This is a genomic window from Clostridium sp. Marseille-P299, from assembly GCF_900078195.1.
Taxonomy (GTDB): domain Bacteria; phylum Bacillota; class Clostridia; order Lachnospirales; family Lachnospiraceae; genus Lachnoclostridium.
Map to the genome: position 1 here is coordinate 173,014 of NZ_FJVE01000004.1, position 115,343 is coordinate 288,356.

The 115,343-nt window shown below is 33.7% G+C and carries 89 protein-coding genes (2 of these 89 only partly in view); 16 read left to right on the forward strand and 73 right to left on the reverse strand.

Translation table 11 applies throughout. The features are described from left to right. The 8 genes from BN4220_RS00765 to BN4220_RS00800 form a co-directional block, all read right to left on the reverse strand. Positions 1-1,640, reverse strand: partial view of an ATP-dependent helicase gene (locus BN4220_RS00765; RefSeq protein ID WP_347477041.1) — the 5' portion only. Its footprint begins 382 nt before the window's first position; the window shows 1,640 of its 2,022 coding nt (coding positions 1-1,640); it begins with the start codon at positions 1,638-1,640; its stop codon lies beyond the left edge, outside the window. Between the two features lie 382 nt (positions 1,641-2,022). Then, entirely contained in the window at positions 2,023-3,501 is a 1,479-nt protein-coding gene (gene gltX, locus BN4220_RS00770; protein WP_066712128.1) for a glutamate--tRNA ligase, read from the reverse strand. 92 nt (positions 3,502-3,593) lie between these two features. Continuing rightward, the gene (locus tag BN4220_RS00775; RefSeq protein ID WP_066712138.1) at positions 3,594-5,810 is read right to left on the reverse strand and encodes a beta-glucosidase; all 2,217 of its coding nucleotides are present in this window, start codon (positions 5,808-5,810) and stop codon (positions 3,594-3,596) included. Positions 5,811-5,953: 143 nt separating this feature from the next. Continuing rightward, entirely contained in the window at positions 5,954-8,332 is a 2,379-nt protein-coding gene (gene yicI / locus BN4220_RS00780; protein ID WP_066712141.1) for an alpha-xylosidase, read from the reverse strand. A gap of 47 nt (positions 8,333-8,379) precedes the next feature. Then, positions 8,380-10,188, reverse strand: coding sequence for a sensor histidine kinase (locus BN4220_RS00785; RefSeq protein WP_066712144.1), 1,809 nt, complete (start codon positions 10,186-10,188; stop codon positions 8,380-8,382). A 269-nt stretch (positions 10,189-10,457) separates the two neighbouring features. Continuing rightward, the gene (locus tag BN4220_RS00790) at positions 10,458-12,284 is read right to left on the reverse strand and encodes an extracellular solute-binding protein (protein WP_066712147.1); all 1,827 of its coding nucleotides are present in this window, start codon (positions 12,282-12,284) and stop codon (positions 10,458-10,460) included. Between the two features lie 60 nt (positions 12,285-12,344). Next, positions 12,345-13,277, reverse strand: coding sequence for a carbohydrate ABC transporter permease (locus BN4220_RS00795; protein WP_066712149.1), 933 nt, complete (start codon positions 13,275-13,277; stop codon positions 12,345-12,347). Positions 13,278-13,293: 16 nt separating this feature from the next. After that, positions 13,294-14,256, reverse strand: a complete 963-nt coding sequence (locus tag BN4220_RS00800; protein ID WP_066712151.1) for an ABC transporter permease — start codon at positions 14,254-14,256, stop codon at positions 13,294-13,296. 235 nt (positions 14,257-14,491) lie between these two features. Between BN4220_RS00800 and BN4220_RS00805 the strand changes: the two genes are divergently transcribed. After that, positions 14,492-15,199 carry a YesL family protein gene (locus BN4220_RS00805; protein ID WP_066712153.1) on the forward strand — a complete coding sequence of 236 codons (708 nt, stop codon included), beginning with the start codon at positions 14,492-14,494 and terminating at the stop codon, positions 15,197-15,199. Positions 15,200-15,235: 36 nt separating this feature from the next. Here the strand turns inward: BN4220_RS00805 and BN4220_RS00810 are convergent, their stop codons facing one another. Next, positions 15,236-16,759, reverse strand: a complete 1,524-nt coding sequence (locus tag BN4220_RS00810; protein WP_066712155.1) for a response regulator transcription factor — start codon at positions 16,757-16,759, stop codon at positions 15,236-15,238. A 421-nt stretch (positions 16,760-17,180) separates the two neighbouring features. Here BN4220_RS00810 and mgrA point away from each other — a divergent pair, with 421 nt between their 5' ends. Next, on the forward strand, positions 17,181-18,173 hold the full coding sequence (gene mgrA / locus BN4220_RS00815; protein ID WP_066712158.1) for an L-glyceraldehyde 3-phosphate reductase: 993 nt from the start codon (positions 17,181-17,183) through the stop codon (positions 18,171-18,173). A gap of 249 nt (positions 18,174-18,422) precedes the next feature. Here the strand turns inward: mgrA and BN4220_RS00820 are convergent, their stop codons facing one another. From BN4220_RS00820 to spoIIID, 8 genes are all read right to left on the reverse strand, one after another. Beyond that, the gene (locus BN4220_RS00820; RefSeq protein ID WP_066712174.1) at positions 18,423-18,914 is read right to left on the reverse strand and encodes a zinc-ribbon domain-containing protein; all 492 of its coding nucleotides are present in this window, start codon (positions 18,912-18,914) and stop codon (positions 18,423-18,425) included. Between the two features lie 255 nt (positions 18,915-19,169). Continuing rightward, positions 19,170-20,003 carry an RnfABCDGE type electron transport complex subunit B gene (locus tag BN4220_RS00825; RefSeq protein WP_347477044.1) on the reverse strand — a complete coding sequence of 278 codons (834 nt, stop codon included), beginning with the start codon at positions 20,001-20,003 and terminating at the stop codon, positions 19,170-19,172. A gap of 23 nt (positions 20,004-20,026) precedes the next feature. Beyond that, entirely contained in the window at positions 20,027-20,602 is a 576-nt protein-coding gene (rsxA, locus tag BN4220_RS00830) for an electron transport complex subunit RsxA (protein ID WP_066712177.1), read from the reverse strand. Positions 20,603-20,616: 14 nt separating this feature from the next. Then, positions 20,617-21,420 carry an electron transport complex subunit RsxE gene (locus BN4220_RS00835; RefSeq protein WP_066712181.1) on the reverse strand — a complete coding sequence of 268 codons (804 nt, stop codon included), beginning with the start codon at positions 21,418-21,420 and terminating at the stop codon, positions 20,617-20,619. Beyond that, positions 21,413-22,057 carry an RnfABCDGE type electron transport complex subunit G gene (locus BN4220_RS00840; RefSeq protein ID WP_066712184.1) on the reverse strand — a complete coding sequence of 215 codons (645 nt, stop codon included), beginning with the start codon at positions 22,055-22,057 and terminating at the stop codon, positions 21,413-21,415. Before BN4220_RS00840 ends, BN4220_RS00835 begins: the two co-directional genes overlap by 8 nt. Further along, positions 22,047-23,054: an RnfABCDGE type electron transport complex subunit D gene (locus tag BN4220_RS00845; protein ID WP_066712187.1), complete on the reverse strand. Its 1,008-nt coding sequence runs from the start codon at positions 23,052-23,054 to the stop codon at positions 22,047-22,049. Before BN4220_RS00845 ends, BN4220_RS00840 begins: the two co-directional genes overlap by 11 nt. Positions 23,055-23,076: 22 nt before the next feature. Beyond that, positions 23,077-24,396, reverse strand: coding sequence for an electron transport complex subunit RsxC (gene rsxC / locus BN4220_RS00850; protein ID WP_066712190.1), 1,320 nt, complete (start codon positions 24,394-24,396; stop codon positions 23,077-23,079). A gap of 499 nt (positions 24,397-24,895) precedes the next feature. Continuing rightward, positions 24,896-25,186, reverse strand: a complete 291-nt coding sequence (gene spoIIID / locus BN4220_RS00855) for a sporulation transcriptional regulator SpoIIID (RefSeq protein ID WP_066712211.1) — start codon at positions 25,184-25,186, stop codon at positions 24,896-24,898. Between the two features lie 236 nt (positions 25,187-25,422). On the opposite strand from spoIIID, the gene BN4220_RS00865 reads away from it, so the two are divergent. Beyond that, the gene (locus BN4220_RS00865) at positions 25,423-26,133 is read left to right on the forward strand and encodes a superoxide dismutase (protein WP_066712217.1); all 711 of its coding nucleotides are present in this window, start codon (positions 25,423-25,425) and stop codon (positions 26,131-26,133) included. Positions 26,134-26,329: 196 nt separating this feature from the next. Here the strand turns inward: BN4220_RS00865 and tig are convergent, their stop codons facing one another. The 5 genes from tig to BN4220_RS00890 form a co-directional block, all read right to left on the reverse strand. Then, a complete protein-coding gene (gene tig, locus BN4220_RS00870) occupies positions 26,330-27,442 on the reverse strand; it encodes a trigger factor (protein WP_066712220.1) in 1,113 nt (370 codons plus the stop codon). A 271-nt stretch (positions 27,443-27,713) separates the two neighbouring features. Further along, a complete protein-coding gene (locus BN4220_RS00875) occupies positions 27,714-28,841 on the reverse strand; it encodes a glycoside hydrolase family 88/105 protein (RefSeq protein WP_066712223.1) in 1,128 nt (375 codons plus the stop codon). 321 nt (positions 28,842-29,162) lie between these two features. Beyond that, positions 29,163-31,418 carry a methyl-accepting chemotaxis protein gene (locus tag BN4220_RS00880; protein WP_066712226.1) on the reverse strand — a complete coding sequence of 752 codons (2,256 nt, stop codon included), beginning with the start codon at positions 31,416-31,418 and terminating at the stop codon, positions 29,163-29,165. Positions 31,419-31,816: 398 nt separating this feature from the next. Further along, positions 31,817-32,305: a deoxycytidylate deaminase gene (locus BN4220_RS00885; protein WP_066712237.1), complete on the reverse strand. Its 489-nt coding sequence runs from the start codon at positions 32,303-32,305 to the stop codon at positions 31,817-31,819. A 67-nt stretch (positions 32,306-32,372) separates the two neighbouring features. After that, the gene (locus tag BN4220_RS00890) at positions 32,373-34,247 is read right to left on the reverse strand and encodes a peptidoglycan-binding protein (protein WP_066712240.1); all 1,875 of its coding nucleotides are present in this window, start codon (positions 34,245-34,247) and stop codon (positions 32,373-32,375) included. A 347-nt stretch (positions 34,248-34,594) separates the two neighbouring features. Between BN4220_RS00890 and rlmD the strand changes: the two genes are divergently transcribed. The 4 genes from rlmD to BN4220_RS00910 all read left to right on the forward strand — a co-directional run bounded on the left by rlmD (position 34,595) and on the right by BN4220_RS00910 (position 40,855). After that, complete coding sequence (gene rlmD / locus BN4220_RS00895; protein WP_082811932.1) at positions 34,595-35,968, forward strand: 23S rRNA (uracil(1939)-C(5))-methyltransferase RlmD; 1,374 nt, start codon at positions 34,595-34,597, stop codon at positions 35,966-35,968. A gap of 24 nt (positions 35,969-35,992) precedes the next feature. Beyond that, positions 35,993-36,871 (forward strand): GGDEF domain-containing protein, encoded by an 879-nt coding sequence (locus BN4220_RS00900; RefSeq protein WP_066712242.1) that lies wholly within the window; start codon positions 35,993-35,995, stop codon positions 36,869-36,871. A 241-nt stretch (positions 36,872-37,112) separates the two neighbouring features. Then, a complete protein-coding gene (locus BN4220_RS00905) occupies positions 37,113-37,469 on the forward strand; it encodes a YmaF family protein (protein ID WP_066712245.1) in 357 nt (118 codons plus the stop codon). 362 nt (positions 37,470-37,831) lie between these two features. Next, positions 37,832-40,855, forward strand: a complete 3,024-nt coding sequence (locus BN4220_RS00910; RefSeq protein WP_066712247.1) for a sugar-binding domain-containing protein — start codon at positions 37,832-37,834, stop codon at positions 40,853-40,855. A 181-nt stretch (positions 40,856-41,036) separates the two neighbouring features. Here the strand turns inward: BN4220_RS00910 and BN4220_RS00915 are convergent, their stop codons facing one another. From BN4220_RS00915 to BN4220_RS00970, 12 genes are all read right to left on the reverse strand, one after another. Next, the gene (locus BN4220_RS00915) at positions 41,037-42,269 is read right to left on the reverse strand and encodes a glycerate kinase type-2 family protein (protein ID WP_066712250.1); all 1,233 of its coding nucleotides are present in this window, start codon (positions 42,267-42,269) and stop codon (positions 41,037-41,039) included. Between the two features lie 124 nt (positions 42,270-42,393). Then, the gene (locus BN4220_RS00920; RefSeq protein ID WP_066712252.1) at positions 42,394-43,761 is read right to left on the reverse strand and encodes a GntP family permease; all 1,368 of its coding nucleotides are present in this window, start codon (positions 43,759-43,761) and stop codon (positions 42,394-42,396) included. 143 nt (positions 43,762-43,904) lie between these two features. Further along, positions 43,905-45,056 (reverse strand): CdaR family transcriptional regulator, encoded by a 1,152-nt coding sequence (locus BN4220_RS00925; RefSeq protein ID WP_066712255.1) that lies wholly within the window; start codon positions 45,054-45,056, stop codon positions 43,905-43,907. A 235-nt stretch (positions 45,057-45,291) separates the two neighbouring features. Beyond that, the gene (locus BN4220_RS00930) at positions 45,292-47,064 is read right to left on the reverse strand and encodes an ABC transporter ATP-binding protein (RefSeq protein WP_066712258.1); all 1,773 of its coding nucleotides are present in this window, start codon (positions 47,062-47,064) and stop codon (positions 45,292-45,294) included. Next, a complete protein-coding gene (locus tag BN4220_RS00935) occupies positions 47,061-48,794 on the reverse strand; it encodes an ABC transporter ATP-binding protein (RefSeq protein ID WP_066712264.1) in 1,734 nt (577 codons plus the stop codon). Before BN4220_RS00935 ends, BN4220_RS00930 begins: the two co-directional genes overlap by 4 nt. Positions 48,795-49,115: 321 nt before the next feature. Then, a complete protein-coding gene (gene nspC / locus BN4220_RS00940) occupies positions 49,116-50,255 on the reverse strand; it encodes a carboxynorspermidine decarboxylase (protein WP_066712267.1) in 1,140 nt (379 codons plus the stop codon). Between the two features lie 88 nt (positions 50,256-50,343). After that, positions 50,344-51,564: a saccharopine dehydrogenase family protein gene (locus BN4220_RS00945; protein ID WP_066712270.1), complete on the reverse strand. Its 1,221-nt coding sequence runs from the start codon at positions 51,562-51,564 to the stop codon at positions 50,344-50,346. Between the two features lie 250 nt (positions 51,565-51,814). Continuing rightward, positions 51,815-52,660 carry an agmatinase gene (gene speB / locus BN4220_RS00950; RefSeq protein ID WP_066712272.1) on the reverse strand — a complete coding sequence of 282 codons (846 nt, stop codon included), beginning with the start codon at positions 52,658-52,660 and terminating at the stop codon, positions 51,815-51,817. Next, the gene (gene speE / locus BN4220_RS00955) at positions 52,653-53,504 is read right to left on the reverse strand and encodes a polyamine aminopropyltransferase (protein WP_066712274.1); all 852 of its coding nucleotides are present in this window, start codon (positions 53,502-53,504) and stop codon (positions 52,653-52,655) included. The genes speB and speE overlap by 8 nt, the downstream gene beginning before the upstream one ends. A gap of 94 nt (positions 53,505-53,598) precedes the next feature. Continuing rightward, positions 53,599-55,050: an aminotransferase class I/II-fold pyridoxal phosphate-dependent enzyme gene (locus BN4220_RS00960; protein ID WP_066712279.1), complete on the reverse strand. Its 1,452-nt coding sequence runs from the start codon at positions 55,048-55,050 to the stop codon at positions 53,599-53,601. Positions 55,051-55,508: 458 nt separating this feature from the next. Next, entirely contained in the window at positions 55,509-55,862 is a 354-nt protein-coding gene (locus BN4220_RS00965) for a branched-chain amino acid transporter permease (protein ID WP_242867719.1), read from the reverse strand. After that, positions 55,840-56,577 (reverse strand): AzlC family ABC transporter permease, encoded by a 738-nt coding sequence (locus tag BN4220_RS00970; protein ID WP_066712284.1) that lies wholly within the window; start codon positions 56,575-56,577, stop codon positions 55,840-55,842. Before BN4220_RS00970 ends, BN4220_RS00965 begins: the two co-directional genes overlap by 23 nt. Positions 56,578-56,818: 241 nt before the next feature. Between BN4220_RS00970 and BN4220_RS19965 the strand changes: the two genes are divergently transcribed. After that, entirely contained in the window at positions 56,819-56,965 is a 147-nt protein-coding gene (locus BN4220_RS19965) for a hypothetical protein (protein WP_156476393.1), read from the forward strand. A 45-nt stretch (positions 56,966-57,010) separates the two neighbouring features. On the opposite strand, the gene BN4220_RS00980 is transcribed toward BN4220_RS19965, so the two are convergent. Both BN4220_RS00980 and BN4220_RS00985 read right to left on the reverse strand, forming a co-directional pair. Then, positions 57,011-58,378, reverse strand: a complete 1,368-nt coding sequence (locus tag BN4220_RS00980; RefSeq protein WP_066712290.1) for an MATE family efflux transporter — start codon at positions 58,376-58,378, stop codon at positions 57,011-57,013. Between the two features lie 106 nt (positions 58,379-58,484). Continuing rightward, positions 58,485-59,186 (reverse strand): Bax inhibitor-1/YccA family protein, encoded by a 702-nt coding sequence (locus BN4220_RS00985; protein ID WP_066712294.1) that lies wholly within the window; start codon positions 59,184-59,186, stop codon positions 58,485-58,487. Between the two features lie 154 nt (positions 59,187-59,340). On the opposite strand from BN4220_RS00985, the gene BN4220_RS00990 reads away from it, so the two are divergent. Together BN4220_RS00990 and BN4220_RS19675 are read left to right on the forward strand one after the other, a co-directional pair. Then, positions 59,341-59,835: a hypothetical protein gene (locus tag BN4220_RS00990; RefSeq protein WP_066712296.1), complete on the forward strand. Its 495-nt coding sequence runs from the start codon at positions 59,341-59,343 to the stop codon at positions 59,833-59,835. Between the two features lie 506 nt (positions 59,836-60,341). Beyond that, positions 60,342-61,793, forward strand: a complete 1,452-nt coding sequence (locus BN4220_RS19675) for a sialate O-acetylesterase (RefSeq protein ID WP_082811936.1) — start codon at positions 60,342-60,344, stop codon at positions 61,791-61,793. A 135-nt stretch (positions 61,794-61,928) separates the two neighbouring features. On the opposite strand, the gene BN4220_RS01000 is transcribed toward BN4220_RS19675, so the two are convergent. The 18 genes from BN4220_RS01000 to BN4220_RS01085 all read right to left on the reverse strand — a co-directional run bounded on the left by BN4220_RS01000 (position 61,929) and on the right by BN4220_RS01085 (position 86,458). Beyond that, the gene (locus BN4220_RS01000; protein WP_066712298.1) at positions 61,929-62,705 is read right to left on the reverse strand and encodes a response regulator transcription factor; all 777 of its coding nucleotides are present in this window, start codon (positions 62,703-62,705) and stop codon (positions 61,929-61,931) included. A gap of 158 nt (positions 62,706-62,863) precedes the next feature. Next, positions 62,864-64,180, reverse strand: a complete 1,317-nt coding sequence (locus BN4220_RS01005) for an ABC transporter substrate-binding protein (protein ID WP_066712300.1) — start codon at positions 64,178-64,180, stop codon at positions 62,864-62,866. A 201-nt stretch (positions 64,181-64,381) separates the two neighbouring features. Beyond that, on the reverse strand, positions 64,382-66,220 hold the full coding sequence (locus tag BN4220_RS01010) for a sensor histidine kinase (RefSeq protein ID WP_066712302.1): 1,839 nt from the start codon (positions 66,218-66,220) through the stop codon (positions 64,382-64,384). A 47-nt stretch (positions 66,221-66,267) separates the two neighbouring features. Continuing rightward, entirely contained in the window at positions 66,268-66,624 is a 357-nt protein-coding gene (locus BN4220_RS01015; protein WP_066712304.1) for an SHOCT domain-containing protein, read from the reverse strand. A gap of 374 nt (positions 66,625-66,998) precedes the next feature. After that, a complete protein-coding gene (locus BN4220_RS01020) occupies positions 66,999-68,414 on the reverse strand; it encodes a phosphoglucomutase/phosphomannomutase family protein (protein ID WP_066712306.1) in 1,416 nt (471 codons plus the stop codon). Positions 68,415-68,524: 110 nt separating this feature from the next. Continuing rightward, positions 68,525-70,915 carry a GH36-type glycosyl hydrolase domain-containing protein gene (locus BN4220_RS01025; protein ID WP_066712309.1) on the reverse strand — a complete coding sequence of 797 codons (2,391 nt, stop codon included), beginning with the start codon at positions 70,913-70,915 and terminating at the stop codon, positions 68,525-68,527. Positions 70,916-71,258: 343 nt separating this feature from the next. Then, the gene (locus BN4220_RS01030) at positions 71,259-73,871 is read right to left on the reverse strand and encodes a cation-translocating P-type ATPase (protein WP_066712313.1); all 2,613 of its coding nucleotides are present in this window, start codon (positions 73,869-73,871) and stop codon (positions 71,259-71,261) included. A 293-nt stretch (positions 73,872-74,164) separates the two neighbouring features. Continuing rightward, entirely contained in the window at positions 74,165-75,556 is a 1,392-nt protein-coding gene (locus BN4220_RS01035) for a sensor histidine kinase (RefSeq protein ID WP_066712315.1), read from the reverse strand. Between the two features lie 4 nt (positions 75,557-75,560). Then, positions 75,561-76,262 carry a response regulator transcription factor gene (locus BN4220_RS01040; protein WP_066712318.1) on the reverse strand — a complete coding sequence of 234 codons (702 nt, stop codon included), beginning with the start codon at positions 76,260-76,262 and terminating at the stop codon, positions 75,561-75,563. A gap of 156 nt (positions 76,263-76,418) precedes the next feature. Further along, complete coding sequence (locus tag BN4220_RS01045; RefSeq protein WP_082811938.1) at positions 76,419-76,976, reverse strand: DUF2318 domain-containing protein; 558 nt, start codon at positions 76,974-76,976, stop codon at positions 76,419-76,421. A 59-nt stretch (positions 76,977-77,035) separates the two neighbouring features. Next, the gene (locus BN4220_RS01050) at positions 77,036-78,994 is read right to left on the reverse strand and encodes an urease accessory protein UreH domain-containing protein (protein WP_242867720.1); all 1,959 of its coding nucleotides are present in this window, start codon (positions 78,992-78,994) and stop codon (positions 77,036-77,038) included. A gap of 206 nt (positions 78,995-79,200) precedes the next feature. Next, a complete protein-coding gene (locus tag BN4220_RS01055; RefSeq protein WP_066712324.1) occupies positions 79,201-80,205 on the reverse strand; it encodes a LacI family DNA-binding transcriptional regulator in 1,005 nt (334 codons plus the stop codon). A 14-nt stretch (positions 80,206-80,219) separates the two neighbouring features. Then, a complete protein-coding gene (locus BN4220_RS01060; RefSeq protein ID WP_066712327.1) occupies positions 80,220-80,951 on the reverse strand; it encodes a glycerophosphodiester phosphodiesterase in 732 nt (243 codons plus the stop codon). 29 nt (positions 80,952-80,980) lie between these two features. Further along, positions 80,981-82,504, reverse strand: a complete 1,524-nt coding sequence (locus tag BN4220_RS01065; RefSeq protein WP_066712329.1) for a bifunctional metallophosphatase/5'-nucleotidase — start codon at positions 82,502-82,504, stop codon at positions 80,981-80,983. Between the two features lie 271 nt (positions 82,505-82,775). After that, positions 82,776-83,585, reverse strand: coding sequence for a phosphonate ABC transporter, permease protein PhnE (phnE, locus tag BN4220_RS01070; RefSeq protein WP_066712332.1), 810 nt, complete (start codon positions 83,583-83,585; stop codon positions 82,776-82,778). 14 nt (positions 83,586-83,599) lie between these two features. After that, a complete protein-coding gene (phnE, locus tag BN4220_RS01075) occupies positions 83,600-84,421 on the reverse strand; it encodes a phosphonate ABC transporter, permease protein PhnE (RefSeq protein WP_066712335.1) in 822 nt (273 codons plus the stop codon). Continuing rightward, on the reverse strand, positions 84,418-85,182 hold the full coding sequence (phnC, locus tag BN4220_RS01080) for a phosphonate ABC transporter ATP-binding protein (protein ID WP_066712342.1): 765 nt from the start codon (positions 85,180-85,182) through the stop codon (positions 84,418-84,420). Before phnC ends, phnE (BN4220_RS01075) begins: the two co-directional genes overlap by 4 nt. Before the next feature lie 226 nt (positions 85,183-85,408). Further along, positions 85,409-86,458, reverse strand: coding sequence for a phosphate/phosphite/phosphonate ABC transporter substrate-binding protein (locus BN4220_RS01085; RefSeq protein ID WP_066712345.1), 1,050 nt, complete (start codon positions 86,456-86,458; stop codon positions 85,409-85,411). Between the two features lie 478 nt (positions 86,459-86,936). On the opposite strand from BN4220_RS01085, the gene BN4220_RS01090 reads away from it, so the two are divergent. Continuing rightward, the gene (locus BN4220_RS01090; protein ID WP_066712349.1) at positions 86,937-87,941 is read left to right on the forward strand and encodes a serine hydrolase domain-containing protein; all 1,005 of its coding nucleotides are present in this window, start codon (positions 86,937-86,939) and stop codon (positions 87,939-87,941) included. 133 nt (positions 87,942-88,074) lie between these two features. On the opposite strand, the gene BN4220_RS01095 is transcribed toward BN4220_RS01090, so the two are convergent. The 4 genes from BN4220_RS01095 to BN4220_RS01110 form a co-directional block, all read right to left on the reverse strand. Further along, entirely contained in the window at positions 88,075-88,530 is a 456-nt protein-coding gene (locus BN4220_RS01095; protein WP_066712358.1) for an 8-oxo-dGTP diphosphatase, read from the reverse strand. A gap of 28 nt (positions 88,531-88,558) precedes the next feature. Beyond that, entirely contained in the window at positions 88,559-89,845 is a 1,287-nt protein-coding gene (locus BN4220_RS01100; RefSeq protein WP_066712373.1) for an MFS transporter, read from the reverse strand. 252 nt (positions 89,846-90,097) lie between these two features. Then, positions 90,098-90,349, reverse strand: coding sequence for a hypothetical protein (locus tag BN4220_RS01105; RefSeq protein WP_066712376.1), 252 nt, complete (start codon positions 90,347-90,349; stop codon positions 90,098-90,100). A 20-nt stretch (positions 90,350-90,369) separates the two neighbouring features. Continuing rightward, positions 90,370-90,609 (reverse strand): alpha/beta fold hydrolase, encoded by a 240-nt coding sequence (locus BN4220_RS01110; protein WP_066712379.1) that lies wholly within the window; start codon positions 90,607-90,609, stop codon positions 90,370-90,372. A gap of 521 nt (positions 90,610-91,130) precedes the next feature. Between BN4220_RS01110 and BN4220_RS01115 the strand changes: the two genes are divergently transcribed. The 3 genes from BN4220_RS01115 (at position 91,131) to BN4220_RS01125 (ending at position 95,456) form a co-directional block, all read left to right on the forward strand. Next, positions 91,131-93,932 carry a cation-translocating P-type ATPase gene (locus BN4220_RS01115; RefSeq protein WP_066712803.1) on the forward strand — a complete coding sequence of 934 codons (2,802 nt, stop codon included), beginning with the start codon at positions 91,131-91,133 and terminating at the stop codon, positions 93,930-93,932. A 200-nt stretch (positions 93,933-94,132) separates the two neighbouring features. Then, the gene (locus BN4220_RS01120) at positions 94,133-94,783 is read left to right on the forward strand and encodes a potassium channel family protein (protein ID WP_066712382.1); all 651 of its coding nucleotides are present in this window, start codon (positions 94,133-94,135) and stop codon (positions 94,781-94,783) included. Positions 94,784-94,796: 13 nt separating this feature from the next. Then, a complete protein-coding gene (locus BN4220_RS01125; RefSeq protein WP_066712385.1) occupies positions 94,797-95,456 on the forward strand; it encodes a potassium channel family protein in 660 nt (219 codons plus the stop codon). Positions 95,457-95,667: 211 nt separating this feature from the next. Here the strand turns inward: BN4220_RS01125 and BN4220_RS01130 are convergent, their stop codons facing one another. Next, positions 95,668-96,435 carry an SDR family oxidoreductase gene (locus tag BN4220_RS01130; RefSeq protein WP_066712387.1) on the reverse strand — a complete coding sequence of 256 codons (768 nt, stop codon included), beginning with the start codon at positions 96,433-96,435 and terminating at the stop codon, positions 95,668-95,670. A 447-nt stretch (positions 96,436-96,882) separates the two neighbouring features. Here BN4220_RS01130 and BN4220_RS01135 point away from each other — a divergent pair, with 447 nt between their 5' ends. Continuing rightward, positions 96,883-97,671 carry a helix-turn-helix transcriptional regulator gene (locus BN4220_RS01135; protein WP_066712391.1) on the forward strand — a complete coding sequence of 263 codons (789 nt, stop codon included), beginning with the start codon at positions 96,883-96,885 and terminating at the stop codon, positions 97,669-97,671. Positions 97,672-97,853: 182 nt separating this feature from the next. Here the strand turns inward: BN4220_RS01135 and BN4220_RS01140 are convergent, their stop codons facing one another. The 10 genes from BN4220_RS01140 to BN4220_RS01185 form a co-directional block, all read right to left on the reverse strand. Continuing rightward, complete coding sequence (locus BN4220_RS01140; protein ID WP_066712397.1) at positions 97,854-98,576, reverse strand: alpha/beta hydrolase; 723 nt, start codon at positions 98,574-98,576, stop codon at positions 97,854-97,856. A 15-nt stretch (positions 98,577-98,591) separates the two neighbouring features. Next, a complete protein-coding gene (locus BN4220_RS01145; protein WP_066712404.1) occupies positions 98,592-99,677 on the reverse strand; it encodes an ABC transporter substrate-binding protein in 1,086 nt (361 codons plus the stop codon). Between the two features lie 131 nt (positions 99,678-99,808). Then, the gene (locus BN4220_RS01150) at positions 99,809-100,579 is read right to left on the reverse strand and encodes an ABC transporter ATP-binding protein (protein ID WP_066712406.1); all 771 of its coding nucleotides are present in this window, start codon (positions 100,577-100,579) and stop codon (positions 99,809-99,811) included. A gap of 12 nt (positions 100,580-100,591) precedes the next feature. Beyond that, on the reverse strand, positions 100,592-101,644 hold the full coding sequence (locus BN4220_RS01155) for a FecCD family ABC transporter permease (protein ID WP_066712409.1): 1,053 nt from the start codon (positions 101,642-101,644) through the stop codon (positions 100,592-100,594). A 354-nt stretch (positions 101,645-101,998) separates the two neighbouring features. After that, positions 101,999-102,409, reverse strand: a complete 411-nt coding sequence (locus BN4220_RS01160; protein ID WP_148401673.1) for a hypothetical protein — start codon at positions 102,407-102,409, stop codon at positions 101,999-102,001. Between the two features lie 40 nt (positions 102,410-102,449). Further along, the gene (locus tag BN4220_RS01165) at positions 102,450-103,352 is read right to left on the reverse strand and encodes a sensor histidine kinase (protein WP_066712418.1); all 903 of its coding nucleotides are present in this window, start codon (positions 103,350-103,352) and stop codon (positions 102,450-102,452) included. Positions 103,353-103,537: 185 nt separating this feature from the next. Continuing rightward, on the reverse strand, positions 103,538-104,335 hold the full coding sequence (locus BN4220_RS01170) for an ABC transporter permease (RefSeq protein ID WP_066712421.1): 798 nt from the start codon (positions 104,333-104,335) through the stop codon (positions 103,538-103,540). Further along, on the reverse strand, positions 104,328-105,248 hold the full coding sequence (locus BN4220_RS01175; protein WP_066712423.1) for an ABC transporter ATP-binding protein: 921 nt from the start codon (positions 105,246-105,248) through the stop codon (positions 104,328-104,330). Before BN4220_RS01175 ends, BN4220_RS01170 begins: the two co-directional genes overlap by 8 nt. Positions 105,249-105,396: 148 nt before the next feature. Continuing rightward, on the reverse strand, positions 105,397-106,077 hold the full coding sequence (locus BN4220_RS01180) for a response regulator transcription factor (protein WP_066712426.1): 681 nt from the start codon (positions 106,075-106,077) through the stop codon (positions 105,397-105,399). A gap of 252 nt (positions 106,078-106,329) precedes the next feature. Next, positions 106,330-107,067: an FAD-dependent oxidoreductase gene (locus tag BN4220_RS01185; protein ID WP_066712428.1), complete on the reverse strand. Its 738-nt coding sequence runs from the start codon at positions 107,065-107,067 to the stop codon at positions 106,330-106,332. Between the two features lie 235 nt (positions 107,068-107,302). Here BN4220_RS01185 and BN4220_RS01190 point away from each other — a divergent pair, with 235 nt between their 5' ends. Then, positions 107,303-107,836 carry a TetR/AcrR family transcriptional regulator gene (locus BN4220_RS01190; protein ID WP_066712431.1) on the forward strand — a complete coding sequence of 178 codons (534 nt, stop codon included), beginning with the start codon at positions 107,303-107,305 and terminating at the stop codon, positions 107,834-107,836. An 84-nt stretch (positions 107,837-107,920) separates the two neighbouring features. Here BN4220_RS01190 and ade read toward each other — a convergent pair whose 3' ends face one another. The 4 genes from ade to BN4220_RS01210 all read right to left on the reverse strand — a co-directional run. Beyond that, positions 107,921-109,717, reverse strand: coding sequence for an adenine deaminase (ade, locus tag BN4220_RS01195; RefSeq protein ID WP_066712437.1), 1,797 nt, complete (start codon positions 109,715-109,717; stop codon positions 107,921-107,923). Positions 109,718-109,876: 159 nt separating this feature from the next. Further along, positions 109,877-112,063 carry an ABC transporter ATP-binding protein gene (locus BN4220_RS01200; RefSeq protein ID WP_066712441.1) on the reverse strand — a complete coding sequence of 729 codons (2,187 nt, stop codon included), beginning with the start codon at positions 112,061-112,063 and terminating at the stop codon, positions 109,877-109,879. A gap of 18 nt (positions 112,064-112,081) precedes the next feature. Then, on the reverse strand, positions 112,082-115,000 hold the full coding sequence (locus tag BN4220_RS01205) for an ABC transporter transmembrane domain-containing protein (RefSeq protein WP_066712443.1): 2,919 nt from the start codon (positions 114,998-115,000) through the stop codon (positions 112,082-112,084). A gap of 102 nt (positions 115,001-115,102) precedes the next feature. Next, a protein-coding gene (locus BN4220_RS01210; protein ID WP_066712446.1) for a glycoside hydrolase family 28 protein crosses the window boundary here: on the reverse strand, positions 115,103-115,343 show its 3' end. 1,325 nt of this gene lie beyond the right edge of the window; 241 of the gene's 1,566 nt are visible here — the last part of the coding sequence; the start codon falls outside the window, past its right edge; it ends in the stop codon at positions 115,103-115,105.

Consider the following 115,343-nt stretch of genomic DNA (forward strand, 5'->3'; position numbering starts at 1 on the left):
ACCACATCATATTCTAGACCTTTGGAAGCATGAAAAGTAGAGAGAGAAACTCCATCATAAAACTTGTTTTTTCTTTGCTCTACCTGCCTTTTTAACTCTTCTTGATATTCGTCAATATGAGTAAACCATTCCTCATAGGTCTTAAAATCTCTTGAGTTTTCTTGAAGTTCGCTTAAGATATCATATAGTTCTTCCACTTTCATACGACGAAAATCTGCATATTCTCTTAGATATTCATCATATCCGATTGCTCTTCGAATATAAGTAATTGCCGCAAATGGATTTGTTTTTTTAAGTAAAGCCAAATCATACTCTAATTTCTCAATTCGCTCTACAACATAATTTTTATCAGAATAATATTCTTTTACTTTTTCTAAATTTACCACTTGATCTGCGAAACAATCTCTTGCAATATATCGTTTTGGACGATTTATAATTTGTAAAAATAACGATCGATCCATGCATCCCATGGCTATTTTAATATACGCCATTATGTTTTTAGTAATCCAATGTTCATAAATATTTGGAATGGCATCTCTCATACGAAAAGGTATGTTATATTCCATTAATTTTTCTACCAGAGCTCCTGGTTGTGTATTCGTACGATAAAGAATCGCTATTTGACTATAGGCAAATCCTTGTTTATGATAATGATTAATTAAATCAAGAACCGTTTTGTTCTCTTCTGGTAGGTCTGAAACAACTTTTATTTCGACCTCTTTTCCCTCTTCATGGATTGTCGTAATTTCTTTTTCGTAACGCTTAGAGTTATTTTTAACAACACGAAGGGCAGCTTCCACAATTTTTCCCTTAGAGCGATAGTTATAATTTAAGAGTACTTTTTTAGCATTCTTATAATCATTTGAAAAATTCAACATAATTTCTGGTTTTGCACCACGAAATCGATAAATGCTTTGATCATCATCACCAACAATAAACAAATTATCTTGTGGTTTTGCTAGCAAGCGTATAATATCATATTGAATTTTATTAATATCTTGAAACTCGTCAATTAATATATACTCATATTTTTGTTGCCAAAGCGCCAGAATATCTGCTCTTGCTACCAAAAGTTCATAGCACAGCAAAAGCATATCATCAAAGTCAATTAAGTTGGCCTTTCTCAACTTTTTTTCATACCCAGCATATAATTTTGCAAAATTATCCTCAGAACAGTTCATGGAATAATAATTGTTTATATCCATCTTCTCCGATTTTACAAGACTAATTTCAGAGCTAATTCCTTCAATAAATTCTTTTTCATCTTCGATTTCAATATCAAGTTCATCGATTAATTCTTTATAATAACGATACTTTTGCTCATCACTAATAATATTGGATGCATTATAGTTATAAGCATATCGCAATATCTTAAAAAACACCGCATGAAATGTACCAAAGTTCACACCTAGATTTTTTCCATTCATAAGTTTTGCAAAGCGTTCCTTCATTTCCTCCGCTGCCGCTTTTGTAAATGTAATAACTAGAATTCTTGCTGGATTAATCCCACAATCTTCAATCAGATATTGGGTACGTTTTGTGATTACCAAGGTTTTCCCCGAACCTGGACCTGCAAGTACGAGCATAGGACCTTGCTTATGGGTTATTGCTTCCTTTTGTGCTTCACTTAATGTCATCATGCTTATCTCTCTTTTCTACTTAACTTCCATTTCAATACTATTATTTTACCATAAACCCGTAAAGAGTAACAGCATCGCTCACAGATAAAATATAGCCATCCCTTTAGACATATTAAACAAGAGCCGTCACTATTTACTTATTATAATGCGTATGATCGTCTTTTATATAGTATCATACAAAAACATTATAATTTATGACTAAAAACTCAACACGAAACTCCAGAAATTAAAAAAGTTCTATATCATGATTGGTGTAGATGCAATGCATCCGCATCCTAATACCTGACATAGAGCCATTAAAAAGATTGTTACAAAATACATGCTATTTTTCATGAGCTGTATTTTGTAACAACCAAAATATTAATTATTCTATTCTTATTTTTTATGCATTCACATCATTGCTTAATTTATCAATTGCAATGCGGATACGACGAAGACTCTCTTCTTTTCCAAGAATATTCATAATTTCATAAGCGCCACCTGGTGTGGATTGCTTTCCAGAAACTGCAGTTCTAACTGGCCATAATCCTTGGCCATTTTTAATTTCTTTTTCAGCAATATAACCCATTAATACACTTTCAATGGATGAAATTGAATAATCCTCAAGTTCTTCAAATCTTGGTAATACATCCTGTAGTACTACTAAAGAGTTTTCAGAGTTTGTTTTCATCTTCTTATGTGTAAACATAGCTACATCATACTCTGGAAGTTCTTCTAAGAAATCGATCATATCTTTAATATCTAAGAATGTTTCGATTCTTGTTTTTACCAAGTCAGCGATGAATTTTAAATCATAGTCTTTATGAATTACTTCTTTAATATATGGTAGTGCATATTCATAGTATTTCTCACTGTCCATACGTTTAATATACTCACTATTCATCCAACGAAGTTTATTCATATCAAAAACAGATGGTGATTTATTAATGTTGTGATAATCAAATTCTTTGATTAATTCATCTAAGCTAAAGATTTCTTCATTGGAAGATGGGCTCCAACCAAGAAGTGCGATAAAGTTTACAATTGCTTCTGTAACAAAGCCTTGCTCTATTAAATCTTCAAAAGAAGAATGTCCACTTCTTTTTGATAGCTTTTGATGCTCTTCGTTTGTAATTAAAGGACAGTGAATGTACTCTGGCTCTTTCCATCCGAATGCATTATAAAGTCTAGTATATTTTGGTGTAGAAGATAAATATTCATTTCCTCTTACTACATGTGTAATTTCCATTAAATGATCATCAATTACATTTGCGAAATTATAGGTTGGATATCCATCGGACTTAATTAAAATCATATCATCAAGTTCTGAATTTTCTACCGTAATTTCTCCATAGATTTCATCTTTAAAAGTAGTTGTACCAGTAAGAGGCATATTTTGACGAATTACATATGGCATACCCTTCTTTAAGTTTTCCTCAACCTCTTCTTTACTTAAATGTAAGCAATGTTTGTCATACTTAGTGATCTCTTTACTCTCACTACCATCTTCAGAAACCGTACTTTTTAAGCTTTCTAAGCGTTCTTTTGTACAAAAGCAATAGTAAGCTTCTCCTTTTTCAACTAATTGCTTTGCATACTCAAGATAGATTCCTGTTGCTTGACGCTCACTCTGAACATAAGGACCAAAGCCTTTATCTTTATCTGGACCTTCATCATGAATTAGACCTGTTTTATTAAGTGTACGATATATGATATCAGTAGCACCTTCCACAAAACGTTCTTGATCAGTATCCTCTATTCTTAAGATAAAGTCACCACCCTCATGTTTTGCTATTAAAAACTCATAAAGAGCGGTTCTTAAATTACCTACATGCATTCTGCCTGTTGGGCTTGGTGCGTATCTTGTTCTAACCTTGCTCATCGCTTCATCCTACTTTCATTCATTTTTATGCCATTCAAACACTATGATTGGCGTATAATATGAAATTACTATAATCCATCTGAAAACTGATGTCAAGGTTTACTAAGAGTATAAGTATAACTATTCTCAATTGTTATTTCTCCTTGCAGAGAAACATCTCTTGATGAGCTTGCTATTTCAATTATAAATTTCCCTGGCTCCACCACGAAGCATGATTTCGTATCATCATAAAAGGAAAATGCCTCTTTATGAAGTTCAAAACATATCGTTTCTTCCTTTGATGGGGCTAAAAATACTTTTTTAAACTCTTTTAACTCATGGACTGGGCGAATTAAAGAACTTTCCATATCTTTAATATAAACTTGTATCGTTTCCCCTCCATATATATCACCCGTATTCTTCACAGACATAGAAAGAGAAACCCTAAGATCGTTCTCATTCGTCAACTCATCCACTGAAACTAAAAGATCCTTACATTCAAATGTTGTATAGGATAACCCATGTCCAAAACAAAATTCAGGCTCCACTTCCTTCGTATCAAAATAACGATATCCTACCAATAGACCTTCCTTATATGTTACGGATTCTTTTGTTCCATATTCCCCATATACATGTGCAGGAGAATCATTTAGACTTTTTGGTATTGTCATAGGAAGTTTGCCAGAAGGATTAACTTGCCCAAATAAAACTTCTGCTAATGCAGTTCCCCCTTCCATTCCGATATACGAAGTCCAAAGGATGGCCTTTGCCTTATTTACAAATGCTTGGTAACTTACTGGAGCACCTGTTATCATTACAATCACAGCATTTGCATTCACTTCTAACACTGCATTAATTAATTCTTCCTGAGCATATGGAAGTAATAAATCGCTTCGATCCCATCCTTCACAATCGTAATCATGATTTAAACCACCAACAATTATTACTTCATCCACTTTTTTTGCTAGTGCTACAGCTTCTTCTCGTAATAGCTTCTGCTGTCTCTTTATTTCTTCCATTCTCTCTTTCATTTTCTGATCTACAGATTCAGCAGTGTTTATAATTGCTTCATCATGGCTTAAAAGACTTGCTTCTTGCCAATTTAATTCCGAGTGGTCTTTCTTCTCTGGTACATAATAACCTTTTGCATATTCTACCTTAACATTACCACCAAGAAGTTTTTTGATGCCCATTAATGGTGAAATTTCATAAAGAGCCTTAATTTCAGAACTTCCTCCACCATTTGCATGCACTTTCTCTGCGTTATGTCCTATGACTGCAATTTTCTTAAGTCCTGTTGTCTTAATAGGTAAACGTTTCTCTTCATTTTTTAATAGAACAATAGCTTCCCTTGCAGTATTTAGTACCACCTCATGATGTTTTGGTGTATTATATGTACCACTCATACGCTCTTCCTTTTTACTTCCTATCATTTTAAGACGATACATAAGGCGTAAAATATTCTTTACTTTTTTATCGATATGCTCTTCACTAATTTCACCATTCTCAACTGCTTTAATAAGAGGATCCGCCATAAAATATTCATTAAAGTTATCAGTAACTGACATCTCTATATCAAGGGATGATTCTGCTGCGTTTTTCGTATTATGTACGGCTCCCCAATCAGAGATGACCGTTCCATCGTATCCCCATTCTTCTCTTAGTACCTTTGTTAATAGATATTTACTCTCCGAACAATGTTCTCCAAATAAACGATTGTAAGCTCCCATTAGGGTATAACTATTTCCTTTTGATATTGCCGCATAAAATCCAGGGAGATAAATTTCTCTAAGGGTACGTTCATCCATGTAGGTATCTACCCATAAACGCTCTATCTCTTGATTGTTGGCTGCAAAATGTTTGACGCATGCTGCTACATCATTTTCTTGTATTCCTTGAATAAATGGTACAACGATTTCCTCTATTAACTTTGGATCTTCACTCATATATTCAAAATTCCTACCACACAGCGGACTTCTTTGAATATTGATTCCTGGTGCTAAAATAACGTCTTTACCGCGGCCCCTAGCTTCACAACCAAGGACTTTTCCAGCTTCATATGCAAGTTCACGATTAAACGTTGCAGCAAGTGCTGTATTTGAAGGAAGGTATGTAACGAAATCATCGGAATTACCGATTGTCTTCCACGAGGCATCCTCAAATTCATTCCGTACCCCCATTGGTCCATCCGATGTAATAAGTGGCGGAATACCTAATCGTTCTATCCCTTCTGTTCGAAACAATCCACTCCCATGGATCATACTTACTTTCTCTTTTAAGGTCATTTCCTTTAATAATTCATCAACATACATTCCTTCATTTTGCATCATTTGTTCCTCCTTACTATGTCTTATTAATATGTGTACTTGTAGATTAATTAATGTTTTCTGTTTGGTGTATCGGGTTTTCTGTTTTCCTATAAAGTAGACAGGACTTTTGACTTCCGTATCCGTTTTATATCGATCTAAATTTATTACCCTAAGGTACAAACAATGGTTCCACCAGTGCTTGCCGTAATTACTGTTGAATTATCAACAATTTCAAAGCTAGTATTTGTTTCCGTACAAACATTTGTTACATTCTTTATATTATTAACATTTACTAGTTCAACTCTAAACTTATATTTACTAACAACATCAATGGTAATTTCATTTCCATTCATCATGACTTTAGCAGATACAGAAACAACAGGCATATCATCACTTTCTAATTGATCATAAACAACGGTATACAACTCTTTTCCCTCTGAAAGTCCATAAACCTTTAATAAAACATTATTTCCATAATCATATACCGCGGAATCATCTTTCGCTCCAATGGCAAGGATTGTTCCATCCTTCACTAACAGAGGAATACTTAAATATCCATGTGTTTCATTTACCCATTTTCCACCAGTTTTCATCTCATTTGTTAAGTAATTGGTCCATGTGCCTTCTGGAAGATAATACCTTGCATCGCCCTCCTCATTAAAAATTGGAGCAACTAATAAGCTATCACCTAACATATACTGTTTATCCAAAAATCCGCAGGTCACATCTTCGTTAAACTCTAGCACCATACTGCGCATCATCGGAACTCCAGTTTTTGAAGTTTCTACTGCATTACGATATAAATAAGGCATTAAGGAAGCTTTTAACTTTGAAAAGAATCGTACAACCTCCACAGATTCTTCATCATATGACCAAGGAACACGATAAGAATTACTTCCATGTAATCTTGAGTGCGTTGATAATAATCCAAACGCCGCCCAGCGTTTATAAACATCTGGAGTTGATGTACTCTCAAATCCACCAATATCATGACTCCAATAACCAAAGCCAGACATTGTTAAAGATAACCCACCACGCAAACTTTGCTCCATGGATTCATAATCAGAAAAGCAATCTCCGCCCCAATGTACTGGGAATTTCTGTCCTCCTGCAGTGGCTGATCTAGCAAAAAGAATTGCTTCCTTTTTTCCTCTTTTTCTTTCTAATAATTCATAAACAGTTTTATTATATAGATATGTATAGTAGTTATGCATTTTATTTGGATTTGAACCATCAAAATATACAACATCTGTTGGAATCCGTTCACCAAAATCTGTTTTAAAGCAATCCACTCCCATATCAAGCAAGGATTCTAACTTACTAGCATACCACTTACAAGCTTCTGGGTTCGTAAAATCTACAATTGCCATACCCGGTTGCCACATATCCCATTGCCATACATCTCCGTTTGGTCGCTTTAGAAAATATCCACCTTCTACACCTTCCTCAAACAAAATAGACTCTTGCCCAATATAGCTATTGATCCATACGCATATTTTAAGTCCCTTTTCCTTCAGTCTTTTTAACATTCCTTTTGGATCTGGAAACACCCTTGAATCCCATGTAAAATCAGACCAACAATAATCCTTCATCCAAAAGCAATCAAAATGAAATACCCCAAGTGGTATCTCTCGGTCAATCATCCCATCTACAAAACTAGTCACTGTTTCTTCATCATAATTTGTTGTAAAAGACGTTGATAACCAAAGTCCAAATGTCCAAGGAGCTGGAAGTCCTGGTTTGCCTGTCAAATCTGTATAGCGCATAAGAACATCTTTCATCGTAGGACCATTGATTATAAAATAATCTAAGCACTCACCCTCTACACTAAATCCTACCTTTGTCACAACCTCGGAAGCCACTTCAAAGGAAACTTTTTCTGGATGATTCACAAATACGCCGTAGCCTTTATTAGAAATATAAAAAGGTATATTCTTATATGATTGCTCAGAACATGTGCCTCCATCCTCGTTCCAAATATCCACTGTCTGACCATTCTTAATAAATGCTGTAAACCGCTCTCCTAATCCATAGATAAGTTCACCAACAGAAATGGAAAGTTGTTCGCGCATATAGGTATTTTCTTCTCCCCCACCATCATAAGCAAGGCCTTTCCAATCAGTTTTAACATACGCTAAATCATTATCTATGCTCTTCGTAAGCTTTTTATCTCCTTGGTAGTATGTCATAGCACCGTTACTTTTTGCAATTTCAAGCCTTAATTGTCCATTTCTTATAACAATAAATTCTTCTTGGTCCTCTACTTGCATAAAAGAATCATTGCTTAGATTCAATTCAAACTCAGGTTTTTTATTATTAACGCCTGCATAATGATATGTTTTAACACGTATTACTTCTGGCATAGGTGCTGTAATTTCAATTGTTAGATTTACACCTCCAAGTGTATCTCCTCTTGAAGTAACTTTCTTGGTTGGTGTGAGAAGAGTTACCTTTTCCTGCGTAACTTTAGAAAAATACACTTCTGCTGGAGAAAAACATGCAGTTCCTTCTTTTAATAACCAACGACCATTACTAAATTTCATATTTCCGCCCTTTCTGCTGCCAAAGCAGCACAAAATTTAATCATAGTTTATGCTCTGTTGTATAATGCTTCGTTTAAATCAACTGGTTCATTTGCGTGTTTTGGTAGATATATACTTACTCTGGTCCCCTTATATAGTTCTGACGATACTGAAATTCCATAGGATTCTCCATAAAATAATCGAATTCGTTGATATATGTTATGTAGTCCAATATTTCTTCCTGTGCTTAATTTTTCTTCTTTCATACGTGTAATTAATTTTTCCAGTTCTTCTTCCGTCATTCCTAATCCGTTATCCGATACACAAATCACCAAACGTTCCCTTTCATGGGAAATATTAATCTCTAAATCACCAATTCCAGTCTGCGTTTCTAATCCATGAGAGACTGCATTTTCAACAATTGGTTGTAGTAATAATGGCAATATATAATAATGTTTACAATCTATATTGTCTGCTACATTAATATGGTAACGGATTCGTTCTCCAAATCGTATGTGCTGGATTGCTAAATAGATTTTAATGTATTCTAATTCACTCTCTAAGCTTACCGTTCGTAAGCTATTATCAAGCACATGTCTCATGGACTTGCCTAGTAACTTAATGGCATATGCTACTTCTTTATCTTCCACATTTAATGCCTTCATGCGTATTGTTTCTAAGGTGTTATATAAAAAATGAGGATTGATTTGACTTGCTAACATTTCATACTTTATTCTTTGCTGGTGACTATTTAGTTGCTCCTCTTTTATTTTTGCGCTGTAGATTTCTTCATCCATTTTTGTAATACTTTTAATCATAACTTGAAGATCTTTAAATACATCCGTTAGCTCATCATTTCCTTGTAGCGTTTCTTTGATTTCATAATCCCCTAAAGAAACATGATGCATTACCTCACGTAAGGTCAAAATTCTTTTATTAAACCTATGAGTAAACGCTAGTACCATGATAAGAGGAAACAAAATACTTAGGGAAATAATAATGAGACAGATATTCGTAAAATTCTGAATATGTGGTATCGCTGTAGCATCACTTGTTAAAATATAAATACAATCCGAGGAATATACTGGCTTGAATGTGGACACTTCTAATAGCACATCTTTTCCATAGTAATTTGCTCTACCAGAAAACTGATAATATTTTTGTTCATAATCTATGCCATCATTTAAATATGTACCCTTAATACCACTTTCACTATAAAAAACAACATTCTGATTTACGACCAAATCATTGGTTAATATATTATTGTTAATTCTAGACTTTAAGTGATTATTGTTGATGGCTATTACAAGCACTGCATATTCTCCCGTTTTTATGATGGGAATTCTTTGCACTAAACGTAACTCACTCTCAATATTTCCTATATTGTTTTTATAGTTGATGGAGGTCCACGTTGGCTGAGGTGTACTTAGCGCTTTTTTATACCATTCTTCATTTCGAATTTCCTCCGTAATATCCATGAAACATCCGTACTCAGTAATCGTATTGCTATATAGCTCTATACGAGATATCTCCGTGTAATTCCTTTTATATATATCAAATTTTTTGTAATTTCTATATGCCTCATATGCATCTGCTTCTGTTTCATATTTTTTACCTATGACTTGTTGTAAATCTGAATCCCCAAGGAGTGTATTACCAACGGTATAAATAAGACTAGTGACATCTAATACAATGCTTTTTACTCGTAAATTATCCGACTCTAGATTTGAATAATCTTGTTTATACAGCAAATTTCTAGTATTTAAAACAAGATAACTACCAATAATAAAAACGGGTACAAATACTGCCAACCAATAAACTGCATACAGTTGATATTTAATTTTTCCTTTTGTTGTTTCCTTTGAAAAATCTTTCATACCCATTTCTCCTTTGATTCATTCAAAACATGCTTTATCCAATATTGATTATTTTGTGGAATTTAATTCCATACCCTATTATAGGCATGTATCTCAAGCCGTTGCAATGTAATTTTATCTACTAGTCATGTGTATTTAAAAATGATTTCATATGCTAACCCCCATATGCCATCCTGCGTTAAAAATGTCCCAAAAGTCAAAGTTTCCTTCAACTCTTGAGACATTTTCATTACTCTCTTCAAATTGCCATTAGAAAGAGTTTAAATTCCTTAATTTCCTGCTCTTGCTGCTGCACGTGCTGCATCTTTATCTTTTGCTGCCTGCATATCAAATGCAAGAACTTCATCGTAACCAAGGCCTTTTACCGTCTCTTGCATCTCAGTTAAGAGTTTATTAAATTCCTCTTCACTGCTTGCAAAACACATTCTCCATGAATAATCAACAATCTTTTCCTTAATTTGATTACGTAACGCTGTAATATTAGAACCTTCTTCTGGATTAATAAAAGTAGTTCCTGGCGCCACAATAAAGTTTCCTGTAGTTTTTGCTAATTCAACCATAGTATTTGCCTTATAGAATTCTTGCCAAGAAGTATCCACTGGATTGGAATTTTCAGTAATATAAGTCTCCCAATTCTTATAACCGTAAGGCTCATTGGTATTTGGGTTGATATCAGTTTCTAATACTGCCCTATAGTTTAGTACAGATGTTCCATCTCTCCAAGTACCACCATTCCATTCATCTGGCATTACTGTATTGATTGGATCTGCAAATACTTTTTTACCAAACTCAGTTAATCTACTCTTTCCATCAACAAATTCCCAAGTCAAACCTTCTGGTCCAGGAGCGCCACTGTCTGGTGAACAGTTTGCTAAAATACCTTCAGGAGAGTATAACCACTCAATAAAATCATACATTCTCTGTGGATCTTTTGCTTTACTTCCAACTCCAATGACAGCTTTATCACCGGATGGTGAAGCACCTGTAGATAAGATTTGCGTATCAGTGATTGGTACATATTTAAATCCTTTACCTGCCGCTACATTATCAGGTGTATTAAATGCGGATTGACCTTGCCATGACCATGGTGAGAAATAAACCGCGCCATCTACATATTTATTCCATAAAGTATCCCAGTTTTGAGTTGTTGACTCAGGGTCAAGAACTCCTTCTTTGTTTGCATTAAAGAAGAACTTTAGACCTCTAACATAGATGGAGTCATTATCAATTATGCTATCATAATCAGAACCATCTGCTTTATGTAATACAAATCCAATTTCATCATATCCATACATACGGGCTGGTTGTTGTGCAAGATTCATCATGTTACCGTCCCAGTCCCCAAATAACGAAAATCCATAAGCAGTTTTACCAGAATCCGTTGTTGGATGTGCTGTTTGTATTGTCTTCATTAAAGGTATTAAATCTTCTAATGTATTTAAGGTTGGAGCACCAGCTTCTAAATAATAATCCCAACGAAGAAACGCACCAAATGCAAAATCGATTGTTTCTGATGGCTCTGTTGCCGCTTGTGATGAAACTTGCTTTGGAATCGCATAAACTTTACCATCACTTACTAAGCCTTTCACTTTATCAATTGCTGGCTTGTATTGAGCAAATACTTCACTCGCATTTACCATATCTGTAATATCATATAGTAAACCTGCAGTAACCGTATCTTGTAATCTAGCATTCTCAGATCCAATTATTACTATATCTCCTAGATTTCCGGCTGCAGAGCGAGTAATAAATAAAGTATCTCCACCACCACTTACGTTTGGTGAAATAATATTAAGTTCCATATTAAATTTATCTTTTACTACCTTAGCAAACCATCCAGTTTGTATGCCTTCATAGTTTGCTTCAGTTGCAAATACATCAACTGTTAAGAATTCATCATATGTTTTTTCTTGAGTTACTTCACTAGCTTCATTATTAGCTTCTGTAGTTGGAGTAGCTGTAGCTTGTGTTTCTGCTTTGGTTGGAGACTCGTTAGATGCTGGTTTTCCCTCATTATTCTTACCACATCCAGCTAAAGAAAATACCATAACCAGTGTAAGTAATAATGCTACTATTTTTGCTGATTTTTTTTTCATAATACATCCTCCTTTTTAATATATAGCTCAGGAAGTAATATCCTCCTGGAAAGCCCCAATTTAACCTTTAATAGCTCCGATCATAATCCCTTTGACAAAATGCCTTTGGAATAATGGATAAATAAATAAAATAGGTAAAACAGTGATAACCGTAACTGTCATACGAACAGAAGTAGGCGTTTGTTGTGTCGCCAGATTAATCATAGCGCTATCCGATAAACTAGAATTTTTTAATGCAAGTGCTATTGAGTTCGCTTGGTTTATGTACGTATATACTCGATACTGCAGAGCATACAATGACTTTTCTGAGATATATAACATCGTATCTTGGAATGAGTTCCACTGCTGAACCGCTGCAAAAATAGATATCGTTGCTAAGATCGGCGTAGTTAATGGAAATACAATTCGACCAAAAATCTGTAACGGCCCTGCACCATCAATTTCCGCTGCTTCTTGTAAAGAAGAAGGCAGTGATTCTATAAAAGTCTTAACCAAGATTATATTAAAAGGCTGTACGATTAAAGGTATAATGTACACCAAAAAGTTATTTGTTAAACCTATGTTTAACATTATGATATACATCGGTATTAAGCCAGCATTAAAATACATCGTAATTATCATAAATCGATACCAAAACTTTCTTGCCCACATTTTCTGTTGCGTAAATAAAAATCCAAGAAATGCAGATGCAAGTGCTGTACAAGCGGTACCTAAAACTGTTCTTGCAACCGAAATCCAGGCAGAACGCAATAAACCATCTATTTTAAATACCTCAATATAATTTTTAAAGTGTATCCCCTTTGGTATTAAATTAATGAATCCTCGATTACTTAAATCATTATCACTGATTGTATTAATGATTAGGTAATAGAAAGGAAACATACATAGTATAGAAAAAATAATAAAAAAACTATAATTGCAAATGTTAAATATGATTTCTCCAGGTTTTAATTTCTTCTTTTTATTTGTTGTAACGATCTTATCTTTACTCATGGTCATTTCCTCCTATCTATACAATCGTCTCACCACGAACAGCCTTTGAAAGTTTATTTACTAGGTATAATAATGTTATACTTATAAGGCTCTTTAGAATACCGATTGCAACACCTAAGGAGTAGGTGTTACCACCCCCCATGCTTATTGCGTATACATAATAATCAAGTACTTGTATCTTATCTTTATTAAACGCATTCGCAAAAACGAAATACTGTTCCATACCATTCGTTAAAATGTTTGCTACGTTTAACATTAATAATACAAAATATGTAGGTAATAATTGAGGTAGCGTTATATGCCACATAAGGCGAAATCTACCTGCTCCATCTGCTTTTGCAGCTTCATAAAGTTCTTGGTCACAACTAGTAATTGCTGCTAGATACATAATTGAACTCCATCCAAGTCCCTTCCAAACACCCCATAAACACATTTTTAGCCACACATGATTTGGACTATCAAGAAATGCGATTGGTTTGCTAATAATCCCTATATTCTGTAGTACAGAATTTGCCATACCTGTGGTTGAAAATAAACTAAATGCCACGGAATATACGATAACCCAACTGATAAAGTTCGGTATTGTAGTCATTGTTTGAAATACGTTTCTTGTCCGCTTTGACTTTATCTCACTTAAGAAAATAGCAAATGCAACTGGTAATATGGATACTAATATTCCGAGTCCGCTCATTGCTAAAGTGTTCTTTAAAACCTTTATTATCTGTGTAACCCATCCTTTATTTTGAAATAAAAGAGTAAACCACTTAAATCCAACGAACTCACATTGTGATAGTTTTAAAGGCGGTTTATAATCATAAAATGCATATCTCCAACCATAAAGCGGCAAATAACTAAAGATAAAGATTAATATTAGAAATGGAACAGCTAGTAAAAAAAGACGATATTTCAATGGAATGCCTTTCTTCTTATGTGCTGCAGGTGCTATTTGAGAAGTTTTATTTCTTTGTTCTCCACTCATTCATACATTCCTCCTTCTTACTCTGTAACTAAACTTTATCATAGTTGCAAATGTAAAAATACCCCATAATTTTTACATCTATCACCCAATAATTAGTTATCAATTTTCCAATTACTTTAAGAAAATCCATTTCATTTATATGGTTACTGTAATCTATACTTTTATGTTGTTTCCTCTAGACATACTTGTAGAATCATGTATAATTAATTGATATACTATAATAAGGAGTAAGCGAATGAAGAACTTATTTAATGTAAATGGTCCGTTGATTCAATTCTTTTTAACACTAAGAGACTTTGTCATATTAAATATTCTATGGATTGTTTTTTGCATTCCTATCATAACAATTGGAGCTTCCACATCTGCTCTTTATTCTGTAACCTTTAAAATTGCTCAAGACAAAGATACTTATGTTGGAAAGCAATTTATTAGCGCTTTTAAAGAAAATTTAAGACAAGCTACAAAAATTGAATTAATTTTATTTATCCCAGCTTTGTGCTTAGGATTTGGGTTATTTTTCTGGGCTACTTTTGAAAGTACTGTAGGGACAGTGATTTCCACACTTTGTATCATCTTTTTACTAATGCTTATTGGAACTGCAATTTTTGCATTTCCTTTGGTTGGAAGATATGAAAACACTACATTACAGACCATTCGAAATTCTTTGTATTTTTGTATGAATAATAAGCCATACACACTTATCTTCATGATTTTAATTGCTGGCGGCGTTGCACTTAATGTTTTAACAGCCCCAACCGCAGTTATTATGTGCTTCTTTGGCTATTCATTCATAGCCTATATTATTTCATTCTTAATGTTAAAAATATTAAAAAAATATGATAATCCACAGACAGAAGAAAATACAGATACTACAACTTCGATAGAAGATTCCGAAGCAGACTCTAATAATGTTTCTAGTGAAAACAAGGAGGGAATGGACTAACCAGTTCATTCCCTCTCCTTGTTTTTATTACTATCCTTAAATTGATTTTTTAAATTCTTTAGGGCTAATTCCTACATAACGTTTAAACTTTGAATAAAAGTAATCTATGTTACTATACCCAACCCGTTCAGATACTTGATATACTTTTAAATCAGTTTCAGTAAGCATTTTTTTCGCATTTTCTATACGGATATGATCTAAAAAATTATTAAAATTTTCACCCATTTCCTTTTTAAACAGCTTCCCTAAGTATGCACTGTTATAATTAAAAATCTTCGCAATCCCTTCTAACTTCAAATCCTTATCATAGTTCTTCTCCACATAGGCATGAACTCGTTTTATTACATTCTCAGCCCCAGTTGCAGCGATAATTTGACTTAGCTCTTTGCAATAATTTGTTGCATTTTTAAGTAACTCTTTTAAATTACCAGACCCTTTTATGAGCACAGATAACTCTTCATATTCTGGGAACTCACCCCTTTTTTGCTCATACCTCTCTTCTAATACCGTTCCTAATTGAAATAAATTATGTGTAAATAACATTTTTACATCGGATTCTTTTAATAGTTTTAACTTACAATATTCTTCAATCTTCTCAATTGATTTTGCAAGATTATCAAGATCTCCTATTTCTATCTGAAAACAAATCGTTTCAAATAGAGTATCGATTACGATTCCTTTACAGTCTTTCAGTGCTTGAATCGTTACTGCCTCTTCATTATGAAAGATAAATTGATATTCCGATAACAACCTTGCACATTCATAGGAATAATGAATATCCTCCCAATGGGCTACATCATGTCCCATACAAATAAAATATTTTTCATTATAAATCGTATAAAGTTTTTCATTATTTAATAAAAGCTTATGTAATAAATCCTGATAGCTCATCCCTTTTCCGATTAATACCCATTTATCTTCAATCATGACACACTCGATATCAATGATCCCTTTTATCATAAGTTCTAGCTTTTCTTTGGAAGGATATTCAATAATAGTATCCTTATCCTTTCCTTGGTTACATAGCACCCCTACACAAAACTTCGTATAATTAAAGTCTAAGTGATACGTTTGCATCTGTTGATATAGGGCTCCGTTTTCCTTACGATATAATACTAATCGTCTTAACATCTCCTGTATTGCGGTCTGCTCATTCATCTCATTCTTATCATTTAGCTTTTTCTTCTCTTCTAATTCCTTTACAATATTACATAAATTTTCTGCTAATTCATCCTCATCTACTGGCTTTAATAAATAATCTCTTACACCAAGTGAAATTGCTGTCCTTGCAAATTCAAAATCAGAAAAGCCTGTAAGTATAATAAAGGCACCCTGAAATCCCTGCTCCCTCGCTTGACGTATCAGTTCTAATCCATTCATGCCAGGCATCTTTACATCAACAAGGACAAGATCTGGGTGATATTTTAAAACCTTTTCTAGTCCATCAATTCCGTCCGTTCCTTGAGCACATACTTCAAATTGGTAATCTCCCCAAGAAAGCAGACGCATTAACCCTTCTCTTACGATAGGTTCATCATCAATGATTATCATTTGATACATAATGCATATCCTTTCGCTAATACAATTTGGTATGACTATAGTGTGAATTTTGGTTGATTTTATTTATAGTTTTTCTGTAGCTTTTTTATGAAATTTGTATATCTTTTGTTCCCCTTTAAGTATAATAAAAATTATAAATTTTTTCAACTTTTTTACTATTTTTGTTTATTCTTTGCTTTTCAGTTAATCGAATTTTTATTTATCATTTTAACTATTGTAAATTTTTCAATTAATATAAATATATTCTGTGTTATCTATTACATTTCTGTCTATTACATTTTTGTCTATATCCATGATATCTTTATCTATGATATCTTTATCTATGATATTTTTATAATAATATACAAATAAACAAATGGAATAACCATTTATATATTTACCTTTTCTTATATAATAGAATTTAGAAAAGGAGGTATTTGGTATGTATTTAGCAAAAGAAACTCGTTATGAAACAATGAAATATCGCCGCTGCGGCAAGAGTGGCTTAAAACTTCCAGCATTTGCTTTAGGCTTTTGGCACAATTTTGGAAGTGTAAATAATTATGATAATATGGTTGAAATGGTAACGACAGCATTTGACCTAGGTATTACACATTTTGATTTAGCAAACAATTATGGTCCAAAACCTGGTTCAGCAGAAGAGAACTTTGGAAAAATTCTTCGTGACGAATTAAAAAGTTATAGAGATGAAATGATTATTTCTACAAAGGCTGGTTACTATATGTGGCCTGGCCCATATGGGGACAATGGAAGTAGAAAATACTTGATATCTAGTCTAGATCAGAGTTTAAAACGAATGGGTCTTGATTATGTAGATATATTTTATCATCACAGACCAGACAAAGAAACTCCCCTTGAAGAAACTATGGGAGCATTAGACTCAATCGTTCGTTCTGGAAAAGCCTTATATATAGGTATTTCAAATTATGGACCAGAGGATACACAAAGAGCTATTGATATATTAAACGACCTTGGTACACCATTATTAATTCACCAACCATCCTATTCTATGTTAAACCGTTGGGTGGAAGATGGTCTAACGGATGTATTAGATAAAAATGGGGTTGGTAGCATAGCTTTCAGTCCTCTTGCCCAAGGATTATTAACTAATAAATATGCCAATGGTATTCCATCGGATTCAAGAGCTGCAGATACAAAAAGCGTGTTCTTAAATGAATCTTCTGTTACAGAAGCAGTTGTTGAGAAGGTAAAAAAACTAAATGTTATCGCACAAAATCGTGGCCAATCAATGACACAACTAGCGCTTGCCTGGGTCCTACGAAAAGAACGTATTACTTGTGCACTCATTGGTGCAAGTAGACCTTCTCAAATTATAGAAAATGTAAACACAGTGAAGAATTTAGATTTTAGTGAAGAAGAATTAGAACAAATTGAACAAATCTTAAGAAGCTAATCTTTAAAAAACAAGTCTAAAAGAATAAGTATGAATAAACTAATTTTAAGACACCAATATTAAGGCGCTAATCTGATATAAACTAAGTTAGTATACCTGAATAAGCTAACCGAAAGGCGCCATTCTTACATAATAGAAAATAAAAGGACTTTCACAAAATAATATTTCATAATTATCCATACCAATCAATCTATATGACTGATATGATACTCCTATGAATAACATTATTTTTGAAAGTCCTTTTTAATATTAAATGGTGCCTAAGCCAGATAAAAGGCTTGAAGCTGATCCAAACAATGCAAATACAAAGAACAACGCTACTACAAGCATTACTAAAGTAGCTCTTGCCCAGTTTTTTTTCGTAGGTGGAGTTTTCACTCCAAATGCCCACATAAACAGTACTGCTAAGTATGCAATCTGCCCTATCATTGGTATAAATGGTAATATCATTACCATCATCCAGTTACCGAATGTCATTGGCTTTTCTACAACATTACCTTGCATTTCTGAGGCATTCGCATTTCCTCCCGGTTGAAATGGATTTGCTCCATACGCTCTATTCCCTTGCATATGATCTGTATTGTTTTGGCTATATTGATTATTCCCTTGATAATTATTCGTATTTTGATATTGAAACTCTGGATAAATATTTTCTGCACCATTACGAAAAGAAGCCCCGCAATACTCACAGAAGTTTGCTTCTTCATTTGCAATGGTTCTTCCACATACTTTACAAACCATGATCCACCATCCTCTTTTCTATCAATAAATCCTTACTAGTATAAAATATAGTAAAAAATTAATTTATATAGACATCTTCTTACAATGCATTAAAAAATTATATCATGTTTTCCTCAGAAATCCAATGAAATATTTATAAAGAAGTTTAATAAAGATTTAATTAGAAAAAGACTGCAACAAACTAGCACCGTTCTATCCCTTCATAAAACTATACTTTTGTTACAGTCTTTTCATTTTTATATTTTCATCATAAAATTAAGCAATGATTTTTCTTGGACATTTTTCTGCACATTTACCGCAGTTTGTACACTTATCATAATCAATTTTTGCAAGATTATCTGTTACGTGTACAGCATCAAATTCACATGCCTTAACACATAAAGAACAAGCGATACAACCAACGTTACATACTGCATTAACATCCTTACCCTTATCATTGGAATTACACATTACTAAATGTTCCGCTTTCGCTGGTACAATCTCAATGAGATTCTTCGGACATTCTGTTACGCATTTGCCGCAAGCGACACATTTTTCTTTATCAACAACAGCAACACCATTAATAACATGGATAGCATCGAAGGCACAAACACGAACACAGCTTCCTGCTCCACAACATCCATAAGTACATGCTTTATCACCACCGCCTGGTGTTATAGCCATTTGTTTACAATCAGTAATTCCATAGTAATTGTACTTAACTTCTGTTTTATCGCAGCTACCATTACACTTTACAAAAGCTACTTTACGATCAGCTTTTGTAGCTGTTTTACCCATAACTTTACCAATTTCATCATGGATACTTGCGCTAGCAACTGGACATCCATTCACAGGTGCTTCTCCAGCAGCAATTGCTTTTGCTAGACCATCACAGCCAGCATAACCACAACCACCACAATTATTACCAGGTAATAATTCACGAACTATAAGTTCTCTTTCATCTACCTCAACATGGAAAACCTTTGCTGCAACTCCTAGTAAAATACCTATGATAAGTCCAGTAATACTAACAACTGCTGCTGCCATTGCAATCCCTTTTACACTAATTGCAAGAGCCCCGGTTCCCATAAGGAGGTCAACATACATCATACTCATCAATTCTCCCCCTTATCCTATAATAATCCAGCAAAGCCAAAGAATGCAATTGACATAAGACCTGCTGTGATTAATACAATTGGTGAACCTTGAAAGGATTTTGTCACATCATTATATTCGATACGCTCACGAACACCTGCCATAATAACAATGGCAATCGTGAACCCTACTGCTGTACCAAAACCATTCACAACACTTGTTACAAATCCATAATCACTCTGTACATTAGTTAAAGCTACACCAAGAACTGCACAGTTCGTTGTAATAAGTGGTAAATAAACACCAAGAGCATTGTAAAGTCCTGGACTGAATTTCTTTAAGAACATTTCTATAAACTGTACTAATGCAGCGATTACAATGATAAACACTATCGTGTTCATATATTCTAATCCTGTCTTAACTAAAATAAAATTATAAATCAAACTACATAATGCAGAGGCAATTGTAATAACGAAGATTACAGCTCCTCCCATACCCGCTGCAGTTTCTGTCTTTTTTGATACGCCAAGGAATGGGCATAAGCCAAGGAACTGACTTAATACGACATTATTAACAAGCGCAGCTCCTATGAGCACGATAAGTAATTCTTTCATTTAAATCATTCCTCCTATTCTTGGTTTCCGTCTGTGGATGATGCTGAGTTATTCTTCGTACTTACTTGTGCAGCTGCTCTCTTTTTTGCTTCCGCTGCTAGTTTCGCTTTCTCTTCTTTTTCTTTTGTTAAAATCGCATGATTTTCGCTACATACGCTACCACTGCAACTGGAACAATTTCCACCACAAGCAAGTCGATCTTCCATTGGAGCATCTCCATTGGTAGCTGATTTTAACTTCAATTTATTTTGAAGAGCTGTTAACATTGCAAGAACAAAGAATGCTCCTGGTGCAAGTACAAAGATTGATAGTGGCTCATAGCTAGATGGAGTAACTTTCATACTAAAGATAGTTCCTGCACCAAGCAATTCACGGAATAAACCAATGGAAGTTAACCCAAGAGTAAATCCAAGTCCCATACCAAGACCATCAAAGATTGATGGTAATACAGGATTTTTAGAAGCATATGCTTCTGCTCTACCAAGAATAATACAGTTAACTACAATAAGTGGGATGTATATACCCAAGGAATCATTTAAAGATGGAATGTATGCCTCTAATAATAATTGTACGATTGTAACAAAGGATGCTACTACAACAATAAATGCAGGCATTCTAACTTTATCTGGTATTACTTTACGTAACATTGAAATTAGCATATTACTCATTACAAGTACAACTGCCGTTGTTAATCCCATACCAATTCCGTTGATTGCGGATGTGGTTACAGCTAAGGTTGGACACATACCAAGCATTAAAACAAAGGTAGGATTTTCTTTAATAATACCGTTATATAAACGTTCTAAGCACTTATTCATGTGAAACCCCTCCTACTTTATTTTCTAGTAAATCACTTGCAAATGCGATTCCTGCATTGACAGCATCTGTAACCGCTGTACTTGTAACGGTTGCTGAACTAATTGCATCAATGTCATTCTCTGCTTGCGCACCACTTTTTGTAAGGTTAAACGAATCTACTTTTTTATTAGCAAATTGACCCTTAAAAGAATCTTCTTTGGCTCTATCACCAAGTCCAGCGGTTTCATTCATGGATAGAATCTCAATTGCTGTTACCATTCCATCCGCAGTATATCCCATTGTAAATGTGATATCACCGCCATACCCTTTTTTGGATGTAATAGTCATAACATAGCCGATTGCATTATCATTTGCATCTTTTGCAATACCGGCTTCATCAATTGTTGCGCCGGTAATTCCTTGATCTGCTAAAAATTGCTCAGAAGTCTCAACACGGCTTTTAATATCTTCATTTTCAACATCTACCATGGAAGCTTCTTGGTAAACAGTTTGATATGCTTCTGATTTTGCCTTTGCTTTTTGTCTCGCAATTGGGTCTTTTGTAATTTCATTGACAAAGCCTAGTGCAAGTGCTGCCACTAACGTAATCATAAATAATGCAAATGCATCTTTTAATATCGAGGATTTATTTTGCATAACTCTTACCTCCTCTTCCAAAGGCTCTTGGCATTGTTACTTTTTCAATCAATGGTACTAGTAGGTTACAGAAAATGATTGCATAACTAACACCCTCTGCAGAAGAACCAAAGATACGGAAGATACCTGTTAATAAACCAAGGCACACACCAAATACAATCTGTCCCATTTTAGTAATTGGACTAGTGGAATAATCCGTTGCCATAAAAAATGCACCTAGTAAAAGTCCACCACCAAGAACTTGCGCTGCCACATAGGAAAGATCAAATCCATGTCCACCAAAGATTAAAACAAAAACAGCTAAAGTTCCAATATAAGTAAGAGGAATTCGTAATGAAATAACTCTACGGTATAATAAATAAATGGCACCAATTAAAATCATTATTGCACTGGTTTCACCGATAACTCCACCGGTAAATCCAAATAACATCTCAAATAAATTAACACTTTCTCCAGCTTTCATTGCAGCTAATGGTGTTGCACCTGTGATTCCATCAATGGATGCTGCACCATAATTGAAATGATATAATCCTTCCTTAGCAACACCTGCTACTGAAGCAGAATCCAGTGTATATGTTGTCATTCTTCCTGCAAAACAAATAAGTAAGAAACATCTAGCTGCAAGTGCAGGATTCATAAAGTTTTGACCTAATCCACCATATAACTCTTTTACAATAATGATTGCAAACACGCCACCAATAACAGGAATCCAAAGTGGTACTGTGGATGGTAAATTCATTCCAAGTAATAAACCAGTCACCAACGCAGAACATTCATATGGGTGATATGGCTTTTTCATTAATTTCTGATAAAAGTATTCTGATAGCACACAAGTTGTTATAGATACTAATAAAACAAGAAATGCTGAAAATCCGAATTGATATACCCCAAAAACGCTTGCCGGCATCAATGCGATTGCTACATCTCTCATAATCTGTGCTGTTGTTACTCCACTTCTAACGTGTGGCGAAGTAGAGACATTATACATCTCTTTCAAAGATTCCACCTCTTTCAAAATTCTACTTTTTAATTTCTGTATTTATGCTTCGCTTCATCTGCTTAAAGGCCTGTGTTAGACGAATTCCAGAAGGACATGCATAAGCACAGCAACCACATTCACAGCACTCTAAACCGTATAATTTCTTAAAACCATCTTGATCAGAACGTTTCGCAGCTTCCATCATCTTTTTCGGTACAATGTTTCCTGGGCAAACTGCTACACATCTTCCACAACGGATACATGGAGATTCTGGCATATCCTCAACATCATCTTCTTTAAATGCAAGCAAAGCAGAGGATGTTTTAGTAACTGGGATGTCCAAGGAGTAAAGGGCTGTCCCCATTAAAGGTCCACCTGAAATCAATTTCTTTGGTTTCTCTAAAAATCCACCAACCGCATCTAATAACTCGCTATAAAGCATTCCAGTGCGAACAACAAAATTTCCGGTATCTTTTACTGCATCTCCAGAAACCGTAAGAATTCTGCGAATTAGCGGTGTAGATTCTGCTACAGCAAGAGCGATTGAAATCACTGTATCCACATTATTCACGATGCAACCAACATCTGCTGGTAACATAGAATAATTAATCTTGCGTCCAGTAACAGCATAAATTAATGGTCGTTCTCCACCTTGTGGATATTTAGTCTTCACTGCTTTTACTGTAATTCTTGGTTCCTTTTCTGCCAATGTTTTTAGTTTTTGAATTGCTTCTGGCTTGTTATCTTCAATTGCAATAATTCCTTGAGCATTCTCAAACAAACGTAAGATGATATTTAATCCGGTAATTATTCGTTCTGGTTCCTCTAACATCATTCGATAATCACTTGTTAAGAATGGTTCACACTCAGCGCCATTGATGATAACATACTCGATCTTACTATCATCCTGTGGAGTTAATTTAATATGAGTTGGGAATCCAGCTCCACCCATACCAACAATTCCAGCTTCCTTAATAATATTTCTTATTTCTTTTTTAGAAAGCTTATTGTAATCTCTTTTCTCACCAAAGCCATCAATGGTTGAATACTCATTATCATTTTCAACAACAATTGAATTAATCTTCGCCCCTGATGCAGTCATTCTTGGTTCAATTACCTTTACTGTTCCAGATACTGAACTTACAACACATGCTGAAATTCCATCATCAGCTTCTGCAATCTTTTGTCCAACTAAAACCTTGTCCCCTTTTGCAACAAGAGCTTTCGCTGGTGATCCAATATGCTGTTCCAATGGATATACCAATTCATTCTTTGGTATCAAGGTTTTCGTAGGCTTGTCTTTGGATAATTCCTTACCATCATATGGATGGATTCCGCCTGAAAATGTTCCTCTCGCCATCTTTACTCCTTCTTTCCCTCATTATTAAGCACAACTTTTAACAGTTACAGCTTTTTTGCACACTCTTAGCATAAATTTAGCAGAATTTAATCCCAAATCATGCATATGATATTATTTTAACACATATTAATACAATTTGAAATTTAAAATTTGCGGTTTTGTCCCATTTTTTTCTTTAATAAAACAGCGCTTTTACAAATTACGTATTTTTATTGTAAGCTTTTACAATTAAAATTTACAAAATTACTCATATTTAGCTAATAAATTTAATGCGCATATAATATAACATAAATTTTTGCTTCTTTCAAATTGTAATCTCTTACAGGAAAAATTTTAGTAATAAACCATATTGATTATTTTTTATCAATATCATTTACTCGATGTTTTTCAAATCCAGCAAATAATATCTTAAAATAAAAAACATTTTTTTGTTAGTAACCAAAAAAAGAGCCTGCCACAATGGTCGTTTATGACAGTCTCTTTTTTAAGCCTAACATAGTTAATAAGTTTGAATCCCCTTATCTTTATGTAGGTATTTTTCTTTTGTTGCTAATCCCCCTCTAATATGTCTCTCTGACTTATTCAAATCCAAAACGACACGTGCCCGTTCTGCTAAAGAGGGATTGATTTGTAATAATCGTTCGGTTACGTCTTTATGTACCGTTGACTTTGATATACCGAACTGCTTTGCGGTTTGCCTTACAGTTGCATTATTATCTATAATATATGCAGCAATCTCCGCAGCACGTTCCTCGATTTGCTTATGCTTAAACAAATTGGAGCCTTTCATGCAGTTCCACCCTAGAATACTTGTTTTTATATTGTATGCTTGAATTCTTAAGATTAGCACACATTATACACAATCCCGTAAAAATACGAATTATTTTCATTTGATATTTTGCCTGTATTTCTATATCTAATAAAATACAGTTTAAAGCCATATGTAAGAGTAACTTCTCCTTTGATTTATCATACATTAAATTAAAAGTCCTATTGTAGTATTTTATTTTACGATTGGAGGTTACTATGAACATATCTGAGCAAACATATCCTTTCCCTTTTCTCCCTCTACCATATCCTTATAATAGTTTAGAACCTTACATCAGCCAGGAAACCCTTCATTACCATCACGACAAACATCTAAAAACGTATGTGGATAATTTAAACCACATTCTCTCAAAATACCCTCAATATCAATTTTTAACATTAGAAGAACTATTATCAAATCTTGAAATACTTCCTGGTTCAATCCAAATTGAAGTTAGGAATAATGCAGGTGGCGTATTTAATCATGATCTTTATTTCTCTTCTCTAAAACCAAATATAATGGCTTCAAAAGAAGAGAACCACAGAGAACGTTCTCAAAACGAAGTCATAATTGCATATCCTGGTGAGGTTATGTCTCTACCAGTTTTAATGAAAATTATTGAAACATATGGTTCTTTCTATACATTTAAAGATTTGATGAAAGGTGCTTCTACAAAGCAATTTGGTTCTGGATATGCTTGGCTAGTTTTAACACCATCCAATGAACTTGCAATCATTTCAACAAACAATCAAGATACACCGTTATCCTTTGAATTAATTCCTCTATTATTAATAGACGTTTGGGAACATGCGTATTACTTGGATCAAAAAAATAATAGAGGAGCTTATGTTGAAAATATCTTTCATGTAATAAACTGGGATGCCGTAAACCACAGGTATGTCAATGCATTGCAGTCCGTATCCCCTTAATTACACTACTTTATTTCCAATGTTCACTTTTTAAGCGGAACGTTTTTCATTATATAAAGCAAAGCGTTTATGCTTTTATTTCATGTAAATATTTAGGTGTTAAAATCTCTTTTTCATATAAATAAAAAAGACTGGTACAGGCGCATATGACTCATATGCTTTGTACCAGTCGAATATTTATTTGTTATAAGTGTTCCTAGCTTGCTGTTGTAGGTGTTGGTTCAGCTGTTGGCTCAGCTGTTGGTGTTGTTGTTGCAGCTTCATCATCTGTCGCTTCAACTTCAACTGCATTATCTTTAATAACAGCTAAGGCTTTATCTAATAAGATTGTCTTACTAACATTTTCTTTACCATATGCTTCTTCAAATTTCTCTGGAGAATCATAGTTGTAAGTTTTTGCGTAATCCGCTAAAAATGTAGTATATTCATCATCACTAACTGTTAAGCCTTCTTCTTTTGCAATCGCTTCTAAAATATATTTTTGCTTAACTTGTAATTCTGCTGCTTTTTTAATTTCAGTATCGAATGTTTCTTCATCCATACCAAAATAATATAATTTAAACAATGAATAATCAAGACCAGCGGATGTAGCCATTGACTCATAATAATTATTCATATCAGTTACTGTCTGATCAATTTCTTCTTGTGAAAGATTATTAAATGTAGATGCTTCAATAACTGCTGTTACTAAATCAATTTCTTTTTGTGTATCGGAAGCACTTTTTGCATCTTCAAGTAAGGACTCTTTTAATGATGTCTTATACTCATCCACTGTTTTATAACTTGTATTAGCTGCTACAAATTCATCTGTAAGTTCAGCTGCTTCTTCTTTACCAATCTTATTGATTGTAACAACAAATAACGCATCTTTACCAGCTAAATCTGTACTACTATAATTTTCTGGGAAAGTTACATTAACATCTACTGTCTCACCAACAGTATGTCCAATTAATTGTTCTTCAAAATCATCAATAAATGTGTTAGAACCAATTGTTAAAAGAGTGTCTTCTGCAGAACCACCTTCAAACTTTTCACCGTCAATAGAGCCTACATAGTCGATATTTACAACGTCTCCATCTTGAACATCTTTTCTATCTGTAATTTCGATAAAGTTAGGATTACTCTTTAATAAATAATCGATTTCTGTCTGCATATCTTCATCGGTAACTTCAACAGGAAGTACGCTAACCTCTACTCCCTTATATTTTCCTAGTGTCACATTTGTCGCAGCTTCAGAACCTTTTTTACCACATGCTGTGAAAGCTAAGGCAACACATAAACCAAGTGAAAGTATTTTTGCTTTCTTCATAATTAACTATCCCTCTCTTAAAAATTCTTATTTAAAACATTCGACCCATAACTCTATGATTAGAAAAAATGCTTATTTTAACAACGTTTCAATTCATAAGATTTATCGACGTATAAACTAGTCTAACATATAATATTGAAAAATAAAAGCTTTTCCTAAAAGTTCACAGTTTTTTCAAATTATGAATTTATGGCTAGTTATATCACATTTTTCAATGAATAGTCCTTAATAAAACTAGCCATAAGTAGGTCATTTTATTCTCTTGCTTCACTTATTTCTTTAAACGAAGTAATTCTGTATAAGCAAGTAAGAAAGGTCCAACACCTTTTGCATCATCTTGAACGATTGGCTCAGACATGTAATATTCATAAGTACCATCTCTCATATCTGGTCCACCAAGTCCTGCTACTAAACATATTCCACCAAGACTCATCTTGCCTTCTTCTGTATTTAGGTATTTGTCACAGATACCATCCATTGCTTTTTTACCAAATTCACGGTAGCTTTCTGGTAAAAAGTTTAGACGAACGCCCTTTAATAAAGCGTATGCCATAATTGCACTACCACTAGTTTCAAGGTAGTTTTTCTCACGTCCACCCATGTTTACAACTTGATACCACATACCACTTTCATCTTGGAATTTTAACATAGATTCCATTAATTCAAGGAAAATTTTCTTTAATTTTTCATATTCTTCCTCATAACCAACAGGATCACATTTATCTAGTGTATCTAATAAAGCCATAGAATACCAACCAATTGCTCTTAACCAAAAGTTCTTAGATAATCCTGTTTCTTTATCACACCAAAACATTTCTCTTGAAGAATCGTAAGCATGATAATATAATCCAGTTTCTTTATCTCTTAAAAGCTCGTAAACATTAAAAAATTGGTTGAAAATATCTTTATAATTCTTTTTATTGTTAAAACGAGTTTCATATTCCATATAAAATGGTTGTCCCATATAAAGCCCGTCAAGCCATATCTGATTAGGGTAAATCTTTTTGTGCCAGAAGTTTCCTTCTTTTGTTCTTGGTTGTGTTTGCACTTGTGAATAAACCAAATCAATTGCCTTACGATACTTTTCTTTTCCTGTTAAATCATAAAGCTCAAATAAAGTTTTACCTGCGTTCACATCGTCAATATTATATTTTTCAACAGAATAACCTGCAATTGTTCCATCTTCATTCACACGGTAATCAATAAATGCATCCGCAAATGCTAAGTATTTTTCTTCCTTAGTAATTGTATACATTTCAAGAATTGCTTTAATCATACATCCATCGATGTAATTCCATTCAGATTTTGCTCCAGATTTTAATTTCTCAATGTTCCACATTGGACGCTCTGGTGTACTTTTTTCTAACAATTCGTCGATATACTTCACAATCATGTCCATTCCCAATTCCTCCTAGTTGAATCCTCTAACCAAAATAGCTTTGTACGTTTCTTACAGTCTTAGCCGACATTGTTTTATTATACCATAATGTACTTAATATTGACAATATAATAGTACTTTTATAAAAATCACACGATTTTACGACTTTATATGATAAAAACTGAATCTTTTTATTCTGGAACTTAACTCTCGATTTTAAACAATAGAACCATTGATAATAAAAGCTCTTTCTTTATAAAATCACATAAAAAGGGACCATCTCGAATAACATCAATGGTCCCTTTTGTACATATATTTTATTGCCTTTAAAGCAATCTTAAATTAAATCTTAAAAATACTTAATGCTGCATCTAATTCTTTCGCTTTTTCATTTAAAATCGTTGTAGCATCATTTAATTTTTCAACTGCATTCACTTGACGTGTTGCTGCATTTTCAACTTCTTCTGAAGAAGCCGCAGTTTCTTCTGATACCGCAGAGATACTTTCAATCGCACTAAGGGTCTGTGATTCTGCTTCCCCGATGTCATGAATTCCACCTGCTATAATGCTTAGTCGATTTACCATATCTTCTACAGAATTATTAATCTTATTAAATACTTCAATCGTTTTTTCGAGTGCAACTGATTGTGATGCAACGACTTCCTCTGATTTCTTAGCCGTTCCCACTGTTTTTTCAGTCTTTGCTTGAATGCTTTTTATAATATTAGCAATCTCTGAGGAGGCATTTACAGACTGTTCTGCTAACTTTCTAATTTCGTCTGCAACAACTGCAAAACCTCTACCAGCATCTCCCGCTCTTGCAGCTTCAATGGAAGCATTTAAAGACAATAGATTTGTTTGTTCTGCAATCTCGTTAATAACATTAATGATCTTACTAATAGAACTTGACTCTACCTCTAATTGACTGATATCTGAAATAATTGTTTGTGTTATATTGGTAGTTTCAGCTGCCTTTTCATTTAAGACATCAATTGAAACAATTCCTTCATTTACAATCAATTTAGATGAATCTGCGATACCGCCAATGGCTTCTGTATTCTCTGATACTACAGATACTTTTTTAGAAAGTTCATCGGATGTCTTTAAACATTGCTCTGAATCTTCTGCCTGCTGCACAATACCTTTTCTAATTTCTTCAATGGAGGCTGATATATTTTTTGTTGCAACCATGAGCTCTTCGGAGATTGACATAACTTGTTGTGACGACTCATTCATAGACTCCTTCACATCCAAAGTCTTAACAATTAACCCCTTCATATTTTGAATCATATGATTTGCACTATCCGTAAGGGTTCCAAATTCATCACGTCTTTTACACTTAATATTTACTGATAAATCCCCTTCTGCAGCCTTTTTAAGATTCGTTGTAATTCGAAGAATTATTCTACCAATACTTGTAGAAAGGATTGTAGCAATTATAATACTACATAAAATTGCAATAACTACAATTAAAACGGTAGATACCATGATAGAATCAGCTTTTGATGTCAAAAATGTATATGGAACTAATCCACTAACAATCAAATCATGCTCTCCAATTGTGGTATAAAGGAACAAATATTTCTCACCGTCAATAGTAACGTCTTCATAACCACTTGTTTCTTCTGTATTTACAGCTTTATTATAAAAATCTGTATTTACAATGTATGTATTCCCATCTTCTCTATTATTAAATTCATATCCATCTGATGATATTACAGCAAATATACTATTGTCTCCAAGTTCTAGGTTTTTCAATTCGTTCATTACTTCATCGTAATTCACATCCGCAATTACATATCCTAGAAATTTAAAATTAGTTCCATAAAAACCAGAACTGATAGATAACGCATAAGGTCTATCTACTTGTCCTGTAACTAATACCTTATTTTCATCAAAGAATGAATGTCGTCCAGTCCAAACAAAACGTCCATTTAATCCTTTAATCATTGCTCCTTCTTCTGTTTTTTCATATTCTGAAACATATTCTTTTCCTGTGATATCTAAAGAAGAAGTAGTAATAATTGGTTTTCCATAGTTACAAATAAATGCTAAGTTTGTAATCAATTTATCGGAGTATGCTGTTGTTTCTACATACTTTTTTACTTCATTAAATGAAAGCATTTCCTGTACTTCATCATCTTTATAAGCTCCGGTATAATATTTTAATATTCCATCATGGCTTTTTAATTGAGATAGACGAAGTTCAATTGAATTCATTACTACATCAAAATAAGATCCTGTGGTCTTTACTGACGTAAACGCTGAATTTTTATAACTTTCTACAAGTGCATCGGAAGCTTTGTCATAAGCATGAACTCCTAAAATAATAATAAATGCAATTGGTACTAACAATGCCCCTATTAATTTTACACGAATACTCATAAGTTTATTGATAAAACTCATTTGCTTACGTTTCTTTGCTAGTGTCTCAAGCTCATTTTTTGACTGTGCTAACTCGTTTTTAACCACTTTCTTTTTCTCATTCTTAACTTTTTTTAGTTCTTTTGCCTTTTTCCTTAAGGCTCTTTTTGTTTCCTTATCTATCTTGCCTTCCGATTGTTTACTTCCTTGCAATTGATCCTCTTTGGAATTCATCCTTGTCCCCCCATAAAATCTTCTTTCACTTCTAAGTAAGTATTTACTTCCTTTACTATAAGATGCATGTATTACTTTTATTATAGCTTCATCTTACCCTTAAATGGAAGATTTTACAATACTATATATTAAAATATGACAATATACTACCTTGATTTTTACAAAAACCAATTTTTTTTAATGCTCTTTTCATATTTTCACGATTTTACAAACAATTTAGCAAAATATCTAGTGATCTAAGCTACTCAGACAATGACGGATGTCAAAATTCCTGTCGAATTATAAAAATAGCAATTCACACATGAGTTGACAGGACTTTTGACACCATAATCTATATAAAAAAAGACGTTGATTAAAAGTAATCTTTCACTTTTTTATCAACGTCTTCATATCGATTATTAATATCCTTTGATTCCTTCTAAGGACTCATCTTCTGTTATCCAATCTTCCACCGATATTACTCGATAATCATTGACAGTATCACGAATAATAACTTCCTTAATTCCTGCATTAATTATCATTCTCTTACACATGGAACAGCTATTTGCATTTTCAATATAATTAGAGTTCGACACTTCAAGTCCTACTAAATAGAGCGTTGAGCCAAGCATCTTCTCTCTTGGGGCACTTATTATTGCATTTGCTTCCGCATGAACGCTTCTGCACAATTCATAACGTTCCCCTCTTGGAATCTCTAATTTTGTTCTTACACAATATTGTAGATCCGTACAATTTTTACGCCCTCTTGGTGCACCCACATATCCAGTAGCAATAATCTCATCATTATTCACGATTACAGACCCATAGATTCTTCGTAAACAAGTACTACGCTTTGAAACCGTCTCAGCAATATCTAAGTAATAATTAATTTTATCTCTTCGTTCCATTCATTGTACTAAGCAGAGGGATTTTAACCTTTCTGTTTAGACAACCTCCCTTCTGTATCCTTCGTCCTTAAAAAACATAAGACATATAATGAGTCAAATTAATAATGGTTTCCCATGTTTTATAGTCTACAACACCTGTAACCCCAAGTCCATACTGCTTTTGCGCTTTTTTTATTGCACTCTCGGTTGTTTTATCATATACACCATTAATTGTTACCTTAAAACCGAGTTCTTTTAAACGCTGTTGCAGATTTTTAACGTCTTTACCTTCCATCAAACTTCCATTCTTTACCTTTAACTCGCGAAATGGGCTTTTACCTTGATATGTTAGGAAATCAAGTCCTAGGTATTGAAAGTGCATTGTATCTGCACAAATGCTAAAGTTTCCACCCCAGAACCATCCATTATTTTCGAATATTTGAATTACTTCATCTGGAATACAATACGGATTTGACTTATCTCTTAAATCATTACCTTTGCCTAAATAATAATCATTGTCATAATCTCCAGGGTTGATATCGATTGCCGCTCCAAATGTGTGAATCGACATTAGCGTTGAGTTGCTTAATCCAACTCCACCAACTTTTCGGTATTGATAACCAACTAATTTCTTAATAGGAAACTTAATATCTAGGGCATATATTTCCTTGAATATTTTACTAACACTATCTGCAAGTTTTTTATGTACAGTAAGCTTCATGGTTGAAGCCGTTCTACCCCCATTACTAGTCATCTTCCACACTGGCACCGTAATGGTTGTCATTTGCTTTTCTGCTTCTTTTGCAGAGGTAAAACCTTTTGGTAGATTATTGATTGTATACTCTTTGTAGTTCGTTCCCATAATGTATTGATATCTTGCATTATTGCTTTGTGTCGGAATACCAAGAGGTACTTTAGTAGGTGTTGGGGATGGAGTTGGAGATGGCGATGGGGTTGGGGTCGGCGTCACAACCGGGATAATTTCATCTTCATATGCCTCCCCTATTAATTCACGTAGTAACTTAGCAGACTCTTCACTAATATCCTTCCTTAAATCCACTTGGGCTAATATAGATAAATAATAATTATCCTTTCCATCTTTCACTATGACAATTTGATTTCCTTTTGCTAAATCATTGCTACTAGTAAACTGAGCAACCAGTGAATATGTAGCAGGTACTTTTACCTTCCCAAATTTAGAAATATTAGAATCAATGCAAGTTTTACGAAGGACTTCCCCATCTTTTGTGGAATATTCTATTTCAATCTTTTCTTTTCCCATCGTATTTACGAACCAATTATTTTGCAAAAGTTCATACATTAATAAATATAAATCATGAACTAAAGAATATTGATTTTCATTATATATCCCATCCGATGATACAAAGTTTGTCATCATTGGCGATAACTTTTCCATTTCTTTATTCATTAGTTTTACAAAGTCGGACTCATTCTTTGAAATATATTCAACGAGAGCAATTCTCGCATCATCACTTCTAGTTAGTAAGTAACAATTTAAAAGATTTTGTATTGAAACTTCATCACCTTCTTTAAATCCGAATGTAACCAAATTTTCGCTCTTGCTATTCGCAGCTTCCTTGCTAATTCTAACTGTATCAGTTAGATTAGAATTTTTAAGTACAACATACACAGTCATTAGCTCAGATAACTCTGCAGGATATAAAACCTCATTCACATTTGCCGCAGCTTGTACATAGCCCCCCGTTAGATTCACCAAAAAAAGCTTATTTTCTGAGTTTACCTTTTGGCTCTTATTGATATCCCGAAATCTAATCTTACTTCCAAGAGAAACTGGGTTACTCACAACCTCTACTTCTTTTAAGACTGCATCTATACTTGTATCTTTTTTCGTATTCGTTGCCATAGTAGGAACCGGTATACGAACACCAATTAAGACTAATAATAGAACTACACTTAATGTTTTATATCTCTTTTTTCTCATATTTTACTCACCGCATATCACATGCAAAAATATGTGATACTGCCATAAAATACTGGTTGGAAGAATTGCGTCATGGCAGCCCTTTCTAAATAATATTTTCTTTCAACCATATTCTTCTTTGTATAAAATAATTTAATTACTATAAATTGTTAAATCCTGATAATAAAAGAATAGCATAGTTTTTTTTTAGAAACAAGAGCCATAACTCCTATCTATTTTTAAAACATGCTATATATAAGTATGTACAAACACTATTTTTCATGCCTAAAATTAGATTACTCTTTTTCTTTTTTTGTTGCTGTGGTATTATTATTGAAAGAATTCTATATGTTAGGAGCTACCTTATAATGGGAAAACAATATCGAGTAAAATGTAAAGGCCTTGATGAAACATTCAAAGGCATTGTTAAATTTAATAATTCAACCTTTTCCGTTCCATATTTACTAGAGGATGAAGTTGCAAACATTTCATTGATCTATGGTAAAGATAGAGCAAATACAAGTGCTAAACTTGTTTCTATAGAAAGTCCATCAAAACATCGTAACACCCCAAAATGTCCAAACTTTTACAAATGTGGTGGATGCGATTTACAGCACATGACTTATACTTATCAATTAGAAGAAAAAAAGAAAATGGTAGAAAACTTATTAGGTAAGTTTTGCACTGTTTCAGATACCCTTGGTATGGACAATCCATATTACTATAGAAATAAAATTCACGCTACGCTTTCAAAGGATAGAAGAGGAAATATAGTATCTGGAATTTATGAAGAGAACTCACATAATGTTATCCCTACTGATAAATGTTATATCCAAGAAACCTCTGCTGATAAGATTTTAAAAACCATTCGCAATTTAATGAAGCAACAAAAAATTGCACCTTATAATGAGGACAAACAATATGGTACAATTCGCCATGTTTTAATTAAACATGGATTTTATACAAATCAATGCATGGTTGTTCTTGTCATTGGAAGTGATACCTTCCCTGGAAAGAATAATTTTGTTTCAGAGCTTGTAAAAGCTCATAAAGAAATTACTACAGTAGTCGTTAACTTTAATAATAAAAAAACAAGTATGGTCCTTGGAGAAAAAGAAGTAATTGCCTATGGTAAAGGATATATAGAAGACACCTTGTGTGGTTTAACCTTCCGTATTTCTCCAAAATCATTTTATCAGGTTAACCCAACTCAAACAGAAAAACTATATTCTACTGCTATTAATTTCGCTAATTTAACCGGTAAGGAAACGATTCTTGATGCGTACTGTGGAATAGGAACTATTTCTTTAATTGCAAGCAAACATGTAAAAGAAGTAATTGGAGTAGAGTTAAATAAGTCAGCCATCAAGGATGCAAAACAAAATGCAGCAATTAATAATATCCACAATGCAAGCTTTTACGAAGGCGATGCTGGTGAATTTATGCAAGCATTATCAAATGACTCTAATAAGAAAATAAAACACTCGCAAACGGTTGATAAAAAGAATATCGATGTTGTTTTTATTGATCCACCGAGAAGTGGTTGTGATCAAAAATTCTTAACATCTCTTGCATCTTTAAAACCAAAACAAGTAGTTTATATTTCATGTAATCCTGTAACACAAAAAAGAGATTTAGATTATTTAACAAAGAAAGGTTATAAGGTAAAAAATATACAACCTGTCGATATGTTTCCTTGGACAAAGCATGTAGAAACTGTAGCTAACTTAATTCTTGACTGATATAAACTAGAAAGGCAGGAGTGAATGAAGGAAAACATCTCGCTGAAGCAACTTGACAGAGAGTTAGAGTTTTTTCAAAAAATATATGATTCCGTTCGACTTGTTGATCCAGTACAAAAAAAAGTACTGGATTATCGAGGTTCTTCAATACACTGTACTAACGAAATATGCTACAACTATTGGGGCAATGGAAAGATTTGTGAAAACTGTATTTCTATCAGGGCCCACATGGAAAATAAAAGCTTTATGAAATTAGAAAAAAAGGATAAGAAGATTTTAATGGTAACCGCGATTCCCATTGAACATGGGAATCGCCCCCTTGTCCTTGAATTATTAAAAGATGCTACCGACAGCATGTTTGTAGGATCTGGTGATTATAATACCAACGAGACATTAGAGAGTTTAGTTCGTAAAATGAATGATATGGTGATTAAAGATTCTGTCACTAATTTATATAACCGGCGTTTTGCTGATGAACGTTTACCCGTAGATATCGTTAATGCTATTTCAAAAAAGCAACCGCTTTCTTTATGCTATGCTGATATTGATAATTTTAAAAATTTAAATGATTCCTATGGCCATAAAGTAGGCGATACAGCAATAAAAGAAGTTAGTAACGCAATTACAAAATGTATTCGTGCTAAGTTAGACTGGGCTGCACGGTATGGTGGAGATGAATTTTTACTATGCTTTAATAATACCGATGAGAAGCAGGCGGCCGCAATTATGGAGCGTATTAAAAATGCAATCGAAAAAATACCTAGCTCTCTTGAAATTGCGGACACGCAGATATCTATTTCATATGGTATAAAAACACTAAACGATACTTTCTATACCGCCGATGAACTCATTCATTTAGCGGATCAAGAAATGTACAAACAAAAGAAAAACAAATCTAAATAACAAATAAGTTATTCTTAAAATTCTAATTTCTTAAATAAAGCTTATACTTAAATTTCAATTTTAATTATGCCAGACAATATTTGAATCAAAATTTTGTCTGGTCTATTTTTTTTAGAAATTTATAAATTTATTTACATAAATACAATCACCTTTTTCTTCTTTATACATAATATAATCATGAGATATATTGTCGAATGTTGCCGATATATTTACATTAATGAACAGTAGAGGTAATTACATTATGACTTGTTGGGATCCATGCCATGACCATGACCACCACCACCCAAGAAAGCTAACACACGTACACGAAGTTTTAGGTAGTGTAGAAATTGCTGAGAAAAATACTGATCCGCATAATCATCGATTTGCTACAGTTTCAGATGAAGTTATACCAATGGGAAATACTCACGTTCATGAAATTAAGTTTAGAACTGACTTTTATGAAGACCATTTTCATGAATTTAAAGGAAGAACCGGTCCAGCCATTATGGTTGGCGATAGACATGTGCATTTCTTAGAATCTGTTACTGAAGAAGCCGACTGCCATGTTCATAAATTTAGAGTTGGCACATTGATTAATGACCCAATTGGTGACTAAGGTAACTAAGGTACTAAATATAAGTAATTAACTAGATGGCTGTCGCGAAATAGTACTCATAATGAGAATCTATAGTTTTTATCATTAGGTTCACATAAAAGTATGAATTTTAGCGACAGCCATTTATAGATGGATTACATCATATTTTTAGTCCTACTTTCTGCTTTGTTCTATATCCGAATCCAATTTAACGTCACGGTTTAGTCCGAAATCTCCAATCTCATATCCTAATTTATCGCAACAAAATAAATATAATCTTCTACATTTGATATAGATGTAAATTATTTCCTATGATATAATTTCACTTATAATGTAATCACTATAAACTTAGGCTGCGCAAAAGCACAGAAATGAGGATGAATATGGCACATGTTTATGACCTATCTGGTTCATGGGAATTTACACTAGATCCAGAAGGCGATGGTTTGGAAAAATTTTATTGTGATAATTTCTATACAGATACAATCGAATTACCTTCAACTACAGCAATTCAAAAAAAAGGAATAGAAAATTTCTCTAAAGAAATAGGACATCTTACGGAAGCTTACCCCTATGCAGGAAACGCCTGGTATCAGAAAAGAATTAAAATCGACCCATCGGAAGTTGGGAAACCTATGTATTTATATTTAGAACGTACTAGAATCACTACATTGTGGGTGAATGATACTTATGTCTCTACCTGTGATAGCTTATGCACTCCTCACGAGTATGACATTACTAAATATGTAACTAGTTCATCTATTAAAATTACAATCCTTGTAAATAATAAGGATTACAAAACCAAGGGTGGTCACTTAACCTCACCAGATACTCAAACCAACTGGAATGGTATCACTGGTAAACTTAATCTTTCTGTAAATGATGAAATTTACATTAAAAATATTGAGACATATCCATGCATTGAAGAACCTTCTGTCCGAATAAAAACTGCCGTTATAAATACTCATACTAGGGAGGTAAAAACAAACCTTTGTTATTATGGTGATTTAGTATCTCTTAGTAAAAAAGAACAAGATGCATTATCTCTAAAATTTCATGAAGTTGTTTTAGCCCCTGGCTTAAACCACATTGAGTATACATATAAAATTGAAAATAATATTGAGTTTTGGAGTGAATATAACCCCACTTTATACCATATCTATGTGGGTGTACAAGAGAAAAACCGTTCTTATGATAAATACACGATCTTTGGACTAAGGAAATTTAGTACAGAGGGGCTTCATTTTTATATCAACAATGATAAGACGTTTTTACGTGGTAAACATGACGGCCTTATTTTTCCTCTAACAGGTGCCGCCCCTACCACAACAGAAGAATGGCTTCGGGTGTTGCAAATTTCAAAGAGCTACGGTATCAACCATTATCGCTTCCATACTTGTTGCCCTCCTGGTGCAGCTTTTGAGGCTGCCGATTTACTAGGTATTTATATGGAACCTGAGTTACCTTTTTGGGGAACAATAACTACAAATGAGGACGAGGGACATAACGAAGAAGAGTTTCAATTCTTAATAAAAGAAGGTGAGAGAATGCTTCATGCATTTGGTGACCACCCATCCTTCGTTATGATGTCTTTAGGAAATGAATTATGGGGAAGTAAGGAAAAGCTTGCAGAAATCTTACGTCATTATAAATCGCTAGATAACCGCCATCTTTATACGCAAGGCTGTAACAATTTTCAATGGGTTCCAGTTATATTAGAAGAAGATGACTTTTTTGTTGGAGTTCGTTTTTCCCTAGATCGTAGAATTAGAGGCTCATATGCTGCCTGCGATATTCCGTTCGGATTTGTTCAAGCAGAACGACCAAATACATGCCATGATTACGATGAATTTATACTGCCAAATTCTAAAAGAAATATAGGATCTTTAGAAGATGAAAGTACTTCAAGAGATGAAAGCACTTCAAGAGATAAAAGTACTTCAATAGATGAAAGTACTTCAAGAGACAAAAGTACTTCAATAGATGAAAGTTCTAAAGAGGATAGAAATTTAAGCGAAGAAATCGACATCCAATATGGAACTGGAACAAAACGAGTTACAGCAGAACAAACCGCTGAACTTATACCAAACAAACCTGTAATATCTCATGAGATTGGACAATATACCTTTTATCCAAACTTCCATGAAATCGATAAATATGTTGGCGTACTAAAAGCGCGGAATCTTGAAGTGTTTAAAGAGCGCTTACGAGATGCTGGAATGTTATCTCTTTCTGATGATTTTTTCTATAGTACCGGAAAACTAGCAATACAATGCTATAAATTAGAATTAGAAGCTGCACATCGCTCAAACCATCTTGCTGGTTATCAGATACTTGATTTACAAGACTTTAGTGGCCAAGGTACTGCTTTGGTAGGAATATTAGATGCATTTATGGATTCCAAAGGTTTAATAACTCCAGAGGAATGGAAGTATTTTTGTTCGGATGCAGTAATTATGGCTAAATTTGAAGGTTTTATTTATACTGCCAATGAACATTTTAACTTTGAGTTAATCATAAGTGATTACCTTCCTTTAGATAGTACAAAGCATGAAATACTATGCACTTTATTGCAGGAAGAAAACACGGTAATTGCCACAACAAAACTTTATAAGGAAATCACAAAGGGTGTAAATTCACTTGGCCAAATTGATTTTTTACTTCCAGATTCAAAACAAGCTACCAAGCTAATTCTTAAGCTAGAAGCCAATCTTAATACAAGATTTCATACAACATCTAAGGTTGAGAACATTTATGAACTTTGGTTATATCCAAAATATGAAGAGATAGCGATAGATACGATGCAAAAACTGTTATCTAATATCAGCGAAACCACATTGGTACAAAAAAATGAGGAATCACTTTACATAACTCATTCTCTTTCCACTGCACTACAATTATTAGAGAAGAAACAACGCGTGCTTCTCATTCCAGAAGAAATCAAGAAATCCTTAGATGGCTTTTATTGTACTGATTTTTGGTGTTATCCAATGTTTCGATCCATATCAGAAAGTGTAAATAAAGACATCCCCGTAGGAACTATGGGATTATATATTGATACAAAACATCCTGCATTAAATGAATTTAAAACGGAATGCTATTCTACACCACAGTGGTATGAAATTATTACTGCAAGTAAGTTAGCAATTTTAGATACTCTTGGCCATGAGATACAGCCAATTGTTCAGATGATAGATAACTTTGAGCGAAACTATAAGCTTTCATTGCTATTTGAGGCAAATGTCCTTGAAGGAAGATTACTAATCTGCACAAGTAAGCTACATAATATAATACAACATCCAGAAGTTTTACAGTTTGCAAAAAGCATCATAAATTATGCACTATCGGATGATTTTAAACCAAAGGTTACATTATCTTACGAGGATTTAGCGAATATTTTTGAATAATGGAAATTCTGGTTTTTAAACAGTACCACCGGCTTAGCCGGTGGTTGATTTTCTTTGGGATACAATTAAGGGGTTAATGCAAAATGATTTTTATCTATATTTTACATTAACCCCTTATATAGTAAGATTTAAGTACCAAACAACAAATTTGATTTTAAAGAAATATATCCAAATTACTTTTCTATCTTTTTATTAACAATACTGTTAAATCATTTACATTAGTACCAGTGGCTCCAGTTATAATAAGTCCATCACAAATCTTCAATGCATGATAAGAATCATTATTCTCAAGAACATCATATATATCAATTCCCTTTTCCGATAATACTTTCTTTGTACTAGTGTCAACATAGCCACCTGCTGCATCTGTCGGTCCATCAGTTCCATCCGAACCAACAGAAAACACGGCAACATCTTTTAGACCCTCAAGATTAATTGCTGCAGAAAGAGCTAATTCTTGATTTCTTCCTCCCTTGCCATCGCCCTTTAAGCGAACTACAGTCTCTCCACCCATAATAAAAGCTAACGACTTTTCGGTATTATTATAGTATTGTGCAATTGAAGATAGCATACTACCTGCCTCTTTTGCTTCACAGCTAAGACTAGCGGTTAGTATGATTGGTTCATAACCAAGACGTCTACATGCATGCTCTGCCGCTACACAAAGCTGAGTAACACTTCCTGTAATTTTGGTAGTCACATTACTTAGTTCATGAGGTGGTTCTTTCTGCAATAAATCATCAATTTCCTTCGTTACTGTAATTCCATACTTTTTTATAATTGCACAGGCTTGCTCACTGGTTGAGCAATCTGGATAGGCTGGGCCAGAAGCTATCATATCAAGAGGATCACCGATGATATCCGATAAAACAATGGAAAATATCTGTGCTGGTTCACACAGCTTAGCAAACTTTCCCCCCTTAACCCCTGACAATCGTTTACGTATCGTATTCATTTCAATAATATTAGCTCCACTTGCTAATAATTGCTGGGTCAGTTCTTCAAGCATACTAGCAGGTATCAGAGGTTTCTCAAAAAGTGCAGAACCTCCTCCTGAAATTAATAACAATACTTTGTCGGAAGAATTTAAGTGCGATACAAGTTTTATTGCTTCATTGGTCGTAGCAAAGGAATTATCATCTGGAATTGGATGCCCAGCTTCAAAAATACGTATATTAGCTAAATCTCCATTTGAATGTCCGTATTTCGTAATTACTACGCCATCTTTAATTTTCTCACCAAGTATATCGCTAGCTGCTTTTGCCATCGACCAGGCCGCCTTCCCAATTGCAACCAAATAAAGGTTTCCACTGGAAAAGTCTTCACCCTTTAATGCTTTTTTCACTGCAGTATCTGGCATAGCAGCCATTATTGCTTCATTTATAATTACTTGTGCATCTGTTTTTAAGCTCAATAAGTATCTCCCCTTTATTCGTATGGAGAGTTGAAAGTTAATAATACTTACTTTAACCCCAACACTCCTTACGTACTGAAAATCATATTTATAATAATAAACCCATTTTTTATTATATAAAATATTATTTTATTATGAAATATATTATGTACACATTAATGAGCGACGCTATACCCACAATTAAAGTACCTAATGTCTGAGTTCTATATCCATCTTCAACCTTCATCTTACCAAAATTCGTAACAACCCAGAAATAGCTATCATTTGCATGAGAAACTGTCATGGCACCAGCCCCAATTGCAATAACTGTAAGTGCTGCAAGTGGAGAAGTAGCAAGACCAAGGGTTGTAAGCATTGGTGCTAAGATACCAGCCGTAGTTGTAAGTGCAACAGTCGATGAGCCCTGTGCAGTCTTTAAAATAGCTGAAAGTAAAAATGGGAATAGTAATCCAAGTGTCGCCAGGGCTGTTGAATTATCCTTAATATAGTCTACCATACTAGAGGAAGCTATAACATTTCCTAACACACCGCCTGCCGCAGTGATAAATAAAATAGGACCAGATACTTTTAATGTATCATTTGTAATCTCATAAAATTCACTCATTTTTTTCTGACTCGCTAATAGGAATACACCAAAAATTACGCCAACTGCAATTGCAATAATAGGAGTTCCTAGAAAAGTTAGAATGGATAGGGACATACCTGCCATTGAAAATGCAGAAGAAACTCCCATTAAAATAATTGGGATGATAATAGGTGCAAAGGACATAAATGCATTTGGTAGCTTTCCAAAGCTAGCAACAAGTTCTTCATAAGTCTGAACCATCTCTTCATTCATATTATTTGCCTCATCTTCTGCTTTCACCTTTTTACCTACTCTTATAGCAAAGAAGTAAGACGCAATTAAAGGAAGAATAGAACAGACGGTACCCATTCCCATTACTAATAACAAATTAGTTTCCTGTCCAAGACCTTCATACAATGTATTGGCAGCTGCAATCGGTCCTGGTGTTGGAGGGATAAAGCAATGGGAAATATATAATCCCATAGAAAGTGCTACTGTACATGCGACAGAAGACTTCATGGTACGCTTTACTAGAGCTTTTCGAATGGGATTTAAAATAACAAAACCACTATCACAAAAAACTGGAATTGAGACAATCCATCCCATAATGAGCATAGCAAGCTCTGGATTCTTTTTACCAACAACTCGTACCACACAGTCAGCCATTTTAAGCGCTGCACCCGTCTTTTCTAACAATGTGCCAACAAGTGCTCCAAGAATAATAACAATACCTATACTCTTAAAAGTGTTACTAAACCCACCGCCAATAACTCCAGGTAGATCAGTTAATGGAATACCTGCTACAATACCAAAAAGTAAAGAGATGCTCATAATAGAGATGAACGGGTGAATCTTCCATTTTGAAATAGCTACAATCATAATAATAACCGCAATAACAAAAGCAATAATAAGTGCTATCCCTGACATAAATAACTCCTCCTTTAATTTTAGGATATTTTACTAAAAATTAACAAATTTCCTAATATTTATTGTAAGTTATATACAATCAGTTGACAATGTTTTTGATACCAAATTATTGCATTTATTTATGTTATCTATAACAATCTTATTTAAAACCCACCAAATATATCACGATAAAAATGAATTGCTATATAAAATAGTGATGAATGCCTGATTGACCTCGGATCATATCCCGTACGTTCCCATAGACGACGCAACTTGTATTGCAATGTATTCTTATGTATAAACAAATGATCTGCAGATTTGTTTATCGCACCTTCCATGTCATAATATACTTCAAGTAAAACCATGGAGCTACGAATCTCTTCCTCCGTATATCCCTTAAAGATACGATGAATAAACTCTAACTTAATCCGTTCACTAATTTCATCGGTAAACACTTCCATGTTTAAATCATCATAAAATCTTATATCTCGTTTATGTGTACGCATACATGCTTTATTAGCTTTCTGTGCACAAATCAATGCTGTCTGCACATAAGTAAAGCTATCTACCTTACTATCAATTCCAATTGCAAGATTCATTAGATAATGGTCTTCTACTTGCTTTTTTAAGTCATATGCTAATCTCTCTACACTCTCATCTGCTATGGTTGTAACCGCGCATACTAGCGTTGAACCGGATTTATAATAAATGTTACGTGAGTCTGTATTGGTTATTAGTTTCTTAACATAGTTTTCTACTTCCTCTATCGTCTGCATTGTCTGCAAATCTTGATTGCTATCTACACGGTAAAAACTACATACTAAAATGCGTCTAGGTATTGTTATATCAAATCCAAGCAGTTTTCCTCGTTTAATAAAATCAGGAGTAATATTTTTTACTTCGCCACTTAACCATTCCGCAAGATAACGATTACATACATTTTCTTTCATTTGCTTTTGCTCAATAGAATACGCATTCTCAAGAAGCAATTCTGTCATACGTTTTATAATGAGTGTACTTTGAACAATCTTATCATACTCACCTGTAATTCCTAAAACCCCTACGATACACCCTTGTAGCTTTAATGGATAATTAATACCTTGTAATGCACCGTCAAATTCACCATCAAAATGTACCATAATCTCATCAATTTGATTCTCAATAATTTGAAAAGCACCTTCATGGAAGGTATTGATCCGTGCTGCATTGGAACTTGCAACTATAATTCCTTTCTCATTCATTATATTAATCTTCATTGGAATTACAGCATTTACTTCATTAACAATGTTCGTAGCTATTTGCGTAGATAAGAGCATATTTTCACCTCAAATTCTATATATCTTTTGATAGTTCCATTCGAGTCCATTATGTTCAGTAGATTATTTAATTACCATTATTATACAACTTTAACCACTTTACAGCAAACTTATATAGTAATCAGGATCAACGACATAGCTTTCTTTTATTTTCATTACAATACAAAAAAGCTGTAACAAAACGAAGTTTCATTTTGTTACAGCGTATAAATTTTAAATAAATACAATAATAATTTTAATCTACCGCAAATTGGCTTTGATAAAGATTTGAATAAAAGCCATTCTTCTCTAACAATTCATCATGGGTACCCTGCTCAATAATATGACCATCTTTCATTACAAGAATCGTATCCGCTTCCTTAATTGTTGAAAGTCTATGAGCAACAATAAAACTTGTTCTACCTTGCATCATTGCTGTAAAAGCTTTTTGAATTTGAATCTCAGTTCTTGTATCAATGGAAGATGTTGCTTCATCAAGAATGAGCATTGGTGGTAAACTAAGCATAACTCTTGCAATACAAAGTAATTGCTTTTGACCCTGTGAAATATTACCGCCCTCTTCATTAATCAACGTATCATAACCATTCGGTAATCGTTTTATAAAACTGTGGGCGTGAGCAGCTTTTGCTGCATTAATTACCTCTTCCTCTGTTGCATCTGGTTTTCCATATGCGATATTATCGCGAATTGTACCAGATTTTAACCAGGTTTCTTGTAGTACCATACCGTAGTTGCCACGTAAACTATCTCTAGTGATGTCCCTAATATCGTGGCCATTTACTGCGATTGATCCTTGATCAACATCATAAAAACGCATCAATAAATTTATAATCGTTGTCTTTCCACATCCTGTTGGTCCAACAATCGCAATTTTTTGTCCTGGTCTTACCGATAAGTTCAAATCCTCGATTAAAGATACTTCTTTCTTATAGGAAAAGCTTACATGACTTAACTGTACACTACCATCCACTTGATTTAACTGAATTGCATCTTCTTTATCAGGAATTTGTGCTGGTTCATCCATTAATTCAAAAACTCGTTTTGCCGACGCAAAAGCATTTTGAAGTTCCGTTACTACGCCTGAAATCTCATTAAATGGCTTAGTATACTGATTGGCGTAATTTAAAAAGCTTGATAATTGACCAACGGATAATCTTCCTTGGATTGCTGAAATTGCACCAAAGATACCAACTCCTGCATAAACCAAACCATTAATAAATCGAGTACTTGGATTTGTTAATGAAGAGAAAAAGATAGCTTTTACAGAGCATCTCTGTAATCTTGTATTGATTTCATCAAAGCGTTCCTTTGCTTCTTCTTCATAGCTAAAGGCTTGAACAATCTTTTGATTTCCAACCATCTCTTCAACAAGAGATGTCATTTCACCTCTAGTTTTAGACTGCAATTGAAACATAGAAAAGGTTCGTTTCGCTATAAAATTAGCTACAAATAAAGACAAAGGTGTTATTAATACAACAATGAAAGTAATCTTTACATTGATGGATAACATAAAACAAAACGTTCCTAGAATCGTAATAATCCCAGTAAATAACTGAGTAAATCCCATAAGCAATCCATCAGAAAGCTGATCTACATCCGTAACAACTCTACTAATAACATCACCATATTGACGTGAATCTACGTATTTTAAAGGAACAATTTGTAGATGACGAAATGTTTTTTCACGGATATCCTTTACCACATGAAATGTCATACGGTTGTTACATAAGTTCATTAACCATTGAGCGATTGCAGTAATTACAACTACAACGAATAATCGTACTAATGTCGCTTTGATACCAGTAAAATCTACATTACCTTTATCAATAATAAAATCAATGCTTTCCCCAATAATAATAGGCACATAAAGGGTTAATGCGACACTAATTATCGCAAATAAAAATGATAAAATTAAAAATAACGTATACGGTTTTAGCAGTAAAAAGATGCGTTTTACAACCTCTTTTTGTGAGTTGTCATTGTGTTTGTTTTTATATTGATTTCTCATCTGTTCACCTCTTCATTCGATAACTGGGAAAGACAGATTTCTTTATATATCTCACAAGTATTAAGTAACTCTTCATGTTTTGCAAAACCAACCATCTTACCTTCATCTAGTACTATAATACGATCCGCATTCTTAATTGTTGTTGCTCTTTGTGATACAATAAATACGGTCATTCCTTTCGTTTTCGTCGCAATGGCTTTTCTTAATTTAGCATCGGTTGCATAATCAAGTGCAGATGCACTATCATCTAGAATCAATATCTCTGGCTTTGAAACTAATGCTCTTGCAATGGTTAATCTCTGTCTTTGTCCTCCGGATAAGTTTTTACCACCCTGTGAAATTTCCTCATCCAAGCCACCAGCCTTTGAATCTACAAACTCCCTTGCCTGTGCAATATCAAGTGCTTCATAGATTTCTTCATCCGTAGCGTCTTTCTTACCCCACTTCATATTATCTCGTATGGTTCCTTTAAATAGTACCGCTTTTTGTGGAACTATTCCAATTTTTCCTCGAAGAGTAGAGAGTTTATAATCCTTTACATTGATACCGTCTACCAAAAGTGCACCCTTGGTTACATCATAAAATCTTGCAATTAAATTCACTAAAGTTGTCTTACCAGCACCAGTACCACCAATAATTCCTATTGTTTCTCCCGGTTTTATATCAAAGGATAAATCACTTAATGAAGTATCAGAATCGTTCTCATATGAAAAGGAAACATCTTTAAAAGAAACCTTAACCTCTGATTTTTTCATATTATCTATTTCTACGCTACCATCTACAATACTTGTGGTTCTATCAAATACTTCATTTACTCTTGCAATGGAAGCCGTTGCCTTCGTTAGAGATACAATTAATAATGACATCGTAATTAATGCTAGTAAAATCTGAGACATATAATTAACTAATGCTATGACCTCTCCTTGGGTTAAACTTCCAATATTTACTTCAATTCCACCAAACCAAATGATAGCAATAATTGCAACATTAACAACAATATACGTTAACGGATTCATAAGCGCTGAAATCCTACCAACGGTTGCTTGGGTATGAAGCAAATCCTCACTAACTTCGTCAAACTCTCGCGTCTCTACATTTTGCTTTGAAAATGCACGGATGACACGAACACCAACTAAGTTTTCTCTAGTCTTTTGAGATACTCGATCCAACTTATTTTGCACCTTCTTATACAAAGGGATACAATAAAATACAATTCCATAGATAATAATCGAAAGTATTGGAACAGAAATCAAGAAGATAAGTGCGATTTTAACATGAATAGTAAACGCCATGATAAGTGCACCGATTACGATAAATGGAGATCGTAAAAAGAGTCGCAATCCCATGTTTACACCCGATTGTACTTGATTGATATCACTGGTAATTCGAGTTATTAGCGTCGAAGTTCCAATTGTATCTAATTCAGAATATGAAAAACGATTGATATGGGCAAACATATCTTTTCTTATTTTCGTACCAAAGCCTACCGAAGCTACTGCAGCGAAATATTGTGCAGTTAGTGAACAAACTAAGCCTATGACACCTAAAAGTATTAAGATAATCCCTCGATGATAGATATACCTACTATCATTGTTCTTAATACCAATATCTATGATCTGTGCCATAATTACAGGAACTAGTAATTCGAATATTGCTTCTAGCATCTTGAATAATGGGCCAATGATACTTTCCTTTTTGTAATCTTTTAAATACTTAATAATCTTTCTCAATGTCCTCTTCTCCTGTATTATTTCAGAATATGTAATTACTTCTTGCATTATAATTAAGAAGTCATCTCTTCTTATTATATGTGTATCAAATAAATTTTACAAGTTATAGCAAGAATAATCCTTAGTTTTGTTACATTTTCCTCTTCCAAAAATACTGCGAACACATGACTTACTTCTATATAAGATATCACATAATTGTAATATCATACATTCTTTCATGCTAAAAGAATTATTGGTTCATTTTTTTACTACGATTTTTCGCAACTTTACTTCACAAAGCTAATAAAAGGAGACCGCAACGGTCTCCTTTTATTAATTATATTAGGACAATCTCATTTTAAAATCTTCATATCCAAATGTTTTTATTACCTTTAATTCCTCTTCTTTTGTATAAACTGCAATTGAAGGCAAATTAATTCCATTAAACGTATTATTTTTTACCATACTATAGTGTGCCATATCACAAAATATCAAAAGATCATCTTTTTTTAAAGGTTCATCAAATGAGTAATCCCCTATAACATCTCCTGCCAAACATGTAGGGCCTCCAAGGCGATAGGTATATTTCTTTTCATTTGGCTTTCCAGCTCCAATAATTTCTGGACGATAAGGCATTTCTAACACATCCGGCATATGACATGCAGCCGAGGTATTTAAAATCGCACAAGGCATTCCATTTTCATTAAAATCTAGTACTTTTGCAACTAAATATCCAGTATTTAATGCAACAGCCTCTCCAGGCTCTAAGTAAACATCCACATGATATGTTTCCTTCATATGATTAATGCACTTAATCAGCGTCTCCACATCATAATCTGGCCTTGTAATATGATGACCTCCGCCAAAATTAATCCATTTCATTTTGTGTAGTATGGCTCCAAATTTCTGTTCCACTACCTTAAGAGTTCGGACTAAAACATCTGAATTTTGCTCGCACATGGTATGAAAATGCAAACCTTCAATCCCAGTTAAATCAACATTCTTTAATTTATCAATTGTTACACCAAATCTAGAGCCTTTGATACAGGGATTATAAATATCTGTTTCTATCTCCGAATACTCTGGATTAATACGAAGTCCCACACCAATCTTTTTTCCACAATCAGTGATCATATCACGGTAAGTTATCCACTGATTTATGGAATTAAACACAATGTGATCCACGTAAGGTATAATTTTTGTTAGTTCTTCTTTCTCAAACGCAGGGTTGAAAATATGAGTCTCCTTGCCCATCTCTTCATATCCAAGTCTTGCCTCAAATAAAGAACTTGCTGTTGTTCCGTTAAGATACTGTCCAATCAGAGGATAAAAGTAAAACATTGAAAAACCCTTTTGAGCAAGTAAAATTTTACAACCAGTGCGGTCGATGACACTTTTTAAAAGTTCTAAATTTTTAATTAATAAACGTTCATCTACCACATATGAAGGCGTTGGAACGTGCGTAAAATCAATTTTATTCATCCCTGTCCTCACTTTATAATATTAGACTTTATAATATTAGATTTTATAATATTAGACGTTATAACTTTAAAACTCATTTAACAGGACTCTAATCTACAAGCTCTGGTGCAAAACTTTCTTTCCAAGGAAGTCCCCATGTATTTAATGCCTCCATAAATGGATCTGGATCAAATTCCTCAACATTATAAACACCCTTCTTATCCCATTTACCAGTCATGACCATCATTGCACCAATCATTGCTGGAACTCCAGTGGTATAAGAAATTGCTTGAGAACCAACTTCACGGTAGCATTCTTGGTGGTCGCAAACATTGTAAACGTAGTAATTAACCTCTTTACCATCCTTTACACCCTTATAAATGCAGCCGATATTTGTTTTACCAACAGTTCTAGGTCCAAGGCTTGCAGGGTCAGGAAGAACTGCCTTTAAAAACTGTAATGGAACAATTTTCTTTCCTTCAAATTCAATTGGTTCAATGGAAGTCATGCCTACATTCTCTAAACATTTTAAGTGTGTTAGGTAGCTTTGTCCAAAGGTCATAAAGAAACGAATTCTTTTAATTCCTTTGATATTTAGAGCCAAGGACTCTAATTCTTCATGATGTAACAAGTACATATCCTTTTCCCCAACCTCAGGAAAGTTATAAACCCTCTTAATTTCCATAGGTTTTGTTTCTATCCATTCTCCATTCTCCCAATAGCTTCCGTTTGCAGAAACCTCACGAATATTGATTTCAGGATTAAAATTCGTTGCAAATGGATATCCATGGTCACCTGCATTACAGTCTAAAATATCAATTTCATGAATTTCATCAAAATAATGTTTCATCGCATATGCAGAGAAAACACCTGTAACACCTGGATCAAATCCGCTTCCAAGTACTGCAGTTATTCCAGCTTTCTCAAATTTTTCACGGTATGCCCATTGCCATTTGTATTCAAATTTAGCAGTATCAAGTGGCTCGTAATTCGCTGTATCTAAATAGTTTGTTTTTGTCTCAAGACAAGCATCCATTATGGTCAAATCTTGGTATGGTAGTGCAACATTAATTACAATGTCTGGTTTATATTCACGTATTAATGCTACTAATTCCTCTACATTATCTGCATCCACTTGTGCAGTTGTGATTTTAGTTCTTTTTGTGGAGTATTGATTCTCCATTGCATCTAACTTTTCTTTCATTGCATCACACTTAGATTTTGTTCTACTTGCAATACAGATTTCTTCAAATACATCAGCATTTTGCCAACATTTATGTACAACTACACCAGCAACTCCGCCAGCACCAATGATTAACGCTCTTCCCATTTCATTTCCTCCCAAAATCTATTTTTTACTTAAGTTAGCAGAAATCTATGCTAAACTAACAGCACTTGCATCTAAGCAAGCTTACTTAAATTAACGATACTTTCACCTAAACCGGCATCTATATTACCTAAATTAAAATATTTTCACCTAAACTAGCATCTCTCTCGACTAAGCAAATAATATTATCGCCCTAGCTAACATCACTCTCAACTAAGTATAATATTATCGCCCTAGCTAATATCACTCTCGACTAAACTAACATCAACAAAATCTCTCTTAATAACTTGCAAGCAAGGGCAGTTGAGGCACCACTTTGGTCATATACTGGTGATAACTCATTCATATCAAACGCTACTACATTCAATTTTGTAGCCTTTTTTAATGCGTTAAAAAGATCCATAAATGTAACGCCACCAGCCTCAGGGGTTCCCGTTCCTGGGAATACTGATGGATCAAGCACATCTAAATCAACCGTGATATACACTGGAACATCTTTAAGTTCTTCAAGTACATCCTCAAGGGTATCAAAGTTAAATTTACAAGTGGTAATATGCTCTTTTGCCCAAGTAAATTCTTCTCTATCTCCACTTCGTATCCCAAATTGAAAGATTTTTTTATCTCCTACTAAGTCATAACAACGTCTCATCACTGTCGCATGAGATAATGTAACTCCTAAATAATCATCCCTTAAATCTGCATGTGCATCAAAATGTATAATGTGAAGATTCGGATGCATCAAAACTGCACTTCTCACCATACCAAGGGTTACGAGATGCTCTCCACCAAGCATAATTGGTAGTTTTTTATCCTTAAGCAAATTAAGAGAAAATTCCTCAATCATTGCTAAAGCTCTTTCTGGATTACCAAACGGAAGCTCTAAATCTCCTCCGTCAAACACCGAATAATCCAGCAAGTCTTTGTCTTGATAAGGACTATAAGTTTCTATCCCATAACTTTCATTACGTATCGCAGCACTTGCAAATCTTGTACCAGGACGATACGATGTTGTACTATCAAAAGGCGCTCCAAAGATAACTAATTTGCTATCCTCATACTCCGCTTCACAACCAATAAATGTATGTATATTTCTATTCATTTCCGTGTAATAACTCCTTTACGTAATTCGGCAAATAAAAACACCCTTTATGCAAATCTGTATTGTAATAACGAACCGATAACTGAAGGGCATTCCACATCTCCTCATTTAAATCACGAATCGGATCATACTTCTTAGAAGCAAACCCAAACAGCCAATGTCCAGACGGATAGGATGGAATATGGCATTGATACACTGTACTAAGTGGAAATACGGAAGTTATATGCTTATGTGCCTTTTGCACAGTCTTTGAATGCTCATTGTAAAATGGGCTTTCATGCTGATTAATTAATATTCCATCTTCATGTAATGCCTTAAAGCAATTCCCGTAAAATTCTCGAGTAAATAAGCCTTCTGCTGGTCCAAAAGGATCTGCACAATCAACAATAATCAAGTCGTATTGATCTTGTTTACTTCGTACAAATCGGAGTCCCTCTTCAAAGTACATATGAACTCTAGGGTCATTTAACTTACAAGCAGTAAATGGCATGTACTGCATGCAAAGTGTTACTACATCCTTATCTACTTCCACCATATCAATGTTTTCAATAGAGTCATATTTTGTGAGTTCTCGTATCGTTCCTCCATCACCAGCACCAATAACTAATACATTCTTTACATTTGGATGAACTGCCATTGGCACATGTGTAATCATTTCATGATAGATAAACTCATCCTTTTCAGTTATCATTAATTCACCATCTAACACAAGGATTCTTCCGTATTCGTAAGTCTCTAGTATATCAATTTGCTGTAGCTCACTAACGTGGCTAACCAATTGTTTTTTGCTTTTCATAGAAAAACGAACTTCCTTTGTGTGTTGATCGGTATACCAAAGTTCCATCTTGTCCCCCTATTCTTGCACACGTTTTTACGCATAATTATGCCTTTTGGGCCTAATCTTTAATCTCGCGCTTTAACCCTTGCGCATTTAACATCTATTCCAATACAATGTTGATATTTTCAATTTTCATATCCTCAGTTCCAGTCATAAAACAACCTTTTTCCTTGGCATAGGCAATATGATTTAAGATGTCTTCTGTAATTCTTTCACCTGGAGCTAAAAGCGGAATTCCTGGAGGATAGCACATAACAAATTCTCCACTAATTGCACCTTTACTTTGATGAATCGGAATCGAACGCTTTTTGCCATAAAATGCTTCCTGCGGTCCCATTACGATTTGAGGATTAATATATTCATGGTCAAACATCCCTGCTTGATCTTTTTGGTGCAAGCGTTTAATTTCAGAAAGTGCAGAAATCAAACGTTCAATCTCTAAGTTGCGATCACCAGAGGATATAATCGCTAATATGTTTCCAATATCACCAAACTCAATTTGGATTCCGTAATCATCTCTTAATAAGTCATAAACTTCAATGCCAGCTAACCCAATATTCCTTGTATGTATCGAAAGCTTTGTTGTATCAAAAGCATATACTGTATCATTGTTAACTAGTTCCTCCCCAAAAGCATAATATCCACCAAGTTTATTTATTTCACTTCTTGCATAAGTTGCAAAATCAATGGTTTTATCAAACATCTGCTTTCCATTAAGACTTAGGTTTTTCCTAGCAATATCAAGGGAGGATAATAACAAGTATGAAGCACTTGTTGTCTGAGTTAGGTTAATTACCTGTCTTACATAATCAGCATTTACTGTATTTTTAGTTAATAAAATAGAGCTTTGTGTTAATGAACCACCCGTTTTATGCATACTAACCGCAGACATATCAGCACCAGCTTCCATCGCAGAAATTGGTAAATCTTCATGGAAGTAAAAATGAGTGCCGTGTGCTTCATCTACTAAAACCAACATCCCATGTTGATGAGCAAGCTCAACGATTGCTTTTAAGTTAGAGCAGATTCCATAGTAAGTAGGGTTATTCACGAGAACAGCCTTAGCATCTGGGTTTTCAATAATTGCTGCTTTTACATCATCTACTGACATTCCAAGTGGTATACCAAGTTCCTTATTTATCCCTGGATTGATATACACTGGGAGCGCACCACAAACCACCAAGGCATTGATTGCGCTACGATGAACATTCCTAGGCATAATTACCTTATCGCCAGCTTTACAAACTGACATAATCATCGCCTGCACAGCAGCCGTTGTACCATTTACAATAAAAAAGGCTTCATCCGCCTTAAATGCTTCGGCACACAAATGTTGAGCCTCCTTAATTACCGATACAGGATGGCATAGATTATCCAGTGGTTTCATGGAATTCATGTCAAGACTCATTGTGGTTTCACCCAAAAAATGCTTAAGTTCTTTATTTCCTCGTCCACCTTTATGCCCAGGTACATCAAAATGGGCCAAACGATTTAATCGTTGCTCTTCAAGGGCTTGATGGATTGGAGTATCTTGTTGAGAAAGTGTCTTCATAGCTGTTCTCATCCTTTCAAAACATTTTTATATTTAAAATTTCCTTTTATGTCCATTTCATGTCGATTTAGTATACACGAAACAAAAATAAAATGCAAGAGTAATATTAAACTTCATTCTTAGTATTACTGTTACTTTGATATAAATTTTTATATTTTTTCAAAAAAAGTTAGGCTATTCTAAGTTTCAACTTTACTAATACTTAACTTAAAAACCTTGGTTTTAAGCCTTTTTTCATTAAATCTAAAAATAAAATAATTTTTTTGAAAAAATATAAAAAAAATTACGCTTGTAAAATTGAAGTCATTTTACAAGCGTAGTTCATAATCAGTTTTATGTATAAATATTAATTTCATACGTATATTTCTTAAAAAAGTCTTAAGCTTCTTTTGTAGATGTTCAATCAAAGAACTTCGTTACTTACGATATTTTCACTTAATAATCTAATTTTCTAGTTCTTACATAATACGAATCAATACCATGTAGACTAACGTTCCAAGTCCAATACTTAATAATGTATTTCGCTTCTTGCTATGTATAAATATTATAAAAAGCACCGCTATAATTTCAGGAATACCATAAGGAGTACTATTAAATTTTATACCCTTTAAACAATATACCACAAGCATCCCACTAGTCGCATAGGGAAGAGTTTTTCCAAGATAATCAATAATCTTTGGAGTATGTTCTCTCCGGCCAAAAATAAGAAATGGTAAAAACCTTGTTAGCATAGCTCCTATAGCAACCATAAGAATAATAATTAATGTCTGTGAGGTTGAAAAAACCATATTATTTGTCATTACTGCACTCATCACAACCGCCCTCTCCTATTCCATGATCAATTTGATTTCGAAAAGCAATCGTAATTACTAAAATGAGTACCATTGCTACTAATATAAAAAAAGTTTGTCCAACAATCAATAACGAAACAATAGAACATACTACACCGATAATGGCTGGAATATGATTTTTCTGCGACTTCCATTGTTCTACAAAGATAACAACAAACAAGGCAGTTAGGGCAAAATCAAGTCCTGCAGTCTCAAACTTTATAAATGAACCAATAAAGGCTCCAAATGCTGTACCAATGACCCAATACAAATAATTTAGTAAGGATACAAAAACATAAAACATAGTTTTATTTGTTCCTTCTTTTGGCGTTGCATTGCATACAACGGAAAAGGTTTCATCACATAATGTAAATATCAAAAAAGGTTTGGCCTTTTTCATACCTTTATATTTTTGCAACATAGATAATCCATAAAATAAATGTCTTGCATTCACTAAAAAGGATAAAAACAAAGCATATACCGGATTAAATGTGGATACTAACAGTGTTATGGAAACATACTGCATGCTGCCACAAAATGCTATCAAACTCATTAAAATAGCAAAAATAGGAGCATATCCTTTACTAGACATTAATACCCCATAAGCAGTTCCAAGAACAATAAACCCAACAAATACTGGTATTGTATATGGAAATGCATCCTTGATAGCAATTTTATACTGTTCACGACGCGTCATAATCCTACTCCTTATCTATGTATATTTGTGTATGTTTATACATTTTCATGTATTCTTCTTTTAAATACTATTCCTTCTATTAAACATCAAACAACCCTATATGTCAAGTATAACCACGGTGGTCAATATATTGTTTTTTACTTCAACACATAATAATAGTTATATTATTACATGTATTATGTATTGTTTGAAAGTGGGAATTAAAATTATTTTTTTAATAAAGAATGGAATCTTATTCACAATGTCCGATGATAATAATGTTGACTTAGGTGATATATTAATAAATGATGGGAAAGTAATTAACATTGCTTCGACAATTGATTCATATGAATTTTCAGATACCAAAATCTTTATTATGCGTGCAGCTATCACCTCCGTGAGGGTATAAAAATGATCAACGCTGTTAAACTTTGCAACGTTGATCAACATATATCTATGCAATTTTTCGTTGATTCAAAATACGATTAATAAATAGCAAATAAATGCTTGTAGATACAATACCCGCTACAATATCTACCACTGGTTCTGTATAAAAGGCTGAATCAACACCAAAGACTGCCGGGAATACAAGTACGCATACAAAGAAAAGAAATTTACGGGATAATGATAATGGTAAGGACATTTTAACAATTCCCATACCTGTAAACCCATCAACGATTGTATACTGTAAGGCAAGTGGAATAATTCCAAGGGTATATACTTTAATTGCCCATCTACAGTATTTCATATACTCAACATTGTTCGTAAACATTTGAACAAATATATCTGGGATGGTATTTGCTATTACCATCATAACACTTGTAAAGATGACTGCAATTAAGGCGATATAACGCTGTGCTTGTTTAATTCTATCAATTTGCTTTGCACCATAGTTATAGCCTAAAATAGCTTGGGTTCCACCTGTAATTCCTCCAAGAGGCATTGTAATAATTAACATAAAGCTTTGTACAATTGTAGCACATGTAACAAGCATGTCCCCATTTTGGACACCGCCATATTTTTGTAAAACCATATTCAAAACAATGATTAATACATTATCAGAGGCTAGAATTATAAATGGTGCAAGTCCCAGTATAAGCACTTGTTTTAAGACCTTAACAGAATAGCCTCCAAAGGTTATTTTAATTGGAACGCGATTACCAAATAATATATATAGAATAAAGAGTGCCGATAGCGCTTGTGAAAGTACAGTTGCAATTGCAGCTCCTTTTACTCCTAGTCCAAACGCAAAAATAAAAATTGGGTCTAATATAATATTAGCCACTGCGCCAATAATTACAGAATACATTCCTATTTTCGCAAAGCCTTGACATATAATAAATTGGTTCATTCCTGCGGCAATGAATGCAAAAACAGTACCTAATACATAGACGCTCATATAATTTTCCGCGTAAACAAATGTTTCCTCACTTGCTCCAAACCACATAATCATTTTATTTTTTAATAGCAAAGTGATAATTGTTAGTACGATACCAATAGAAATAATTCCGATAAAGCAGTTCGCTAAAATCTTTTTTGCCCCTTCTTCATCTTTTTCGCCCATTCTTATGCTTAATAAAGGAGCCCCTCCAATGCCAATCCAAAATGCAAATGATGCAATTAAATTTACGATTGGCCCAGTGACTCCTACACCAGCTAAAGCTGTTTCCCCTATTTCTTTCATGTGTCCAATATACATTCGGTCAACAATACTATAAAGCACACTTACAAATTGCGCTAGCATCGATGGTATTGCTAACCGAAGTACCAGACGTTTTACAGAATCTTTTCCTAAGTCATTCTCAACTTTTCTTCCGCCCATTGTATTCACCTATCATTAATTTATTTGATATAATTCATTGTACCAAATGAAACTATACTAAAATAAAAAAATAAGGTCAATAGGAAAAATAAAAAATTAATTACACTTAGTCATCTCTTCCAAACAAACGAAGTAATCGTAAAAAGATATTAATAAAATCTAGATATAACTCAAGAGCTCCAAACAAAGCAATTGCCGTAGTTGACATACCGATATTAGTCTTAGACATCTCTTTTATCTTTTGCATATCATAAGCTGTAAGCCCAATAAATATAGCCAATCCAACGATAGATATCATAAAATCAAGACCTGAACTCTTCATAAAGATATTAATAACACTAAGTACAATAACCCCTATTAAACCCATCATTCCAATGGATCCAACACTTGTTAAATCACTTTTTGTTACATACCCATAAACTGCCATTAAGCCAAATACAATCGCTGCTATTACAAATACAGAAAAAATTGATCCTATTTCATATACTAAAAATATTGTAGATAGAGTAGCACCATTGATTACTGCATACAGTAAAAATAATGCGCCTGCAAGACCAACTTTCTTTTTCTCAAGTACCCTAGTAGCTGCAAATACAACTCCTAATTCAACTATCAATAAAACAAACATCGACTGGTTGCTTAAGAATTCAGTGAAACCTGTGTCATAAACAATAAATGCAGAAATAGCAGAAACAAATAACCCGATAAACATAAATATAAATGTTTTTGACATAACCAAACTTGTTTCCATAGCATCTATTCTATTAGGTGATGCATATTGATCGTATTTCCCGATGTTATTATCCATTTAAATCACTCCTATTTTTATTCATATTTTAGTGACTATATCACATTATTATTTTACAATATGTACCATTGATATGCAATGTTTTTTATGTACACATTCCTTTTTTCCGCATATGCTGTAGTATTAGCGTATGAATTATATGGAGGCAATTTATATGACAAACTTTCGTTCATTTGAAGGGACGATTATACAAATAGATAATGCCTGGACTGATAGTACAATAAATTCCGGTTGTACTCAACAATTTTCCGTTGTGAATGAATCTGGAGATATGGTTAATTTTATAGTTACCTCAGATACCTATATTTTAGATCATAAAATGTTAGAAATCGGGGATCATGTCATTGGCTTTTATGATGCGAACGCTCCAGTTCCATTTATCTTTCCACCTCAGTACAGAGCAATTGTTATGGCCAGAGTTTCTCGCAGCGAAACTATAGCAGTTGATTATTTTAACAGACAACTGGTAAGTAGCGATGGCTTTTTAAAACTAAACATCGGACCTTCTACAATGATTATGTTAACAAATGGACAGCGCTTTACTGGAAATCCGTCCAACAATAATTTAGTTGTTGTGTATAGTTTCTCTACTCGCAGTATTCCAGCTCAGACAACACCTAGTAAAATTATTGTGCTTTGTTCGAAGTAAAATTAAAGTGCATTGTTTGAAGTAAATATAAAGTACTTTGTTCTTAATAAATGTAAAGTACTTTGCCCGGTGTAAATATAAAGTACTTTGCTCAACGTAAATATAAAGTACATTGCTTAAAGTATATAAATAGCTCTATGCTCAAAGTATATTCCCAAGGCAAATATAAATAATATCTGTTTTTTAAATTGACTGTTTCATACTAATTATGTGTAATTCTATACTCCTCTCCATAACAATAAAAATGGATTTTAAAACGAATTACCTGCACTATTAAACTTAACATAATTAGTATGAAACATTACCTTTTTTTCTCTAATAACTGCTCATGAAATGAACCTTCTTACCTTCTTTTTTATAGACCTAAGAATCTATTGTAATCTTTAATTTTATCTGATATATTAAGAATATTGAATCGAGTCTGAAATCCATATTACTATTCTAAGTAAATCATCTGTGGTTTGAAATTCGAAACATCTAAAATTAAATCCATACAGGAGTAAAGTATGAAAAAAAACAGAATATTGATATTTATGCTTGTACTTATTTCATCTTCATGGCTAGGACTAGCTGTACATGCAAACAGCACCTTCATATTGAATAAAAAGAAGGTCACGATGGAAGTGGACTCAACATTAAAACTATCTACCAGTAATGTTACTGAGAATGATGTTACATGGAGTACCAGCGATCCTTTGGTAGCAACGGTTTCTGATGGAACTATTACTGCTATTGCAAAGGGAACTGCCACAATTACAGCAACTTATCAAGACCAGTCTTATACCTGCAAAGTAAATGTTTTAGACAGCAATGACGATAGCATTCTAAGCTTAGCAAACCTTCCTACATTACCAACAAATATGTATGAGGTTGATATCAATTCTACTATGGAGAATCTTCTATCTACAACGAAATCTTTAATGACCATAGGAATTGATAAAACATATATTGATGTCAATGATGCAGATTATTCAGATGGTTCTACTCCAGCTTTTGCCGCTGTAACTTCAAGCACTAACAAAGATGCATACATAACAAAAATTAGTTCACCTGAAAAAGGAATTATTCGCTTTCATTTTAATACTATAATAACAAATGCCACTACTGTTGTTATTAATTATACGAAACAAGAAAGACCTGCCATCTCTGAAAAGGAAGTAGACTTAGTTATTTTTATGGGACAATCTAACGCTTCTGGTGTAGGAACTGCTAGTCTTGCTCCAAGCGTTAAAAGTTATATGGGAAGTGAATTCCGTGCAATTTCTGACCCAACAACACTTTATGATATCCAAGAGCCTTTTGGTAGAGACGAGAACAAGGAATTTGCTATTAATGATCGAAAATTAAAATCTGGATCTTTAGTATCCGCTTTTGTTAATTCCTATTACACTCAAACAGGTCACAAACTTATTTGTGTTAGCGCTTCTCAAGGAGCTACTTCAATCACTTCTTGGCAACCAGAAGGAAGTAAATTAGAAGATGCAATCAATCGTTTCCAGTCTGCAAAAACCTGGCTTGAGCAAAATGGATACACGATAAACAATAAGTTTGTTGTATGGCTACAAGGCGAAACCGATGGTGGATTAGGTTTAAGCTCTGAAGCTTATACGAATTATCTTAATAAAACAATCGATGCCATGTTAGAGAATGGTGCAGATAATTTTTATATTATACGAATAGGTAATAACAGAGATAATCCATATCTTTATCAACCTATAATCGATGCTCAAACGGAGCTATGTAAATCAAAATCTCGTACTGTTTTAGTTTCAACAAAGTTAAGTATCATGGGAGAATGTGGTCTTATGAAAGATCAGTTTCATTATACTCAACATGGTTATAATATTGTTGGATATGACGCTGGTATGAATGTTGCATATCACATTTTAACTGGAAAAGAACCTACTCTTTATGATTATCAAACCAAGGGTACTTACCAGTCTTATACAAAAAACTAAAAGAACAAAGCATAAATGCTTTTATTTCCTTTCATTTAAAAAGAGGCTCAATCAAATCTTGTAACCTTTATAAGGTTGCGTTATAAGATTTAATTGAGCCTTATTTTTATTTATATATTACTAAGGAATGGTTTATTATTCCGATTGAATTTCTTTCTTTCCAATTTGATTCCGATATTCGTTTGCAGAAATTCCTATAATCTTTTTAAATACTCTTGAAAAATGTGCCATATCCATAAAGCCGACCATTTCAGCAACATCTCCAATTCGTAATGCTGGATCTTTTAACATTTCCTTTGCCTTTTCGATACGAACACTATTTAGTATTTCAGAAAAATTTTTATCTAAATGGCGATTTAATAGTTTACTTAAATGCCATTGACTTACATAAGTTTTTTCTGCTACCTCTGATAATGTTAGTTTCTGAGTATAATTACTTTCTATGTAATTCATTGCGTTTTTTACTATAAAGCTACTTGCTGCACTATTCTCGTCATCTGTGCCCTCTGATACTAATAAATCATCCTCTTTTTTAAACTCCGAAAGCTTAGATGTCATGCACTCAATGGCTTCTTCTATCTCATCCATATTGGATGGTTTTAATAAAAATCTTGTAACGCCAAGTCGAATCGCCTGTTGCGCAAAGTCAAAATTTCTATAACCAGTTAAAATACTGATCATCATATTGGGAAATTCTGATTTTAATCCTGCTATCATTTCTAGTCCATTTTGACCAGGCATTGAAATATCTGTTATTACAATGTCAGGTTTATATTCTCGTATAATACCAGCACCCTCTATACCATCGTTTGCTTTTGCAACTAGCTTACAACGGAACTTCTCCCAGGGTACCATTCTTGAAATACCTTCCACTATAATTGGTTCATCATCAATAATAACTACACGATACATAAGTAACCTCCCCAATATTAGACTGTTTTATCTAGCTACTTGTTTTCATGAAGAGAAAAAAGAGCTGCTTTGTGACTAACGCTGCCATAACATCTCCTCTTTTTATAATTTTATCCTTTATTTACTCTTGCTGTCTTAAAATGCATATCAACCTATCTCTATTTTCCATTGATCTTTAAAACCTCATTGATTAAATCTTCCGCTGTTCTATCCCCAGCTACTACTTCAACAATACCAGCAGTTAATGTATTATAGGCTTCTTGTGATATTCTAGCATCAGATGCCGGTGAAATACTCTTAGCAGAGTTAATAAATTGATACCCTGATCGTGCTAATGGTGTCATGCCATCGATTGGTTCAACTTCTGCCGCAGGTTGACCATAACCATTCCAATATTTACGGATTGAATCTTTATTCGTATGAGCCATAACAAACTTAACTGCAGCATCTCGTTTATCTTGGTCTTCCCATGCCTTTTTGGTAATATAAAAACCAACAGAAACACCACCAATAATATCTCCTGTTTGACCTTTTCCACCTTCCATTGCTGGAAACGCCATAACAAGCGTGTTTTCTTGGTCAGTGATTCCACTTGCAAACCATGATCCAGTTAAAATCATTGCAGCCTTTTTCTCATTGAATAAAGTTTCTGCATATGCATTATCTATTGTATCTGTATCTGCCGGAAAAGCTCCCAAATCTTTTAATGTCTTAATCATTTCGATTCCCTGAATCCAATCATCAGGTGCAGATTCTGGAACGGTGGTATAGCCTGTTACTCCAGCAGACATAAGTAGTAAGTACTCAATCCAATAGTGTGGCACTTCATTTAAAGAAACCGCAAAAGGAATGATTCTATTCTCTTTAAAAGTCTCAATAGCAGTTAATAAGCTATCCCAATCATTTGGCAACGAAAGATTATATTTATCAAATAAATCTTTGTTGCAAAATATACCTTCCCAATATTTCGTTGTTGGCACCGCTCTTTGGACCCCGTCAGGATTCGCCGCAGAAGCTAAAGTGTCAGCAAGTATATCTTTTGCATAATCTGGATATTTTGATTTAATCTCTGCAATTGTTACAAACTTATCTGTTGCAAGTACATCACTTGCATTTGCATCTGTAAAGAATTGAATCACATCTGGTTCATTACCAACTGAAAAATCAGCTGCAATCTTTGTCTTCCAATCTTGATTAGAAGCTTGGGAATCATCCTCTATTGTTATGTAATCAAATTCCTCCATAAATGCTTGATTAATTGCTTGATAGGTTGGTGCATTTGCATCCGTTTCACCATACATAGAAACAGTTGTTAATGTTACAGAATTCTTAGCCTCCTCGTTGGTCCCATTTGTGTCCCCTGATGTCATTTCATCCCCATTGCCATTACTGGTAGGTTTACTACATGCTGTCATTACTAACATAGATAAAGCAAGAACTAATAACAAAGCAACTAACATTCTAATTTTCTTCATAACTTCCTCCTTAATTATGATTCCATTAGCTATATTGCCCCCAAGAATAAAACCTTCCATTTGTATATTCAACAGGTATAATATCATTATACTAGCATTATACACAGTTTTCATTTGTTATTTTTGACTTTATTTGTTGTTTCTTGCTGATTTTTGGTTGTTTTTACAGCATATTTACCAAAAGTATACCATCTTTTGCTTTTACTTCATCAAATCTTTGTAGACTTTATCTTTTTTATCCTCGGTTTTCCGTTCAAAAGGTATCACAATGGTTGATACCGTCTTCCCTTCTTCTAAAGGACGAATTGTTAATCCATATTCTTCTCCATAAATTAATTGTATTCGCTCATTTACATTTCGTATGCCTAAAGAAACATGTTTTCCTGGCTCATCGGTATCCACTTTGTATGCTCCACTTAGAATTTCTTCAACACGTTTAATATCGGCCTCCGTCATATCTTTTCCTGTATTAATAATACGAATCACGATATTCTCATTTTCTTTATTTACTTTCAGCCATATATTGCCCTTTAGGATTGTTTCAACGCCATGTGCCACTGCATTCTCGAGTATTGGCTGCAGTATTAATTGGGGTACTTGTACCTGTAACAAGGTCTCATCTATTTCTTTTTCCACCGTAAGCCTTTGTCCAAATCTCATTGAAATTATATAAAAATACGCGTCGGCACATCGGAGTTCTTCCGCTAAAGAAATCAGTCTTCTACTATTCCGATCCATACTATAATCAAGTAGCGTTCCAAGAGCTTCAATCATTTTTGAAACTGTTATATCACCTGACATCCTAGCCTGCCAATTCATCATCTCTAGCGTATTATTTAAAAAGTGTGGGTTAATTTGTGATTGTAATGCAATGATTTTAGCATCTTTTCTAGCTAGCTCTTCGTTATATCCATAATCAAACAAGTTTTTAAGTTCTAAAGACATCTTGTTTAAGGATATTTTTAGTTCCTCAAATTCCAAATTAGGCATATTTTTTACTTCTAACTGCGCCCCAATATTCCCTTTTCGTACATCTTTTGCAAATCTGATTATTTTAATCATAGGCATTGTAATGTTCGCACGCAAAAACAAATATAAACAAATCAATATTGGTATGATAACAATCCAGGTATAAAGCATTAAATTATTGAGTTTTTCAAGTTCTATGTACATTTCCTTTTGATCAAGTATGGAAAAGCTCCCTATATGGTAATCACTATTTTTCATTTCATACAATATTGCTGCATACTTACCTTCCTTTAAAATTGTAGCTTTATTATTTGAGCTGTTACTATAAGTATTCTTCAGCTTTTCAAATAACTCCCTCATCTCCTCATCCATTGAATAATTTTCTACCATAGCAATGGAATCCGCTTGATTTATAAAAAATGCAATATTGGCATAATCATTAATACTCGCCTCTTCAAACAAAAGGCTCTTATTTAACTCCACCGTCAAGGTACCATATTTTTTATAACCTGTTGTAGTATATAAATTACGTATAATATAAATTCTACCATTAATAACTTTTACTCTAGCATCTGAAGTATTTTCTTCGCTTATTTTAAGTGCCACTTCATGTACTTCTTTTTTATAAAGAGAATTACGATCTCGTTCTCTACTTTTAAAATGAAGTTTATCTTTATCATCTGTAAAATAAAAACACGACATTGAAAAGCGTCTATCGTTAAAGAATTTATTCGTTAAAATACTAATTACTGTATTATATAATTTCGTATCATTAATTTTTTCATTATTATAACTTTTCCAAGCTTCTTCTAATTCCTTATCATAGGATATCTTTTTTGAAATCTGCACTGCCTCGTTGATCTTGATCGAAACAGAAGATGTAAAGTTTTTCAAACTGTCCGTTAAAATAGCTTCTGTTTTTACAATTATACTTCTTCTATAGGAAACTGTTATAAACAAAAAGATGATCGTAATTGGTACAATCCATCCTACAACCATCATAAAAATTAATCTACTACGAAGTGAACTCTTCCCTCCATACTTAAAGATACCTTTTTTCTTTTTTCCCACACATTCATCCCCATTCAGTGTTTTGCTACACCATACACATAAGATTATTAAATCTCCTCCAATATTTCCTTTCTCTTCTCCTTATACTCCTCCGATGTTATTATCCCTTTATTGTATAAATCTTGTAATTCATTCAATCTCTCTTCCAGAGTTTTAACACCTTTCATATTCCTTTGTTTGTAATCTTCATCAATCATTATTTCATGGGTTGCAATGCCCTTATCAGAAAATGCATTAATACCATTGGTCACTGTAATAATTACAGCAAATAATGTCCATATAATACCAAACAGTCCAAACGTAGGTATCACCATGACTATTCCAATAAAACAAAATAGGATTCCGCCTAAAAAACCAGCCATTGATTGGCCTTTACTTGCTTTTACCCTTACTCTTTTTCTCATCTTTTTCTCCTTATTGTTAACACGACAATCTATATCATTAAATAGGTTATAAAAATACCCTCATATGCTTATATGTATATAATAACTCAAAAGTTAAATATAGTAAATGTTTATACATAATAAACAAATATAGTTTTATAAATTAATAAAGATTTTAATGAAAAAGCTTCTTAAATGAATAACGGCCTACAAACAAATAAGGTGGTAATATGAAATTTTTCTGCTATAAAAAGTACTTATCCTTATTTCATATATGAGAAATAAATTGTTAGTAGATAATTTCAATGCGGAGAAAGGGATGTCGATCAAATTTTCGACATCCCTTGTTATGTATTTATACTACATCCAACCCTATAACTCTCTACATTTTCATTCTAATTCAATCCTAAAAACTCTTCAAAGACTTCACATAACTTCTTAGCATCTTCTGAATTTGACATCTCACAGAATATTCGAAGTAATGGTTCCGTGCCTGAAAAACGTGCTATAATCCAACCACCATTTTTTAAATACACCTTACAACCATCTAGGTAAGATATTCTATCCACTTCAAAATCAATCTCAGGTAAGTCTTTTTGAATCATTAATGTGTCAAAAATCTCATCTCGTTTTTCTTGGTTAAACTTATAATCACGTTCTTCCATATAGATTGCACCGCATTCTGTTTCTATATCTTTTACAATCTCTGATAATTTTTTACCAGTCACTGCAATCATTTCAACTAAAAGAGCTGCTGCATAAATTCCATCTTTCCCTTTGATATGTCCTCTTACATTTAGACCACCAGAAGATTCTCCACCAATAACTGCATCCGTTTCTTGCATCTTTGCAGATATATACTTAAATCCAACTGGAACCTCATAGCATTTCTCCCCAAACTTATCTGCTACTTTATCAAGCATATGGGTGGTAGCAATGTTACGAACTACTGGTCCATGCCATCCTTTGTATTTTACTAGGTAGTAATATAAAAGTACTAAAATATCATTTGGATGTAGAAACCTTCCAGTGTCATCAATCACGCCAATACGGTCCGCATCTCCATCTGTAGCAATTCCAATATCGCAATGTCTGTCAATGACATAGTTTTGTAAGCTTCTAAGCGTCTGTGCAGAAGGAGAAGGTAGTTTACCACCAAATAGAGTATCATGACGTTCATGAATTGTAGCCACTTGGCATCTTGCTGTCATTAATATTGTCTTTAATGATGTTTCACTTACACCATACATGGGATCCAACGCGATTTTTAAACCTCTTCTACGAATTGCATCCATGTCAACTGCCTCAATAATATTATCTAAATACTCATTCAATGGATAAATTTCTTCAATTAATCCAGAAGCAATCCCTTTGTCATACTCTAACTCCATCACTTCTTCATCATCTATATCTGCAATATACTCCTCTATATCCTTTGTTTGAAATTCATCCGCATCTCTACCACCATATGTAAACACTTTTATGCCATTATATATTGCTGGATTATGGCTAGCAGTAACCATCATACCATAAGGCAATTCATGTTTCATAACATAAAACATAATTAAAGGTGTTGGAGAAGAAGTGTTAATTAAAATAGATTTTATCCCTTCATATGCAAAAACTTGAGCTGTCCATTGCATTGCTTCTTTTGATAAGAATCTTCGATCATAGCCTAAGCAAATTCCTTTTTCTGCTACATCTTCATTCTTCATTTTTACTGCCAGTGCTTTGGCTAGTTTTTGTATGTTAGCTTTGGTAAATCCATCTCCTATAATGGCTCTCCAACCACCAGTACCAAATTTAATCATAATAACCTCCATGCTGCCACAGGCAGCTTTCTTTTGGGTTGAAATACTTATTCAACTCAAGCTCTTTCTAGCAAATTACGATTCAATTACTATTACTTTTTCCCCTTTATCTATCCCATCGTAACTGTAACTTTATTAATGCTACCTTCAGGCTGAAGCTTTACTTTATCTACAACTTCACCATTTAATGTAATTGCTTTTACACCCTTCATTACATGATCTGGATTTGTTATTTCAATTTCATAAACCACACCTCTCCATTCTCTCGTTACATGGAAAGATTCCCAGTCAGCTGGAATACAAGGATCAATTTCAAGATAATCAAATTGTGGTCTGATACCAAGCATATATCTTGTGGCAGAAAAGTAAGCCCAACCGCCAGTACCTGTCATAAATGGATGGCGTGCACGCCCATGTGCAGTATGCTCTTTTCCAACAATAAATTGACAATAGGAGTATGGCTCTGCTTCGCGAATTTCTATCATATCGTTCTGATAATATGGGCAAAGTGCATCATAAAACTTCATTGCACGGTCCCCACGACCAAGTTTACATTCTGCTGCCCAAGCCCATGGATTTGGATGACTAAAGATAGCTCCATTTTCCTTAAGTCCTGGGTATACTCTTGTTATAAATCCGATATCTTCATCCGGCACGGTATAAGAAGGCGCATTTAACATAATTCCGTAAGGCGTAAATAAATGTTTATCTACTGAATCCATTGCCTTAATACCCTTTTCATCCGATGCAGCACCAGATAAAACTGCCCAAGCATTGGATTCTAAATGAATTTTTCCTTCTTTATCTTGATTCGTACCAATCTTTTTACCATTCTTTGTGATTCCACGGATGAACCACTCTTCATCCCAAAGCTCTTGATCACATACTTGTTTTACCTTATCTCGCATTGCAGTATATTTAATAAGGTCTTCTTCTTCCCCTCTATACTCTAAAAGTTCTATGAAATTACAAATTGCCCAGTAGTGTAGGAAAGTTACCATAGCACTTTCGCCGCCACCTAGATTTAAGCAATCGTTCCAATCTGCACGAAGACCTTTACAAATACCAGTAGCGCCAACCATTTCATCCGAGAAATCTAAAATTCTAGTGATATGTTCATATACTGTTCCTTTGCCACCATCTGCATAAGTAAGGACTTGATCTAAAAAGTCGAATTCACCTGTTTCTTTTACATATTCAACTATTGTACTTACTAACCAAAGTGCATCATCAGAGCATGCATCTTCAAGACCATGAACATAATCTTTGCTATTTGGTGTAGGCACAACGGTTGGTGACTTAAATGGTTTTGTATCCTCATCATCTAAAAACCATTCTGGTTGGAATAAATGAAGTCCATATCCTTTAGAAACTAGCCCTTTTAAAAGCTCAACGATACGTTGCTTTGATTTTGTAGGATTGGAATGTGGAACAGCCATAGCATCCTGTGCGGTATCACGATATCCAAGACCAGTTCTTCCACCTACTTCTATAAAGGAAGCAAATCTTGAGAACATAACATTAATTTCTGCTTGATAAAGCGTCCAAGTATTAATTAAGGTATTCATTCCTTCATTTGGAGTTTGAATTTGTAATTTATTTAATTTCTTCTCCCAATATGCCTTTAAATCCTCATAAACCTTATCTACATTTTTAAAGGATTGATATTTTTCACGCATAATCTTACCTTGCGCCCGTCCACCTTCTCCTAATATGTACACAAGACGAACTTCTTCACCTGGGTCTAATGTAATTTTTTTCTGTAAGGACCCACAATGATTACTTCCTTTTTCAAAAGAACCACTAAGCACGCCTTTTTCTACTCCAATTGGATTATCTTCTGTACGATAAGCACCGATAAACTTATCTCGTAAACAATCGTAGCCATCTGGATTAAAATTCGCAGTAAAGTACTGATATCCAAACTCTTCATAAAATAAGTCATGCTCAATAATTCCATCTTCATAGGAAGAACCAGCGGCATAAAGGCTCATTTGAAAGTTTCGATTATCCATATCAATATGATGGAATGAAAATTCACAATAAGAATAAACGCTTAGTTCTCTTGTTTTTGTATCTTCATTCTTAATTTTTACATCCCATAACTCTAAATCATCTCCAATTGGTACCGATAAGGTTTGCTCTGCCTTAATATTACTATAATCACAAGAGTATTTTGTATAAGATAGGCCATGTCTACACTCATACTTTGCTTGATCAAGTGGCTTACCTACAGGTTGCCAAGAGATACTCCAGTAATCGCTTGATTGATCATCACGAATATATATGTAATGTCCAGGTCGGTCCATTGGGACTGCATTTGCGCGAAATCTTGTAACTCTGTGATACTCTGGAGTCTTATAAAACATATAGCCTCCTGCTGTATGATTTATTACAACGCAAGTATCTTCAACCCCTAAATAATTTGTCCAAGATGTTGGCAAATCAACTCTATCGATTACATATTCTCTGTTTTCATTGTCAAAATACCCGTATCTCATTCGCTAATACCTCCCATATTTGTTTGCACATAATAAAGCCATAAAATTATTCCGCTTACTCCCATTATATCTGTCAAAACTGACAAAGAATATTGCTAGTAATGTTAATATTTGTTTATTATTGTTCTCTATTTTCAAGTAAAGTTCCAAGCATTTATATATTGTGTATTGTATATTTTTGTAAATCATGATGTATTTTTATGATATGAGATAAAATACACTTCGCATTCGGTTATTAATTTAGAACCTAGTGAAATAAATCTGTGCATTAAAATAAGGAAAACCCTTTGGCTTTCCTCATTTTAAAAACATATTCTATATTAAGATATCGAATAAATTAAACTTACTTCTTACGATTCATAGTCTTTAATCCCTTAATTAATTGTATTACAGGTAAGTTAATAAAAGCTAATCCATACACGGTTAATAACTGAGTAATATTAAGCGTTTGAACCTTAAATACGCTTTGTAATGAAGGTATCAACATTACACCAGTCATTAAAACGATTCCAATTACAAAAGCTCCGATTAGAAATTTATTATTCCATAAATCTTTCTTAAATAATACTGGTCGATCTGATTTACAATTAAATCCGTGGAACAATCTTCCTAAGCATAAGGTTCCAAATGCCATTGTACTTGCTAACGTTGCATTTCCATCTTGATATCCAACAAAAAATGCAATCATCGTCATAATACCAATTACAAGACCATCTGTACCAACGCTAAATAGAAAACTCTTAGTTAAAATCGATTCATTCATTGGACGAGGCTTTTCATCCATAACATCCTTTGAATGAGGTTCAAGGCCTAAAGCAATAGCTGGTAAACTGTCTGTTAATAAGTTAATAAATAATAGATGCACTGGTGCAAACGGTACTGGTAGTGCAGCAATCGATGCATATAATACAGCTAAAATAGCACCGAAGTTACCAGATAATAAGAACTGAATAGACTTTTTAATATTCTTATATACATTTCTACCATTTTCAACTGCCTTTATAATAGTAGCAAAGTTATCATCGGTTAAAACCATAGATGCTGCATCTTTTGATACTTCCGTTCCTGTAATACCCATTGCAACACCAATGTTTGCTTGTTTTAAGGCTGGTGCATCATTCACACCATCACCTGTCATTGCAACAATATTACCTTTTTCCTGCCATGCTCTTACGATACGGATTTTATGCTCCGGTGAAACTCTGGCATAAACTGAAATATTCTCCACAAAGTCTCTTAACTCTTCATCCGACATATTCTCAATAACAGCACCTTCACATGCCTCGGATTCATCCTTTAAAATACCAATTCTTTTTGCAATTGCTGATGCTGTTATTTTATGGTCACCAGTTATCATAATCGGCTTAATTCCAGCACGAATACAGTCTGTAACAGCTGCTTTGGATTCTTCTCTTGGTGGGTCCATCATGGAGATTAGACCAAGAAATACAAAGTCATTTTCACTTTCTAAGCTTAACGGTTCCTTATCAGGCACTACTTTGTAGCAAAAAGCAAGTACACGAAGACCATCTTTTGAAAACTCCATATTCTGTCGTTCAATTTCTATTCTATCTTGCTCTGTAAAATCTACTACATTTCCGTTCTTTTCAACCTTAGTAATTCGTTCTAATAACGCATCCACAGCTCCCTTTGTTACAATAGTGTATTTGCCATCAAATTGATGCAGAGTTGACATTAACTTTCGATCACTATCAAATGGTAATTCATCAAATCTAGGATATTGGTCTCTTATTTTAGTAGCTGGCATGTTAAACTTATCACCTATGTTAATTAATGCCGTTTCTGTTGGATCACCAATTTCCTTACCATTTACGTTAACTGCATCATTACACAAAATACTATAGGTCATTAAATCTTTTACGGCTTTATCTGTTAAATCAATTTCAGATGCAATAATACGTTTTCCATACACATAATAATCTTCTACTGTCATCTTATTTTGTGTTAAAGTACCCGTTTTATCCGAACATATAATAGATACACTTCCAAGTCCTTCAACTGCTTGTAATTTACGGATAATCGCATGTTCTTTTGCCATTTTTTGTGTACCAAAGGAAAGAACAATCGTTACAATAGAGCTAAGTGCCTCTGGTATAGCTGCTACTGCTAACGCTACTGCAAATAAGAAGGCATTTCCAATGGATTCGCCACGAAATACATTAATACCAAATAGAATTCCGCAGAATACTAAGATAATGATAGAAAGCTTTTGGCCAAACTTATCTAAGTTCATCTGTAATGGAGTTTTCTTTTCTGAAGTAGATTTTAACAAACTTGCTATTTTACCAACTTCGGTATTCATACCAACGGATGTTACTAAAAAGGATCCTCTACCATAAGTTACAAAACTTCCAGAGAAAACCATGTTACTTTGATCACCTAAAGGTACTTCTCCTTGAATCGGTTTATGAGTCTTTTCTACTCCAAGGCTCTCTCCTGTAAGAGCGCTCTCATCGATTTTCATACTAGCATTTTCTAAAATACGTCCATCGGCTGGAACATAATCACCTGCTTCTAAGTAAACTTCATCTCCGACTGTTAATTCAGAAGATGGCAATTTGCATATGCTTCCATTACGAAGCACCTTCGCTTCCGGACCAGATAATGCTTTTAAGCTGTTAAGTGACTGCTCTGCTTTTATTGTCTGCACTGTTCCTAATATTGCATTGATTGTAATAACAATCAAAATAACAACGGCACTTTCCACATCTTTTAGGAATCCAGATACCGTAGCTGCAATAATTAAAATAATTACTAAGAAATCTTTAAATTGATCTAAAAATATTTGAAAGGTGCTTTTTTTCTTACCTTCAACCAACTCATTTGGCCCATATTTTTGCTGATGTTCCTTTACTTGCTTTTCAGTTAAAGGCTTCAAACCACCATTCAATTCTTTTCTTAGTTCCGTTCTAGTCATTTGATAATAGGGTTTCATCTCATTCTCCTTGCTTTTTTGATTATCTAGTTTCGAGATTCAATCATAGTATGCGCAAAAAAAGACCTTTATTGCACAAAAACTATGCAATAAAAGTCTGGCTATTTCATTATAATCCGAATAAAGTAAAAAACTCTTTATTGAAATGACGAATCATAAACGACGAAGCGCTAGCTACTCCCTTTTATTAAAGACAATATAACGGATGACATGCTTATTTGTCAACGACCAAATTACACCATCTCCCCTATTTTACGACAATTTTACACAATCCTTACATGGAATGAATATTATTACTTTTTTGGTAACGAAACATAAAAACGACTTCCTTTTCCAGGTTCACTCTCTACCCAAACATTACCTCCATGTGCCTCTACTATAGATTTTACAATTGCTAAACCTATTCCTGCACCACCTGTTTTACGATTTCTTGATTTGTCTGCTCTATAGAAACGTTCAAAAATAAAGTCTTGTTCTTCCTTTGAAACTCCTATTCCATCATCTTCAATGCAGAATTCACCATACGATTCTGTATCTATTACCGTAATCTTAATATGCCCATCTTCTTTCGTATACTTTATTGCATTGGATAATAGATTTAATATTACTTGACTAATTCTATCTCTATCTCCTATTACAATGCTGGAATCGCCCTCTATTTGTAAATTCAACTTTTTATTTTTTAATTCAAATTCAAAATAACTACTTACGGAACGTATTACTTGTAATAAATCTATTGATTCTTTTTGTAATTTTAAATTATCACTTTCAACTTTTGCTAATCGCTCTAAATCTTTTACTAATTTAGTAATACGGTTAATTTCCTCATAACAGCTTTGTAATCGTTCCTGAGTTGGTTCCCAAACTCCCTCAATCATAGCCTCTAAAAATGTCCCGATTGTTGTTAAAGGAGTCCGAAGTTCATGTGCAACATCAGCAGTTAATTGCTTTCTTAAACCTTCCTGGTCACTTAATGACGCTGCTAAATGATTAATGGAATAGATAAGTTCATTAAGCTCTTGGGTATTTGTCTCACCCACAAAACGTGTATTATAATTCCCCTTGGAAATTTCTCCTGCAATATTAATGATTTTTGTAATAGGATTACTTATATGTCTTGATAATATCCATCCTATAATCAGGGAACAAATAAGTGAAACTATGCCGGTACCAATTAAAATGGAATTTAGAGCACTTAAAAATTGGAAATCATTTTCGCTTAAAAAATAAGGCCCAAAATAACTAATTGCAACCTTTCCTACTACCTTATCCCCTTGAATAAGGTCATAATCTTGTGACACAAACTCTCCATGTATTTTTGGGTATTTTTCAAGCATTCTTTTTGAAATATCCGCCATAACCCTTGTACACAGTGTCATATCGTGTTGTTGTGCATCCCATACAACGTCATCTTCATTATCATAAACCGCTATAATATAACCATCGTAAAGTGCATTCATTCCTATCACATGGATAAAGTCCTTATTCCATACATTGATGGACTTATCGTATTGTTCACTAAGGCTTGTTGCAATTTCATTTGTTTTTTGCATTTGTTGGTCTAAAATATAAGCTTTAAACTTTTGATTAATAAATACATTGGCTAATAAACTAATGAGCGCTACGGTAAAAAAACTTAAGAGAGCAATTGTTAAAGTAAGATGTGTCCTTAAACTTCTTTTCATACAATTACTCACCTCCAAATTTATATCCCTTACCATATATCGTTAATACGTAAACTGGTTCTTTAGGATTATCTTCAATTTTTTGTCTAAGATTTTTAATATGGCTATCGATTGCGCGGTCAAAACCAAGGAATTCATCTCCTAATGCAAGTTCGATCAATTCATTTCTTGTAAATACTTTGCTTGGATATTTTATAAGTGCAGAGAGTATCTTTAACTCGCTTGGTGTTAAGGATACTGGCACTTGTTTCTTTTTAATGGTATTACTTTCAAAATCTACAATCAAATCTCCTTCATTGTAAGAATTTCTAATAAACAAAGGTATTAAGTCATCGCTTGATCTGCGAAGCACTGCCTCAACCCTTCCGTGTAATTCTTTTAAGCTAAATGGTTTTGTTATATAATCATCCGCTCCTATTTTCAAACCTTCAAGGATATTATTCTCTTCTACTTTTGCAGTAAGCATAATAATGGGTACACGTGATTTTTTACGTATTTTCGTACATATATCTTCACCTGAAATATCAGGTAACATAAGGTCTAATATGATTAATGATATATTTTCTGTGTCAAAAATCTGCAATGCCTCAGCACCTGTTTCAGCAGAAAACGTTATAAACCCTTTGCTCTGTAAAAAAGATGTGACAACCTCTAAGATTTTAACTTCATCATCTACTACTAAAATTTTCTTATCATTCTTACTCAAAATTAGACCTCCTAAATGTCTTAAGATCAATTAAAATCAAAACATGAAATGCTCATTAATGTTACAACCATTATAACACTTTGTAACCTTGCCCCTCAATCTTATATTTTGTCCTATTTAGCGTTCCTCTAACGCTTCCTATGAATTTCAATCTTATTAATAATTTGTCTTCCAATTAGCAAAAATCGCTTTTGACTCCATTAAAAATTCATTTGAAATAGTAATATTCGTTTCATCTACTGTTTTATCCTCAGAAAAGATAGGCACTGGATTACAACCACCTCTTGTAACTTCCACATCCCCCATACCAAATATATTTCCACAGTTTTGACAAATTAGATTATCTCCACTTTGTTTATAGAATCCTCTGCCTGAACTATAGCAAATTTGGCATGTATTAAATGCTGTACGTATCGTACCGTCTGGTGCTTTTACCGCTAGTACTTCTAATGTCGTACCGTCTACTTCTACTGGATAAAACGTAGCAGTGGTTGTAATGTCATTCACTGGAATGATTAAATCACCTTCCTCAGTAATTACAGCATTTCCTTGATTAGCCCCACTTGTGGCATCTTTACCCTTAGACTTATTAACACCTTCATTTACAACTGCTATTAATATAATTGCTAATAAAATACCTCCAACAGGTAACAATATACCTCTTAGATTACTCTGTGTTTTACTACTTTTGCTACTACTTTTTTTATTACTCATAAATCCTCCCATTCTGCCAATTATGGCAATACATTTTAATAACTGCTAGCTACATCCCTTTAATCCACACTGAAATTTAGTACACTACTATAATCCCAGGTAAGTGTTTCATAATTCTTAACTTCCTCTTTTATTGCATCTATATCAATATTGTTAATATCGGGCACTACCTTAACATACCCATAAAAACTATAGTCTTTTGTGGAAAACGCAAAGTCCTCCGATGGAATTAAATAGATGAAGTTTTCACCGTCTACCATTGTTAATGTTGTATTGTATAACGGAAATAAAATAGTAGAGTTCTTATCGGTTAACGTTTTAGCATCAATAACAAATTCTGTCTGAATACCTGCTTGAAGAACTACAATTGCAGGTGTAAATCTAGATTCATTCATATCAATTTGTACCACTTGATAATCATCTATGATTTCTCCAACCGCTACTTCATCACTTGGTATTTCATAGCCCGCAGGCACTGGCTCTTTTGTCGGTACTACATTTTCTATGTCACTTCCCGAGGTTGCATTTCCTGCTGTACCTCCACCAGTTGCATCTCCATTTGACGCTGTCACCTCTCCATTTTCATCTACTACTGTTATGGTACTTCGAATCATTCCCATCCAACAGCTATACACAAAAGTTCCCGTACTTGTTGGTGTAAACTCAATAACATTCTCACCAAGTTCAAAACGTTTCTCAATGTTATATTCAGGTATGTAGATTCGATTATTACAGCCGTTGATTGTTCCTTGCTCGGCAGTAATCGTCCATTTTACAGGGATTCCTACCTTTACAGTGATTGGCTCATAACGGCCTGAGGATAAGGAAGTAGAAACTAACTGAACTCCATCCCCCATTTGAGCCTGCGTACTATTTCCACTGTTGGGTACCCCTAAGGCAAAACCAGATAAACTTAAACCATTGTTAAGCATGGAGGCACCAAGAATTACGACTAATACTGCTCCAGCTGTCATTACTTTCGATGTGAACTTCTTACTTAAAATAGAACTTAACGCCCCAAGAGTAAACATAAGGGGAACCGTTCCTAAGCTAAACAAAAACATAGCAATCGCACCTTTAATAGGATCACCAGTAGAAAGCGCATACAACTGCATTGCCTGCAATGGGCCACAAGGCATAAGCCCATTTAACAGCCCAACATATAAAGGGCTATTACTGTTTTTCTCCGCTTGTATTTTCTTAGCAAAAATCTTTGGCATTCGAGGATTTAACTTTCTTAACCACGGAAATACATTTAGCATGTTCAATCCCATAATGACCATAAATATACCTGCTAATATTTGCACAATGCCTTTTGCACTTCCAGAAAATGATACAACGGAACCTAACGCTCCAACCAGTGCACCAACCAAAGTATAGGATAGGACACGACCTAAGTTATATAAAATACTTGGTCTAAGTGAGGCAAAACGACTGCCTTCCCCCTCACTTTCTATAGCCTTAGGAATACATTGAGACAGGTTAATTCCACCACACATTGCCACACAATGGACCGATGTAAGTAGTCCTATGACAAATAACATTCCATAACTCATTCCTTCTTGTGCTTGAGGAAAAATATTAAATATATTTGTTATGCCAAAGTGCCGCATTAAAGTATAAATAGCAAATATAATAACAACTGCTCCTAGCGCTTTTGATCCATCTGACTTATGTTTTGTCTCCCCACTTGCCATTTCACTTGTATTTTTATGTGTCTTATCGCTTCCCGTTTGTTTTATCTCTTGTTCTTCTCTTAGCACTTGATAATCTAACTCTTCAATTATTTTTATGATTTCATCTTGTGTGATTTTATCTGTATCATATGTAATTTTTGCAGTGCCATTGTTATAACTAACCTTGGCTTTTTCAACTCCAATAGTTTCACTAAGTTTACTTTCAATTCTGTTTTCACAACTAACACATGACATGCCACCAATTCGTAGCTTTTTTGTTTCCATGTTGCTTTCCAAACGCATTCCTTCTTCCATGTTATTTACATAATTAAATTCTTTCAATTGTTAGATCTTTTAAATGCTTGTTTATATAAAACCTTAAGTGATTATATCAGAAGCTTTTGTAGATAATATGGAGAGAACAAAGAATGTGCTACGAAGATTCGGGGGTAAAAACACTGTCTACTTTATGGAAATGGCAATTCGGAAAAAGCAAAAAAAGAGTTACCACATGCTTAGTCGTGATAACTCTTTTTTATTTTTCTATTTTAATTTGTTTTCATTCCAACACTACTTCTGCAAATAAGTGATGCTTGAACCTCAATTTTTTTTGTAAAACTACGTTTCGTAAGCATTTTATCCTCTAAGGCCAAAATTGCTTCTTTTCCCATTTCATATGTATGAATATCTATGGTTGTAAGTGGAGGATATGCAATTTTTGCTGGACTATCTCCGTTAATTGATATAATAGAGGTCGTTGCTGGAATTCCAACCCCTCGCTCATTTAGTACTTGGGTCATACCTATGGCAATTGGATCATTGGATACAAAGATGGCAGGTGGAATATCTCTTCCACTATCAAACCAAGACTTCATCATTTGGTAACCACTTTCAGAGCCATGTTCTCCCTCAACAATGCCCAAACAAGTTACATCCTTATGTTCCTCTAAAAATCTCTTAAAATAATACAATTTACTAAAGTTCTCAGTTGTATCCTCTTCATCATAGCCACCAAAATAAGCTACTTTTCTATGTCCCATATCATAGAGATATTGCATTGCCATGGTTACGCAATCTGCAATACTATAGGTAATCCAATCCATTTTTTGCGGATAAAAATTCATTTTTGCCAAACATACAAGATTATCCGTTTTAATATGTTCACAAATAAAGTCTACTTGCTGCTTTGAGAAATTTCCTAACAAAAGTGCACCATCCACTGGTTTCGTAAATGACTCTAAAAAACCAATTGGCATAAATATAAACTGTATATTATTTTTATAGCAGATTTCTTCAATTCCAGTTCGCACTGTGAAATAATATGCATTATTAATTTGATTTATAAAGTGGGTATCTTTATGAATAATTACAAACATCGGTCTCTCAGTTAATAATTTTTCTTTTTTAACTTTATAATCTAACTTTTCAGCTATTTCAAATATCTTCTTTCTTGTTTCTTCTCCAATATCAAGGGTTGGATCTTCACGTAACGCTCTTGATACAGTAGATTTTGACACCCCAGCCATTGTTGCAATATCTAGTAAGGTTGCCATCTACACACCCACTTTCACTTTTTATTTAACAAAAAATCCTTCCACATATAAGGATCATCAACTTCTATCATATGAACTCCAAGACTTAGCGCTAATTCCATGCACTGCTTTGTTTTTAATGTAGACCCGTCCACAAAATAACCAGACTGTTTTAGAGCTTTTACTGTTTCAGGTGTTAAATTATGAACGTAAGAAATATAGATTGTCGCATCCATCTCTTTCATCAATGCTACTGGATTATGTGGTACAAAAGGGACAATGATTCCAATCGTTAATTGCTTTTCTAATTCTTTTAACGCTTTTAATACTTTATAATCCGCACCAAAGACAAAAACATTATTTAGCATGTTATATTTCTTAATGCAGTTAATCAGATTTGGTAGCATCTTCATACTTTTTTCATGCATCTTAATTGGAATCTCTTTTAGCTCGAGTCCAAAGTAAATATCATTACTCTTTCCCCAAGCTAAAACTTCATCTAGTGTATTTATTTCGGTGCACTTTCTTAGCTCATCCAAAGTATAATCAATCGTTGCCCCACATAACTGCAACTTATCTTCTAAAGAGGTATCATGGTAAACAACAATTTGATTATCTTTTGTATATTGAATATCAATTTCTAGATAATCTGCTCCTCGCGCAATTCCTTCTTCCATGGCTTTTAGAGTATTTTCTTGATACTCTCTTAAACAACCACGATGCCCACCTATTAAAATCCTATTAGAGTTTTCTAATAACAGCTTCATAGCAACCACTTTCTGGATTTATCTATTCCTTACCATTTTACATGGAACTCTCCATTTTTTTGTAAATTCACCTTAGGATATTTTTCAAAGTATTGTAGAATCAACTCAGGCATTTCAACTTGTATTTCTTTCACTACTTTTAATCCTTGATACATTTCATATCCACCAGCTCCACTAGAACGATAATTATTCATACATAATGTATAATGTTCGTCCATTTTTACTGGATTTCCTTGATACGTAATTGATTCTACCCTTTCACCCTTTGGTCTTTTTACATTTATATTGTAACAGATTCCAGAGAAAAAGTCATAATTATAATGCTCTACTTTTGGTTTTAAAAATGCATCTGAAATGCAAAGTTCATCCTTAGAATTAATTTCAAAATATTCAGCGACTCTCTCAAGTGCCTGTTTTAACACTGCACCACTTACCTCAAGTACGATTAAAATGTTCGGGAAGCGATAGGTTGCGATTACATCCCTAACAGTAACTTCGCTCTTAAAGCCTGCAACCTCATTTGCAAGACTTGTACAAGAAATTTGTGCACCTGAACTCTCAAGCTGTACCTGATTAAAGAAGTCTGCAATTTCCGTTCCATGAACAGCCATATGAAGTGGTGTTTCTGGTAACAAGGAATGTGGAAGAAATCCAACTGGTTCGTCAAGCCATTTTTGTACACGCTCTTCGATTGGAAGTAACCTTTTGTATAGATTTTCATCACATGCATTTCCCGCTTCTTTTAAATCAGAACATATCTTAAGACCTTCACTGGTTTCTTGTATATTAATTTCTAAATACTTTACTGCATTCGCCGGAGGCTGAACGATATAGGTATTATCTTGCCACTGGCCTTTTACACCCATATGCTGATGTCCAGTTAAAAGAAGATCAAACTCAAGTTCACGACAAATTCGATTTCCTATATTCTCAGTTGTACTTGATAACTTTTTCCCTGTTTCTAAATCTTCCTCAAAGCCTCCATGATAGATACAAATACATATATCTGCTTCCTTTTTCATCTTTTCATAAGCTTCTTTAATCTTAGGAAATGGGTCTGTAACTTTTATATCTTTTATATTTTCAGGGCGTTCCCACAAGTTCACATAGTCTGTAACAATACCAACTAATCCAACTCTTAAACCATTTCCCATCACTTTAATTAAGGAAGTTGCAATTGGTAGCTCCCCTAATTCATCCTTTACATTCTCACTTAAACAAACCGCATCTAATTTTTCTAAATATCCTTTTAGATATTCATATCCATAATTAAAATCATGATTCCCAAGGGTAATAAAGTCATATCCTGCTGCATTCATCACTTCCGCCATTGGATAGGCTTCCCGTTCATATTTCTGACAGTAGTATGCTAAGGGAGAACCTTGTAAGGAATCTCCACCATCTATAATTAATGTATTCTCATCTTTTTCAAAATTATTAATACAATGTAAGAGCCCCATGTCCTTTTGCTCTTTCGTATCATAGGAAGTAGGAAATAAATAACCATGAACATCCGAGGTAAAATAAATCTTTAAACTTCTATTACTTTCCATTCTAGCCCGCGTTCCTTTCATATAAAGTTCTTTATATTTGTTTCATATAAAGACTACATTTTATTTTCGTTCTTTTGTATAAAAAGTATTCTATATCTTAATAAACTCTCCTATTTAAAAGAAGAATCTAAAATAAATTCCTTTTGAATTTAATTTTAGATTCTTCCATGAATTAGAATTCTCGACATTAACTCAGAGTTAGTATGTCCTTCGCTAACTCAGAGTTAATATGTCCTTCGCTAACTCTTAATTAGTGTTCTTTTACTAACTCTTAACCTCTAGCAAGTTTGACACGAATCTTCGTAGAGATAAACTCTACAATAAGAATTAACACAATAAGTCCTGTTAAAATCGCTCCAACTTCGTTCCAACGATAAGAACTCATGGCAAACATTAACGGAGCACCAATACCACCTGCACCAACTAAACCTAATACAGTAGCATCACGAAGGTTCATATCAAAACGATAAATAATTGTTGATATAAAATCGGAAAACAATTGTGGAAGAATTCCATAACGTATCTTTTGGAACGTATTACATCCACTTGCATCCAAAGATTCTAAAATACGAGTATCCAAATCTTCAATTGCTTCAATGTACATCTTAGAAACCATACCTACAGAACAAAGAGACATTGTAAGCAAACCAGTGAAAGGACCACCACCTGTTACACGAATAAACATTAAAGCATAAACAAAAGATGGTATTGTACGAATTGCTATGATAATTCCACGTCCAATGATTGCAATCCACTTTGGCATAATATTTGAAGCTGAGATAAACGCTAATGGTATTGCTATAATAGCACCTACTATAGTACCAAGAAATGCGATACACATAGTTTCTAATAAAAGATAAGCAACACCTGTATTTGTAAAGTTAAAAAGAAGGTCCAAATCAGGATGAAAAATACCTGATATAATATTCTTTGCAATGGAGAACCCGCTTCCTTGCATGTTTTCTAATTTAACCGTAGAACCTGACCAAACTAGTAAAGCTACTACAATGAGTGCAATTACAACTTTATAAATCCACTTTTTTGGTTCTTTTTCCATTTGTCTTAGAACTGCATCATTCATTTACTGTTTCCTCCTTACGTCAGTTTCTTACGCAAATAATGACTGACTACTTCAATAATAACAACGGTAACTAAAAGCATAACTAAGATCATACCGACGTTGTCATATTGTCTCCAGCCAATTTTTTCATTTAAGATAAGTCCAAGTCCACCAGCACCAACGTAACCTAGGATTGCTGCATAACGAACATTTCCTTCAAAACAGAATAAGCTAGTAGATAAATATGCTGGAAGTACTTGTGGAATAATTGCAGTTGTAAATGCAGTTAATTTATTCGCACCCATTGCCTCCATGGCTTCATAAGCGCCCATATCTACTGTTTCAATCTGTTCAAATAATTGTTTTCCAATGTATGCAAACGTAAAGATTGCAATTGCGATCATACCTGCAAATGTTCCAAGTCCAAAAATATAAGTTGCTATTAATGCAGATACTAAAGTAGGTACTGTACGAATAATACTTAAAAATAAACGTACCACCCATAAAACAAAACGGTTCTTAACAATATTACTAGATGCAACAATTGCAAATGGAATTGCAAGTACTGCACCAATTACAGAACCTAATAATGACATTTTTATTGTATCAAACAGTGGTTTCCAAACACTTGACATATAGGAAGTCTTAGGTGGAAACATCTTACCAAGAATAACAAAAAACTCATTCCCGCGCTCTAGAAGAAGGGCTAAGTCAAATCCAGTAATCTTTACAGAAATTACAGTTGCAATAATTATAAGAATAAGAATAAGTGGTGTTCTACTTCGGTATTCTAACACTTTTTTACCATTTGATAAGGTCATTTCCTTTGGTTTTAAAATCCTATCATATAATTTCATGCAGTCTCCTCCAAATCGATTGGAAGCTCGTTTCCATAAATCGAAGTTAATACCTCCTGATTTACTCCAGATGCCGGTCCATCATATACGATTTTACCGGAACGAATTCCAATTACTCTGGTTGCATATTCAAGTGCAAGTTCAACGTGATGAATATTAATCAAAACTGAAATATTCATATCTTTATTAATTGTTTTAAAATCACTCATTACCTGTCTTGCTGTTACAGGGTCTAGCGAAGCTACTGGTTCATCTGCTAATATAATTTGAGGATTCTGTGCTAAGGTACGTGCCAAGGCTACACGTTGTTGCTGACCACCAGATAATTGGTCAACTCTAACATATGCTTTATCAAGAATTCCTACCTTATCAAGTGCCTCTAAGGCTTCTACTTTTTGTTCCTTTGTAAATAGACCAAATAATACTCTAAAGAAAGACATCTCAGGAACATTAGCTGTTAAAACATTTTTTATAACAGTAGTTCTAGTTACTAGATTAAAGGATTGGAATATCATACCAATACCTCTTCTAAACTTACGTAAGCTCTTGCCTTTTAAGGTCTTAACATTTACTTCATTTACCATCAAGTCTCCAGAAGTAATTTCGTGCATACGATTAATAGAACGAATCAATGTTGATTTTCCCGCTCCAGATAAACCAATAATCGCTACAAACTCACCTTGATCTATTTTAAGTGACACATCATCTAACCCTTTTACTCCATTGGGATAAACCTTATTTACATGTCTAAACTCTATCATTTAAATACCTCCAAAATGATGGGTTTTTCGTAGAATTGATTTGCTTCATATGGTGTGATTCTATTTTAACCTCTATCAACACAAATATATAAAACCACACATATAAAATTTTATTTTACGAAATCCTCATAACTCTACACAAATTCAGGGATAAGGCAGTAACAGTCTCATCCCTGAATTTCATTTAAGCTAGTTATTGATTCTATTTTTGTCTATTATAATTCGATTACTGATTTAATTCTTGAATTAACTTTTGTGCAGCACGTTCATTATCATAATCAGAATCTTTTGCTGGTTGATAACCCATATGACTGTAAATAGAAATTACTTTTTTACCTTCTTCTGTATTACCAATGTTGATAAATGCATTTTGAATTGCTTTCTTTAATCCATCATCCATTTTCTTAGAATTCTTACTTACAGATACTGTATCATTAAAGATAGGGGCTGTAACGCCAATTACATTGGTTTCTTCCCAGATGGAAGCACTACGTCCATATTCACTGTTCCACTTATCTTCATAGTCACGTCTTGCATCCGCATATGTTAATAATACATCCACTTGTCCAGCTGCTAAACGAGCTAATGCACTACCATAAGAATCAGATTGTACCGCATGTGATAAATCTGTAATTCCTTTTCCATATCTGTCTTGTAGCCATAAAGATGGATAGATATATCCAGCTGGTGAAGAGGATGACATTACACTCCAATTTGCTGAATCTAAGTCTTCCCAAGTTAATTCTTCGCCTGCATTTACCTTTGCAGCTAATTCTTGTCCTTTTTCAGAAGGACCAGCGATCATTAATGCACGGTAAGATACCGCTTGATTTTCAGAAGCTTCTGTAGGTTTTCCATCGTTCCAATCTTTTGCTTCATCAAAATCTTTATTTAAACCATCACGAGTTGCTGTTAATAATACTTCAGCACCATCATCATATAATACGTAAGTTCCACCTGGAATTAATCCAATATCAGCAGTACCTGCAGATAGAGCTTCACCAACTGCTTCATAGCTTGTACCTACGGTAATCTTTACATCCTTAACGTCATAACCTTCTTTTGCAAGTTCGGTCTTTAACATTTCCTTTAATGGTTCTGTTGCTGTAACAATTTCTTCTGGTTCTCTGGATGGAACAAAGTATACGCTTAACTCATCAATACTCTTGTTTCCAGATTCATTTGTAGTACTATCATTCTTTTTTGCACTACATCCTGTAAATAATGTTGCAACCATCGTTAGAGCCAGTATTGAACCCATGATTTTCCTTTTCATAATCGTTATCCTCCTAATGATTAACACGTAAAATCTCTACATTATTAATAATATAATAATTTAGTAAATTTTCAAGTACTTTTTATGTAAAATATAAGTAATAAAATCTTCCAAAGTAAAATTTTATATTGTTTTTCAAGACTATTTGCAATATTTTTATTAATTATTAAACTTTTCAGTGTTTTTGCGTCAAATAAGTTTAGTAAACTTTTTCAATATATTTCATAAAATAGTACGACTATATTCAAATATGTAGAAATTTCTATGAAATACATAACATACAAAGGATATTAATTTAATATGAATTAAAAATATTCAATGCATCTTTCAAATTCCATTACAAATTAGAAAAACTTGTATCTTTTCTCATTAATTTGACAATTATATTAACTATCATTATACTTACTGTAAATAATTAGAATTTTGAATTATTGTTTAAAAAGTGTATCAGGTTTTATAAGCAGAATAGGAGAACATAATGATAAACATAAAAGAAGCAATTCCCTCAGACTTTAGAGGATGCATTTCAATTAGAAAAGAAGGGGAGATTGTATTCTCTACTAGCCAAGGATATCGTGATTTACCCAATGAAATTCCAAACACAATTGATACTAAATTTCCAACAGCTTCCGCCGGAAAAGTCTTTGTTGCAGTAGCTATTCTACAATTGATTGAACAAGGAAAGCTTTCCTTTGATAGTAAAATTGGAGATATACTTTCATTTGATTTACATAGCATTGATAAAGATATTAATATTTCACAACTACTAAACCATACTTCAGGTATCCCTGACTATTTTGATGAGTTGGTCATGGACGATTATGATGAGCTTTGGACAGACTACCCTAATTATAAAATTCGTAAAAGCGTTGATTTATTGCCTCTATTTATTAATAAACCAATGATGTACGAAAAAGGTGAGCGTTTTCAGTATAACAATACAGGTTATGTTATTCTTGGTCTTATCATTGAGCAAATAACGAACAAGCCTTTTGATCAGTATCTTAATGAAGTAATTTTCACACCTTGCCAAATGAAAAATACCGGATACTATGAACTTGATCGCTTACCTTCTAAGTGTGCCAATGCATATATCTGGGATGATGAACGAAAAGAATATTATACAAACATTTATAGCGTTGATGTAAAAGGAACTGGTGCAGGGGGTGCATTTACTACAGTAAGTGACGTTGAGCGTTTTTGGGATGCATTAATTAGTCACAAGCTACTATCTGCGGAAATGACAAATATGATGTTAAGTGTACAGGCAACATCTACTCATAATGAAATCTATGGATACGGAGTATGGTTTAGAAAATATGCTCCCGATTATCTACTTCCATACTTTACAGGTTGTGACCCAGGAGTAAGCTTTATCTCTGTTTTTTGTAAAGAGAAAAATATTACTATTACCATTGTAAGTAATTATTGTGACGATGTCTGGGATATTAGAAATAGAATTTTAGAATGTGTGTTAGATTAAATAAAATCTTAGAATGCGTATTAGATTAATTTACTGAATGAGATATTTGTTTTATAAATTTATATAGGGACTGCCACTTCTATTTTGCGACAGTCCCCATTTTTAAACCTAATATTCTCATCCAACAAATTCTTTAGAAAATTTCTGTTTGCCACTCTCCTGAATCTTTATAATAATATAATTCGCTAAGACTGTCAAACTCAAAGATTTTCAACATTTTATCAAAATCATCTGCTAAAACATAATTATTCAATTCATTACGCTTAATCCAAAATACTTTACCCTCGTCAGATGATATTATATCTCCTGAAAAATACTTTGTTTTATAAAAAAGAACAACATATCTTTCATCTTCCTTCGTCTGAAATTGTTTAATTCCACATAGAATTGGATGTTCAATATCTAAACCTGTTTCTTCCTTTACCTCACGTATTACAGATTCTGAAAATGATTCCGTATACTCTACATGCCCTCCTGGAAAGGTAATACCAGGCCAATCCGGGTTTAATCGATCTTGAACTAAAATTCTTCCTTCCTCATCATATATCATACACATATTTGTAAAAATAGCCTTTTCCATTCTACCCATCTTTCGTACCTCAGTTCTCTTAATCTCTCTACCCCTGCAGTCTTTTAATCTCTTTACTGTTATACCACAAAATACTTGTTATAAACCCTAACAGTCCAGTACACAGAAACATTACAGCCATTCCACTACCATCACCTGCACCAACTATATTTTGCAAGAATAACGCAAGAGCATGATTCGATTTCATAAAAGGTTCCATAATATAATCTGCTAAAAATCCACCCAGTAATATTCCAATAGGTATCGTACAATACTGAACTGTATTTCTAACTGCAAATATTCGCCCTTGCATATCTTTTGGAACGGTATTGTATAAAATAACACTTTGCCCCGCACTAATAAACGGTATTGGTAAACTCGCCGCAACTGCAGCGATACTCCAAACAAAGGAACTTTGGCCTAGCCCCATTAATATATCTCCAAATAAAAATGAAAAAGCTGCAGAAAAATAGATTAACTTCCTATTGTTATTTGTAACTTTCTTAAAAGATACAATAAGTCCTCCAATAATACCTCCAATACCTAATATGGCGCTAATGAATCCAAGCACAGCTTCATCATTACCACTTCTGGCTAAAATCATTGGAGATAAAATATTTTCATAGGTCAATCGTGAAAAGAAGTTTAGGGAAGCCATGCTTATTATAATGTACCAGATTCCCTTATGACGAAAAAGAAACCCTAATCCTTCTTTACTACCATGAAATATATTATAACTTTTATCTTTTTTCTTCAAATTTGTCTCAGGTATTTTAATAGCTAACAATAAAATAAGAAATGCAAATAAAAAACTCATTAAATCAATTAGTATAACACCCTTTATTCCCACAATAGAAAGAATAAACGTTGCAAGCATTGGACTAACAACTGAAAGTAAAGAATTAGAAAATGAGTTCATTCCACTTGCTTTTGCATACTTTTCTTTAGGTACCATGATACCTACTGCAACGGTTTGCGCTGGTGACTGAAACGAATTCATATATCCTAACATTGCATTTACAATGTAGATATGCCAGATTTTAAGTTCGCCCATTCCTAACAATATGAGTACACCAAAGGAACATATCGCCGCTAAACAGTCAGAAACTAACATGATTGACTTTTTCTTGTGTGTATCAATGTAAGCACCTGCAAATACACTTACTATAATATAAGGTAAGTATGAGAAAAATGTCATCAAAGATACTGACATCGCTGAATTTGTCTGTTTATACGCCCAGATAATCAATGCAAAGCTCGTCATTGAGCTTCCTAATTGTGATACAGATTGACTAAGCCAAAATATTATGTAATTTTTAAATTTATCTTCTTTCATTGGTTCTCTCCTTATAAGTTAATTGAAAAACTTTAAGGTGCAAAACCCAATGTGGATGAATTATTCCTTTATACTCTGTACAAGTTTCATCCAATCATTCGATCTTGCACAGAGAATTGCTTTCAAATTAATCACCAAATGGCATAGCATTAAGCTCACCTCTCTTAATTATATTTTTGTCTTCGTTATTATTTTTTTGTTTTCGCTTTTATTTTTTATCTTTGCTATTCTATTTTGTCTTCGCTTTTATATTTATTTTATATTTTTATCTTCACTTTTAAATTTTAAATAATCCTTATTATCTTGATATAATTCTATTCTAACTAATATCAATAGTACCACAAATATCAATATAGAGCAGCATAATAATATTAAACTAAAAGATTGCAAACGAAATATATAGCAAATACCCGCAAGAATTAATAAAATCCCACTAATCTTGCACATTTTACATCCAGGCTCTAGCATATTTAATTTGATTCTTTTTCGTTTTCTTACATTCATACTAGCTCCTTTTCACTATATTAATTGTCTCCTAAGAAATTCATAATTATGGAGTTGATTTCTGGTGCTATTTCATGATTAATGCCATGGCCTACCTCAGGAAATAATCGATATTGCAATCCATGTCTTTCAAGTTTTTTCTTCACGTTTTCAGCATCTCCTAATGGATCTGATTCTCCGCATAAAAACATACATTTGCCTTGAATCCCTTTAATTTCATCGGCACGAAAGGAAACTAATTTATGATACGACATTGCCATATTATTAAAGCCTTTTAATAGCCACTGATAATGCTCCATAATCAGCTTGTTATTCGTAAATACTGAGCTGTTCTTACCACTTAACTTTTTAATAAGTTTTTATAATTCATCATATGTTTCAAGGATTTTTCCTTTTGATTTTTCACTTTTAAATACTTTCATAAGAACCTCCGTTTGATTCATAGTTCCTTTAATCCCTAAAGCAACTATTATCTATAAGTAAATATCTCTCCTACGGAAATTTCTTCCTGATATTAACATGATATATTACTTAACTATACATGTAAATACCAATTTCCATTTATTGTTTTTTCCGATATTAAAAAAGTGTACTCTTTATTACCTTTTTTACATGTTTATTCCTATCCGTATAAAGATTATATAAAGATTACTACTCCCCGTATTAAGGTTTCTTAAGGTCGATTGAATTTCTTAATCCTTAGACTTATAATTTGCTCCAATCAGATGGAGGAACTATAAATGTTCCAATTATGAAAGAAAGGCTGAATAAATTGAGTAGTATGAATAGTAATTTAGAAAGTAAAGAAAACATTTATAAATTACCTACAAATGAAGTATTAAATTTATTAGGTAGTAGTCCACAAGGGCTAACCAAAAGTCAAGCAGAAGAAAATCAGAAGAAGCAAGGAAAAAACTTAATCGAAGAAAAGAAAAAGAAATCCGCTCTGCTTACATTCCTAGGTAATTTCACACATCTTATGGCGATTTTACTATGGGTCGGTGGAGCAGTTGCCTTCTTTGCAGATATGCCTGAGTTAGGTGTCGCAATTTGGTTAGTAAACGTAATCAATGGTGTGTTTAGCTTTTGGCAAGAACACAAAGCCGGAAAGGCTACTGATGCATTAAGGAATATGTTACCTTCCTATGCTAGAGTCATTCGTGATGGTGAAGAACAAAAAATATTAGCAGAAGATTTAGTAATTGGTGATATCATCTTATTAGAAGAAGGTGATAAGATTTCTGCCGATGCAAGATTGATTGAAACTAGTGATTTACAAGTAAATCAATCCACATTAACTGGTGAGTCTAACCCAGTTCGTAAAATTAAAGACGCTGTATTAAATGATGATTTAACCCGTGCTGAAATTCCTAATCTTATCTTCGCTGGAACAAGCGTTTCAGAAGGTAATGGTAAAGCAGTTGTTACTGAAATCGGTATGAAAACTGAATTTGGTAAAATTGCAGGGTTAACACAAAACATGGAAAAGGAAGATAGTCCTCTTCAAAAAGAATTGGACCGTTTAACAAAACAAATCTCCATCATAGCAATTTGCTTTGGTATTTTCTTCTTTGCCGCTGCTATTATATTAGTAAAAGAAGAAGTTGCCGCTGCCTTTATTTTTGCTCTTGGTATGATTGTTGCTTTCATTCCAGAAGGTTTACTACCAACCGTAACTCTTTCACTTGCTATGGCAGTACAACGTATGTCAAAGCGTAATGCCTTAGTAAAAAAATTGTCAGCAGTTGAAACTTTAGGTAGTACAACAGTAATCTGTACCGATAAAACTGGTACCCTTACACAAAATGAAATGACCGTTAGCCATTTATGGTTAGCAGATAAAGAATTTGAAGTTACTGGCGTTGGATATGAGCCAAAAGGTGATATATTAGAAGGTAAGAAAAAAGTTACTGCAAATGATAATGAAGATATGAAACTTCTTCTTACTGGCGCAGCCCTTTGTAGCAATGCAAGACTTTTACCTCCAGACGAAGAATCTACTAGATATACTGTTTTAGGCGATCCAACAGAAGCTTGTCTTGGAGTTGTTGCTGCGAAAGCTGGTATCGACGTACAAAGACAAATGGAATTAACTCCAAGATTACGTGAATTACCTTTTGAGTCCCGTCGTAAAAGAATGACAACCATTCATCAATTAGAACGCCCAATCGAGGGTACTCAAAGAATCGCATATGTAAAAGGTGCTCCTAAAGAAATCATGAAACTTAGTGAGCATATCCGAATCAATGGCGAAGTAAAGCCAATGACAGAAGCAATGCGTGATAAAATCATGGTCGCAAATGACAACTATGCAAGGGAAGGACTTCGTGTTTTAGCAGTTGCTTATCGTTTGCTACATAAAGAGGACAACATCCCAACAGCGATGAGCGCTTATACACCTGAAATAATTGAACAAGATTTAGTATTTGTCGGTTTAATTGTAATGGCAGATCCTCCACGTCCTGAAGTTGCAGCAGCTGTTGAAGAATGCCGCAATGCGGGAATTCGTATCATTATGATTACTGGTGACTATGGTTTAACTGCAGAAAGTATTGCCAAACGAATTGGTATTGTAAAAGGACCTCATCCAAGAGTTGTATCAGGATTAGAACTAGAAGAACTCTCCGATGAAACATTAAAAGAATATTTAAAAGACGAAATTATATTTGCTCGTGTAGCTCCAGAACAAAAGCTACGTGTTGTTACTAATTTACAAGAGATGGGTGAAATCGTTGCTGTTACAGGTGATGGTGTAAACGACTCTCCTGCTCTTAAAAAAGCGGACATTGGTGTTGCTATGGGTATTGCAGGTACTGATGTTGCAAAAGAAGCCGCAGACATGATTTTGACGGATGACAATTTTGCTTCTATCGTTCATGCAATTGAAGAAGGCCGTGCAGTTTACAGTAATATTCGTAAATTCCTAGTTTATATTTTAAACTCCAACATGGCAGAAGCAGTACCATCCGCATTGTATCTATTCTCTAGAGGTGCTATCCCATTACCTCTTACTGTAATGCAGATATTAACCATTGATTTAGGAACAGATATGTTACCAGCACTTGGATTAGGAACAGAGCGACCAGAAGAAGGTGTTATGAAGCAACCACCTCGCAACCAAAAAGAACCTTTATTGAATAAAAAAGTCATCTTTAAAGCCTTCTTATGGTATGGTTTATTAGCTTCTATTACTTCAGCCATCTCCTACTTCTTTGTCAACATTCAAAATGGTTGGCCAAAGGTACCACTTGCAAGTGGCAACAGCCCAGCTTATATAAAAGCAACAACTATGACACTTGCAGCCATTGTATTTAGTCAAATTGGCGCAGTATTTAATTGTAGAACAGAAAAGCAATCTGTATTTAAAGTAGGATTATTTAGTAATAAACAAATTAACTTTGGTGTTGTATTTGAAATACTACTAATTGCAGCTTTAATTTATCTATCACCTTTACAAGCAATTTTCCATACAGGTGCAATTAAAGCCACTGATTGGTTATTACTATGCATCTGGCCACCAATTATATTAATGATTGAAGAATGCAGAAAAGCATGGATCAGAAAAAGAGAAAGTAGATTATAGTTACAATTCGATTTAAATTTAGATCGTATTACAAGGATATTTAAATCTATATAATTAAAATTTAAAAACATGTAGCTAATATAATTGTTAAGAATATTACCATGATTCAATGCCTATTATTTGATACAATTATATTAGCAAAATCTTATTCATACATGTTTATTACAGGCAAATTTATTTGCCAGAAAGAGGTGAAAGCTATGAAAGTTATTGTCGTTGGATTAGGTAGAATGGGCACAGGCCTATCACTAAATCTTATTAAAAAAGGCCATAATGTTACGGTAATTGATTCAAATCCAGATGCATTTGAAGGTTTAGGAAAGAATTTCACTGGTACTAAAATTGTCGGAATTGGTTTTGACAGGGATGTTTTAAATAAGGCAAGAATTGATCAAGTAGATGCTGTTGTTTCTTGTACAGCAAGTGATGAAGCAAATGCTGTTATCGCTAGAATAGCTAAGAATATATATCGTGTGCCTCGAGTTATTGCAAGACTTTATGATGCTAGAAAAGCAGATATTTACCATAGAATAGGTATACAAACCATTTCCACTACAACTTGGGGCATTGAACGTGCTACTGAAATCTTAACATTTAATCAATTAGATAGCGTTTATGAAATGGGAAACGGAAGTGTAAACCTCGTTCGTATTGAAGTACCAGCCCTTTTAGTTGGTCATACGGTAAATGACTTAACTGCCATCGGAGAAATTCAAGTCATAACAATTAGCCGTAAGAACAAAACCTTTATTCCTACTCATGGTACGATATTGGAAGCGGATGATATTTTGTATCTATGCATTCTTACATCTGCTACTGATAAACTCAAAGCAATGCTAGGTCTATTATAAAGGAGGGATTTTGATGAAAGTTATTATTATAGGTGGAGGTCAAGTCGGATCTTATCTTGCCTCCTTATTACTCTCAAATGGGCACGATATCAAAGTGATTGAATACCGAGAACAAATCTTTACTAAGTTAGAAAATCAATTCCCTCAGGAAGTATTATTGTTCGGAAATGGTTCAGATCCACTAATCTTAGAAGAAGCTGGTATTGACTCAGCAAATGTTGTGGCTGCTGTTACCGGTTCCGATGAGGTCAATTTAGTGGTATCCACACTTGCCAAAATGGAGTTTGGTGTATCTAGAGTAGTGGCAAGAGTAAATAACCCTAAAAATGCTTGGCTATTTAACAGTAGTATGGGTGTAGATGTTGGAGTAAACCAAGCAGACTTAATGGGACATTTCGTTGTTGAAGAAATGAACTTAAAAGACATGTTCACTATCTTAAAGTTAAATCGCGGTGAATACTCCATTGTCTCAATGAAAGTGATGCAAAATGCGAAAGCTGCAAATAAACTATTAAAAGATTTATCCATTCCTAAGAAAACTGTTCTTATCGCTATTACAAGAAATGACTCCCTAATCATTCCAAAGGGCGATACACAAATCTTAGTAGATGATGATATATTAGTCTTAACCGATGAAGTTAGTAGAAAAGAATTAAATGCTATATTTGGTTAATCCTACAATGTTAATGATGCTCGGTTAATACGATATTGGGTTGATTTTTCAACTATTAGATTCATTCATAATTCGTTTCATAAAAAATAAAATAGAGGTGGTTGTTTTACTTAAGTTTAACAACTACCTCTATTTTTGATTTTGATTAATATCTATGTTACACTTCATTTTTAAATCTTATTATACCTATTGTAATCTTTTAAATAACTCCTTAAACAGTAGTCCAACCACCATCTACTTGTAGCAATTGTCCTGTTGTATAGGAAGATGCATCGGAAGCAAAGTAAATTAAAGCACCATCTAATTCACCTTCACGTCCTGGTCTACCCATTGGGCAAGTATTTTGAATTACATTGTTAATTGCGCCACTTCCAAGAATGTCAGCAGTCATTTCACTAGGGAAATATGCTGGTCCGATTGCATTTACTGTGATATTGTATTTAGCCCATTCATTTGCAAGTGCTTTTGTCATCATAAGTACCGCGCCTTTTGTAGTAGCGTAAGCGGATAATGGCAATCCTGGCATAGCAACAGTTGAGTGAATGGAACCTAGGTTAATAACTTTTCCATACTTTTGTTCTATCATAACTCGTCCAACTTCTCTTGCAAAATAAAATACACCATTGATATTGGTATCTATCATCTTTGTCCACAATTCATCGGAAGTATTTTCTGCCACATCTGCTAATCCTAATCCTGCATTGTTAACAAGGATATCGATTCTTCCAAAATGTTCTTTGATATCTGCTACTGTCTTTTTAATCTCTTCTGTATTAGTAACATCACATTTGTGAGTATAGCATTCTACTCCAAGTGCTTCTATTTCTTTTTTAACAGATTCTAGCTTTTCTACACGTCTTGCTACAATAGCTACATTTGCTCCTTCTCTCGCTAAAGCCAATGCAAACTGTCTACCTAATCCTGATGATGCTCCTGTAACTACTGCAATTTTTCCTTTTATATCAAATAATTTACTCATATGTAAATCCTCCTTATTAGTAATAGTTACCATTATTGTATCACTGTTTTTTGAAAATTCAAGAGAAATAAGTATTATTTTTGATTTTTTTGTTTATTTATTAAGATTTATTTTGAATATTCTTGCACTTCTTAAGATAAAAACTATTAATCTCATCTCTTTTTACGGTGTATGATAAATTCTTATTCCTTTACTTTTTAATAATTTACTCCTCATATTGATAATTGCATCGCTTAATAATAATTTCTTATAGTAATTGATAGATTCCTATTAGTTATTAATAAATTACTATGCTTATTGATAAATAACTTTCCTTATTGATAAATAATTTCCCTTATTGATAATTTTGTCATTTGATGATTTCTAGTTTTTATGGTATTATTTCAAGGTTAGTATAGGCTAACTATGTGCCAATATAAAAGTTTCGTTATTTTAGGGGGAATACTTGTGGAAAATTCATTGACCTTATTAAAGGATTTGGCAAAAGAATATGCGTGTAACTCCATAAATATAACAAATGTGAGTAAGTTTTGTAGGTTACCACACGAAAATCATATGCACTATTTGACAACGAAAGGTGCTTTTATTTTTCCCATCAGTGGAAAAGCAATTATTCACTTTGGTGATAGCGCCTATGTTGCTGAGCGCGGGAAAATGATTCACGGATGCCCTGGACAACAATTAGAATTTGAAGTTTTAGGAAACGAACCATTTCACCATATCAACTTATATTATGATAGTGATAGTAAAATCCTATTTGATATAGAACTTAAAGATTCAGAAAAGATAATAAGCCTCTTAGAAAAAGTTTTTGAGTTAAATCAAAAACGAACACTGAAATCAAGATATCAAGGGGAACAATTATTAGACCAAGCATTTGAATCTATCTTTGAAGATTATTTAAATAGTAGTATCAAAACCAACCAACAATTGATAAAAGAAGTGGTTGCTTATATACACAGCTCTTATAATAAAGATATTACTTTAAAAACTTTGGCTGAATATTCTGGTAAAAAACCAGATCAACTTAGTTATTTATTTTATCAATACATGGGGATTCGACCTATTAATTACCTTATAAAATACCGTTTAGAACAAGCAATTGAACTATTAAAAGAAGAGGACTATACCGTCCAAGAAGTTGCGGCGTTAGTGGGTTATTCAGATCCATTATATTTTAGCCGGATTTTTAAGAAGCATGTTGGTTATTCTCCTAGTCAAGTGAAAAATGGATGATTTCTATATTCCAATGTTTATTTTATCTGTATGTTTATACAGATGACAGATTAATATATACTTTATATCTTAATATTTCAAAAAAAAGAGGAGTCTATTGTAAAACCATTTAAGTTTTACAATAAATCTCCTCTTTTATTTCTATAACTGATCAACGCCTTATTGTTAATCTTATACTATTTCTAAATATTTTTAAGGTTCTCATTTAACCATAATAATGCATTCCTATATCGATCATACGTGTGATCATGATGCCCACCTTCATCCCAAGTAATCGTTACACTTGCGGAGCTTAAATCAGATACTAAGATGTCATACATATTTTTTGTAAAGGTCACCGCATCCTTTTTAATATCCTTATGTCCTACACCTTCACGGTCACCACTTGACATATAAATCTTCCCATTACGATTGCAAATAGAATGCTCTTTCGCATATGAAACAAAATCTGGATACCAGAAAGAACCTGACATACTCGCTACGCATCCAAAACTGTTTGTGTTATAGGCTGCATAAAGAGAAATAAGTCCACCAAGGGAATATCCTGCAATCCCTGTTGCTTCTGAGGATGTGATTGTACGATATTTTTCATCTACCGCTGGTTTTAGCTTTGTTTCAATAAATGATAAATACTCATTTCCCTCTCCACCAAAGTTAGGGAACTTAGGATGTAGAGATGGACTTGGCCAAGGTGTCAATTCATTTAAACGATTTCCTGAAATAATGCCCACAATAATATAAGATACTTCCGACAAAAAATCCGCCTCTTTTAATAAAGAATATATAGCTTCATCACCATGTAAATAAACCACTGGATAAGATTTGTCTTCATTTTCATAATTGTTTGGCAGAAAGACAAAACATTGTCTTTCTGCAATTGTAGTTAATTCAATATTATGCTTCAAAATAGACTCCTTATATTAGTAAATAAAATCATATAAAGTTTCTAATGTATCGAAAATTCTTACACCATAATCCATTAATTCATCATAGCCAATCTCGATAATTTTTTCATTAGCAATCGCAGGCACAGACTGAATTGTTTCATCATTTAAAAGACTTTCAACTGCAATTGGATCAGTTTCTGCATTACGGTCAGAATTAATATAAACAATTATATCAGGATTAAGCGCTACAAGGTTCTCGCTTGTTAATGAACTTGTACCAGTTTCTAATACGTTTTCAGCATTGATTGTTTTTAACATTTCACTCTGAAGAGTTGAGTTAGCACCAAAAGTGTTAAATGTTCCATCTACATAAGTTACCATAAATAATACTTTTACAGGTTCTGTTTGAGATTGGTTGGATACCTTTTCTTTGATAGTATCTAAACGTGTTTGTAAAGAATCTGCATAAGCATCCGCTTTTTCAGATACATTGAAAATTTGACCGATGTTACGAACGTCTAAAATAATGTTATCAAGGGATTGATCAATTACAAAGTTACTTGCAAGCTGAGTATAAACATTGATATTCATATCATTTAAATCTTTAATTGTACCCATAGATTCATCTGTAAATGGCATAGAACGTCCAAAAATCAAGTCTGGTTCTGCACCAATAATAACTTCTTTTGACATACTCTTTTTATCACCAAGCACTGGAAGTTTCTCGTAAACAGATGCCCATTTTTCATCAGGAGCATTGTCAGGCTTTAAAATTCCAATGATTTTGTCTTCAAGACCAAGTTCTAAGAGTAAGTCAGTTGAAGATGGATTATTGGTAATTACTCTAGATGGAGCTTCTGTAAATGTCTGAGTATACTTCTCTCCGTCTGGTCCATAGATTTCCATTGTTAAAGGATATACGGTTTCGCTAGAATCTGTATTATCAACTGTTTCGTTTGATTCTCCTGCTGTAGCGTTTTGATCTACTGGTTGTTCTGTCACTGTATTATTAGAAGCATCATCTTTTGATGTATCTTGATTTGCTGTTTTTGCACAACCTGTTGTTAATAATGCAAGTAATAAAGCAGATGCCGTAAATTTATAAATATTTTTCTTCATAGTAATCTCCTTGTCCTTTTTGTTTAAAATTATTTTAAGTTCTTTGTTTTATAGCTTTGTTTATATCCACTTAACCCACGCAATACAAGGATGTTTAACCTTCACTTTAAATCAATAACTTCCTTGATGCGTTACATCACTGGTGGATAATAACTAATTAACAACCCGTTAGTATTCGGTGCTTTAAGAATCTCACAATCAATATCATATACTCTTTTTATTGTCTCTTTTGTTAAAACTTCATCTGGTTTGCCTTGTGAATCAATCTCACCATCTTTTAATAAATATAAGTAATCGCAGAATTGAGATGCCAGCGTTAAATCATGCAATGCAGCCAATACGTTAATCCCTAACCCCTTTACGATAGATAAAATTTGTAATTGATACCTAACATCAAGGTGATTGGTTGGTTCATCTAAAATTAACAATTTAGGTTCTTGGGCAATTGCTCTAGCTAACATAATACGCTGCTTTTCCCCACCTGAAAGTGAGGTATAGCTTCGATCCCCGTAATGTTTCATTCCTACCTTCTCAAGTGCTGAGCTTACAATTTCATAATCCTTAGAACTTTCGGTCTGTAGCATATTTAGATGAGGAGTTCGTCCCATCATTACGATTTCTCTTACGGTAAAATCAAAGTTTAAATTATTAAACTGTGAAACTACCGCCATCTCTTTTGCTAATTTCTTGTTTGATAACTGCGTGGAATCTTTTCCATCAAATAAAATGATTCCCCCACTTGGTTTTAAAACTCTGTATATTGAGCGCAATAAAGTGGACTTTCCACTACCATTTGGACCAAGTAGAGCAACAAAAGAATTATCACTTGTGCTTAAAGAAACTTTTTTGACAATTTCTTTTTCACCAAGATTTACACATAAATCTTTTACTGTTAAGTCCATAAAAACCCTCCTCTAATTGTTTGATCCAAATCCATAACCTCTCCTTACTAAAATGTATACAAAGAATGGTGCACCTACTAAAGCAGTAATAATTCCAATTGGTAACTCAACATTCTTTATGAGAATTCTTGCAATGGCATCCGCCCACATTAAAAATATTGCTCCCGCAAGTAAGGAAGTTGGTATTAGTCTTCTATGGTCTGCACCAACTAAGGAACGAACAATATGAGGAATAATCAGTCCAACAAAACCAACAATACCGCAAGTAGAAACAAGTATACCGGTAAGTAATGAAACAACAACCATGTAGATTCTTCTGTATAAACTTAAATTAATTCCCAAAGTAATGGCTGCTTCATCACCGGCTAACATGGTGTTAAGAACACGATATTGAGAAATAAAAAAGATACTACATAACACCACAGCAATGATTGGAAGTAAGATATTATCCCATTTTGCACGTGTTAATGAACCCATTGTCCAGAATTTAATGGACATCGTACCTTCCGAATCCCCAGCTAAGGAAATGATGAAGTTGGAAATTGCACTAAACAATGCATTTACAACCATTCCTGATAGTACTAGTTTTACAGAGGTCATACGGTTTCCATAAGAAGCTAAGGATAATACAGCTACAGTTGCTGCAATAGATCCTACAAAAGCACCAAAAGCAGTTCCTATTCCAAAACCAATAAATATTGAGAAGGTTGCTCCAAGGGATGCACCGGAGGAAATACCTAATATATAAGGTTCTGCCATAGGATTTTGTACCGTGGCTTGCATAACTCCACCACATAGAGCAAGACCAGCACCAACAAATAAAGAGAGCAATACTCTTGGAAAACGAATCTTCCATATGATATTCATTTCTGCATCTGTAGGAAGATTGGCTGCACTAGGTGATATTCCAAATAATTTTTCTAAAATTATGTGGTACGTGCTACTTGGTGATATCTTCATTGCACCCAAACATAAAGTGAGTAAAAAAGATAACCCCAAGATAATAAGTAAACTTATTATGACCAATCGAAAACGTCCTGCAGAAACTTTTGATTTATCTGCCATAAAAACAACTATGCTCCTTTCAAAGGAAGTTGAAAAACTTGTCCTTCAACCTCTTTCCCAAAGAATTTTCTTTGGTTAGTTTATGCTAACTAAACTAGATAATACATTTATTTTTCTTCCATTGGAATGGACAATTATTAAAAATATGGACAATTATTAAAAGTAATTTAAAATAAAAAGGCAATCTTTATGAAATGACCCCCATAAGTTAGATTTTTCAGGTCTAACTTATGAGGGGCACCTCATTATTCTAGGATTGCCCTTTTAAGTATTTTATATAAACGAAAAGACTCTGTCATTAATGAAAAAAGTTGATTTATTTTAAGGTTCATCTTATGAAGCTAACTATTAATTCTAACCTTTTTCACTCACTAACCAATCTTTTGCTGTTTCCATATCCGTATGAAATAAGATTTGACTATATAGAGGGCTCCCTCCCTCCTTTAGAAGCTTTAATATTAATTTTTGCACTTTTCTATTACAACCTACTATCGCTAATTTCCAGATTTTAAAACTGATACGTATGATATGATCCACCAATTCTTTTACCATATCCGTGGTTATATTTGTCTCATATAAATCCAAAAGAATACAACGTTTATCGCTTGGTTGCTTATGTAAAATAAATTCTTCTTCTTTCATAATCATATCTTTTAGTGCATCCATATCATCAAAAAAGCTACCATATTTCAGCGGTCTTAATATCCCGCCTTTAAAATAATATGGGCAATTTGCGCCACTTGGGGAGTAGGTTACTATATTCATACTTTTCACCTCATTTACAATTTTTTGATTCAATACCAAATTAATTCTTGCCTTGAAATAAAGGTAATCCAACAAGAATTTCTAGCTCTCTCTCTTTTAAATTTGCAGTAACGAAACCTCCCATTTGTTCCGTAAGCAATTTAACGATAGACAACCCCAGCCCTGTCGTCTTACTTCTTGATTTATCCCCAGTGTAAAAACGTTCAAATAAACGATTCATATCAATATTAGCTTCTTTATCCACAAAGTTCTTAAATAAAATAACAGCCTTATCATTATTCTCGGTAATTTTCACACCGATATTTCCTCTTGCGTGAAATACACTATTTCGTATAAGGTTTTGGATAATTCGTATTGTCATTTCTTTGTCTATATAGGAATATACAGGTTTATTATTCTCATATTGGACAAGTAAGTTCTTCTCCTCTAACATTGCTATTGATTCTGCAATACATTCCGTCATAAGATTTGTCAAATTAATACGCTCAAATTTAGGTTTTATATCTATATTTAAAAGATAGGAATATTCGAAAAAATGTTCAATTAATGTGCCCAATTCATCTGCATGTTTTTGTGCGACTACTAGTTTTTCGTGCTGCTCAAATGTCAGTTCACCTTTTTCCATCAGCTGTTGATATCCCTTAATGGCGGTAAGTGGAGTTCGCAAATCGTGAGATATATTTGCAATCATCTCTCTAAAACGCTTTTCCTCCTGAAGACGCTCAAGGCGAAGGGTCTCCTCCGCCTTAAAACATTGATTGATATTCGCAACCACTTTATTAAGTTCATTGTTAATTAAGCCTAGATGGATTGGCTGACGCAACTGTTTTGTTATACGCTTATTTAGTTGCTGATTAATTTTACGTAATTGCAATTGCAATGAGAAGCAATATAAAACCAATATCATAATAATTACGCTCAAAAGACCAACTACAATTATCATCTGAATCCCCATTCCTACGCACGTTCTTTGTGCATAACAAGTTTGTGGTGCGAAAGCACAAACTTGCGTGGGAAAATTGGCTTAATTTTACACACTCCCCCACCCCTGTTCCTTTATTAATATTTATCATTCTTTAATGTATTACAACGATAGATTCAACCATACTGTAAATAATGGGACATTCGCTATTTTAATTCCATTTTTTGAAACGCACCAATTGTAATCATTAGTATTACAATCAAAAAGATTACGCTAACACCAATTGCCCTTATAACATCTCCAATTCCTGTATCAAGAGACATCATTGCGTAATTACCTCCATAGGGTGTAGCATCAAATATATGTTTAAATACCCGTGATTTTTCTCTAAGTCCCGCCAACTGCCCACAAAGGAATGATAAGCCATAATAAATAGCAACTACAAAAATAGGTTTCTTTAATATAAGCGCTAAAGGAATACATATGCTTAATTGAGCCACATATACAAAAAGTAATGTCAACATGAGAACTACTAATTTCCCAATCTCTGAAAAAGGGAGCTCAGCATTACTAGTGGTTGTTAATAAGTTTAGAAAACCTAATGCCACAGAACCCATATCATATTCGTGATTTAAAGCAATTCCAACTCCTGTTACAACTGCATAAGGTAGTAAAAGAAGCGCTATAGAAATACTAAATATTATCGTTTTAGATAAGATTACTTTTGTTCTGCTATAACCATTCGTGATGGCATCATGGATCGTTTTATTTTCAAAATCTCCACTAATAATAACTCCCGATATAACCGCACCTAAAATACTTATCATACTCATATCCGATAGTAAAAAACCAATTCCAGACATACTTACATCCATCTTACCTAGTGATATCAATGATGCAATTATGCTCATAATAACTGCACTTACTGTAGTAATTCCTAACAACACTTTGAATGAGAAAGTTTTTTTAAGTTTATATAATTCAGCATGAACTAAATTAATCATTGTCACTACCTCCCACAATTGAGATAAAATAATCTTCTAAGGTATCACCTTCGTTGGAAAGGTTCGTAATAATAACTTCATTTTCAAAGAGCACTCTTGAAACCCTCTCTTTTTCATTCAGATAATCATATAATTTCACTGATTTATCTGGCATAACAATGTAGTTGTTGGTATTTAATTTTAGTTCTAGAATGCTAGCTAATTTTTCTGTTTGTTCGCAACGTATCAGCAAATGATGTTTACAATGTTCCTCTAGCTGTGCTAAAGTTATGGTTTGTTTCACCTCTCCTTTATGAATAATAATATAATCGGTGGCAGTTTGATATAACTCAGGCAAATTATGACTTGAAATTAAAATTGTCATCTGTTTTTCTTCACATAGTTTTATTAATAAATTACGAATTTCAACAACTCCAATTGGGTCAAGCCCATTGATTGGCTCATCCAATATAAGTAACTCAGGATTTCCTAGTAAAGCAACTGCTATTCCTAAACGCTGTTTCATACCAAGTGAGAAATTTTTAGCCTTCTTTTTACCAGTGTCAGTAAGCCCTACCAATTTTAAAAGCTCTTCTTCGATTTCTTTGTTTGGTATTCCTCTCATAATCCTATGTAACGTTAAATTTTCTTTTGCAGTCATGTTCGGTACTATGCTTGGATATTCAATCATACATCCAATTCTTTTCCGTTCTTCTTGTAATTCCTTTAAACCAGATTGTCCAAATAACTCAATACCTCCACTAGTAGGAAAACTAAGGCCAGATATTAAACGCATAAGTGTTGTTTTTCCTGCCCCATTTTGACCAATCAAACCATATATCTTTCCTGCTTCTAAGGTAATAGAAACATTATGCAAAGCATTTACGCTATGATAGCTTTTTGTTAGATTTTTTGTTTTTAAAATATATTCCATCTTCCCCTCCATTCTGTCCAACGCCAGCTCTATAAATAAATGCACTTTTTGCCGTCTGACATACCTTTTTTCTTTCTAACTACAGTGTAAAACATAAAGGTTTAGAAAAGGTTAAGTATAAATAAAAATAGTTTAGAAATCGATAATTTTATACCTTAAATAATCGATACCCTAATCCCCAAACCGTTTCAATATATTCCTGCTTCTCATTTACTTTCTTTAATTTAGAGCGCAAATTACTGATATGGGTTTTTACGGCATTATCATCCCCTAAGTATTCTTCCTTCCAAATTGACTCATAAAGATTTGACTTCGTATAAACCTTTTCGCGATGCAGCATAAGCATCTCTAAAATCAAGTATTCTTTTGCGGTTAGCTCAAGCTCCAATCCATTCACTACCACACGTTTCGAATTAACATCAAGGACAATATCCTTATAGCTATATACATTACTCTCTTGTATCTGTTTCTTCCCACGCCTTAAATTTGATTCAACCCTTGCCACGACCTCTCCTAAATCAAAAGGTTTCGTAATATAATCATCCGCACCTAGTTTTAACAAATCAATTTTGATGCCAACGATATCTTTGGCTGAAATAATGATAACAGGAATTTCTGAAAAACTTCGCATTTCTCTTAAAATCTGATCTCCACTTTTGTAAGGAAGCATAATATCAAGTATTACAAGATCATATGAATTATCTTTTATTTCATTCATTCCATCGATACCACTATAAACAGAAGTTGTATTATATCCTGCATCGGATAAAGCTTCCGCTAGCATTAAATTAACATCTTTACTATCCTCGATGATCAAAATTTTCTCCATAATATCTCCTTACTTCATCCGTTTTTATATTTATAAATGTATCTCAAACACATATCTCTTATAATACATATATGTATCAAATCCTAAATAAAATTATATACATTTTAACATTTATTAGCAATATATGTATAGAATTGCATTCAATTATAGATGTGATTATCTGTCCAAAAATAAAATGGGACCGTCGCAAAATAAAATTTTATATTTTGCGGCAGCCCCATTAAATATATTTCAAATTGAAACAAGGCAATATTAATTTTTATAACCTTCAAACGTATCACTAATAATTCTCTTTTTCTTAACGCCTTTTGATTTTAATAAATCTATCGTTGATTGTAAGACTGTTGGTGCTCCTGAAACGTAGTAATAAGCAGTATTGTCATATTTCTTAGCTAACTCTGCTAACTTTTTCTGAGTTTCCTCTGGATTTCTAGTTTTATGTAATGTCATCGCAGCATTATTATTCGTTATTCTTTCTATTTCTCCGTTAAATAAGTAATAATTAGTTGCAGCATAAACAATCTCAATTGGCCGACTCGTATCGTTCTCTAATTGTTTTAGTAGTCCTCGAATCGGTGTAATCCCAACACCACTAGCAAATAAAACAATAGGAGATGTGTTATCTTTAACTAAGAACCAGCCAAAAGGTCCTACCATTGCAACACTTTCACCTTTCGTCATTGTAATTAATTGCTTTTTATAGCTACTAGGTTCTTTTCCCGTTCTTGTTCCAAGCAGTAAATATCCTTCTTCTGGGATGGATGCAACTGAAAAGATTCTATAATCACTTCCTTCAATCGCTTTTCCAGGTAGTTTAAATATCGCATGTTCACCGGGCTTCCAAGTGACCCCTGGCTCTGTTCTTAATTTGATTACAAAATAATCTTCAAACGGATTTTCTATGGAATCTATTTTTGCTGTTGTTTTTTTTGTTATCCCTTTAAAGTATTTAATTTTAGAGACTAGCTCTAATGTTTTCTTAATCCCCATAATTTTTCACCTACTTTCTTATAACAGATGTACACGTAGACTCTACTAAAGTACTCCTGCATTAATAATCGTTTTATCTATTCTCTCATTTGTTCATTTAAATTTAAGTGTAACAATCCTTGACACATGTCAGGTTATGATATATGATTCTATCAGCAACCATGACACGTGTCAATGTTGTTTCAATAAGTCTTACATTTACTTCATATTGTCAACTTTTTAAGGAGGCTCCATCATGTACATCGGTAACAATCCAACTGCTCTTCGTTCTATGGAGTGGTTTACAGACGCTATTCTTCAATTAATGCACGATAACGATTATTCAAAAATTAATATAAAAGACATTTGCAAGAAGGCCGATTTATCCAGGCAAACTTTCTATCAGTTTTTTTCTTCGAAAGAAGATTTAATACGTTTTTGCATTCGTGAACATTTTCTTTGCTGGGATGCAATTCCTTGTGTAAACAATTTAAATGAAATTTCAGAGCAAATGATTAAGCATATATCAGATAACAAAGAGTTTATTCAATTATTATCAAGACATCACCTTGGGCACATTTTAACCGAAGAACTCTCTAAAAACCTTACGATAATTGCAGATAAAATCGACCCGAATCGAGACCCAAAAACAAAAGAACTAGCCCATGCATTCATTACGGCTGGATTATCCAATACATTCCTCGTATGGGCAAATTCTACTAATATTACAGAAAATGAGCTGATTCATCTGCTATTTATGATTCTAAAGGGAAGATATTTTAAGATATAATCAGTTTGCCTAAACTCAAATACTCATATAAATGAAAAATGGTGCCAGCGTAGTTTTCACCAAGCTGACACCTTACACTTTATATTATTCAATCTCTAACGGTACAAATTGAAATGTTGTACAATCCACCAAGCCTCGATTTGTTAATCTTAACTCTGGTAAACAAGCAAGTGGTATTAACGCCATCGTCATATATGGTGAAACAATATTACATCCAATTGCTTCCCATGCCTTTGTAACTTTCGCAACCATTTCAGCCATTTCATCCACTGGTTTATTATTCATTAGTCCTGCGATTGGAAGTGGTAATACTCCAATTAATTTTCCGCCTTGTGCAACCGCCATACCACCACCGCATTCCACAAGTGCATTTGCTACAATTGCCATATCTTCATCATTACTTCCCAGAACTAGTAAGTTATGTGCATCATGAGCAACGGTTGACGCCATCGCTCCATTTTTAATATGAAATCCTTTTACGAAACCAAAACCTTTTGTTCCCGTATAATTATGACGTTCAAATACAACCGCCTTTAGCACGTCCTGGCTTGGGTCTGCCTGAATGTACCCATCTTTTACTGGAACCGTTATATGTCTTTCATAGGTTCCAACTTTTTCAGGAATTATTTCAATCACACGTACTTCGGTGTTCCCTTCTTTTTTTGTTTCAATTTTAAAGGAATCTGAAGTGATTGTTTCTTTGATATGCATTGTATTTGTTGCTTTTTCTGGGAATTCATATTTTTCTAATTCAATACACATCTTACCATCTTTCGCTACAACATTCCCATCGATAATTACTTCATTTACATTTAAATCCGTTAAGTTATCAAGAAATACAATGTCTGCACATTTCCCTGGTGTAATAGAGCCTAGGTCTTGATCCATATGAAATGCCTGGGCACAGTTAATGGTAACCATCTGGATTGCCGTTAACACATCAATGCCTTCTTCCACAGCTCTTCTTACAATGTGATCTAAGTGACCATCTTCCATTAATGTATGGGGATGTGTATCATCTGATATTAGCATAGCAAATCGTGTATCTATATTTTCTTCCGTAATACTACGAGCAACGTCTTTTAAATCATGCCATGCACTGCCTTCTCTAAATTGAGCATACATACCCAATCGCATTTTTGCCAATGCTTCTTCTTTGCTTGTGGATTCGTGGCATGCCCGGACACCACTTGCTATATAGGCACTTAAACCTTTTCCAGTATCTGAAACTGACCAATGGCCAGTTACTGTCTTATTTGCCTTTAGTGTTTCACCAACAATTCGGTGTGTTTGGTCATCGCTACCTATAATCCCAGGATAATTCATCATTTCTCCTAGTCCTACAACACTATCCCATTTCATACTTTCAGCAACTTCCTCTGGGCCTATAAATGCACCCGTATCTTCAAATCCTGGTACAGCAGGTACGCAAGAAGGCGTGGTAACCATATTTTTTAATGGCGTATGTTTTCCATCCTCAATCATGTAGCGTACCCCGTCCATGCCAAGCACATTACAAATTTCATGAGGGTCCATATATATTCCTATAGTACCATGTGGTACTACTGCTTTTGCATATTCACTAACACTCATCATAGAAGATTCAACATGAATATGTCCATCTAGAAAACCAGGTGCAATGTAGCGTCCATTCGCTTTTATTACCGTAGTTTCTTCACCGATGCAATGTGTAGCATCACCAACTAATGCAATTCTACTATTTTTAATTGCAACATCCATATGTTCCATAATCTCTTTGGTACATACATTTATAAGTTTCGCATCTTTTATTACTAGGTCGGCACTTTCTCTACCCATCGCCACTGCAGATAAACTCTTTGACACTTGCCATAGAGGTTGATCTTTAAACATATTGAACATAAACATTCCTCCTCTTACGTAGTATTGTTTTTATTTACAACTATATTATATTACATTTGGAAGATTAATACATGAAGAAGTTAAATTATTATCTTAATAACCTAAAAAGTACCTTTTATCATTTCAGAATTATATAGATATAGAAAGGGGCCGTCGATATCAACTCCCTTGCATCCTAAGCTGCGCCATCACTAAATGATAATAAATTCCCTTCTTTTCTAAAAGTTCATTATGGGTTCCAATCTCCGAAATTTTTCTCTTATCAATTACAATCAACCGGTCTGCATTCTTTAACGTTGAAAGCCGATGTGCAATGGCAAAGGTCGTTTTCCCCTTCGTTAAGTTTTTCAGTGCCTGCTGAATCATAAATTCACTTTCTGTATCCAGTGCAGACGTAGCCTCATCCAAAATCAAAATCCTCGGATCGCTTAAAATAGCCCGGGCAATGGCAATTCTCTGTCTTTCACCACCAGATAAGTTATACCCATGTTCCCCAACGTAAGTATGATAACCGTCCGGTGTCTTACATATAAAATCATGGGCACCAGCCGCTTTCGCAGCACGAATTACATCTTCAAAACTTGCATCCTGCTTTGCAAACCGTATGTTGTTTAAAATACTTCCAGAAAACAAAAAGTTCTCCTGCAATACGACCCCGATTTGAGAATGTAAACATTCCTTATTCATATCACAAATATTAATTCCATCAATAGAGATAGATCCGCTATCAACATCATACAAACGCATAATTAAATTAATCAATGTAGATTTTCCCGTTCCCGATGCACCAACTATCCCAATCATTTCACCCTGCTTAACCTGTAGTGAAATTTCCTCTAGTACAGGCTCATAACTCTTATATCCAAAGCATACATCTTCAAAATCAATATCTCCTTTGATACGAAACTCTTTCGCTTTTGGTTTTTCCTGAATTTGCGGCTCTTCCTCTAAAATATCATAAATACGTTCTAGAGAAGTTAACATCTCCATAATACTTCTTGGAAGCTGAGTTAACCTTCCTAATGGACCATAAATAATTCCTGTGTATGTAATAAACTGTAGTAATTCCCCGGCACTCATAGTCCCAAGTAATACAGCCTTTCCACCGAAATAAGTTACAAAATATAAACCAAGTCCCATAACAAAGGTAAGGATTGGATAGAAAACCGCAAAAAAGACTTCATTATTTTTCTGAACTCTTGCATAATCCTGCGCCATTTCATTAAAATGTTCCGATTCTTCCTGCTCTTTTCCATATGATTTTACCAAGCGAATGCCTGAAATCACATCTTGAAGGCGGCTGTTTAACTTATCTTCTTTAATCCTTTGCATTCTGAAAATATGCTTAATTTTCTTTTTCCAAATTTTCGTTGCGATTAACACAAATATAAAAAACACCAAAGAAGCTAATGTTAATAAGAAGTTCATCCGTAGCATAATAGCTAAAGCTCCGATCATAGTAACTAAGGCTGAGAATACATTACCAAAGACATTTTCCATAAACCTTCGTATCTTGACGGTGTCTTTTACCACACGGTTCATTAAATCTCCCGGTTTTCTTCGTTCTTGGAAAGAAAGAGAAAGTATTTGTATTTTATGAAATAATTTACTTCGAAGCTCTTTACTAATCTGAGCCCCAAGCCTTACACACCACCAGTTTTTCGCAATTTGAATTGTTATGACGGCAATGGTCAATACTAACATAACCACAATAAAGAAGAGAATGTCTTTGTAATCACCATTTTTATATACTAAAACATCATCAATAAAACGCTTTTGCCATTCTGGAATATAAAGCTGTGCAATCGCTGCTATAATCATAAAGATTGCTATCCCGATAAACCTCCACCTATAATCTTTTATTAACTTTAGGAAATTACCCATAGTCGTATGCCTACCACTACAATATGGACATTCTCTTGTTCCTGGTAGTACTCTTCCACATTGTTCACAATACCGGTCTAACTCTTTACTTACAACTTCTTTAAAGATACCTTTTGACAAATTCTCTGCGCCCTGCGCTACTTGAAAGTATTGTCCTAGGTATCGCATAGAAAACCGTGCAGTTATTACCTCTTCACTACCATCATCCACAATAATAGCTCCACAATTAACCATTTCCTTGCACACAATACGTTTTATCTGCTGTAGCTCATATTCATATAAAATATGAACCCCTTGCATGACAAAAAAGCGGATTTCTGTGATTATAACAAAGCCATCCCTAACATAATTAAAACTTCCGCTACTTTCTAAATCATATGGAACACAAAATTGAATCTGTTCTTCCTGTTTTAAATTTAAAATCCTTTTTTGTTCCTCTGACAATTTATAATTTAATCTCATGACTTTTTCCTTTCTGATTTATAAGAATAAGTCAATTTTTTTCAATTCAGCTGCTGACAAAGTTCCGATATCCGGTATTTCAAAACGATTTCCGTCTAAATCAATAATAAGTAGCTTTGTTTCCGATAAAGATATCACCGAGCCTCTGCCAATTGAGATTGCGAAACGACAATCGCCATAATCCGTTTTAACCTCAAAATATGCATATCCATATTCTTCTTTGATGGAAAGTATCTTTTGAATCTTTGGTATATGGTAGCGAAACTCTAATTGTTCTTTTAAAATCCCCTCTTCTTCTTTAAATAATGAGATATCTTTGATAACTCCTATCTCTTTCGCCGCCTCATTTGATTCTCGTACCGAAATAAACCCATATGGATCAGAGAATGGAAATGTACGAACAAGATCTACTCGGTCATAATGGACATCTTGATAATCTAAAGATAAAAATCCACCTTTTGTTTTCTTAAAAACAGCTTCCTCTGGTTTTAAAAATAATAAATCCATTCTTTTTTTAAATTCTTGTTCATAAGCTTCTTCATCAAATACGTCTAAAAATCCGTCTTCTTTTTTCTGACCCTTCATATCCTCTCGCCTTCCTTCAAGCGCAAGTGCATTGTTTTGTATCTGCATTAACCGATAATAAATTCCTTTTTCAGCAATTAGTTCTTTATGAGTTCCTGACTCTTTTATTTCTCCATTTTCCATAACAATTAGCTTATCTGCACCATTTAAGGTGGAAAGTCTGTGAGCAATGGAAATTGTAGTTCTCCCCCGAATTAACTCCTCAATGGAATACTGAATTGCTTGTTCTGTTTCTGTATCCACCGCTGCTGTTGCTTCATCTAAAATTAAAATCTTAGGATTCGCAAGTATTGCACGTGCTATTGAGATTCGTTGTTTTTCTCCTCCTGATAGCATACGTCCTGATGAACCAATCACTGTCTCATATCCATCTGGCATCTTACAAATAAAGTCATGTGCACTGGCTTTTATCGTAGCTGCAATAATTTCTGCTCTCTTTGCATCTTTTCTGGCATAAGCAATATTTTCAGCTACCGTTCCCATGAAAATATATGTCTCTTGAGAAACCATGGCAACATTATTTCTTAATTGTTTCAGTGATAATGACTTCAAATCAATCCCATCAATATAAATACTTCCCTCTTGTGGATCATAGAGTCGATTTAAAAGGTTTGCTAGTGTGGATTTTCCAGCACCAGACCGACCTACAATTCCAAGCATTTGACCGGATTTTATATTGAAACTGATATTTTTTAACACGGGTTGATTTGGTTCATATCCAAACGTTACCTGATTAAATTCAACGTTTCCTTTAAAATCATTGATTATGACTGGAGAGCTACTTTCTTCTATCTCTGGAACTGCATCAATAATTTCCAAAATACGCTCAGCGCTATTCATGCTATTACTCCACCAACGAAAGCAATGGGAGAAAAAATCCAAAGGTCCATTGAGTTGGCTAACGTAACTGGTAAACGTAATTAAAGTTCCTAGCTCCATATTTTTGTTACCAAGGACGAGGAAAGCACCAACTCCCCACGTAAGAAAGGAAGCAATGTTCTCAACTGCTGAGTACCAAGCATAAAAACGGTTATCATACCCGTTCACTTGTAACTCAGACTGCATTACCATTTGATTATATTTTGTAAATCGATCAATTTCCTTTCTCTCTTGCCCAAAGGCTTTTACAACTCGTGCCCCCATAAAGTTATCGTTTAGTTGGGCACTTAAACTTCGATTTTCCCTATGCCTTCTTCCATATAATCTCCATAATTTTGGCAGCATATAGGCACTTAAAAACATGAGAAATGGAAGTAGTGCTAAAGAACATACCGCAAGCAATGGATTCATAGAAAACATTACAATAACAGTTAGCAACAACGTTAATAAATTAATAAAAAAATAGGGAACCCCATCAATGAAAAATCCTGTTACCTCATCTGCATCACTGAGTACTCTAGTCATTAATCCACCAGTTTGCCTACTGTTATAAAAATTAATGGAGAGTCTTCCCATCGATTTAAAAACATCACTTTTTATCTGCTGTACAACATCGGGAACTATTTTAGCTGACATAACTCCTTGTATAATTCCTAAAAGCTGTCCAATAATTTTACAAATCAACATTGTAATTGTTAACGCTGCAAGTACAATAAAAAAGTTTTGAAATCTTGCTGGAAACAATGATAGAAACTGTGGATCTTTTTTTAACACCTTATCATATAAAATAGTTCCGTTTAGATATGGCCAAACAAGACTAATGCCAGCACTGGCTATGTAACAAAACATCATAAAAATCATCTTTTTTGTATGTGGTTTAAAATAGTATAAACAACGAAAAAATATTGATTTCTTTTCTATGCAGCTAGGACAAATTTTCCTTTCTTTATTTGGGTAAATCTTGCCGCATTTAGGACAACTCTCGAACTTCTTTTTGTCTTTCCTATCTACAGTAACACTCTCTCCAGACTTAATTTTACGAAATGCTTTTACAAAATCATGCATATTAGACATTTTAGACTTTGTAAACTTTAAAAGTAACTCCTCTCCATCTTTTGTCTTTGCTGCCAGTGCTCCACCGCTTAATCGTCGCAATATGATTAAATCTTCTATTTCATTGATCGTATACGTCTCTTCTGTAACCTTGCTTTTATTTTCCCTTATTCTTTTATTGTTCTTAAAATGTTTCGTGTCTTTTCTCTTCTTTTCTTCCCTTTCCTTTCCTCCCCCTAATATGTAAACACCTGTAAAGTCTTCTTGTTTTATTAGAACCAAAGAATCTGCCGTTGAAACAATATAGTTTTTAACAAATCTATGGGTTTCCCCCTCATCTGCTTCTGCATACGCTAGAATTTCATCCTTACTGATGCCTCTCTTATCCAGATAATCCAAAATCTCATTTGTCAAATCCATATTGACCTCCATCCCTTGGCATACCTTCTACGCAGCCTAACTAATTCATACCTCATAAGGCCTAAATTTGTAAAAATTCTTCTTTGCATAACACAAATTCCACTATTCTTTTACATCAGTTTCTAAATTATCGACCTTATCAATATCTAACACGATTCCATCACTTCCATCAATTGATACGTTTTTTAAGGATAAATGTTTAATATTTCTTGCAAATAATCCACGTTTTACAGAAGGCTCACACCCAATCATCATAGCCGCTTTTCCCTTTTTTGCATCTTTTGCATAGGTAACCTTTATATTTTCCATCGTAACTGACTCAATTTTCTTTTCTGGTAAACCA

Bases quoted from the DNA above. Each gene is read 5' to 3' on its own strand.
- BN4220_RS01120 (WP_066712382.1), top strand. From the start codon at position 94,133: ATGAAAGTTATTGTCGTTGGATTAGGTAGAATGGGCACAGGCCTATCA.
- ade (WP_066712437.1), bottom strand. From the start codon at position 109,717: ATGTTCAATATGTTTAAAGATCAACCTCTATGGCAAGTGTCAAAGAGT.
- BN4220_RS01000 (WP_066712298.1), bottom strand. From the start codon at position 62,705: ATGTATCGTGTAGTTATTATTGATGATGAACCAATTATAGTGGAAGGT.
- BN4220_RS00825 (WP_347477044.1), bottom strand. From the start codon at position 20,003: ATGATGTATGTTGACCTCCTTATGGGAACCGGGGCTCTTGCAATTAGT.
- BN4220_RS01125 (WP_066712385.1), top strand. From the start codon at position 94,797: ATGAAAGTTATTATTATAGGTGGAGGTCAAGTCGGATCTTATCTTGCC.
- BN4220_RS01200 (WP_066712441.1), bottom strand. From the start codon at position 112,063: ATGAGATTAAATTATAAATTGTCAGAGGAACAAAAAAGGATTTTAAAT.
- BN4220_RS01030 (WP_066712313.1), bottom strand. From the start codon at position 73,871: ATGAAACCCTATTATCAAATGACTAGAACGGAACTAAGAAAAGAATTG.
- BN4220_RS00960 (WP_066712279.1), bottom strand. From the start codon at position 55,050: ATGAAGACACTTTCTCAACAAGATACTCCAATCCATCAAGCCCTTGAA.
- BN4220_RS00920 (WP_066712252.1), bottom strand. From the start codon at position 43,761: ATGTCAGGGATAGCACTTATTATTGCTTTTGTTATTGCGGTTATTATT.
- BN4220_RS01090 (WP_066712349.1), top strand. From the start codon at position 86,937: ATGATAAACATAAAAGAAGCAATTCCCTCAGACTTTAGAGGATGCATT.
- BN4220_RS01115 (WP_066712803.1), top strand. From the start codon at position 91,131: ATGAATAGTAATTTAGAAAGTAAAGAAAACATTTATAAATTACCTACA.
- mgrA (WP_066712158.1), top strand. From the start codon at position 17,181: ATGTATTTAGCAAAAGAAACTCGTTATGAAACAATGAAATATCGCCGC.
- BN4220_RS00785 (WP_066712144.1), bottom strand. From the start codon at position 10,188: ATGAAAGATTTTTCAAAGGAAACAACAAAAGGAAAAATTAAATATCAA.
- BN4220_RS01160 (WP_148401673.1), bottom strand. From the start codon at position 102,409: ATGAATATAGTAACCTACTCCCCAAGTGGCGCAAATTGCCCATATTAT.
- BN4220_RS00820 (WP_066712174.1), bottom strand. From the start codon at position 18,914: ATGGTTTGTAAAGTATGTGGAAGAACCATTGCAAATGAAGAAGCAAAC.
- BN4220_RS01055 (WP_066712324.1), bottom strand. From the start codon at position 80,205: ATGGCAACCTTACTAGATATTGCAACAATGGCTGGGGTGTCAAAATCT.
- BN4220_RS01065 (WP_066712329.1), bottom strand. From the start codon at position 82,504: ATGGAAAGTAATAGAAGTTTAAAGATTTATTTTACCTCGGATGTTCAT.
- BN4220_RS01165 (WP_066712418.1), bottom strand. From the start codon at position 103,352: ATGATAATTGTAGTTGGTCTTTTGAGCGTAATTATTATGATATTGGTT.
- BN4220_RS00835 (WP_066712181.1), bottom strand. From the start codon at position 21,420: ATGAATAAGTGCTTAGAACGTTTATATAACGGTATTATTAAAGAAAAT.
- BN4220_RS01130 (WP_066712387.1), bottom strand. From the start codon at position 96,435: ATGAGTAAATTATTTGATATAAAAGGAAAAATTGCAGTAGTTACAGGA.
- phnE (WP_066712335.1), bottom strand. From the start codon at position 84,421: ATGAAATTATATGATAGGATTTTAAAACCAAAGGAAATGACCTTATCA.
- BN4220_RS00795 (WP_066712149.1), bottom strand. From the start codon at position 13,277: ATGAGTAAAGATAAGATCGTTACAACAAATAAAAAGAAGAAATTAAAA.
- BN4220_RS01145 (WP_066712404.1), bottom strand. From the start codon at position 99,677: ATGAAGAAAAATATTTATAAATTTACGGCATCTGCTTTATTACTTGCA.
- BN4220_RS00985 (WP_066712294.1), bottom strand. From the start codon at position 59,186: ATGGATAATAACATCGGGAAATACGATCAATATGCATCACCTAATAGA.
- BN4220_RS01085 (WP_066712345.1), bottom strand. From the start codon at position 86,458: ATGAAAAGGAAAATCATGGGTTCAATACTGGCTCTAACGATGGTTGCA.
- BN4220_RS00925 (WP_066712255.1), bottom strand. From the start codon at position 45,056: ATGCTCTTATCTACGCAAATAGCTACGAACATTGTTAATGAAGTAAAT.
- BN4220_RS01205 (WP_066712443.1), bottom strand. From the start codon at position 115,000: ATGGATTTGACAAATGAGATTTTGGATTATCTGGATAAGAGAGGCATC.
- BN4220_RS00990 (WP_066712296.1), top strand. From the start codon at position 59,341: ATGACAAACTTTCGTTCATTTGAAGGGACGATTATACAAATAGATAAT.
- BN4220_RS00905 (WP_066712245.1), top strand. From the start codon at position 37,113: ATGACTTGTTGGGATCCATGCCATGACCATGACCACCACCACCCAAGA.
- rsxC (WP_066712190.1), bottom strand. From the start codon at position 24,396: ATGGCGAGAGGAACATTTTCAGGCGGAATCCATCCATATGATGGTAAG.
- phnC (WP_066712342.1), bottom strand. From the start codon at position 85,182: ATGATAGAGTTTAGACATGTAAATAAGGTTTATCCCAATGGAGTAAAA.
- rsxA (WP_066712177.1), bottom strand. From the start codon at position 20,602: ATGAAAGAATTACTTATCGTGCTCATAGGAGCTGCGCTTGTTAATAAT.
- BN4220_RS01175 (WP_066712423.1), bottom strand. From the start codon at position 105,248: ATGGAATATATTTTAAAAACAAAAAATCTAACAAAAAGCTATCATAGC.
- speE (WP_066712274.1), bottom strand. From the start codon at position 53,504: ATGGAACTTTGGTATACCGATCAACACACAAAGGAAGTTCGTTTTTCT.
- BN4220_RS00900 (WP_066712242.1), top strand. From the start codon at position 35,993: ATGAAGGAAAACATCTCGCTGAAGCAACTTGACAGAGAGTTAGAGTTT.
- BN4220_RS00840 (WP_066712184.1), bottom strand. From the start codon at position 22,057: ATGCAAAATAAATCCTCGATATTAAAAGATGCATTTGCATTATTTATG.
- BN4220_RS01035 (WP_066712315.1), bottom strand. From the start codon at position 75,556: ATGAAAAGAAGTTTAAGGACACATCTTACTTTAACAATTGCTCTCTTA.
- BN4220_RS01180 (WP_066712426.1), bottom strand. From the start codon at position 106,077: ATGGAGAAAATTTTGATCATCGAGGATAGTAAAGATGTTAATTTAATG.
- spoIIID (WP_066712211.1), bottom strand. From the start codon at position 25,186: ATGAAAGGCTCCAATTTGTTTAAGCATAAGCAAATCGAGGAACGTGCT.
- BN4220_RS01020 (WP_066712306.1), bottom strand. From the start codon at position 68,414: ATGATTAAATTTGGTACTGGTGGTTGGAGAGCCATTATAGGAGATGGA.
- BN4220_RS00800 (WP_066712151.1), bottom strand. From the start codon at position 14,256: ATGAGTGGAGAACAAAGAAATAAAACTTCTCAAATAGCACCTGCAGCA.
- BN4220_RS00775 (WP_066712138.1), bottom strand. From the start codon at position 5,810: ATGATGCAAAATGAAGGAATGTATGTTGATGAATTATTAAAGGAAATG.
- BN4220_RS00810 (WP_066712155.1), bottom strand. From the start codon at position 16,759: ATGTATCAAATGATAATCATTGATGATGAACCTATCGTAAGAGAAGGG.
- BN4220_RS01185 (WP_066712428.1), bottom strand. From the start codon at position 107,067: ATGGGGATTAAGAAAACATTAGAGCTAGTCTCTAAAATTAAATACTTT.
- rlmD (WP_082811932.1), top strand. From the start codon at position 34,595: ATGGGAAAACAATATCGAGTAAAATGTAAAGGCCTTGATGAAACATTC.
- BN4220_RS00865 (WP_066712217.1), top strand. From the start codon at position 25,423: ATGAACATATCTGAGCAAACATATCCTTTCCCTTTTCTCCCTCTACCA.
- BN4220_RS00945 (WP_066712270.1), bottom strand. From the start codon at position 51,564: ATGGGAAGAGCGTTAATCATTGGTGCTGGCGGAGTTGCTGGTGTAGTT.
- BN4220_RS01100 (WP_066712373.1), bottom strand. From the start codon at position 89,845: ATGAAAGAAGATAAATTTAAAAATTACATAATATTTTGGCTTAGTCAA.
- BN4220_RS01045 (WP_082811938.1), bottom strand. From the start codon at position 76,976: ATGAGTAATAAAAAAAGTAGTAGCAAAAGTAGTAAAACACAGAGTAAT.
- BN4220_RS01005 (WP_066712300.1), bottom strand. From the start codon at position 64,180: ATGAAGAAAATTAGAATGTTAGTTGCTTTGTTATTAGTTCTTGCTTTA.
- BN4220_RS01015 (WP_066712304.1), bottom strand. From the start codon at position 66,624: ATGAGAAAAAGAGTAAGGGTAAAAGCAAGTAAAGGCCAATCAATGGCT.
- BN4220_RS00890 (WP_066712240.1), bottom strand. From the start codon at position 34,247: ATGAGAAAAAAGAGATATAAAACATTAAGTGTAGTTCTATTATTAGTC.
- BN4220_RS19675 (WP_082811936.1), top strand. From the start codon at position 60,342: ATGAAAAAAAACAGAATATTGATATTTATGCTTGTACTTATTTCATCT.
- BN4220_RS00885 (WP_066712237.1), bottom strand. From the start codon at position 32,305: ATGGAACGAAGAGATAAAATTAATTATTACTTAGATATTGCTGAGACG.
- speB (WP_066712272.1), bottom strand. From the start codon at position 52,660: ATGAATAGAAATATACATACATTTATTGGTTGTGAAGCGGAGTATGAG.
- gltX (WP_066712128.1), bottom strand. From the start codon at position 3,501: ATGAGCAAGGTTAGAACAAGATACGCACCAAGCCCAACAGGCAGAATG.
- BN4220_RS00930 (WP_066712258.1), bottom strand. From the start codon at position 47,064: ATGAGAAATCAATATAAAAACAAACACAATGACAACTCACAAAAAGAG.
- phnE (WP_066712332.1), bottom strand. From the start codon at position 83,585: ATGAATGATGCAGTTCTAAGACAAATGGAAAAAGAACCAAAAAAGTGG.
- BN4220_RS00965 (WP_242867719.1), bottom strand. From the start codon at position 55,862: ATGAGTGCAGTAATGACAAATAATATGGTTTTTTCAACCTCACAGACA.
- BN4220_RS00970 (WP_066712284.1), bottom strand. From the start codon at position 56,577: ATGACGCGTCGTGAACAGTATAAAATTGCTATCAAGGATGCATTTCCA.
- BN4220_RS00910 (WP_066712247.1), top strand. From the start codon at position 37,832: ATGGCACATGTTTATGACCTATCTGGTTCATGGGAATTTACACTAGAT.
- BN4220_RS01170 (WP_066712421.1), bottom strand. From the start codon at position 104,335: ATGATTAATTTAGTTCATGCTGAATTATATAAACTTAAAAAAACTTTC.
- yicI (WP_066712141.1), bottom strand. From the start codon at position 8,332: ATGAAATTTAGTAATGGTCGTTGGTTATTAAAAGAAGGAACTGCATGT.
- BN4220_RS00880 (WP_066712226.1), bottom strand. From the start codon at position 31,418: ATGAATTCCAAAGAGGATCAATTGCAAGGAAGTAAACAATCGGAAGGC.
- BN4220_RS00980 (WP_066712290.1), bottom strand. From the start codon at position 58,378: ATGGGCGGAAGAAAAGTTGAGAATGACTTAGGAAAAGATTCTGTAAAA.
- BN4220_RS00805 (WP_066712153.1), top strand. From the start codon at position 14,492: ATGAAGAACTTATTTAATGTAAATGGTCCGTTGATTCAATTCTTTTTA.
- BN4220_RS01025 (WP_066712309.1), bottom strand. From the start codon at position 70,915: ATGAGATACGGGTATTTTGACAATGAAAACAGAGAATATGTAATCGAT.
- BN4220_RS00875 (WP_066712223.1), bottom strand. From the start codon at position 28,841: ATGGACATGATTGTGAAGTATATCGACGAATTGTTAGAAAAAAGTACA.
- BN4220_RS01155 (WP_066712409.1), bottom strand. From the start codon at position 101,644: ATGGCAGATAAATCAAAAGTTTCTGCAGGACGTTTTCGATTGGTCATA.
- BN4220_RS01060 (WP_066712327.1), bottom strand. From the start codon at position 80,951: ATGAAGCTGTTATTAGAAAACTCTAATAGGATTTTAATAGGTGGGCAT.
- BN4220_RS01150 (WP_066712406.1), bottom strand. From the start codon at position 100,579: ATGGACTTAACAGTAAAAGATTTATGTGTAAATCTTGGTGAAAAAGAA.
- BN4220_RS19965 (WP_156476393.1), top strand. From the start codon at position 56,819: ATGTCCGATGATAATAATGTTGACTTAGGTGATATATTAATAAATGAT.
- tig (WP_066712220.1), bottom strand. From the start codon at position 27,442: ATGAAGAAAGCAAAAATACTTTCACTTGGTTTATGTGTTGCCTTAGCT.
- nspC (WP_066712267.1), bottom strand. From the start codon at position 50,255: ATGAATAAAATTGATTTTACGCACGTTCCAACGCCTTCATATGTGGTA.
- BN4220_RS01190 (WP_066712431.1), top strand. From the start codon at position 107,303: ATGTACATCGGTAACAATCCAACTGCTCTTCGTTCTATGGAGTGGTTT.
- BN4220_RS01095 (WP_066712358.1), bottom strand. From the start codon at position 88,530: ATGGGTAGAATGGAAAAGGCTATTTTTACAAATATGTGTATGATATAT.
- BN4220_RS00790 (WP_066712147.1), bottom strand. From the start codon at position 12,284: ATGAAAAAAAAATCAGCAAAAATAGTAGCATTATTACTTACACTGGTT.
- BN4220_RS01110 (WP_066712379.1), bottom strand. From the start codon at position 90,609: ATGGCAATGTCGTATCATAAATTAGTTTCCTTTCGTGCCGATGAAATT.
- BN4220_RS01105 (WP_066712376.1), bottom strand. From the start codon at position 90,349: ATGAATGTAAGAAAACGAAAAAGAATCAAATTAAATATGCTAGAGCCT.